The 113,369-nt window shown below is 70.3% G+C and carries 112 protein-coding genes, 1 pseudogene and 2 riboswitches (2 of these 115 running past the window's edge); of the genes and pseudogenes, 63 read left to right on the top strand and 50 right to left on the bottom strand.

What is annotated here, in order from left to right; all coding sequences use genetic code 11:
• From mmsB to ACXVUM_RS03070, 3 genes are all read left to right on the top strand, one after another.
• Positions 1-10, top strand: the end of a protein-coding gene (gene mmsB / locus ACXVUM_RS03080) for a 3-hydroxyisobutyrate dehydrogenase (protein ID WP_458520403.1). It extends 860 nt beyond the left edge of the window; only the last 10 of its 870 coding nucleotides appear in the window; its start codon lies beyond the left edge, outside the window; the stop codon is at positions 8-10.
• Positions 11-82: 72 nt separating this feature from the next.
• A complete protein-coding gene (locus ACXVUM_RS03075) occupies positions 83-769 on the top strand; it encodes a zf-HC2 domain-containing protein (protein ID WP_458520402.1) in 687 nt (228 codons plus the stop codon).
• 26 nt (positions 770-795) lie between these two features.
• Positions 796-2,769 carry a cytochrome c oxidase assembly protein gene (locus ACXVUM_RS03070; protein WP_458520401.1) on the top strand — a complete coding sequence of 658 codons (1,974 nt, stop codon included), beginning with the start codon at positions 796-798 and terminating at the stop codon, positions 2,767-2,769.
• 25 nt (positions 2,770-2,794) lie between these two features.
• Here ACXVUM_RS03070 and ACXVUM_RS03065 read toward each other — a convergent pair whose 3' ends face one another.
• Positions 2,795-3,379 (bottom strand): vitamin K epoxide reductase family protein, encoded by a 585-nt coding sequence (locus ACXVUM_RS03065; RefSeq protein WP_458522765.1) that lies wholly within the window; start codon positions 3,377-3,379, stop codon positions 2,795-2,797.
• Between the two features lie 259 nt (positions 3,380-3,638).
• Here ACXVUM_RS03065 and ACXVUM_RS03060 point away from each other — a divergent pair, with 259 nt between their 5' ends.
• Positions 3,639-4,379, top strand: coding sequence for a DsbA family protein (locus ACXVUM_RS03060; protein ID WP_458520400.1), 741 nt, complete (start codon positions 3,639-3,641; stop codon positions 4,377-4,379).
• A 40-nt stretch (positions 4,380-4,419) separates the two neighbouring features.
• On the opposite strand, the gene sigC is transcribed toward ACXVUM_RS03060, so the two are convergent.
• Positions 4,420-4,974 (bottom strand): RNA polymerase sigma factor SigC, encoded by a 555-nt coding sequence (gene sigC / locus ACXVUM_RS03055; RefSeq protein WP_458520399.1) that lies wholly within the window; start codon positions 4,972-4,974, stop codon positions 4,420-4,422.
• A 158-nt stretch (positions 4,975-5,132) separates the two neighbouring features.
• Between sigC and ACXVUM_RS03050 the strand changes: the two genes are divergently transcribed.
• The 4 genes from ACXVUM_RS03050 to ACXVUM_RS03035 all read left to right on the top strand — a co-directional run bounded on the left by ACXVUM_RS03050 (position 5,133) and on the right by ACXVUM_RS03035 (position 9,971).
• The gene (locus tag ACXVUM_RS03050; protein ID WP_458520398.1) at positions 5,133-7,400 is read left to right on the top strand and encodes a heavy metal translocating P-type ATPase; all 2,268 of its coding nucleotides are present in this window, start codon (positions 5,133-5,135) and stop codon (positions 7,398-7,400) included.
• A 91-nt stretch (positions 7,401-7,491) separates the two neighbouring features.
• Positions 7,492-8,952: a PepSY-associated TM helix domain-containing protein gene (locus ACXVUM_RS03045; protein WP_458520397.1), complete on the top strand. Its 1,461-nt coding sequence runs from the start codon at positions 7,492-7,494 to the stop codon at positions 8,950-8,952.
• Positions 8,949-9,620, top strand: coding sequence for a DUF5134 domain-containing protein (locus tag ACXVUM_RS03040; protein WP_458520396.1), 672 nt, complete (start codon positions 8,949-8,951; stop codon positions 9,618-9,620). The genes ACXVUM_RS03045 and ACXVUM_RS03040 overlap by 4 nt, the downstream gene beginning before the upstream one ends.
• 132 nt (positions 9,621-9,752) lie before the next feature.
• A complete protein-coding gene (locus ACXVUM_RS03035) occupies positions 9,753-9,971 on the top strand; it encodes a heavy-metal-associated domain-containing protein (protein ID WP_458520395.1) in 219 nt (72 codons plus the stop codon).
• Between the two features lie 24 nt (positions 9,972-9,995).
• Here the strand turns inward: ACXVUM_RS03035 and nicT are convergent, their stop codons facing one another.
• The 7 genes from nicT to ACXVUM_RS03000 form a co-directional block, all read right to left on the bottom strand.
• Positions 9,996-11,063: a Nickel transporter NicT gene (gene nicT, locus ACXVUM_RS03030; protein WP_458520394.1), complete on the bottom strand. Its 1,068-nt coding sequence runs from the start codon at positions 11,061-11,063 to the stop codon at positions 9,996-9,998.
• A 72-nt stretch (positions 11,064-11,135) separates the two neighbouring features.
• A riboswitch (cobalamin riboswitch) is annotated at positions 11,136-11,272 on the bottom strand.
• An 87-nt stretch (positions 11,273-11,359) separates the two neighbouring features.
• On the bottom strand, positions 11,360-13,657 hold the full coding sequence (gene metE, locus ACXVUM_RS03025) for a 5-methyltetrahydropteroyltriglutamate--homocysteine S-methyltransferase (RefSeq protein WP_458520393.1): 2,298 nt from the start codon (positions 13,655-13,657) through the stop codon (positions 11,360-11,362).
• A gap of 217 nt (positions 13,658-13,874) precedes the next feature.
• Positions 13,875-14,009: riboswitch (cobalamin riboswitch) on the bottom strand.
• A 121-nt stretch (positions 14,010-14,130) separates the two neighbouring features.
• On the bottom strand, positions 14,131-14,634 hold the full coding sequence (locus ACXVUM_RS03020; RefSeq protein ID WP_458520392.1) for a MarR family transcriptional regulator: 504 nt from the start codon (positions 14,632-14,634) through the stop codon (positions 14,131-14,133).
• Between the two features lie 53 nt (positions 14,635-14,687).
• Positions 14,688-15,422 (bottom strand): uracil-DNA glycosylase, encoded by a 735-nt coding sequence (locus ACXVUM_RS03015; protein WP_458520391.1) that lies wholly within the window; start codon positions 15,420-15,422, stop codon positions 14,688-14,690.
• Entirely contained in the window at positions 15,419-15,910 is a 492-nt protein-coding gene (locus ACXVUM_RS03010; RefSeq protein ID WP_458520390.1) for a DUF309 domain-containing protein, read from the bottom strand. Before ACXVUM_RS03010 ends, ACXVUM_RS03015 begins: the two co-directional genes overlap by 4 nt.
• An 11-nt stretch (positions 15,911-15,921) precedes the next feature.
• The gene (locus ACXVUM_RS03005; RefSeq protein WP_458520389.1) at positions 15,922-16,476 is read right to left on the bottom strand and encodes a hypothetical protein; all 555 of its coding nucleotides are present in this window, start codon (positions 16,474-16,476) and stop codon (positions 15,922-15,924) included.
• Between the two features lie 88 nt (positions 16,477-16,564).
• Entirely contained in the window at positions 16,565-17,731 is a 1,167-nt protein-coding gene (locus tag ACXVUM_RS03000) for a citrate/2-methylcitrate synthase (RefSeq protein ID WP_458520388.1), read from the bottom strand.
• Between the two features lie 94 nt (positions 17,732-17,825).
• Here ACXVUM_RS03000 and ACXVUM_RS02995 point away from each other — a divergent pair, with 94 nt between their 5' ends.
• Complete coding sequence (locus tag ACXVUM_RS02995; RefSeq protein ID WP_458520387.1) at positions 17,826-19,019, top strand: citrate synthase; 1,194 nt, start codon at positions 17,826-17,828, stop codon at positions 19,017-19,019.
• Between the two features lie 100 nt (positions 19,020-19,119).
• Here the strand turns inward: ACXVUM_RS02995 and ACXVUM_RS02990 are convergent, their stop codons facing one another.
• From ACXVUM_RS02990 to ACXVUM_RS02945, 10 genes and pseudogenes are all read right to left on the bottom strand, one after another.
• Complete coding sequence (locus ACXVUM_RS02990; RefSeq protein ID WP_458520386.1) at positions 19,120-20,409, bottom strand: DUF222 domain-containing protein; 1,290 nt, start codon at positions 20,407-20,409, stop codon at positions 19,120-19,122.
• 70 nt (positions 20,410-20,479) lie between these two features.
• Entirely contained in the window at positions 20,480-20,602 is a 123-nt protein-coding gene (locus ACXVUM_RS02985; protein ID WP_458522902.1) for a hypothetical protein, read from the bottom strand.
• A 62-nt stretch (positions 20,603-20,664) separates the two neighbouring features.
• Positions 20,665-21,252 (bottom strand): annotated as a pseudogene (locus ACXVUM_RS02980) (amino acid permease); the annotation flags it as partial.
• A 2-nt stretch (positions 21,253-21,254) separates the two neighbouring features.
• On the bottom strand, positions 21,255-21,737 hold the full coding sequence (locus ACXVUM_RS02975; RefSeq protein WP_458520385.1) for a hypothetical protein: 483 nt from the start codon (positions 21,735-21,737) through the stop codon (positions 21,255-21,257).
• A 32-nt stretch (positions 21,738-21,769) separates the two neighbouring features.
• Positions 21,770-22,972: an endonuclease/exonuclease/phosphatase family protein gene (locus ACXVUM_RS02970; protein WP_458520384.1), complete on the bottom strand. Its 1,203-nt coding sequence runs from the start codon at positions 22,970-22,972 to the stop codon at positions 21,770-21,772.
• A 52-nt stretch (positions 22,973-23,024) separates the two neighbouring features.
• A complete protein-coding gene (locus ACXVUM_RS02965; RefSeq protein WP_458520383.1) occupies positions 23,025-25,019 on the bottom strand; it encodes a neutral/alkaline ceramidase in 1,995 nt (664 codons plus the stop codon).
• Positions 25,016-26,308, bottom strand: a complete 1,293-nt coding sequence (locus ACXVUM_RS02960) for a D-arabinono-1,4-lactone oxidase (RefSeq protein WP_458522764.1) — start codon at positions 26,306-26,308, stop codon at positions 25,016-25,018. Before ACXVUM_RS02960 ends, ACXVUM_RS02965 begins: the two co-directional genes overlap by 4 nt.
• Positions 26,309-26,352: 44 nt before the next feature.
• Positions 26,353-27,594, bottom strand: coding sequence for an amino acid deaminase/aldolase (locus ACXVUM_RS02955; RefSeq protein ID WP_458520382.1), 1,242 nt, complete (start codon positions 27,592-27,594; stop codon positions 26,353-26,355).
• A complete protein-coding gene (locus ACXVUM_RS02950) occupies positions 27,591-28,832 on the bottom strand; it encodes an MFS transporter (RefSeq protein ID WP_458520381.1) in 1,242 nt (413 codons plus the stop codon). The genes ACXVUM_RS02955 and ACXVUM_RS02950 overlap by 4 nt, the downstream gene beginning before the upstream one ends.
• Complete coding sequence (locus ACXVUM_RS02945; protein WP_458520380.1) at positions 28,829-29,398, bottom strand: TetR/AcrR family transcriptional regulator; 570 nt, start codon at positions 29,396-29,398, stop codon at positions 28,829-28,831. The genes ACXVUM_RS02950 and ACXVUM_RS02945 overlap by 4 nt, the downstream gene beginning before the upstream one ends.
• Positions 29,399-29,564: 166 nt before the next feature.
• On the opposite strand from ACXVUM_RS02945, the gene ACXVUM_RS02940 reads away from it, so the two are divergent.
• From ACXVUM_RS02940 to ACXVUM_RS02930, 3 genes are all read left to right on the top strand, one after another.
• Entirely contained in the window at positions 29,565-29,936 is a 372-nt protein-coding gene (locus tag ACXVUM_RS02940; protein ID WP_458520379.1) for an RNA-binding S4 domain-containing protein, read from the top strand.
• A gap of 103 nt (positions 29,937-30,039) precedes the next feature.
• A complete protein-coding gene (locus tag ACXVUM_RS02935) occupies positions 30,040-30,594 on the top strand; it encodes a DUF3558 domain-containing protein (protein WP_458520378.1) in 555 nt (184 codons plus the stop codon).
• Complete coding sequence (locus tag ACXVUM_RS02930) at positions 30,594-31,157, top strand: DUF3558 domain-containing protein (protein ID WP_458520377.1); 564 nt, start codon at positions 30,594-30,596, stop codon at positions 31,155-31,157. Before ACXVUM_RS02935 ends, ACXVUM_RS02930 begins: the two co-directional genes overlap by 1 nt.
• An 18-nt stretch (positions 31,158-31,175) precedes the next feature.
• Here the strand turns inward: ACXVUM_RS02930 and ACXVUM_RS02925 are convergent, their stop codons facing one another.
• Complete coding sequence (locus tag ACXVUM_RS02925; RefSeq protein WP_458520376.1) at positions 31,176-31,976, bottom strand: acyl-[acyl-carrier-protein] thioesterase; 801 nt, start codon at positions 31,974-31,976, stop codon at positions 31,176-31,178.
• 157 nt (positions 31,977-32,133) lie between these two features.
• On the opposite strand from ACXVUM_RS02925, the gene ACXVUM_RS02920 reads away from it, so the two are divergent.
• The 5 genes from ACXVUM_RS02920 to ACXVUM_RS02900 all read left to right on the top strand — a co-directional run bounded on the left by ACXVUM_RS02920 (position 32,134) and on the right by ACXVUM_RS02900 (position 37,910).
• The gene (locus ACXVUM_RS02920) at positions 32,134-33,801 is read left to right on the top strand and encodes an FAD-dependent oxidoreductase (RefSeq protein WP_458520375.1); all 1,668 of its coding nucleotides are present in this window, start codon (positions 32,134-32,136) and stop codon (positions 33,799-33,801) included.
• 49 nt (positions 33,802-33,850) lie between these two features.
• Complete coding sequence (locus tag ACXVUM_RS02915) at positions 33,851-35,122, top strand: glycosyltransferase family 4 protein (protein WP_458520374.1); 1,272 nt, start codon at positions 33,851-33,853, stop codon at positions 35,120-35,122.
• Complete coding sequence (locus ACXVUM_RS02910; RefSeq protein ID WP_458520373.1) at positions 35,109-35,822, top strand: class I SAM-dependent methyltransferase; 714 nt, start codon at positions 35,109-35,111, stop codon at positions 35,820-35,822. The genes ACXVUM_RS02915 and ACXVUM_RS02910 overlap by 14 nt, the downstream gene beginning before the upstream one ends.
• Positions 35,823-35,826: 4 nt before the next feature.
• Positions 35,827-36,969 carry a prenyltransferase gene (locus ACXVUM_RS02905; RefSeq protein WP_458520372.1) on the top strand — a complete coding sequence of 381 codons (1,143 nt, stop codon included), beginning with the start codon at positions 35,827-35,829 and terminating at the stop codon, positions 36,967-36,969.
• A gap of 92 nt (positions 36,970-37,061) precedes the next feature.
• Complete coding sequence (locus ACXVUM_RS02900) at positions 37,062-37,910, top strand: LLM class F420-dependent oxidoreductase (protein WP_458520371.1); 849 nt, start codon at positions 37,062-37,064, stop codon at positions 37,908-37,910.
• Positions 37,911-37,919: 9 nt separating this feature from the next.
• Here the strand turns inward: ACXVUM_RS02900 and ACXVUM_RS02895 are convergent, their stop codons facing one another.
• The 5 genes from ACXVUM_RS02895 to ACXVUM_RS02875 form a co-directional block, all read right to left on the bottom strand.
• A complete protein-coding gene (locus tag ACXVUM_RS02895) occupies positions 37,920-38,942 on the bottom strand; it encodes a GGDEF domain-containing protein (RefSeq protein ID WP_458520370.1) in 1,023 nt (340 codons plus the stop codon).
• Between the two features lie 216 nt (positions 38,943-39,158).
• Positions 39,159-40,331, bottom strand: coding sequence for a hypothetical protein (locus ACXVUM_RS02890; RefSeq protein WP_458520369.1), 1,173 nt, complete (start codon positions 40,329-40,331; stop codon positions 39,159-39,161).
• A gap of 55 nt (positions 40,332-40,386) precedes the next feature.
• Positions 40,387-40,959 carry an ANTAR domain-containing protein gene (locus ACXVUM_RS02885; RefSeq protein ID WP_458520368.1) on the bottom strand — a complete coding sequence of 191 codons (573 nt, stop codon included), beginning with the start codon at positions 40,957-40,959 and terminating at the stop codon, positions 40,387-40,389.
• A gap of 132 nt (positions 40,960-41,091) precedes the next feature.
• Positions 41,092-42,696, bottom strand: coding sequence for an AMP-binding protein (locus ACXVUM_RS02880; protein WP_458520367.1), 1,605 nt, complete (start codon positions 42,694-42,696; stop codon positions 41,092-41,094).
• Positions 42,697-42,748: 52 nt separating this feature from the next.
• Positions 42,749-43,438, bottom strand: a complete 690-nt coding sequence (locus ACXVUM_RS02875) for a class I SAM-dependent methyltransferase (protein ID WP_458520366.1) — start codon at positions 43,436-43,438, stop codon at positions 42,749-42,751.
• Positions 43,439-43,487: 49 nt separating this feature from the next.
• Here ACXVUM_RS02875 and ACXVUM_RS02870 point away from each other — a divergent pair, with 49 nt between their 5' ends.
• Together ACXVUM_RS02870 and ACXVUM_RS02865 are read left to right on the top strand one after the other, a co-directional pair.
• Positions 43,488-44,459: an NADPH:quinone oxidoreductase family protein gene (locus ACXVUM_RS02870; RefSeq protein ID WP_458520365.1), complete on the top strand. Its 972-nt coding sequence runs from the start codon at positions 43,488-43,490 to the stop codon at positions 44,457-44,459.
• A gap of 31 nt (positions 44,460-44,490) precedes the next feature.
• Entirely contained in the window at positions 44,491-44,769 is a 279-nt protein-coding gene (locus ACXVUM_RS02865) for a DUF2277 domain-containing protein (RefSeq protein ID WP_458520364.1), read from the top strand.
• A 12-nt stretch (positions 44,770-44,781) separates the two neighbouring features.
• Here ACXVUM_RS02865 and ACXVUM_RS02860 read toward each other — a convergent pair whose 3' ends face one another.
• From ACXVUM_RS02860 to ACXVUM_RS02835, 6 genes are read right to left on the bottom strand one after another with little or no spacing between them, the layout of a single operon-like run.
• Positions 44,782-46,035, bottom strand: coding sequence for a cytochrome P450 (locus tag ACXVUM_RS02860; protein ID WP_458520363.1), 1,254 nt, complete (start codon positions 46,033-46,035; stop codon positions 44,782-44,784).
• A 20-nt stretch (positions 46,036-46,055) separates the two neighbouring features.
• Positions 46,056-46,190, bottom strand: a complete 135-nt coding sequence (locus tag ACXVUM_RS02855) for a hypothetical protein (RefSeq protein ID WP_458520362.1) — start codon at positions 46,188-46,190, stop codon at positions 46,056-46,058.
• Complete coding sequence (locus ACXVUM_RS02850; protein ID WP_458520361.1) at positions 46,187-46,585, bottom strand: carboxymuconolactone decarboxylase family protein; 399 nt, start codon at positions 46,583-46,585, stop codon at positions 46,187-46,189. Before ACXVUM_RS02850 ends, ACXVUM_RS02855 begins: the two co-directional genes overlap by 4 nt.
• A gap of 5 nt (positions 46,586-46,590) precedes the next feature.
• The gene (locus tag ACXVUM_RS02845) at positions 46,591-47,505 is read right to left on the bottom strand and encodes an NAD(P)-dependent oxidoreductase (RefSeq protein ID WP_458520360.1); all 915 of its coding nucleotides are present in this window, start codon (positions 47,503-47,505) and stop codon (positions 46,591-46,593) included.
• Positions 47,502-48,239 (bottom strand): SDR family oxidoreductase, encoded by a 738-nt coding sequence (locus tag ACXVUM_RS02840; protein WP_458520359.1) that lies wholly within the window; start codon positions 48,237-48,239, stop codon positions 47,502-47,504. The genes ACXVUM_RS02845 and ACXVUM_RS02840 overlap by 4 nt, the downstream gene beginning before the upstream one ends.
• 40 nt (positions 48,240-48,279) lie before the next feature.
• Complete coding sequence (locus ACXVUM_RS02835; protein ID WP_458520358.1) at positions 48,280-49,782, bottom strand: aldehyde dehydrogenase; 1,503 nt, start codon at positions 49,780-49,782, stop codon at positions 48,280-48,282.
• 64 nt (positions 49,783-49,846) lie between these two features.
• Between ACXVUM_RS02835 and ACXVUM_RS02830 the strand changes: the two genes are divergently transcribed.
• Genes ACXVUM_RS02830 through ACXVUM_RS02790 form a run of 9 tightly spaced genes read left to right on the top strand, consistent with a single transcriptional unit; the run spans position 49,847 to position 58,403 of the window.
• Positions 49,847-50,434: a TetR/AcrR family transcriptional regulator gene (locus tag ACXVUM_RS02830; protein WP_458520357.1), complete on the top strand. Its 588-nt coding sequence runs from the start codon at positions 49,847-49,849 to the stop codon at positions 50,432-50,434.
• A 32-nt stretch (positions 50,435-50,466) separates the two neighbouring features.
• Positions 50,467-51,678: a cytochrome P450 gene (locus ACXVUM_RS02825; protein WP_458522763.1), complete on the top strand. Its 1,212-nt coding sequence runs from the start codon at positions 50,467-50,469 to the stop codon at positions 51,676-51,678.
• Complete coding sequence (locus tag ACXVUM_RS02820) at positions 51,678-52,484, top strand: SDR family oxidoreductase (protein WP_458520356.1); 807 nt, start codon at positions 51,678-51,680, stop codon at positions 52,482-52,484. The genes ACXVUM_RS02825 and ACXVUM_RS02820 overlap by 1 nt, the downstream gene beginning before the upstream one ends.
• Positions 52,481-53,839 (top strand): cytochrome P450, encoded by a 1,359-nt coding sequence (locus ACXVUM_RS02815; RefSeq protein ID WP_458520355.1) that lies wholly within the window; start codon positions 52,481-52,483, stop codon positions 53,837-53,839. Before ACXVUM_RS02820 ends, ACXVUM_RS02815 begins: the two co-directional genes overlap by 4 nt.
• Positions 53,836-54,027: a ferredoxin gene (locus ACXVUM_RS02810; RefSeq protein ID WP_458520354.1), complete on the top strand. Its 192-nt coding sequence runs from the start codon at positions 53,836-53,838 to the stop codon at positions 54,025-54,027. Before ACXVUM_RS02815 ends, ACXVUM_RS02810 begins: the two co-directional genes overlap by 4 nt.
• Before the next feature lie 37 nt (positions 54,028-54,064).
• The gene (locus ACXVUM_RS02805) at positions 54,065-54,616 is read left to right on the top strand and encodes a nuclear transport factor 2 family protein (RefSeq protein ID WP_458520353.1); all 552 of its coding nucleotides are present in this window, start codon (positions 54,065-54,067) and stop codon (positions 54,614-54,616) included.
• Between the two features lie 4 nt (positions 54,617-54,620).
• Complete coding sequence (locus ACXVUM_RS02800) at positions 54,621-55,877, top strand: hypothetical protein (RefSeq protein ID WP_458520352.1); 1,257 nt, start codon at positions 54,621-54,623, stop codon at positions 55,875-55,877.
• A 10-nt stretch (positions 55,878-55,887) separates the two neighbouring features.
• A complete protein-coding gene (locus ACXVUM_RS02795) occupies positions 55,888-57,516 on the top strand; it encodes an AMP-binding protein (protein WP_458520351.1) in 1,629 nt (542 codons plus the stop codon).
• Positions 57,513-58,403: an SDR family NAD(P)-dependent oxidoreductase gene (locus ACXVUM_RS02790; protein WP_458520350.1), complete on the top strand. Its 891-nt coding sequence runs from the start codon at positions 57,513-57,515 to the stop codon at positions 58,401-58,403. Before ACXVUM_RS02795 ends, ACXVUM_RS02790 begins: the two co-directional genes overlap by 4 nt.
• Before the next feature lie 4 nt (positions 58,404-58,407).
• Here the strand turns inward: ACXVUM_RS02790 and ACXVUM_RS02785 are convergent, their stop codons facing one another.
• The 3 genes from ACXVUM_RS02785 to ACXVUM_RS02775 all read right to left on the bottom strand — a co-directional run bounded on the left by ACXVUM_RS02785 (position 58,408) and on the right by ACXVUM_RS02775 (position 60,654).
• Entirely contained in the window at positions 58,408-59,571 is a 1,164-nt protein-coding gene (locus ACXVUM_RS02785; protein WP_458520349.1) for a DUF6297 family protein, read from the bottom strand.
• Entirely contained in the window at positions 59,568-60,179 is a 612-nt protein-coding gene (locus ACXVUM_RS02780; RefSeq protein WP_458520348.1) for an ABC transporter ATP-binding protein, read from the bottom strand. The genes ACXVUM_RS02785 and ACXVUM_RS02780 overlap by 4 nt, the downstream gene beginning before the upstream one ends.
• A 79-nt stretch (positions 60,180-60,258) precedes the next feature.
• Positions 60,259-60,654 carry a hypothetical protein gene (locus ACXVUM_RS02775; protein ID WP_458520347.1) on the bottom strand — a complete coding sequence of 132 codons (396 nt, stop codon included), beginning with the start codon at positions 60,652-60,654 and terminating at the stop codon, positions 60,259-60,261.
• A 53-nt stretch (positions 60,655-60,707) separates the two neighbouring features.
• Here ACXVUM_RS02775 and ACXVUM_RS02770 point away from each other — a divergent pair, with 53 nt between their 5' ends.
• The 9 genes from ACXVUM_RS02770 to ACXVUM_RS02730 all read left to right on the top strand — a co-directional run bounded on the left by ACXVUM_RS02770 (position 60,708) and on the right by ACXVUM_RS02730 (position 71,749).
• Positions 60,708-61,628 (top strand): acyl-CoA thioesterase domain-containing protein, encoded by a 921-nt coding sequence (locus ACXVUM_RS02770; RefSeq protein WP_458520346.1) that lies wholly within the window; start codon positions 60,708-60,710, stop codon positions 61,626-61,628.
• 214 nt (positions 61,629-61,842) lie between these two features.
• Positions 61,843-62,655 (top strand): TIGR03084 family metal-binding protein, encoded by an 813-nt coding sequence (locus tag ACXVUM_RS02765; RefSeq protein ID WP_458520345.1) that lies wholly within the window; start codon positions 61,843-61,845, stop codon positions 62,653-62,655.
• Entirely contained in the window at positions 62,652-64,382 is a 1,731-nt protein-coding gene (locus ACXVUM_RS02760; RefSeq protein ID WP_458520344.1) for an acyclic terpene utilization AtuA family protein, read from the top strand. Before ACXVUM_RS02765 ends, ACXVUM_RS02760 begins: the two co-directional genes overlap by 4 nt.
• The gene (locus ACXVUM_RS02755; protein WP_458520343.1) at positions 64,379-65,539 is read left to right on the top strand and encodes an acyl-CoA dehydrogenase family protein; all 1,161 of its coding nucleotides are present in this window, start codon (positions 64,379-64,381) and stop codon (positions 65,537-65,539) included. The genes ACXVUM_RS02760 and ACXVUM_RS02755 overlap by 4 nt, the downstream gene beginning before the upstream one ends.
• Positions 65,536-67,134, top strand: coding sequence for an acyl-CoA carboxylase subunit beta (locus ACXVUM_RS02750; protein ID WP_458520342.1), 1,599 nt, complete (start codon positions 65,536-65,538; stop codon positions 67,132-67,134). Before ACXVUM_RS02755 ends, ACXVUM_RS02750 begins: the two co-directional genes overlap by 4 nt.
• An 8-nt stretch (positions 67,135-67,142) precedes the next feature.
• Positions 67,143-69,134, top strand: a complete 1,992-nt coding sequence (locus tag ACXVUM_RS02745; protein ID WP_458520341.1) for an ATP-binding protein — start codon at positions 67,143-67,145, stop codon at positions 69,132-69,134.
• Positions 69,131-70,327 (top strand): acyl-CoA dehydrogenase family protein, encoded by a 1,197-nt coding sequence (locus tag ACXVUM_RS02740; protein ID WP_458520340.1) that lies wholly within the window; start codon positions 69,131-69,133, stop codon positions 70,325-70,327. Before ACXVUM_RS02745 ends, ACXVUM_RS02740 begins: the two co-directional genes overlap by 4 nt.
• A 7-nt stretch (positions 70,328-70,334) precedes the next feature.
• Complete coding sequence (locus tag ACXVUM_RS02735) at positions 70,335-71,147, top strand: enoyl-CoA hydratase family protein (RefSeq protein WP_458520339.1); 813 nt, start codon at positions 70,335-70,337, stop codon at positions 71,145-71,147.
• A complete protein-coding gene (locus ACXVUM_RS02730) occupies positions 71,144-71,749 on the top strand; it encodes a TetR/AcrR family transcriptional regulator (RefSeq protein ID WP_458520338.1) in 606 nt (201 codons plus the stop codon). Before ACXVUM_RS02735 ends, ACXVUM_RS02730 begins: the two co-directional genes overlap by 4 nt.
• Positions 71,750-71,791: 42 nt before the next feature.
• Here ACXVUM_RS02730 and ACXVUM_RS02725 read toward each other — a convergent pair whose 3' ends face one another.
• The 7 genes from ACXVUM_RS02725 to ACXVUM_RS02695 form a co-directional block, all read right to left on the bottom strand.
• On the bottom strand, positions 71,792-72,241 hold the full coding sequence (locus tag ACXVUM_RS02725) for a nuclear transport factor 2 family protein (protein WP_458520337.1): 450 nt from the start codon (positions 72,239-72,241) through the stop codon (positions 71,792-71,794).
• Positions 72,231-74,018, bottom strand: coding sequence for an N-acyl-D-amino-acid deacylase family protein (locus tag ACXVUM_RS02720; RefSeq protein WP_458520336.1), 1,788 nt, complete (start codon positions 74,016-74,018; stop codon positions 72,231-72,233). The genes ACXVUM_RS02725 and ACXVUM_RS02720 overlap by 11 nt, the downstream gene beginning before the upstream one ends.
• 83 nt (positions 74,019-74,101) lie before the next feature.
• Positions 74,102-74,470 carry a DUF427 domain-containing protein gene (locus ACXVUM_RS02715; protein WP_458520335.1) on the bottom strand — a complete coding sequence of 123 codons (369 nt, stop codon included), beginning with the start codon at positions 74,468-74,470 and terminating at the stop codon, positions 74,102-74,104.
• A gap of 7 nt (positions 74,471-74,477) precedes the next feature.
• Positions 74,478-74,867, bottom strand: coding sequence for a hypothetical protein (locus ACXVUM_RS02710; protein ID WP_458520334.1), 390 nt, complete (start codon positions 74,865-74,867; stop codon positions 74,478-74,480).
• A gap of 53 nt (positions 74,868-74,920) precedes the next feature.
• Positions 74,921-76,018 (bottom strand): glycosyltransferase, encoded by a 1,098-nt coding sequence (locus ACXVUM_RS02705; protein ID WP_458520333.1) that lies wholly within the window; start codon positions 76,016-76,018, stop codon positions 74,921-74,923.
• Between the two features lie 68 nt (positions 76,019-76,086).
• The gene (locus tag ACXVUM_RS02700) at positions 76,087-77,133 is read right to left on the bottom strand and encodes an alpha/beta fold hydrolase (RefSeq protein ID WP_458520332.1); all 1,047 of its coding nucleotides are present in this window, start codon (positions 77,131-77,133) and stop codon (positions 76,087-76,089) included.
• A gap of 35 nt (positions 77,134-77,168) precedes the next feature.
• Positions 77,169-78,140 carry a DMT family transporter gene (locus ACXVUM_RS02695; RefSeq protein ID WP_458520331.1) on the bottom strand — a complete coding sequence of 324 codons (972 nt, stop codon included), beginning with the start codon at positions 78,138-78,140 and terminating at the stop codon, positions 77,169-77,171.
• 449 nt (positions 78,141-78,589) lie between these two features.
• Here ACXVUM_RS02695 and rpsL point away from each other — a divergent pair, with 449 nt between their 5' ends.
• From rpsL to tuf, 4 genes are all read left to right on the top strand, one after another.
• On the top strand, positions 78,590-78,964 hold the full coding sequence (rpsL, locus tag ACXVUM_RS02690; RefSeq protein ID WP_458520330.1) for a 30S ribosomal protein S12: 375 nt from the start codon (positions 78,590-78,592) through the stop codon (positions 78,962-78,964).
• Positions 78,964-79,434, top strand: a complete 471-nt coding sequence (rpsG, locus tag ACXVUM_RS02685) for a 30S ribosomal protein S7 (RefSeq protein WP_299571695.1) — start codon at positions 78,964-78,966, stop codon at positions 79,432-79,434. The genes rpsL and rpsG overlap by 1 nt, the downstream gene beginning before the upstream one ends.
• Before the next feature lie 84 nt (positions 79,435-79,518).
• Entirely contained in the window at positions 79,519-81,624 is a 2,106-nt protein-coding gene (fusA, locus tag ACXVUM_RS02680; protein ID WP_458520329.1) for an elongation factor G, read from the top strand.
• A 108-nt stretch (positions 81,625-81,732) separates the two neighbouring features.
• Complete coding sequence (tuf, locus tag ACXVUM_RS02675) at positions 81,733-82,923, top strand: elongation factor Tu (protein ID WP_458520328.1); 1,191 nt, start codon at positions 81,733-81,735, stop codon at positions 82,921-82,923.
• 86 nt (positions 82,924-83,009) lie between these two features.
• Here tuf and ACXVUM_RS02670 read toward each other — a convergent pair whose 3' ends face one another.
• Complete coding sequence (locus ACXVUM_RS02670) at positions 83,010-83,261, bottom strand: hypothetical protein (protein ID WP_458520327.1); 252 nt, start codon at positions 83,259-83,261, stop codon at positions 83,010-83,012.
• A 13-nt stretch (positions 83,262-83,274) separates the two neighbouring features.
• Complete coding sequence (locus ACXVUM_RS02665; protein ID WP_458520326.1) at positions 83,275-83,931, bottom strand: HNH endonuclease family protein; 657 nt, start codon at positions 83,929-83,931, stop codon at positions 83,275-83,277.
• Between the two features lie 152 nt (positions 83,932-84,083).
• On the opposite strand from ACXVUM_RS02665, the gene ACXVUM_RS02660 reads away from it, so the two are divergent.
• Positions 84,084-85,610, top strand: coding sequence for a carboxylesterase/lipase family protein (locus ACXVUM_RS02660; protein ID WP_458520325.1), 1,527 nt, complete (start codon positions 84,084-84,086; stop codon positions 85,608-85,610).
• Between the two features lie 42 nt (positions 85,611-85,652).
• On the opposite strand, the gene ACXVUM_RS02655 is transcribed toward ACXVUM_RS02660, so the two are convergent.
• Positions 85,653-85,949: an antibiotic biosynthesis monooxygenase family protein gene (locus ACXVUM_RS02655; protein ID WP_458522762.1), complete on the bottom strand. Its 297-nt coding sequence runs from the start codon at positions 85,947-85,949 to the stop codon at positions 85,653-85,655.
• Between the two features lie 71 nt (positions 85,950-86,020).
• Here ACXVUM_RS02655 and ACXVUM_RS02650 point away from each other — a divergent pair, with 71 nt between their 5' ends.
• The 5 genes from ACXVUM_RS02650 (at position 86,021) to ACXVUM_RS02630 (ending at position 90,462) form a co-directional block, all read left to right on the top strand.
• Positions 86,021-86,506, top strand: coding sequence for a GNAT family N-acetyltransferase (locus tag ACXVUM_RS02650; RefSeq protein WP_458520324.1), 486 nt, complete (start codon positions 86,021-86,023; stop codon positions 86,504-86,506).
• 55 nt (positions 86,507-86,561) lie between these two features.
• Positions 86,562-87,539, top strand: coding sequence for an o-succinylbenzoate synthase (locus ACXVUM_RS02645; protein WP_458520323.1), 978 nt, complete (start codon positions 86,562-86,564; stop codon positions 87,537-87,539).
• A gap of 66 nt (positions 87,540-87,605) precedes the next feature.
• A complete protein-coding gene (locus ACXVUM_RS02640) occupies positions 87,606-88,943 on the top strand; it encodes a cytochrome P450 (RefSeq protein WP_458520322.1) in 1,338 nt (445 codons plus the stop codon).
• Complete coding sequence (locus ACXVUM_RS02635; protein ID WP_458520321.1) at positions 88,940-89,524, top strand: TetR/AcrR family transcriptional regulator; 585 nt, start codon at positions 88,940-88,942, stop codon at positions 89,522-89,524. The genes ACXVUM_RS02640 and ACXVUM_RS02635 overlap by 4 nt, the downstream gene beginning before the upstream one ends.
• Before the next feature lie 53 nt (positions 89,525-89,577).
• On the top strand, positions 89,578-90,462 hold the full coding sequence (locus tag ACXVUM_RS02630; protein WP_458520320.1) for an SDR family NAD(P)-dependent oxidoreductase: 885 nt from the start codon (positions 89,578-89,580) through the stop codon (positions 90,460-90,462).
• Between the two features lie 73 nt (positions 90,463-90,535).
• Here the strand turns inward: ACXVUM_RS02630 and ACXVUM_RS02625 are convergent, their stop codons facing one another.
• Positions 90,536-90,919 (bottom strand): helix-turn-helix transcriptional regulator, encoded by a 384-nt coding sequence (locus ACXVUM_RS02625; RefSeq protein WP_458520319.1) that lies wholly within the window; start codon positions 90,917-90,919, stop codon positions 90,536-90,538.
• Between the two features lie 191 nt (positions 90,920-91,110).
• Here ACXVUM_RS02625 and ACXVUM_RS02620 point away from each other — a divergent pair, with 191 nt between their 5' ends.
• From ACXVUM_RS02620 to ACXVUM_RS02595, 6 genes are all read left to right on the top strand, one after another.
• Positions 91,111-94,953: an nSTAND1 domain-containing NTPase gene (locus ACXVUM_RS02620; RefSeq protein ID WP_458520318.1), complete on the top strand. Its 3,843-nt coding sequence runs from the start codon at positions 91,111-91,113 to the stop codon at positions 94,951-94,953.
• A gap of 80 nt (positions 94,954-95,033) precedes the next feature.
• Positions 95,034-95,618 carry a hypothetical protein gene (locus tag ACXVUM_RS02615; RefSeq protein WP_458520317.1) on the top strand — a complete coding sequence of 195 codons (585 nt, stop codon included), beginning with the start codon at positions 95,034-95,036 and terminating at the stop codon, positions 95,616-95,618.
• Entirely contained in the window at positions 95,615-96,244 is a 630-nt protein-coding gene (locus ACXVUM_RS02610) for a hypothetical protein (protein ID WP_458520316.1), read from the top strand. Before ACXVUM_RS02615 ends, ACXVUM_RS02610 begins: the two co-directional genes overlap by 4 nt.
• The gene (locus ACXVUM_RS02605; protein ID WP_458520315.1) at positions 96,241-96,855 is read left to right on the top strand and encodes a hypothetical protein; all 615 of its coding nucleotides are present in this window, start codon (positions 96,241-96,243) and stop codon (positions 96,853-96,855) included. Before ACXVUM_RS02610 ends, ACXVUM_RS02605 begins: the two co-directional genes overlap by 4 nt.
• Complete coding sequence (locus ACXVUM_RS02600) at positions 96,852-97,505, top strand: hypothetical protein (RefSeq protein WP_458520314.1); 654 nt, start codon at positions 96,852-96,854, stop codon at positions 97,503-97,505. The genes ACXVUM_RS02605 and ACXVUM_RS02600 overlap by 4 nt, the downstream gene beginning before the upstream one ends.
• Positions 97,502-98,776, top strand: coding sequence for an NAD(P)/FAD-dependent oxidoreductase (locus ACXVUM_RS02595; protein WP_458520313.1), 1,275 nt, complete (start codon positions 97,502-97,504; stop codon positions 98,774-98,776). The genes ACXVUM_RS02600 and ACXVUM_RS02595 overlap by 4 nt, the downstream gene beginning before the upstream one ends.
• Before the next feature lie 55 nt (positions 98,777-98,831).
• On the opposite strand, the gene ACXVUM_RS02590 is transcribed toward ACXVUM_RS02595, so the two are convergent.
• Together ACXVUM_RS02590 and mftR are read right to left on the bottom strand one after the other, a co-directional pair.
• On the bottom strand, positions 98,832-99,887 hold the full coding sequence (locus ACXVUM_RS02590; RefSeq protein WP_458520312.1) for a 2Fe-2S iron-sulfur cluster-binding protein: 1,056 nt from the start codon (positions 99,885-99,887) through the stop codon (positions 98,832-98,834).
• A gap of 94 nt (positions 99,888-99,981) precedes the next feature.
• Positions 99,982-100,554, bottom strand: a complete 573-nt coding sequence (gene mftR / locus ACXVUM_RS02585) for a mycofactocin system transcriptional regulator (RefSeq protein ID WP_458520311.1) — start codon at positions 100,552-100,554, stop codon at positions 99,982-99,984.
• A gap of 123 nt (positions 100,555-100,677) precedes the next feature.
• Here mftR and mftA point away from each other — a divergent pair, with 123 nt between their 5' ends.
• Genes mftA through ACXVUM_RS02560 form a run of 5 tightly spaced genes read left to right on the top strand, consistent with a single transcriptional unit; the run spans position 100,678 to position 104,319 of the window.
• Positions 100,678-100,785: a mycofactocin precursor MftA gene (mftA, locus tag ACXVUM_RS02580; RefSeq protein ID WP_458520310.1), complete on the top strand. Its 108-nt coding sequence runs from the start codon at positions 100,678-100,680 to the stop codon at positions 100,783-100,785.
• Complete coding sequence (gene mftB / locus ACXVUM_RS02575; protein WP_458520309.1) at positions 100,770-101,072, top strand: mycofactocin biosynthesis chaperone MftB; 303 nt, start codon at positions 100,770-100,772, stop codon at positions 101,070-101,072. The genes mftA and mftB overlap by 16 nt, the downstream gene beginning before the upstream one ends.
• Positions 101,069-102,271, top strand: coding sequence for a mycofactocin radical SAM maturase (gene mftC / locus ACXVUM_RS02570; protein ID WP_458520308.1), 1,203 nt, complete (start codon positions 101,069-101,071; stop codon positions 102,269-102,271). The genes mftB and mftC overlap by 4 nt, the downstream gene beginning before the upstream one ends.
• A gap of 32 nt (positions 102,272-102,303) precedes the next feature.
• A complete protein-coding gene (gene mftD / locus ACXVUM_RS02565) occupies positions 102,304-103,500 on the top strand; it encodes a pre-mycofactocin synthase MftD (RefSeq protein ID WP_458520307.1) in 1,197 nt (398 codons plus the stop codon).
• Positions 103,501-103,503: 3 nt separating this feature from the next.
• Positions 103,504-104,319 (top strand): mycofactocin-coupled SDR family oxidoreductase, encoded by an 816-nt coding sequence (locus tag ACXVUM_RS02560; RefSeq protein ID WP_458520306.1) that lies wholly within the window; start codon positions 103,504-103,506, stop codon positions 104,317-104,319.
• 31 nt (positions 104,320-104,350) lie between these two features.
• On the opposite strand, the gene ACXVUM_RS02555 is transcribed toward ACXVUM_RS02560, so the two are convergent.
• A complete protein-coding gene (locus tag ACXVUM_RS02555) occupies positions 104,351-105,463 on the bottom strand; it encodes a CaiB/BaiF CoA transferase family protein (RefSeq protein WP_458520305.1) in 1,113 nt (370 codons plus the stop codon).
• 214 nt (positions 105,464-105,677) lie between these two features.
• Between ACXVUM_RS02555 and mftE the strand changes: the two genes are divergently transcribed.
• Genes mftE through ACXVUM_RS02535 form a run of 4 tightly spaced genes read left to right on the top strand, consistent with a single transcriptional unit; the run spans position 105,678 to position 109,655 of the window.
• The gene (mftE, locus tag ACXVUM_RS02550) at positions 105,678-106,394 is read left to right on the top strand and encodes a mycofactocin biosynthesis peptidyl-dipeptidase MftE (protein WP_458520304.1); all 717 of its coding nucleotides are present in this window, start codon (positions 105,678-105,680) and stop codon (positions 106,392-106,394) included.
• Complete coding sequence (gene mftF, locus ACXVUM_RS02545) at positions 106,391-107,863, top strand: mycofactocin biosynthesis glycosyltransferase MftF (protein WP_458520303.1); 1,473 nt, start codon at positions 106,391-106,393, stop codon at positions 107,861-107,863. The genes mftE and mftF overlap by 4 nt, the downstream gene beginning before the upstream one ends.
• Positions 107,864-107,917: 54 nt before the next feature.
• Positions 107,918-109,219 carry a mycofactocin system GMC family oxidoreductase MftG gene (gene mftG / locus ACXVUM_RS02540; RefSeq protein WP_458520302.1) on the top strand — a complete coding sequence of 434 codons (1,302 nt, stop codon included), beginning with the start codon at positions 107,918-107,920 and terminating at the stop codon, positions 109,217-109,219.
• Positions 109,220-109,229: 10 nt separating this feature from the next.
• Entirely contained in the window at positions 109,230-109,655 is a 426-nt protein-coding gene (locus tag ACXVUM_RS02535) for a PPOX class F420-dependent oxidoreductase (protein ID WP_458520301.1), read from the top strand.
• Here the strand turns inward: ACXVUM_RS02535 and ACXVUM_RS02530 are convergent.
• Complete coding sequence (locus ACXVUM_RS02530) at positions 109,635-111,065, bottom strand: wax ester/triacylglycerol synthase domain-containing protein (protein ID WP_458520300.1); 1,431 nt, start codon at positions 111,063-111,065, stop codon at positions 109,635-109,637. The two genes, ACXVUM_RS02535 and ACXVUM_RS02530, sit on opposite strands and share 21 nt — an antisense overlap.
• A 218-nt stretch (positions 111,066-111,283) precedes the next feature.
• On the opposite strand from ACXVUM_RS02530, the gene ACXVUM_RS02525 reads away from it, so the two are divergent.
• Positions 111,284-112,246, top strand: coding sequence for a PLP-dependent cysteine synthase family protein (locus ACXVUM_RS02525; protein ID WP_458520299.1), 963 nt, complete (start codon positions 111,284-111,286; stop codon positions 112,244-112,246).
• A gap of 1 nt (position 112,247) precedes the next feature.
• Here the strand turns inward: ACXVUM_RS02525 and ACXVUM_RS02520 are convergent, their stop codons facing one another.
• On the bottom strand, positions 112,248-113,369 hold the 3' portion of the coding sequence (locus ACXVUM_RS02520) for an ABC transporter permease (RefSeq protein ID WP_458520298.1). The gene runs 138 nt beyond the window's last position; 1,122 of the gene's 1,260 nt are visible here — the last part of the coding sequence; its start codon lies beyond the right edge, outside the window; the stop codon is at positions 112,248-112,250.

The raw sequence follows: 113,369 nt of genomic DNA, 5'->3' as shown, positions 1-113,369 counted from the left end.
CCTGCGCTGAGCTCGATCACCTCGGCGCTGCGGGGGATCGACGCCGGTCGACCCTGTCGCGTCGGCGTGGGACCATCGACCCGTGCTCTGTGATGTCGCCCGCGAGTCGCTGTCGGCTCGTCTCGACGGCGAACGCGAACCCGTGCCGTCGGCACAGGTCGACGCGCACGTGGCGTCGTGTGTCGACTGTCGTCGCTGGTGGTCGGCGGCGACCTCGATGCGATCGGAGCCCGAGCGGCGCCCGACACCCCGGGCCGGATCGGTGGAGTCGGTGTTGCGGACGGCGCACGCGGTCCGACCGGCGGCCACGCCGTCGCAGTCGGGCCGCCGCCGGATCCTCTCCGTCGTTCTCGTCGCCGCGGGGATCGCCCTCGTCGCGATCGCCCTCGCACAGGCCGCCGGAGCCCACTTCGGCTTGTTGACGCCGATGGGTGCGGAGGGCGGCACCCATCTGATGAACGAGTCGACGGCGCTGACCGTGGGTCTGGGCGTCGCGGTGGTCGCCGCGGGCGTGTGGCGGCCGGCTCTGCCCGGGGTCGCGCTGGTCCTCGTCGCCGCGACGGTGACGCTGGCGGCGTACGTCGTGCACGACCTGATCGGGGGCGAGGTCACCCTGGAGCGGGTGGCGACGCACATCCCGCTGGTGCTCGCCACCGTCCTCGCGGCCGCACTGTGGTTCGACGATCACCGCGAGCCCCGGCGGGGGAGCGGCCCCGGCGGCATCCAGCGGCCGGAGAACGCCGACGACCGCCGCAACTACGCCGCGTAGTATCCGCGGCGACGTCAGGAGGCGAGATGAGCAGGTTCGGCATGTCCGCGACGACGCCGGCAGTCCTCGCCGCCCTGGGCTCCGGCATCGCCCTGGTCGTGTACTCGGTCGTCGGCGGCACCACCCGCTTCGTCGAGACCGGTGACTCCTATCCCGGTGCCCTGACGGCGGGTCTGGCCGTGGTCGGCTACTTCGTCGCCTCGGCGGCGGGTGCGGTGGTCCTGGGCGCTCTGGTCTTCATCGTCACCTGCGGGCGTTTCGGGCGCGACGGCGTGATCGGTGTCGGCGTGTACCGCGCCCACCGCCTCGTCGAGCGGCTCGCACCCGCGTGGTTCGTGCTCGCCGCCGTGATGATCGTGGTCTCGGCGTCCGACCGATCGGGGATCCCGCTCTCGCGCGTGCTCTCCCGGCCGGCGTCGGTGCCCACCATCGTCGACGCCAACGAGCAGTCGGTGGGCTGGGTGGTGGTCACCGTGATCGCCGCGGTCGTCGCGCTGAGCGCCCGCTTCATGCTGCGCTGGAGCAGCCACGTCGTGTTCCTCATCCCGGCCACGGTGGGCGTCGTGGCGGTACCGGTCGCGGGCAACGCGGGCCAGGGCCCCGATCACGACTACGGGACGTCGGCGGTGCTCGTGTTCTCGGTCGCCGTCGCCGTCGCGCTCGGTGTCCGCGTCTGCACGACGCTCTGTCTGCAGCGCGACACCGAACCCGGCGATCGGGAGACGGTGGCCAGGCGGGTGCGACGCATCGTGACCGTCGCCGACGTCGTCGCCCTGGTGTGGGGTCTGATCCTGGCCGTCATCCTCGTGCGACCGCAGGACCTGCTCACGACCGCCTTCGGTCGCGCCCTGGTGGTCATGGGAGCGGTACTGGCGGTCCTCGTGGCGGGTCATGTGGTGGACCGCGTCCGCGGGGGTGACCGATCGGTCGACGCGACCGCGGCCCGAGCGGGCATCGGGGCGGTCGCGGTGATCGTGCTGTTCGCCGCCCTGGCCGTCGCCGACACCCGGACCGCCACAGCCCTGCTCGCGCACGACTTCACCGGATGGGACGTCTACCTGGGGTACGAGTTGCCCCACCCGCCGACGGTGCTGCGGATGATCACGACCTGGCGGTTCGACGTCCTCATCGGCGCCGCGGCCGTGGCGGCCGGCGTCCTGTACGTCGTCGGGGTGATCAGGCTCCGCCGCGCGGGGATCTCGTGGTCGCCGTGGCGGACGATGTCGTGGCTCATCGGATGCGTCGGACTGCTCGTCGTGAGCAGCTCGGGACTGCGCACCTACGGGATGGCGATGTTCAGCGTCCACATGGTCGAACACATGACGTTGAACATGTTCCTGCCGGTGGTCCTCGTGCTGGGCGCGCCGGTGACGCTGGCGCTGCGGGCCCTGCCGACCGCGCCGCACGGGGCGCTGCCCGGGCCACGGGAGTGGGTCACCGCGATGGTGCACGCCCCGATCAGCCGGTTCCTCTGCCACCCCGTGGTGGCGCTGGTGATCTTCATCGGATCGCTCTACGGGGTGTACTTCACCCCGCTCTTCGACACCCTCGTCCGCTACCACTGGGGACACGAGGCGATGAGCATCCACTTCCTCGTCACGGGGTACCTGTTCTTCTGGGCGATCATCGGCATCGACCCGGGTCCGCGTCGTCTGCCGTTCCTGGCGCGTCTGGGGCTGCTCTTCGCCGTCATGCCGTTCCACGCCTTCTTCGGCATCGCGTTGATGACCATGACGTCGGTGATCGGCGGCAACTTCTATCGCAGCGTCGACCTGCCGTGGATGAACGACCTCATCCACGATCAGTTCCTCGGTGGGGCGATCGCGTGGGGTGCCAGCGAGGCCCCGGTGATCGTCGTGATCATCGCCCTGGTCGCCCAGTGGGCGCAGTCCGATCGGCGCGCGGGTGCGCGTGCGGATCGGCACGCCGACACCTACCGCGACGACGAGTTGGAGGCCTACAACGCCATGCTCGCCGAGCTGTCGCGGTCGCGTCGCTGAGCGGAACCGCAGCTCGGGTGTCGGGTCAGATCAGGGTCGACCAGTAGTCCCAGAACCGCTCGGCGATCATCAACACGACCGCCGTGTAGGCGATGATCAGCACCGGCCACACCCATCCCGCCGCGGACACGACGCGGCGGTTGCCCGTGGCGCGGGCGAGGATGCCCACGACGGTCGCGAACAGCAGCGGCGTGACCACCCACACCGCCATGCAGTAGGGACACAGGGCGCCGATCCGGTACAGGCTCTGGGTGATCAGGTAGCCGACGAACACGAGTCCGAGGACGAGACCGAGGGCCAGCCCCGCCCACACCCACGCCGGTATCGCGACCCGCGCGAACGCCAGCACCCCGAGCACGATCACGACGGCGAACGCGGCGATGCCGATGATCGGGTTGGGGAACCCGAAGAACGCGGCCTGCTCGGTCGTCATCACCGACCCGCACGAGATGATCGGGTTGATGCTGCAGCTCGGCCGGTAGCCGGGATCGGCGAACAGCTTGAACCGCTCGATGGTCAGCGTCGCCGCCGCGAGCAGACCGACCGCGCCGCCCAGGACCACCACCGCCGACGCGACCCGACCGGGCCTGCGGTCGATGTCGTCGTCGATGAACGGTTCGTGGTCGTCCGCGTCCGGTCCGTCGGTGGATGCCTGCACCTCTGTGGTCACGGCGACCAGGGTAAAGCGCCGACGGCCGACTACGGCAGCCCGTCACGTCGCTGCTGGTCATCGAGGTGTTCGCGGGTCTCTCGACGGTCACATGGTTGACTTGTCGTCGCGCGTCCGCTCGGATCGTCGCACCCGATCGCCCGACGGGATGCGGCCCCGGATCGCGCGACCGATCCCACGCCGACGACGGGACCCGCCGATGAGCAACCGCCCCTCCGCCCGACCATCGATCCGTGACCCCCGGCGCGACGAGAAGCGCCGCGCCTGGGTCATCCGCGGCGCCGCCACCGTGGTCGTCGTGGTGGTCGCCGTCGGTATCGCCGTCTGGTTGATCTCCACCCGCGACGACAAGTCGTCGTCGGCCGCCGGCCCGAGTGTCGCCACCTCCGACGGCTACTACCGCGTCAGCACCGGCGGGACCGGGTCCCCGCGGGCGACGGTGGAGATCACCGAGGACTTCCAGTGCCCCTCCTGCCGTGCGTTCGAGGCGCAGTTCGGTTCGACGGTCGAGGCCATCCGGGGGATGCAGAACGTGTCCGTCGAGTACCGCCCGGTCGCGATCCTGGACCGCTCGTCGAGCACCAACTACTCGACGAGGTCGGCGTCGGCGTCGGCGTGTGTCGCCGAGGCGACCGCGGGCAGCGGGGACTGGGCGACCTGGTTGAAGTTCCACGACGCCCTGTACGCGCAGCAGCCGCCCGAGGGTGGATCCGGTCTGACCGACCAGAAGCTCACGGAGATCGCGCAGTCGGTGGGTGCCGGTGACGTCGGCAAGTGCATCTCCGACGAGCGGTACGGCCCGTGGGTCGGGTCCGTCACGCAGAAGGCGACCAAGGAGGGCCTGCAGGGCACCCCGCAGATCGAGATCAACGGCAAGGTCGTCCAGCTCTCGACCCCGCAGGCGCTCATGGACGCGGTGACCGCGGCCAGCCGCGGCTGACCGAGGGACCGACACTCGGGTGGAGAACCGGTCGCCCCGGTCAGCCCACGTCGTGGTGGTCCGCGGCGTGCGCGGCGAGAAGGTCGTCGCGGGCACGGGCGACGCGAGAGCGGATGGTGCCCACCGGGCAGCCGCAGACCTGCGCCGCCTCGGTGTAGCTCATCCCGAGGATCTGGGTGAGGAGGAACGCCTCCCGGCGTTCGGCGGTGAGGTCGTCGACCAGCATCGACCACTCCACCCGCTCCTCGTGCCTGCCGGTGGTGTGCCCGCGCAGGGCGACGACCTGCTCGTCCTGGTCGAACAGGGCCGACGGCGGGCGGGACGTCTCGTAGCGGATCTGGTCCACGACGACCCGTCGGGCGATGGACAGCAGCCACGTCCGTGCGGTGGACCGCCCGGCGAACCGCGGGAGCGCTGAGATCGCGCGGAGGAAGGTCTCCTGGGTGAGGTCGTCGGCGCGGGTACGGTCGGCGAGGTAGGAGCAGAAGCGCCACACGTCGAGATGGGTGGCCCGGACGAACTCGTCGACGGCGGAGGCATCGCCCGCGGCGGCGCGCAGCGCCAGTTCCGTCACGGCGTCGTCGGATCCCTCCACGGCGCTCACGGTAGCGGCCGCGGATCCGGTGAGGACAATCGGAGAGAACCCGGGAACCGTTCGGCCCCGCCGTCCGACTACTCCGGTGTGACCTGCGTTCCGGCCACCGCCGATCTGCCCGAGACCTGGACCACCGACCCGAGGGACACCGACATCTGATGACCACCGTGCAGGAGCCCTCCGTCTCCCTCCCGGACGAGATCCGTCGGCTCGAACTGACCGTCTCGGGGATGTCGTGTGGGGCGTGTGCCGCGCGTGTGGAACGCAAGCTGAACAAGGTCGACGGGGTCCGGGCGTCGGTGAACTACGCCACCCGTGTCGCCACCATCGACGCCGATCCGGAGGTGCAGCCCGACGACCTGTGCGCGGTCGTCACCGCGACCGGCTACGGCGCCGAACCGCGGCTGCGGCCGACGGAGGCCGCCCAGGCCGACCCCGACGCCGACCACGCCCGGTCGCTGTTCCGTCGCCTGGTGGTGTGCCTCATCCTGTTCTTCCCGCTGGCCGATCTCTCGGTCGTGTTCTCCGCCGTCCCCGCGACACGGTTCACCGGGTGGCAGTGGATCCTGGCGGTCCTCGCCGCTCCGGTCGTCACCTGGGGTGCGTGGCCGTTCTACCGGACGGCATGGCGCAACCTGCGCGTCCGGGCGGCCTCCATGGAGACGCTGGTCTCGCTGGGCATCCTGTCGGCGACCGGGTGGTCGGTGGCCACGTTGCTGCGCAGCGGGCACGACACCTCGGCGGCCCCGACAGGTGTGTGGGACGCGATCGTCTCCGCGGACTCGATCTATCTCGAGGTGGCCGCCGGCGTCACCGTGTTCGTGCTCGCCGGTCGCTACTTCGAGGCCAAGGCCCGCTCGCGGGCGGGGGGCGCCCTGCGCGCGTTGGCCGCGCTCGGCGCGAAGGACGTCGCGGTCCTGCTCCCCGGCGGCGACGAGATGCGCATCCCGGTGGAGGAACTCTCCGAGGGGCAGCGGTTCGTGGTGCGTCCGGGCGAGACGATCGCGACCGACGGGCTCGTCGTCGACGGGATGTCGCTGGTCGACATGAGCGCCATGACGGGGGAGTCCCGACCGGTCGCGGTCGCCACCGACGCCACGGTCGTCGGTGGCACCGTCGCCCTGGACGGGCGGCTGATCGTCGAGGCCGCGGCCGTCGGGCCGGACACGCGGTTCGCCGCGATGGTGCGGCTGGTGGAGCAGGCTCAGTCGGGAAAGGCCCAGGCGCAGCGCGTCGCCGACCGCGTCTCCAACGTCTTCGTGCCGAGTGTGATCGTGCTGGCGGCGATGACGCTCGCGGTGTGGTTCGCCTCGGGCGCGTCGGCCGACCACGCGATCGGCGCGGCGCTGGCGGTGCTGGTCATCGCGTGCCCGTGCGCGCTGGGTCTGGCGACACCGACAGCCCTGATGGTCGCCTCCGGTCGCGGCGCCCAACTCGGGATCTTCCTCAAGGGCCACGACGCCCTCGACGCCTCCCGCGACGTCGACACCGTCGTCTTCGACAAGACGGGCACCATCACCGACGGTGAACCCGGCGTCGTCGCGATCGTCGCGGCGGACGGATGGGACGAGACGACGGTGCTTCGACTGGCCGCGTCGATCGAGCAGGCGTCCGAGCACGCGGTCGGTCAGGCGGTCGTCCGATCGGCCGTCGACCGCGGGGTCGATCTCACCGAGCCGACCGATTTCGGGGTGCAATCCGGGCGCGGAGTGCGGGGCACCGTCGACGGGCGGGTCGTCGAGGTGGGCTCGCCGCAGTGGGTCGCCGGCGGGCGGTCGGTCCCGGCGGACCTCGCGCGCCATCGACGTGACGCGGAGACCGCCGGACGCACGGTGGTGTACGTGGCGGTCGACCAGCGTCTGGCCGCGGCGATCTGCGTCGCCGACACCGTGAAGTCGTCGGCGGCGCCGGCGATCGCCGAGTTGCACCGCCGGGGTCTGCGGACCGTCCTGCTCACCGGCGACAACGCCGGTGCGGCGCAGGTGATCGCCGACGAGGTCGGCATCGACGTCGTGCACGCCGAGGTCCTCCCGGAGGACAAGGTCCGTGTCGTCGAGGAACTGCGTGCCTCGGGTGCGACGGTCGCGATGGTCGGCGACGGCATCAACGACGGCCCGGCGCTCGCGGCGGCCGATCTCGCCCTGGCCATCGGCCGTGGCACCGACGTGGCGATCGGGGCAGCCGACATCATCCTGGTGCGGCACAGCCTGCACACGGTGCCCGAGTCGCTCGAGTTGGCGGCCGCGACGCGACAGACCATCCGCACCAACCTGATCTGGGCGTTCGGATACAACGTCGCCGCGATCCCGGTCGCCGCGGTGGGACTGCTGAACCCGCTGCTGGCCGGCGCCGCGATGGCGTTCTCGTCCTTCTTCGTGGTGTCGAACAGCCTGCGGCTGAGGAGGTTCGCGCCCACCGACGAGTGATCCGCGTCATGGTTCCCGTTTCCTCGGGAACCGTTCGCGCTCGCGATGCGACTACTGCGAGGAACAGTTCGCATCCGAGAACGAGGATTTCGTGAGTCAGACCCCTGTCGACGACGCCGCACCCATCGACCCGTCCGACGAGCCCGGACGCGCCGACGCCGACACGTCGGTCGTTGCGCCCCATGGTCTCTGGCGACGGCTGCGACCGTTCGTCATGCGCCTGCACTTCTACGGCGGGATGCTGGCGGGTCCGTTCATCCTGGTGGCCGCGGTGACCGGGTTGCTCTACACGCTGACCCCGCAGCTGGATCCGATCGTGTTCCGGCACGAACTGAAGGTCGACCGCGTCGCCGAGCAGACGGTGCCCTACGCGCAGCAGGTGCAGGCCGCCATCGCGGCGCACCCCGCCGACACCGTCGTCGGCATCCGTCCGCCGAGCGCACGGGACGAGACAACGTGGGTCCAGATGTCCGCACCCGACGTCCCGGAGGGCTACAGCCGCACCGTGTTCGTCGACCCGTACACGGGCACGGTCCGCGGCGATCTGACGACCTACGGGCAGTGGCTGCCGATCCGCGCCTGGTTCGACGAGTTCCACCGCAACCTGCATCTCGGGGCGTTCGGCCGGAACTACAGCGAGATCGCCGCGAGCTGGATGTGGGTCGTGGCGGTGGGCGGGCTGGCGCTGTGGATCGCCTACCGCCGACGCGTCGGTGGCCTCAAGAAGGTCGTAGTCCCCGAGGGGAAGCCCGGCACGCGACGCCGACTGGTGAGCGTCCACGGGGCCGTCGGCGCGACGATCATCGTCGGGCTCCTGTTCCTGTCGGTGACCGGCCTGACGTGGTCGCGGTACGCCGGGGAGTCGGTGTCGGAACTGAAGTCCGCGCTGAGCTGGACGACCCCGTCGGTGTCGACGACGGTCGGTGGTGCGACGGCGCCGGCGATCGCCTCCCACGACGAGGGCGGCGACTCCGAGGCGCAGGCGCTCACCCCGGCGCAGTCGTTGTCGGGGATCGACACCGTCGCCGCGACCGCGACCCGCGCCGGACTGAAGGGTCCGATGTGGTTCACACCGCCCACCACGGCAGGGGAGGCATGGAGTGTCGCGGAGAACAAGCGCCGCGCACCCACCCGCTACGACGCGATCTCCGTGGACCCGCGCAACGGCGACATCGTCGACAGGGTGAACTTCTCCTCCTGGCCGGTCGCGGCGAAGCTGACCAACTGGCTGATCGACGCGCACATGGGCATCCTCCTCGGCATCTGGAACCAGATCCTGTTGGCGCTGTTGGCGATCGGACTGATCATCGTGATCCTCCGCGGATACCTGATGTGGTGGCGGCGCCGTCCGACGCGCCGCAGTGGCCTGCCGCGCTCGCCGCGGCGTGGCGCGCTCGGTGAGCTGCGGCCGCTCGAGGCCGTCGTGGTGGTCGCGGTGCTCGCCGGGATCGGTTGGTTCGCACCGCTGTTCGGGCTGACCCTCGCGGTGTTCGTCGTCGCGGACGTGCTCTACGGTTTCGTCGTCGACCGGCGCGCGACGGTGCCTGCGTGATCGCCGATCCCCAGCTGCGGTGGGTGGTCACCGCGGCGCTCGTGGCCGCCGTCCTGCTCTGCGGGGTCGGTCTCCTCCGCCACCGTGGCGGGGTGATCGGCGGCGTCGGGCACGGCATGCACGTGCTGATGGCGCTGGCGATGATCGACATGGCGTGGCCGTCGGCGATGGTGGTGCCGTTGGGCGCGGGTGTGGTGATCTTCGCGGCCTTCACCGTCTGGTACGTGGTGGTGACCGCGACGCGGCACTACCGTCCGGTCAACGGGATCTACCACGTGGCGATGATGGCCGCGATGAGCTGGATGTACGCAGTCATGTCCGACGACATCGTCGGTCGTTCGGGCGGCGGGATGCAGATGCACCACGGCGGCACCGGCGGGGACATGGGCGGGATGCAGATGTCGGCGTTCGCGACGCCGCTCGCCCCGCGCCACGTCCACGGTGGCGGTGACATGAGCGGGATGTCGATGGCCGACGGACTCCCCGGGTGGGCGATCGCGCTCGACTGGATCTGTGTCGTCGGGTTCGCCGCGGCGGCCGTGTGGTGGCTCGTCCGCTACTTCGACGCCCGGCGGCGGACGGGATCGCTCACCGGCGACGCCTCGGGTGCCCTGTGCCAGGTGTTGATGGCCGCCGCCATGTCGGCCATGTTCGCCGTGATGGTGTGAGCCGCCCACCCGCGAATGCTCTCGAGCGGGTCGTGCGTGTGACGTGCACGTCTAGACTCGGCGATGACGCCACGCGTGCTCACATGCGCATCCGTGGTGACCGAGTCGATGACGTCGAGAAGAGGAGGTCTGATGGCCGAGTTCACCGTTCCCGTCGACGGGCTGCACTGTGAGGGCTGCGTCGACACCGTCACCGGCGCGCTGAGCGCGCTGCCCGGCGTGTCCTCGGTCGCCGTCGACCTGGACACCAAGGGTGTCTCGCAGGTGCGCGTCGACGCCGACTCGGAGCTGTCCGACGGGCAGATCGCCGACGCGCTGTCGGCCAAGGGCAACTTCACCATCGCCCGCTGACCCAGGGCGCCGGATGGCGGCCGGTCAGGGGCGGGTGACGTAGCGCTGCTCGACCCTGGCCAGCTTCCAGTAGGCCACCGCCGCCGACCAGGCGACCACGAACATGACGACCACACCGATGCCCACGGTGTTCAGGTCGATCCCGCTGATCCAGTCGGTGACGGGATCGACGAGTCCGAGATCGTCGTGCAGGACCGAGATCAGCTCGATGGTCCCGATGATCACCGCCACGGCGATCGACAGCACCGTGATCGTCAGGTTGTAGTAGATCTTGCGGATCGGGTGGGCGAACGCCCAGTCGTAGGCGACGTTCATGAACAGGCCGTCGAGGGTGTCCATCAGGCTCATGCCGGACGCGAACAGCAACGGCAGCACCAGGATCGCGTACCAGGGCAGCCCGGCCGCCGCGCCGGTCCCGGCGAGTGCGAGCAGTGCCACCTCGGTCGCCGTGTCGAAGCCGAGGCCGAACAGGATCCCCACCGGGTACATCTGCGCGGCGTGGGTGATGCGCCGCATGATCGGCCGCAGGATCCGGGCGAGGAAGCCCCGCCCGTCGAGTGCCGCGTCGAGCTCGGCGGCCGAGAACGTGCCCTCCCGCAGACGCCGGAAGACGTGCCAGATGCCGATCAGCGCGACGATGTTGATGGCGCCGATGATGTAGAGGAAACCGCCGGACGCGAGCGTGCCGGCGACGCCGAGCCCGTGGCGGACCGGCGAGTTCTCGTCGAGCAGCGTGTTCGCGGCATGCGCGCCGGCGACGACGAGCGCCGCCAGGACGAACACGATCGTGGAGTGACCCATCGCGAACCAGAAGCCGACCGACTTCGGTTTCTTGCCGTCCGCCATCAACTTGCGGGTGGTGTTGTCGATCGCCGCGATGTGATCGGCGTCGAAGGCGTGGCGCATCCCGAACACGTAGGCAGTGATCCCCAGTCCGACGCCGAACACCGCAGTCCCGGCCATGTAGTGGTGGGGTGCGATCGCGACGATCAGCACGCCGAAGCCGACGACGTGCATGAGGCCGACGACCCCGAGCAGACCGGACGCCTGCCACCAGTCGCGGCGCGTCCACGATGCGAGGATCGAGGTCATCGAGGGAGCTGCGGGTGGCGTCGACACCGACACGGACATCTCGTTCCTGGGGAGTCTCGCGTCCCCGTCGAGGTGACGACGGGACCGCAGGTCTGACTCCCGACGTCGTCACGACGTCGGACACAGTGGCGCGACCGCGCCGGATTCCCACCGGCTTCCACGATTCCGTCCGAACGGGACGAACTGTAACCCACGCCCGGCCGAATCCGGGGGGTGTCCGTGTCGCGACGATCGGCGACGGGATCCCGCGCCGGTCCGGGGTCATCGAGGAGGACCGGCGCGGGGCTGTCACCCGGTCACACCAGCGTCGCACGCACCTGCTCGGTCGCCGCGACGACGTGGGCGAGCGACTCGCGGACCTCGTCTGGTCTGCGGGTCTTCAGGCCGCAGTCCGGGTTCACCCAGAGTCGTTCGGCAGGAACGGCATCGAGTGCCGCACGCAGCGACGCGACGATCTCGTCACGGGTCGGCACGCGCGGCGAGTGGATGTCGTAGACACCCGGTCCGACGCTGTTGCCGAAGCCGATCGCGTTCAGGTCGTCGAGCACCTCCATCTTCGAGCGCGCCGCCTCGATGGACGTGACGTCCGCGTCGAGATCGGCGATGGCCGTGATGACCTCACCGAACTCGGAGTAACAGAGGTGGGTGTGGATCTGCGTCGCGTCGGAGACGCCGGAGGTGGCCAGGCGGAACGCGTCCACCGCCCACCGCAGGTAGGCCTTCTGATCGGCCGCCCTCAGCGGCAGCAGCTCGCGCAGGGCGGGTTCGTCGACCTGGACGATCCCGATGCCCGCGTTCTGCAGGTCGACGGTCTCGTCGCGGATGGCCAGCGCGATCTGGTTCGCCGTCTGCGCCAGCGGCTGGTCGTCGCGGACGAACGACCACGCCAGGATCGTCACCGGGCCGGTCAGCATCCCCTTCACGGGCTTCGGCGTGAGTGCCTGTGCGTAGGTGGCCCATTCGACGGTCATCGGGGTGGGGCGCGAGACGTCGCCGAACAGGATCGGCGGACGGACGCATCGGCTCCCGTAGGACTGCACCCAGCCGTTGTGGGTCGCGGCGAACCCGTCGAGCTGCTCGGCGAAGTACTGCACCATGTCGTTGCGCTCGGGCTCCCCGTGTACGAGGACGTCGAGACCGAGCTCCTCCTGCAGACGGATCACCGACTCGACCTCGGCGCGCATCCGCGAGGTGTACTCGGACTCGTCGATCTCGCCCGACCGCAGCGCGGCGCGGGCGAGACGGATCTCGGAGGTCTGCGGGTAGGAGCCGATCGTGGTGGTCGGCAGTACCGGCAGCCCGAGGCGGGCGTCCTGCTCCGTGCGCCGGTCGGCAGCCGGCCCGCGGGAGATCCCGCGTTCGACGACCTCGGCGACGCGCGCGCGGGTGCGGGCGTCGTTCACGCGCGGGTCGGAGCGCCGGGATGCCGCGGCGGCGGCCGCGGCCTCGAGGTCGGCCGCCACCGCCTCCCGCCCCTCGCCGAGTGCCCGGGACAGCGTGACGACCTCGGCGACCTTCTCGAGCCCGAACGCGAGCCACGGGCGCAGGGTCTCGTCGAGGCGATCCTCGGCGGCCACGGTGTACGGCACGTGCAGCAGCGAGCACGACGTCGCCACGGCCACGTTCCGCGCGCTGCCCAGCAGCGTCGCCAGGGTCGCCAGTGCCCGGTCGAGATCGGCGCGCCAGATGTTGCGGCCGTTCACCACGCCGGCGACCAGGAGTTTGTCGGCCAGGCCGGTGGTCGACACGACCCGATCGGGGTCGCCGCGCACGAGGTCGACGGCCACACCGTCGATCGCGGTGGCGGCGAGGGCGCCGAGCGCGTCGCCGAGGTCCCCGAAGTACCCGGCGACGAGCAGCGCGGGCCGGTCGGTGAGGTCGCCGAGCCGCCCGTAGGCGTGGGACGCGAGGGCGGCGGGGTCGTCGGCGAGGTCGGTGGCGAGGGCGGGCTCGTCGAACTGGACCCACTGTGCGCCCGCGGCGCGCAACTGCGAGAGCAGGTCGACGTAGAGCGGCAGCAGCTCGTCGAGGCGGGAGATCGGTGCGGCCCCACCGTCGACGGCCTTGCCCAGCAGCAGGTAGGTGATCGGACCGATGACGACCGGGCGCGCGGGGACGCCCAGTTCGATCGCCTCGGCCAGCTCGGCCAGCACCTTCGCGGGGTTCATCGAGAACGTCGTCGCGTCGGAGATCTCCGGGACGATGTAGTGGTAGTTCGTGTCGAACCACTTCGTCATCTCCATCGCCGTCACCGACTGCACGCCGCGTGCGGCCGCAAAGTATCGGTCGAGCGGGTCGGGGATGTCGTCGTAGCGCGGCGGCAGCGTTCCGAGCAGGACGCTGGTGTCGAGCACCTGGTCGTAGAACGAGAACGTGTTGACCGGTACGGAGTCGAGTCCGCTGTCGCGGAGTCGGGCGAGGTCGCTGCGTCGCAGGTCGCCGGCCTGGGCGAGCAGTGCGTCGCGGTCGACACGCCCCGCCCAGTACGCCTCGGTGGCGCGTTTGAGCTCGCGGTTCGGGCCGATGCGGGGTGCGCCCAGGACGGTGGCGCGGAAATCGCTCGACTGCTGTGTGCGGGAACGGATGTCGGACATTCGGGTGGATCCTCCGGGTGTGGAGCGGATGGTCATCGCCCATACCCGGCGCACCCCGGAGAGACGTCGACGCCCACACCGTCGGACGACGACACGACCACCCCACGGCACCACCCGTCGCGATGACGGCTGCCGCGCGGCGACCCACCTTCTCCGGTCACACGCCCAGTCCACGAGGCGACGAACCGTCCACCGCGGCGCGGCGGACACGGCTGGCAGGTCTTCGGACTCGTGGGCGAGCGCTCGCGCGCACCTACTGATCGACGCTTCCCGGGCCGTGGCCCAGTGCTGATGTCGACGGTCGTTCCCACTCACCGCTGCGGGACAGTCCCGGATTCCCACCGGGTTCCCTCTCGTGGGGCCGACATCCGGTCGCCCGGTTGTCGATCCCACTCGATGTGGCGTCGTCGGCGACCCGGGAACCGGGAGCCGTCGTCGTCACAGACCAGCTGCGGGGCCGACCATACGCCGCGTCAGAAGTCGCCCGCGCTGCGGCGCAGCGATTCGATGACGTCGGCGAGCGTGGTCGCCGCGGTCTCGTCGACGCCGATGTCGGCGAAGACCTCGCGGTTGAGCACCTCGGTCGCCTCCTCCACTGTCGACCGGCCGATCTCGGTGATCTCGACGAGCGTCGTCCGACCGTCGGTGGGGTGGGGGATACGGCGGACCAGGCCGGCCGACTCGAGACGGCGGATCGCGTGGGTGACGCTGGTGACGTGGACCTGCAGGCGCACGCTGGCCTTCGTGATGGGCAGGGCGCCGGTGCGGCTGAAGGCGAGCAGCCGGAGCAGTTCGAACCGGGAGAAGCTGAGGTCGAAGGGTCGCAGTGCGGATTCGACGCGGGCGAGCAGGATCTGGTGCGCACGCATGACAGAGGTGACCGCGACCATTCCGGGCACGACGTCGCCCCAGCCCGCGGCCACCCAGTTGTCCCGCGCCCGGGCGATCGGGTCGAAACCAGGACCGTCAGTGGCCATCGGCGCATCCTGAGACCATTGCGCCATTCTCGCCGATGGGGGCCGGTGACCTGTCACAACCCCGCGAACTCAACGGCTGTCGAGAGGACGTCCTCGAGCATCGCCGGGGTGAGGCGTCCGGTGAAGGTGTTCTGCTGACTGACGTGATAGCTGCCGAACAGGCGCAGCGGCGGGACGTCGTGGCCGGGTGCCGCGGGGAGGTCGACGGAGGCCCCGTGGCCGAACTTCGGCCGCGGCACCGGGATGTCGTGGCCGTGGCCGCGTAGTGCGGTGAGGGCGGCCTGCCAGCCGAAGCCGCCGAGGGCGAGGACGGCCTTGGCCGTCGGTGCGAGCAGGGTCAGTTCGCGGTCGAGCCAGTGCCCACAGGTGTCCCGTTCGGCGACGGTGGGCTTGTTGTCGGGTGGGGCGCAGTGCACCGGGGCGGTGATGCGGACCCCGCGCAGGGTGAGGCCGTCGTCGGCGGCCACCGCGGTCGGTTGGCTGGCGACTCCGACGGCGTGCAGTGCGGCGAACAGGACGTCGCCGCTGCGGTCGCCGGTGAACATCCGGCCGGTCCGGTTGGCGCCGTGGGCGGCCGGGGCGAGGCCCACGATGATCAGCCGGGCGTCCGACGGGCCGAACCCGGGGACCGGTCGGCCCCAGTAGGTCTGGTCGGCGAAGGCGCGTCGCTTCTCGCGGGCGACACGCTCCCGCCACTCGACGAGCCGCGGGCAGGCACGGCAGTCGACGAGTGCGGCGTCGAGCGCGGCGAGGTCGGGCGCCTCCGCGGCGGCGCTGGGCAGGGTCACGGCGGCGCAGTCCCGCGCAGTCGCGGCGCCGGGAGGTCGACGGCATGGTCGGCCTCGCGCAGCGTGATCAGCGACTCGTCGACCCAGGCACACAGACCAGCGACGTCGACCCCCTCCGGGGCGTCGCGGACCGGCGCGATGGCGTCGCGGCCACGCTCCAGCAACCGTCGGGCGCCGTCGGTGTTGCCGCGGGCGGCGTGGGTGGCGCCGACCGCGAGCTGGGCGAGCCCCTTCCACAGGGCTCGGTCGGCATCCGGCGCCTGCTTCCACGTCGCCTCGAGGATCTCGTGTGCGCGGAACGGCCATCCGGTGTCGAGCAGGTCCTGGGCGACGGTCAGCGACTCCGCCGGGGTGAGCGGGACCTCGTCGCCGGGACCGGGCGGCGTCACGCCGGTCGCGTCGCGGGGCAGCGGTCGGCCCAGACGGTCGCGCGGGCGGGCGTTGTGGGCGCGCCCGTCGGCGTCGCGGTCGCGTGACAGTCCGATCACCCCTCTCGTCGTCAGCGGATCGCTTTGCGTGCTTCCGGCCAGAATGCCGCACCCGCGATCGCGACGCCGCCGGCCCCGATGATGGTCACCGCTGCATCGACGCTCTCGCGGCCCTGCTGGGACCAGTAGACGTCCTCGAGATCGAGCAGGAGCGCCAGCTCGTCGACGATGAGCGCGGTCGCCACGCCGTAGCTGATGGCGGTCAGCGGGTGACGCCGGTGGTGCTCGGCGCCGCGGACGGCGACCGCACCGACGCCGCCGAGCATGAGGATGCCGATGTTGTAGTGGTGGAAGTGCCTGCCGTGCAGACTCATCCCGCCGCCCGCCGGGCCGTGGCCCGCCCGGATCCAGTGGGTGAGGGCGCGCACCGCGACGAAGGTCGTGGTGAACGAGGTCCACGACAGCAGCGCGGCCTGTTGACCCGGGTCGAGCGAGCGTCGCCAGGCGCGGCGCAGCCGGTGTGCGCGCGGAGGGCGGGGTGGCGCGGGAGGCGCGCCGGTCGCGTCACCCGGGGCGTGGGGCGCCGCAGTCGCGGCCTGGTCGTCTGGCGGTGGGGCTTCCTGCATGTCGTCGACGATGACAGATCGCCCGCGGCCCGCACACGGGGAAGGTCGCGAGTGTCGCGCCGCGATGTTCGCGGTCGCGACATTCCCGTCAGGCCGAGGTCTCCACGGGCGGTCCGACGTAGGTCGCGCGGGGTCGGATGATGTGGCGGTCGCGCGCCTGCTCGAGCACGTTGGCCGTCCACCCGACGACGCGGCTGACGGCGAAGGTGGGTGTGAACATCTCGCGGGGAAGGCCGCAGCGGTCCATCACGACGCCCGCATAGAACTCGACGTTGGCGTAGCGGGGGCGGTCCGGCCGGGCCGCGGAGAGGACGTCGACGACGGCGCGTTCGACCTCGACGGCCACGTCCGCCGTCCGGCCGCCGAGACGTGTGGCGACCTCGCGCAGCAGTTCGGACCGGGGATCGCGCGTGCGGTAGACGGCATGTCCGAAGCCCATGAGACGTCGGCCGGCGGAGAGTTCGTCCCGAGCCCAGGCGCGGGCGACGTCACCGGCATCCGCGGCCGTCATGGCCTGACCGCCGCGGGCCACGATCGCGTCGAGCGCATCGAGTGCCCGGTCCGGGGCGCCGCCGTGCAGCGGGCCGGAGAAGGCGCCGATGGCACCGCAGATCGCCGACGGCATGTCCGCGCCGGTGGAGGCGATGACGCGGGCGGTGAACGTCGACGCGTTGAAACCGTGCTCGACGGTGGCGATGAGGTACTGCTCGATCGCTCGGGTCTCGTCGGGTCCGGCAACCTCACCGGTGGCCGCGTACAGCCAGTGGCCGGCGGTGTCGAGCTCATCTCGGGGGCTGATCGGGTCGAGTCCGTGCGCGGCGCGGTGTACCGCCCCGAGCAGCGTCGGGACCATCGCGCACAGCCGGATCCCGTCGTCGCGGCGGGTGTCCTCGTCGCAGTCCCACAGCGGCCGCATCCCCAGGTACTGGGCGGTCGCCGACAGCACGGTGCGGAGGTCGACGAGGGGGCGATGGGCACCGGGGGTCGAGCCGATCGTCCGGGCCAGCGCGAGCAGGTCCTGCGGCACAACGCGTTCCGCACGCACCCGGGCGGTGAATGCGTCGAGCTCCGCGGGTTCGGGCAGGCGGCCGTGCACGAACAGGAACCACACCCTCTCGAACGTCGACGAGCGCGCGAGGTCCGGCGCCGGGTACCGGTTGTAGTGATAGAAGCCCTCGTCCCCGCGGACGTCGCCGATGGTGGTCTCGGCGACGGACACGTCGGCGAGGCCCGGGGCTGCGTCGATGAGGGTCATGCCGGGCATCCGATACGAATCGTGTTCACAGCGACTACGTTCGGCTCTGACGGCGTTGTCGTCAATGTTGATCGGATCAACATCGGAGGTGACCATGCGACGCCACACCCGGCGGCGGCCGTCGGTGATCCACCACGACGGTCGCGAGTATCTGACGACGGCCCAGGCGGCGCGTGTGCTCGGTGTGCAACCGGCGACGCTGTACGCCTACGTCAGCCGCGGCCGACTGACCAGTGTGCGGATCGACGGCTTGCGGGGGAGCCTGTTCGCCGTCGCGGAGATCGAGGCGTTCGCACGCCGGACGGAACGTCGTCCACCCGCCGGTGTGGTCGAGCGCATCCGGACCGAGCTGACACTGCTCGAGGGCGACGAGCTGTACTTCCGCGGCCGTCGTGCCACCGAGCTCGCGTGGGAGTGCGACGTCACCGAGGTGGCGGCGCTCCTGTGGGGTGCGCCATGGCCGTCGGTGGCCCCGTCGCGCGTCGTGCTCCCCGCCGGGTGGCGGGGCGTCGACGGCATCCGCGCCGTGGTCGACGACCTCGGTGCGCGTGACCCATGTCGTCGTGCCACGTCGGTCGAGGCCCGTGTCGCAGCTGCCGCCCGGATCGTCGAGAGCGCGATCGAGTCGATGCCTCTGGTCGGGGAACCGGTGAGTCCCGATTCCCCTCTGGCGCAGCGTCTCTGGCCGCGGCTGTCGCCGATGGCCGCGACCCCACGTCGGGTGCGGTTGGTGAACGCGGTTCTCGTCCTGCTCGCGGACCACGATCTGTCGGCGGGTGCCGTCGCCGCGCGAGTCGCTGCGAGCGCCCGCGGCAGCATCTATGCGGTGGTCTCCGCGGGACTCGGCGCCTTCGACGGCCCGTTGCACGGCGGCGCGACCGTTGCGGCGCACGACTTCCTGAGCCATCTCGTCTTGTCCCGCGACGACCCGTCCGCGTTGCTCGCCGATCGCGAGAGGCTGCCCGGGTGTGGACATGTGGTCTACCGCGACCACGATCCGCGCGCCGAGACGCTGTTCGCCGCGCTCGAGTCGGATGGAATGCCCGCCGGCCTGCGGGGGGCGTTGGCCGATGTGCGCGAGGAGGCGGCATCGCGATCGATCCCGGTGACCTCCGATCTCGCGCTCGCCGCCATCGCGCTGCGGTACCGGATGGTTCCCGACGCGGCGATGACGATGTTCGCTGTGGCGCGCATCGTCGGCTGGGTTGCCCACGCGCTGGAGGAGTACGCGGAGCCGCCGCTGCGATTCCGCCCTGAGGGCGTGTACGTCGGTGTCCGGCCGTCGTGATCCGGCACCGCCGGGCTCACACTGTGGAGTTGTCAAGGTGCTGATGCGGTCCCGCGGGTGGGCGGGTGCTGGGAGGTGTTGTCGGTCGGGCGGCTGTTGGTCAGGCGGCTGTGGCGTCGAGTCGTAGGGTGCGGCGGTTGTAGGCGGGGTGCAGTTGTCGTGCGGGGTCGATGGTGGCGGGTGGTCGGATCCAGGGGTGTCGGTCGGAACCCATGACGATCTCCCAGCCGTGTTGGTGCACCGCGACGTGGCAGGTCCGGCACAGCAGACACCCGTTGTCGCAGGTGGTCGGCCCGCCTTGGGAGTGGTAGACGATGTGGTGGACGTCGGTCCACGACGCGGGATCACCGCACTTGATGCAGCACTGATCACGCGCCACGATGGCTTTGCGGGTGCGGCCGGTGAACAGTCGCGCCGAGGGTGAGATGTCGACCGGTGCGGCGTCGACATCGACCGCGATGCGGGTGACCGAGGCGTCGCACGACAGCAGCGACACCGCCTGATCGGTCACCGAGCCCATCCACTGCAGGTGCGCCGGCCCGGCCGGGGTGATCCCACAACACTCGGTGTCCGTGGCGGGGATGGTCAGCAGGATCTCGGTCTTCGCAGGCGCTACCAGGCCGCCATCACCGAGGGCCCGGGATGCGGCCTCCACCACCTGTGCGAAGGCATCGGCTCGCCGCTGCGCCGCCGATCGTGGATCCGACGTCCCGTCCGGGAGTGGCTTCGGGCGCGACGCGCTGTCGACACACGAGATCAAGCGTTCCCCGGTCACGACATCGAGATCGAACGACCCGGCCAGTCGTCCGTCGTCGCGTTGGGTCCAGGACACCTCGTTGAGCGTGCTGTCCTCGGCGACCGGGGTCACCGGCTCGCCGGCCTCCTCCACCACCGGCTGGTGCTCGAGTGCGATCGCTCGTGCCCGGTCGTCGATCTCGGCCGGTGACCGTCCTGCGAGGGCGTGACCGATCAGGAGCGTCTCGGTCTCGACCGCCAGGTCCGACCCGAGTGGTGAACGGGTCCGGACCGCGACGTGGCGTACCCCGCGGGCGATGGCGTCGGCGTACTCCGCCGAGATCGACCCGTCCCGCACATGCCGGGCCAGGGACGGCATGTGCGCGATCGCCCGTCCGAGGCGGATCGCCCGGGCCGCCACCACCGGAACGCACCCGTGGCGGCGCAGCAGATCGCGCACCGACATCCCGAGTCGCTTCGCCGTGCCCCGGCTTTCGATCTCCCCGGTCAGCGCGGCCAGCACACCGTCCGCGGCGTTGCGTGCCGCGACCGCCGCCCGCAGCCCCGCCAGCAGCGCGTCATCGTCCGCGGGCATGGTGCAGTCGCGAACGGCATCAGCGAGACGGTCAGCCGCCTCCACCACGGTATCGAACATGTGTGCGAGTGTATCGGCGCTCACCGACACGCGCCGTCGTCGTCCGCCTGCGAACCGGTGGTCTGTGGAGTCAGCGGGAACTGTGCACAACCGCCGTGCGTCCCCGGAGGAAGTAGGCCGCTGTCACACCGGCGAACCAGACGATGCCCACGACGATCGCGGTGCGGCCGGAGTCGCTGAAGAAGAGCAACACCACGACGAGGGTGAAGAACGCGAGCGCCGGCGCCGTCGAGAACGGTGCCCAGGGGAGCCGTTGTCGGGGCTGATGGTGTTGACCACCACCCCGATGACCATCACGCCCGCGGACAGCGCGATTCCTGCCAACGGCACATGTCAGCCGGAGAGCGCGGTCAGTCGCCGGGGCGCCTCTCCCCGCTGGGCGAGGCTGCGCACCATGCGTCCGGTCGAGTAGATGCCCGAGTTGCACGACGACAGTGCCGCAGTCAGCAGGATGAAGTTCACGATGCCCGCGGCGGCGGGGATGTCGATGTAGGAGAACACCTCCACGAACGGGCTGTTGCCGTCGGAGAAGTTCCGCCACCCACGGATTCGCCGCCTCGCCCGCGGTCAGCGCCGACGAGTTCGCCACCCACATAGGCGAACAGGACGATCTGCAGGCTCAGCAGCGCCGAGTCGAAGCCGGTCGCGAAGAAGCCGGCGTCGTTCCACAGGTTGGTCACTGACGGCCCAGTAGGTCCAGCCGCTCGCGAAACCCAGGAAGCGGCCGAGGAATTCGTGGGCGTGCTCCGAGATGGACCCCGCGACAGGCCGGTAGATCAGCAGCCCCCCGAGGGCACGCATCACCACGAAGATCGCGAATCCCGCCACGAGGTACGCGAGGATGCTCAGCTCGGTGCGGAGGCGCGGCGCTGGGTGGATCGCGATCGCACCATCGCCGCGATGTCGTCGACGAGGCGTCGGAGCATCTCGGTGTACGGCGCGTGTTCGTCGCCGAGTGTCGCGAACGAGGACAGCGCCGCTCGTGCCCGCCCGAGGTGGTCGTCGGCGGCATCGAACGACCCGAGGCGACGCAGGTCGTCGGCGATGTTCAGGTGCAGGGACGGATAGAACGCCGCGACCTCGATGCCAGTCGCCTGCACGCCCGCGTGGCCGTGGTCGAGGACGTCTGCGGCGTCGAGCGCACGCACGTCCCACATCAACGACACCGCGGGGTCGTCGAACAGATCGGCCAGGTGGTGGGCGAGGACGCACCGGTGCAACGCGTCCCCGGTCGGCGTGATCGTCAGCCACAGGTCCACCAGATCGTCGCGGTCGCGGGCGGCGACCGCGGCGATGATCCGGTCCATGGTCGGGTCGGCGGTGGGCATGGGCTGGATCCTGCCGGACACCCCCGACACGGTCAGAGCCGCAGATCCACCCAGACGAGTCGGTGATCGCTGCTGACCGTGGGCGGCATGAGGTCGCGGCCGGATTCACCGGGTGCGGGCCAGAACACCCCGGCTCCGGCGACGGGCAGGTCACGGGAGGGAAGGACGTAGTCGACGCGGAGGTTGCCCGGGTCCGGCTCGGCGAAGTCGGCGGTTCGCGACTCCGGCGGCGTCCGGTGACCGTCGCCGGCGCTGTCGACTGCCGCCCCATGCGACGTCGGACGCGTGGCGTTCACCCGGGGGAGTCCCAGCACCTGGTTGATCGCGCCCACACCCGGACCGGGCGGGCCGCCGTCGTTCGGGTCGCTGTTCTGGTCGCCGACCATCACGAACGACGCACCGCGGTCCAGACCGCCTCGCCTGCCGGCGTCGTCGACGATGTACGACGCCCTGACGCCGCCCGCGATGTAGTCGGCGGACAGACGTATCTCGTCGTGGTTGCGACGTCCGTTGCGGTCTTCGGGGCCGTCGAAGCTCGGCGGCGTCGGATGTGAGGCGAGCAGGTGGACGGTACGGCCACGCACGATGATCGGGACGTCCCAGTGCGACTTGCTCGACAACCGCAGGACGTCGGCGTTCGCACCGTAGTAGTCGCGGGGGATGAGGCTGCCGGGCTGGTCTTTCCACAGCAGCTTCTGGAAGGTGCGCACCCGTGCGGTGTCGATCGGGAAGCGCGAGTAGACGACCATCCCGTACTGGCCGGGGAACGCGCCGAACCCGTACGCGTCGTCCGGGCCGGTCGTCGATCCGTCGCCGTTCAGGTCGCGTCCGGTCGGGACACCGGTGTTCACGGGTGCGGTGAACGAGTACGGGTAGTCGATGGACGGCTGCCCGCGCTGACCCACTTTGAGGTACTTCTCGGCGAACGCGCGGACGGCCGCGCCTCCGGCGACGTGGTCGAACTCGTTGAGCAGCAGGATGTCCGGGCGGTTGCGCTGGACGATCTCGGCGATGGCCTTCGCCTGCGCGTTCGTCCCCGACCACAGGTCGGTGAGCAGCTGCCCCTGCGCCGGCCGGTTGAGGCTGGCGTTGTAGGTGGCCACCCGCACCACAGACGGGCCGTCGGACGACCCGAGACCGGGAGCGCCGAACCGGGGTGCGGCGCCCGCCGCGGATGCCGCGGCACTCATCGCCACCACCGCGACCACCAGGATGCGCAGACCTCGCATGAGCATCCAGCGACCGTAGGCCCGCCAGACGAACGGTATGTCACCGATCGGTGAACACTCACCCCACGACGAACTCGGGAGACGTGCCCACGATCGGCTCGACGTGTCCGTCGGGGCGTCGACGATCGCCCGTGTAGCGGACACGGAAGGTCCCCGCGGTGCCGGTCGGGACGGTCCACCGGATCGAGATCACCGAAGCCGTCGACGATCCCGCCGGGCGACTCCAGTGCATCTCGGTGCACCAGTCGTCGTCGTCGAAGACCGTCTGCCATCCCGCCGCCCCGCGCCGCTCGACGCGGAAGTAGGTGTCGTCGGTACGGAAGTCGACGGTGGGATGTGCGCCGACGAAGTCCACCCGGACCGTCGACCCGGCCCGGTGACGCGGGCGCGGGGGCACCAGGACGTCTCCGAAACGGTGACCGACGACCGGGGTGTCCGCGGGGACCGGCGGCAACAGATCGGGCTGTCGCGACGATTTGTCGAGCGGCGCCGGGCCACGCCCGATCGGCACACCGGTGGCGAATGCCCGTGCGAGTCGGTCGAACTCCTGCAGGTACGCCGAGAGTGTCCACCGCCCGAACTGTGTCTCCCCGCCTTCGTACTGCTGGGCGTCGTACTCCTCCGGTGTGGTGACGTACTGGCTGTAGCCGTTCGCGTAGCCCTGCAGGAGTACGTCGTCGACGCTCATCCGCAACGCATCGGCGACGGTGCGTCGAACGCGGAGACCCGCCACGACGGTGAACTCCGCCGGCGCCGCGGCGAGCACCAGGTCACCGATCCGCATCAGTTGGATGGGGAGCACCTGCGGGATCCATGGCCACGGGGGCAGCAGTCCGAGCGGCGCGATGATCAGCTTCGGTGCCTGGATGTCGCTCAGGCCCGGTGGGATCGGTGTGCGCTGGCCCTCGTCGAACAGTGGGATGGGCAGGTTCCAGTTGTCCTCGCGGCTGGTGCCGAACGCGGCCGCACCCATGCAGGCGGGACCTGTCCGGGCGGGTCGACCCTCCGGTGTCCACCGGCCGGCGATCGCGACGGCCGAGAAGTCGACGTAGTGGACCATCGCGTCGACGCCGTTGCGGCGCATCGGACGTGCGTCGTCGGCCGCCCGCGCGCCCGCGCGGTACTGCCGGTCACCGATGATCAGGCAGTTGGCCCGGTTGTCGGCGGTCGGACCGCCGGGATGCAACGGCCGCACCCACAGGTTCGGGGTCATGTCGCCCGCGTTCGTCTGCGGGAACGCGGTGACGCACCGCGGATCCCGCGACTCGGCCAGGTGACTGGCGTAGCCCTTGTTGTCCCCCGAGATCAAGGTGTTGCGATCGGTGAGTGACGTGCCGTGGGTGGCGAACCAACTGATCTGTCCGATGTCGGCACCGGTCGACGTCCTGCGCAGGCGCACGGTCGTGACCGCGGGGTCGACGGCGTTCGGGAACTCGCGTCGATCGGCGGCAGGGTTGCGGTCGAACGCGATCCGCGACCGATTCGCGCTGGCGTCGTGCAGTTCGCTGCGTCCCAGGCTGATCGTCCCCGGTGCAAGGTCGTCATGCGCGCGGGCTATGGCGGTGACGATCCCGTGCACCTCCGCCTCGTACGAGCGTTTCTTGAAACCGTAGGCGGCGAGGGTGTACGCGTAATCCCAGGCGGTCCCGCCGCACGAGTTGTGATTGTGCGTGGCGTTGAGGTTGACGTTCCGCTCGGTGTACAGATCTCCGAACCGCGTTCGGAGGGCGGACATCACGCCCAGGTGCACCGACTGGAAGAGGCACGCGATGTCGACGGTGACGAATGCGACGCGGCTGCCGGTGGCGCGGTCGACGACGATGTAGGCACGCGCCCAGCACCGGGACAGCAGCCCCGTGGACACCTGATCCTGCTCGGAGTACCCCATCATCCCCTCACCGGCGACCGCGCCGGTCGCGTCCGCGCGGCCCGCCCCGACGAGCAGTCCGGTGGGGGCCGCGTCCGCCCGTGCACCGGCCGCCGTCGCCCATGCGGCGGTCGCCGCGGCACCGGCGAGTACGGCGCGGCGGGAGATCCCCTCGCGCGGCGTCACCGGCCGAGCACCTGGGTCAGATACGCGTTCGCGAACACCCGGTCGGGGTCGAGACGGTCACGTACAGCGAGGAACTCGTCGAATCGTGGATACACGGCCCGCAGATCGTGGGCGGTGCGCGTGTGTATCTTGCCCCAGTGGGGACGGCCGTCACGGCGGGCGAGGATCTCCTCGACGGAGGTGAAGTAGTCGTCGGGGGCGTCGCGGTGATAGCGGTGCACGGCGATGTAGCCGCTCTGCCGTCCGGACGCGGTGGAGAGCATCAGGTCGTCCGCAGCGGCCGCTCGCACCTCGATCGGGAACGAGATCCGCCACCCACGACGGTCGATGAGTGTGCGGATCTCGTCGACGGCGTCCGGGACCTGGGCGAGCGGGATCGCGTACTCCATCTCGCGGAACCGGACGCGACGCTGCGAGACGAACACCGATGTGGACGCGTCGACGAACCGGCGACCGGACTGCGCGCCGCCGGCGACTCTCGCCAATGCGGGTGTGAGGACAGGGAAGCGGGCCCCTGCCTCGCACATCACCCCGAACACGCCGTTGCTGAGCAGTTCGTCGGAGACGAACCGTGCAACGTGGCCGGGGCCCTCCGTCGGTGCCCCGGCGGGAAGTCTCGTGTTCGTCTTCGTCAGTGCGGCGTCGGTGTGGGGGAACCAGTAGAACTCGTGGTGATCGTCGCGGCGCACCGCGTCGAGGAAGTCCGTGACGGCGTCGTCGACCCGGATCGCGCGCTCGACCGCCTCGAGCGCGAACGCGGGAACGCACTGCAGGGTGATCTCGGTGGCCACCCCGAGAGCACCGAGTCCGAGTGCGACGGCCTGCAGTGTCGCGGGGTCGTCGTCGCCGACGGTGAGGACCTCACCGGTGCCGGTCACCAGTGTGACGCCGACGATCTGGGTCGCCAGGCCGCCGAACGCGAGCCCGGTGCCATGGGTTCCCGTCGACGTCGCACCCGCGATGGTCTGCGCGTCGACGTCACCCAGGTTGGGCATCGCGAGGCCGAGGGGTTCGAGGATCGCCGGCATCTGGTGCAGCGGTGTCCCGGCCCGGACGGTGACGCGACGACGCGCGGGGTCGGCGGACACGAGGCCCGTCATGGCTCCGAGGTCGAGCGCGAGCGCCTCCGGCACCGCGATGCCGCTGAAGCTGTGGCCGGACCCTGCCGCCTTGAGGGTGGTCCGGTCCCGACGGGCGCGCCGGACGGCTGCGACGACGTCGTCGAGGCCGTGGGCGGGGACCACCTCGTCGGGGGTGGCGGACTGGGTCCGACCCCAGTTGCGCCACATCGGCACTCTGGTGTCCGCCTGTGGTCGTGTCGGTCGGGTGGTGGTCACAGGAAGCACTTCCCCTCGCCGCGGTAGGTCGGCACGGTGTCGACGATCTCGCCGTCCTCGACGACGACGATCTCGGTGCAGTGTTCGGCGATCTCGCCGGACTTGGTGTGCCGGAACCACACCCGGTCGCCGATGGCGAGGCCGTCGGCACCCTCTCCGAGCACGGGGGTCTGCACCTCGCCGGCGGCCTCGCGTGGTTCGAACGTCACCCCGGCGGGCCAGACCGGCAGCGGGAGCCGATCGGGTGCGGGCGGCCCGGATGCGATCCACCCGCCGCCGTGGCAGGTGACGACCCCGGGTCCGGGTCTACGGACCACCTGCAGTCCGAATCCGACTGCCGGGGCCGGTCGGAAGTGCGCGTAGGTGTCGAACAGGTGGCCACCGAAGAAGCCGCTCCCGGCGGCGATGTCGGTGACGGACGCGTCGGCCGCGGTCATCTCGAGCGAACCGGTGCCGCCGGCGTTGACGAACTCGAGGTCGGCCATCTCCCGCAGGGCAGCCACGACGATGCCGCGCCGGCGTCGCAGCTCCGCCATCGACGCCCACTGCATCCCGCGGATCATCCTGTTGCGCAGGGGTGCTCCCGTCCGCCAGCCTCCGTCGACGCCGTTGCCGACCCCCGCGACCTGCGCCTCGTACGACATGACGCCGACCAGGCGCAGTCCCGGCCTGCGGACGATCGCCCGCGCGAGCTCCAGGGCGTCGTCGAGGGTGTGCACCGGGGAGCGCCGGACCCCGATGTGACCGAGCACGCGCGCGTCGAGGGAGGCGTCGAGGTCGATCGCCACCCGCAGAGGCGGTCGGGACTCGGGCGGTGCGGCGTCGTCGATCAGATCGAGGTGGTCGACGGAGTCGACGAGCAGCGTCACGCGCTGAGCGGCGACCTCGTCCGCGGCGAGAGCGGCGATGGAGCCTCGTCGCGCCGAGGGGTATCCGACGAGGACGTCGTCGACTCCGGATGCGGTCGCCAGCCAGATGGCCTCGTCCAGGTCGTACGCCAGGACCCCGGCGAACCCGTCGCGGCCCAGGATGTCGTCGATCACCGACCGCACACGCAGCGATTTCGACGCGACCCGGATCGGGGTGCCGCCCGCGCGGCGTCGGAGGTCGGCGACGTTGGACTCGAAGGCGGTCCGCTCGAGCACCACGACCGGTCCGTCGAGGGAGGCGACCGCGCGATCCACGGCCGCCCAGTCGACATCCGCCGATGGAGGGGCGCGGTGCAGCGTCGCGGTCATCGAACCGACCGCACGCGCAGCACCGAGAGCCCACCGGCGATGCCGAGCACCGCGGAGACCGTGAAGAGAGCGGTGAATCCGCCGGTGGCGGCGACGATCCCGGCACCGACGAGGGGACCGAGCGCCTGGGGTACGGCCATGGCGATGTTCATGATGCCGAGGTCCTTTCCTGTGTGGTCGGCGTCGGGCAGGACCTGGGTGGCCAGGGCCTGGTCGACGCCGAGGAAGCTGCCGAAGCCCGCGCCGAGCAGCGCGGCGGCGACGATGGTGGTGGGCAGCGACGCCACGAGCGCGATGGTGAGTGCCGCGAGACCCTGCAGCACGCCCGCGGCGAGGACGAACGGCTTGCGCCGGGCGATGCGGTCGGACAGCACCCCCGACGCGAGGGCCGCCCCGATCACGAAGACCATGTAGACCGCGGTCAGCACGAGCAGGTCGCCGTCGGCGTCACCGACCCGCAGTCCGAACTGCAGGAAGTAGAGCAGCAGCGACGTCCCGAGCGCGTTGCCGAGGTTGACCAGGACCCGGCCGAGCAGCGTCCACCCGAAGTCGGGGTGCTCGCGCGGGGAGACCCACAACTCGCCGATCACCGCACGCACGGTCAGAGCCCCGTGGGAATGTGCTGCCACGGGTGGGTCGTCGACCGTGAGGACGAAGGGCAGGACGCAGACGATCAGGAGTACCGCGACGAGCACGTTCCCCCCGACGCTGCCGAGCCCCAGCGCCGCGATGAGCGCGACACCGAGGATGACGCCGATCGCCTGTGGGGCCGACACCCAGCTCGACACCACGCCGCGCTGGTCGACGGGGACACGGTCACCGATGAGCGCGGTGAGCGCCGCCGACGCCGCACTGAAACCGGTGAGCGCGACACACCACCAGACGGTCAGTCCGACGAGCCCGTGGCGCGTCCCGAGGACGACGAGGGCCACCGCGAACACGACGACGCCGCCGGCGATCCAGGGTCGTCGCCGACCGGATCGACCTGTCGTGCGGTCCGAGAGCGACCCGGTGAGCGGGAACGCGACGAGTGCGCAGATCGCCGAGAAGCCCGAGACGACACCGAACGTCGTGACGCTGGTGCGCCACTGCGCGTCGTCGGTGCCGAGCACGTCGACCACCTGCTGGGGGATTGTCAGCTGGAACGGGGTGAGCTGCGCGAGCCAGATCCCTGTCCATGCCAGGGCGAACAGGCCGATCCACCGTCGGCTCACGCGAGTGGTCGTCGCGGCTGTCACGCCGCCTCCACGTGGAGGAGCAGCATCTGCACGCAGGCGTCGACGATGCGTCGCGCGACGTCGAGGTCGCCGGTGTTCAGGTAGGCGAGCGTGAGTCCGTCGGTGGCGGCGACGACGAGGGGTGCGAGGTCGGCGGGGTCGGTGCGCCACCGGACCCCGGAGGCGTCGGCGGCCGCCGTGAGGGCGGACTCGGCGAGGTCGTAGTAGCGCCGATAGAGGTCGGCGGCGAGGTGCTCCAGCCCTGCCGTCCGGTGCGCGTACTGCGACAGTGCGATCAGCGCCCGTTCGCGGTCGGGGTCGTCGACGAGGCTGTCGAGGTAGCCGCCGAGCCCGCCCCGCAGCAACGCTTCGACGTCGGAGGTGTCCGCGGGGTTGCCGGTGAGCACCGCGTGGATGGCTGTGTCCTCGCTCGTCAGTCCGGCCACCACGACCGCTTCGAGGAGGGCGTCGCGGGAGTCGAACGCGTAGTGGAAGCTCGCCAACGCCATGCCGGCGTCCGCGCAGATGCGACGGGTCGTCGCGGCCTCCACGCCGTCGGCGGCGACGACACGGAAGGCTGCCGCCACCAGGCGTTCTCGTCGTTGCTCGACAGGGATGCGGGGGATCGTCGGCTCCTCGGGCTCTCGAGTGGGTCAAATGACCCACTCGGGTGCGGAAACGCTAACCCACCGACGTGACGGGCGCTGGACTTCGGCGGAAAACAGCTGTTCGAGTGCCGTTATCGTGGTCGGCATGGCGGAACCCAGCGTGCGTGTCGACAGCTGGATCTGGGCGGTCCGGCTCACCAAGACCCGGTCCCAGGCGGCGACCGCCTGCCGTGGTGGGCACGTGAAGGTCAACGGGACCCCGGCGAAACCGGCGCAGCACGTGGCGGTCGGGGACGAGGTGCGCCTTCGGATCGGCGGCCGCGACCGCATCGTCGAGGTGGTGCAGGTGCTGAGCAAGCGCGTCGGTCCCCCGGTCGCGGCGGCCGCGATGATCGATCGCAGTCCACCGCCCCCGCCGAAGGAACTGCTCGCGGCGATACCGGTCCGCGAGCGCGGTGCCGGCCGGCCGACGAAACGGGAACGCCGCGAGACCGACCGACTCCGCGGACGTCCCTGACCTCCGCGCCGAGCGGTTTCGGCCCGGTCGGCGGTGCGTTTGTGCCCGGTCGGCGGTGGGTTTCGGCCCGCTGGGCGGGGGTCGGTTCTCTACACTCGGGCCGGTGCAGAGCCGTGCCGTTCGTCGCTCGACGTGGGTGCTCGTCGTCGTCGCGGTGGTCGCGCTGCTCGCGGCCTGTTCGGACTCCTCCGGCGGAGGCGGCACCACCGGCGCCGCCGGCCAGTCGGCACCGGCCGGTTCGGGACCGTTCTTCGGCAAGTGCGGTGGCGTCAGCACCGACGACGTCTCCCGTGTCACCGGGGTCTCCGGGTTGGCCGTCGCCAGTGACAACAGCGCCGGATGCGAGTGGGTGACCAGCGCCGACGTGCTCGGCCCACAGTTCTCGTTCAACTGGTACCGGGGCAGCCCGATCGGCCGTGAACGAGCCACCGAGCAGCTCTCCCGCGACACCGTCTCGGACCTGACGATCAACGGTCACAGCGGGTTCATCGCGTCGAGCGCGGGGATCTGCGAGATCGGCATCGCGTTCGGCGGCGACTTCTTCGAGTGGTCGGTCAGCTACGGGTCGGCCGAGCCGGGTGTGCAGCAGCGATCCGTCGACCAGGTCTGTCAGGCGACGAAGACGCTCGCCACGATGTCGATCGAGCGGGCGCAGTGATGCGGCGGGTCGGCGGGGTCGTCGTCGCGCTCCTGGCCGTGTTGTTGCTCGTCGCCGGGTGTACCCGGTCGATCGACGGCGAGGCCAAGCCGCTCGGCGGGGGCACCGCCCAGGGCGACGGTTCCGACAACGGGTCGGTCGACACCGATCAGTTCGACAAGCTGCTGCTCGAGTGTGCCCTGCTCAGCCCGGAGCAGATCGCGACCGCGGTCGGCGGGACGGCCGCGGAATCGACCTTCAACGGTGCGATCTGCCGGTGGGTCGTCGCGGGGGCGGTACCGCTCGGCGTCACGTTCACCTGGTTCGAGACCGGCACGATGGCCGTCGAGAAGCAGACGGTGACCCGCCTCGGCTACACCACCGACAACGTCCGCGTCTCGGGAGCGTCGGCCTTCACCTCGCGTGACCCGCAGCGTCCCGGCGTGTGCGGCGTGACCGCGAAGTCGCCCGATCGCGGCATCTACACCTGGTGGGTCGAACCTCGCGGTGGTGCCGCGGCCGCGGCGGATCCGTGCGCGGCACCCACGAAGCTCATGGAACTGGTGCTGCGCGGATCGGCCTGAACGCCGTCGGGAGTCGTGTCAGCGCGCCGAGCGGGTGACGCTCACCGTGGCGGCGACCTGGTCGTCGACGATCATCCACAGCAACAACTCGTCGCCGACGCGGCGGCGACGCAGTGTGATCGACGCCCCCGGTGTGATGGGCCGCAGGTACTCGATGACGGCGCGGTGCGGCGCGTCGACGATGTCGGTGTGGTCGAGCAACTCGTCCTCGACGGCCTCCCAGTAGGCGGCGTTGTTCAGGTGCCGGAACGGGTCGAAGTCGGTGCTGCGGAGAACGTGCAGGCGGTCGGTGCCGTCGTCCTCGGGCAGGGGCGTCGGGTGCATCGTCTTCCACCGCAGCCGGTGCTCGTCGGTCATCGCGGCGAGCATCTCGAACGCCTCGTCGGTGATCCGTGACGGCATGCCCTTGTCGTTGACGTTGATCCAGAACGCCTCGGTCTCGATGAGTCCCGGCGGACGCATCTCCGGGTTGAACCGGTTCGTCTCGTGCTCGGCCGTGATCCGCACCCGCATGTTCGTCCACCGCGTCGACAGCGCCGCACACCACCGCTGCAAGGTGACCGTCGCCGGCCAGGTGATCGGCTCGATGACGTCGATGACCGTGCGTCGGACTATCCAGAACGGATCGCTGTCGTGGAAGTCGGTCGCCTCGATGTTGTCGTTGGCGATGTCCTGCAGGTAGCGGGCGGTGCCGTCGAGGCGGACACGCATCTGCTGGTCGACGTCGCCGGTGCGAACGCGGTACGACGCCTCGTAGTACCGGGCGCGCTCCAGCCGGTCGTCGAGGGCCGGGGTGAACGGGTAGGGCGGCGACGTCACGTCGGACAGCATCCCACGCAGCGGGAGAGACGCCGGTCATGCCCGGGGCAGGGTGCTGAAGTGGTACGGGCGGTGGATAAAGTTGTGACAACGCTTACGATCTAGAACACGTTCCAGTTCCGGGGACGTTCGAGGACGAGTCGAGGTCAGACAACTCATGGCGCATGTGATCACCCAGCCGTGCTGCAACGATGCCAGCTGCATTGCCGTGTGTCCGGTCAACTGCATCCACCCGACGCCCGACGAACCCGAGTTCCTGACCGCGGAGATGCTCTACATCGATCCCGACACGTGCATCGACTGCGGTGCCTGCATCGACGAGTGCCCGGTCGAGGCGATCTTCCCCGACGATCAGCTCGACGAGAAGGGCGAGCGGTACCTGCAGATCAACGCCGACTACTACAACGACCACGACGTGTCCGGTGGGCTGGTGCCCCCGCGCAAGGCGCCGCCGCTGCCGCAGGGCAAGGAGCTGCACGTCGCGATCGTCGGTGCCGGTCCGGCCGCGTTCTACGCGGCCGAGGAACTCGTCCGTCACTCCGCTGTCCGCGTCGACATGTTCGACCGGCTGCCCACCCCGTACGGACTGGTCCGCGCCGGTGTCGCCCCCGACCACCCGTCGACGAAGGGCGTCGAGAAGCAGTTCGCGTCGACGGCCAACAAGAAGACCTTCGAGTACTTCCTCAACGTCGAGGTCGGCACCCACGTCACCCACGACGAGCTGCTGGAGCACTACGGCGCGGTGATCTACGCGGTCGGTGCGTCGACCGACCGCAAGCTGGGCATCCCGGGTGAGGACCTGCCCGGATCGATCCCCGCGACGGAGTTCGTGGCCTGGTACAACGGTCACCCCGATTACGCCGATCTGGACTTCGACCTGTCGAGTGAGCGGGCGGTGGTCGTCGGCAACGGCAACGTCGCGCTCGACGTGGCCCGGATCCTGCTCAGCGATCCCGATCACCTCTCGGCCACCGACATCGCCGATCACGCGATCGAGCGGTTGCGGGCCTCGTCGGTGCGTGAGGTGGTGTTGTTGGGTCGCCGCGGGATCGCGCAGGCCGCGTACACCAACGGGGAATTCCTGGCGATGGGCGACATCCCCGGTGTCGACGTCGTGATCGACCCCGACGAACTCGTCCTCGACGCAGCCTCCGCCGAGGCGGAGTCGAGCGGGACACTGGATTCCACGATCGCGACGAAGATCCGCATCGCCCGCGAGTTCGCCGAGCGTGGCGAGACCGGTGCCGATCGTCGCGTGGTGTTCCGCTACCTCGTCTCCCCGGTCGAACTCGCCGGTGACGGCGCGGTGTCGTCGTTGACGTGTGTGCGCAACGAGCTCGTCGACGGCGAGCGCGTCGCGGTCACCCCGACCGACGAGCGGTTCGAGATCGAGACCGGTCTGGTCCTGCGGGCGATCGGGTATCGCGGCCTGCCCGTGCAGGACCTGCCGTTCGACGAGGGCCACGGTGTCGTCCCGAACGAGGGTGGTCGTGTGCTCACCGAACCCGGCGGCGAGCTGGTGAGCGGTGTATACGTCAGCGGGTGGATCAAGCGCGGCGCGACCGGCGGCATCGGTATGAACCGGCTCGACGGTCAGCAGACGGCGCAGGCCGTGTTGGCCGACTTCACCGAGGGCCGTCTGGCCGAACCGGGGCAGTCGCGTGAGGCCATCGCCGATCTCGTCGCGGGTCGTGGTGCGACCCGTGTCGACGGCGCGGGCTGGAAGAGCATCGACACCGCCGAGAAGCAGGCGGGCAAGGACGCGGGCCGCCGTCGCGTGAAGATCGTGCGCATCCGCGAGCTCGAATCCGTGGCCGCGGGGTAGTCCCCCCGAGACCCCCACCCTTCGCGACCGACGAGAGAGGCCCCTGCGAGTGCGTATCGCCCTGCTGTCCTATCGGAGCAAACCGCACTGCGGCGGACAGGGCGTCTACGTCCGTCACCTCGCACGCGAGCTCGCATTGCTCGGACACTCCGTCGAGGTCTTCTCCGGGCAGCCCTACCCCGACCTCGACGACGTGTCCTACGAGCACGGCGTCACCCTCACGAAGGTCCCCAGCCTGGACCTCTACGGCGAACCGAACCCGTTCCGCACCCCGCGGCCGTGGGAGATCCGGGACTGGATCGACCTCGTCGAGGTGGCGACGATGTGGACCGCGGGGTTCCCGGAGCCGCTGACCTTCAGCCTGCGCATGGCGAAGATCCTGCGCCGACGACGCGACGAGTTCGACGTCGTCCACGACAACCAGTGTCTCGGCTACGGCCTGCTCGACATCCAGCGCTCGGGTCTGCCGGTGGTCGCGACGATCCACCACCCGATCACCCGCGACCGTGCCCTGGCGGTGAAGGCGGCGAAGGGCTGGCGCAAGCTCACCGCGATCCGCTGGCACGGATTCGCCCGGATGCAGGGCAAGGTGGCTCGTCGCCTGCCCGACCTGCTCACCGTGTCACGCAGCAGTGAGGTCGACATCCGCAAGGCGTTCGACATCCCCTCCGGGCGGATCGAGACCATCCCGCTCGGCGTCGACACCGAGGTGTTCCGGCCCGCCGCGAGCCGGGTTCCCGGCCGTGTCGTCTGCGTCGCGAGCGCCGACGCCCCGCTCAAGGGCGTCTCCTATCTGCTGGAGGCGATCGCCAAGCTCGGCGCGGAACGCCCCGTGCACCTGGAACTCGTGTCGAAGCTCGACCCCGACGGGCCGAGCGCCCGCCTCATCAACGAGCTGTCGATCGCCGACCGGGTCACCGTGCGCTCGGGCCTGTCCGACGAGGAACTCGGCGCTCTGATCGGCTCCGCCGAGGTCGCCTGCGTCCCGTCGCTGTACGAGGGGTTCTCGCTGCCGGTCGTCGAGGCGATGAGCTGTGGGACGCCGATGGTCGTGACGACGGCCGGCGCCATCCCCGAGGTCGCCGGCGCCGACGGTGAGGCGACACTGCATGTGCCGCCGATGGATTCGGGCGCTCTGGCCTCGGCGATCGGCCGGTTGCTCGACGACCCCGACCTCCGCAGCCGACTCGGCGAGGGTGGCCGGGCGCGGGTCGAGTCCCGCTTCAGCTGGGCGGCCGTGGCCGCCAAGACCGCAGAACACTACGAGCGCGCCATCCGGGCCCCGCATGGCGTCGAAGGAGACATCCGTGCTGACAGTTGATTTCGACCGGCTCGGCGTCCGCGCCGGCACCACCGCGATCGACATCGGCGCCGGCCAGGGTCGCCATTCGTACGAGATGTTCCGACGCGGTGCCGACGTGATCGCCTTCGACCAGTCCGAGTCGGACATGGCGGAGGTCTCGGAGATGTTCGACGCCATGATCGCCGAGAAGCAGGTCCCGGCCTCGGCCAAGGCGCGCACCGAGGTCGGTGACGCGTTGCATCTGCCCTACGCCGACAACAGCTTCGACGTGGTCCTCATGTCGGAGATCCTCGAGCACGTCCCCGCCGACACCGATGCCATCGCCGAGATGGCGCGGATCCTCAAGCCCGGCGGGCATGCTGCGGTGACCGTGCCGCGCTACTGGCCGGAGAAGATCTGCTGGGCCTTCTCCGACGCGTACCACGAGGTGGAGGGCGGTCACGTCCGCATCTACAAGGCGAGTGAGCTGGCCGGAAAGCTCGCCGCGGCGGGACTGCAGGTGACCGGCACCGACCACCGGCACGCGCTGCACGCCCCGTACTGGTGGCTGAAGTGTGCTGTGGGCGTGGAGAACAACGACAACCCGCTCGTCCGTGGCTATCACCGGATGCTGGTCTGGGACATGATGAGTGCACCGGCGCTCACCCGCGTGGGAGAGCGCATCCTCGACCCGCTGCTGGGCAAGTCGGTCGTGCTCTACCTCCACAAGCCGGCCTGACGCGATGGCGTCCGTGCCCGAGGTCCCCGGCATCCTCACCGCCGGGCAGTGCGTTGCGACGGGCGCGGCCATCGCGGCGATGCAGGAGTCCTCGGGTGCGCTCCCGTGGTTCCCGGGCGGTCAGACCGACCCCTGGGACCACGTCGAGTCCGCGATGGCGCTCAGCGTCACCGGGTTCCACGCGGAGGCCGTGGCGGCGTACGAGTGGTCGCGCCGCACGCAACGGCCGGACGGGTCGTGGCCGATCCGGACCGTCGTCGGCAGGGTCACCGACCCCAACACCGACGCCAACTTCTGTGGCTACCTCGCGGTCGGGGTGTGGCACCACTTCCTCGTGACGGGCGACGAGGCGTTCCTGGCGCGGATGTGGCCGACGGTCTGGAAGGCGATCGAACTCGTCCTGCGATTCCAGGCCCCGAGCGGCGAGATCCGGTGGGGCGGGGCGCATCCGCTCCCGCATTCGCAGGACTCGGCGGTGCCGGGGCCGTCGGGGGACGGGCGGGCCGACGTCGGGACGGTACCGCCGGGCATGTTCGACGACGCGATGCTCACCGGCAGTGCCAGCATCCACCAGGCCCTGGGGTGCGCCGCGCTCATCGCCGAGGTCATGGAGCAGCCCGAGTCGCGATGGATCGCAGCCCGGGACCGCCTCGGCCACGCTCTGCGGTCGCACACCGATCGTTTCCTGCCCCCGTCGGACCACTCGATGGACTGGTACTACCCGGTTCTCGGTGGCGCTGTTCGCGGGCGGCAGGGTGAGGAGCTGATCGCGGCGCGGTGGGAGGAGTTCGTCGTGCCGGGTCTGGGTGCCCGCTGCGTGGACCATCGGCCCTGGGTGACCGGGGCCGAGACGTGTGAGCTGGTGCTCGCACTCGACTGCCTCGACGACACGACGGCCGCCCTGCAGCTGTTCGCCGACATGCAGCACCTGCGCGACCCGGACGGCTCCTACTGGACCGGCCTGGTCTACGCCGACGGCAAGCGGTGGCCGGTCGAGAAGAGCTGCTGGACGTCGGCCGCGGTGGTCCTGGCCGCCGACGCACTCAGCCGCACCTCGCCCGCGAACGGGGTGTTCCGCGACGCCGATCCCTATTCGGCACCCGTCGCCACCACGGCCGACGTCGACTGCGCCTGCGCGCTGATGTGACACCGGGCGAGGCTGGACCCGGACTGTCCACCTGACTAGACTGCTGTCCAGACACCTGTCGTCGTGACGAGGTGACGTGTGCGGAGGGATCCATGGACTACGGCATCGTGCAGTTCACCAGCGACCGCGGGCTGCCGCCCGGCGTCATGGCGCCGCTGGTCGAGGAGGCTGGTTTCGCCGCGTACTTCGTCCCCGAACACAGTCACATCCCGACCCGTCGCGACGCGGCCCATCCACAGACCGGCGACTCGTCGCTGCCCGACGACCGCTACATGCGCACCCTCGATCCGTGGGTGTCGCTCGGTGCCGCCGCGGCGGTCACCACCCGGGTCCGTCTCGGGACCGCCGTCGCACTGCCGGTCCAGTCCGACCCCCTGACCCTGGCCAAGCAGATCGCCACCCTCGACCATCTGTCGCAGGGCCGGGTGACACTCGGCGTCGGGTTCGGGTGGAACCTCGACGAGCTCGGCGACCACGGGGTGCCGCCGAAGCGCCGCCGGACGATGCTCCGCGAGTACCTCGAGGCGATGCGCGCGCTGTGGTCGCAGGAGGAGGCCGAGTTCTCCGGCGAGTTCGTGAACTTCGGGCCCAGCTGGGCGTGGCCGAAGACGCCGCAACAGCCGGGCGTCCCGGTGGTCGTGGGTGCCGGCGCGACGGAGAAGAACTTCACCTGGATCGCGAAGAACGCCGACGGGTGGCTCACCACCCCCGCCGACACCGACATCGACGACTCGATCCGGTTGCTGCAGAAGATCTGGGCCGATCACGGCCGGTCGGGACAGCCGCAGATCATCGCGCTCGACGGACGTCCCGACACCGAGAAGCTCGCGCGGTGGGCGGACCTCGGCGTCAGCCTGGTCCTCTACGGAACCCCCGACGACGACGTCGAGAAGGCCCGCGGGTACCTGGCCAAGCGCGCCGGGCAGCTCGGCCTGGCCTGAGCGCCCGGGTCACAGGAGGCTGCGCAGACGGTTGCCGCCCGCGCGCTTGGCCTCGTACATCGCGGTGTCGGCGGCGGTGGTGACCGCGCCCAGATCGGCGGTCCCCTGCGAGACGGGGACCCAGACCGCTCCCACGCTCATCGTCACCGTCGGCCCGGACTGTCCGACGAGGGTGAGCGGCAACCTGTCCACCGCCGACCGCAGCCGGTGACCGTGCCCGGACATGACGATCGTGAACTCCTCACCCCCGGTCCGCGCGATCAGCGCGTCCGGACCGAGGTGGTCGCGGAGGTGGCGGGACGTGTCGACGATGACCGCGTCCCCGGTGGCGTGCCCGTAGGTGTCGTTCACGGACTTGAAGTCGTCGAGGTCGACGGCCAGCACACACATGTCCAGACCGTTCGGGGCGACGGCCTCGCACAGTCGGGGGAACGCCCGCTCGAGGCCCGCTCGGTTGGCGGTGTCGGTGAGTGGGTCGCGGAACGCCCGGTCGGCGCGCCGCCGCTCGCTCGACCACAACGCCCGCGCCACCCACGGCAGACCCAACACGAGCCACATCAGGATGCTGGTCTCGATGACGAGTTCGGCGTCGAGGGGCAGTCGGGCCGCAGCCCAGATCAGGAACGTCACCGCGAAGACGATGTGACAGACGAACACCCCGACGTGCGTGTGATATCCGGCGAACGAGCCGGTGATGACGAACAGGCCGCCGGCCAGCAGTGTCAGGCGGGGATCTGCGAGAGATGAGATGGCGACGGCGATGCCGATGTCGGACACGATGACGAAGCCGAACACCGGCACGGTCTCCAACAGCACGTCGGTGAGGGCCCAGACGATGCCCATCACGATCGCGAGTGCCGCGGCGACCCACAGCGGCGCGGTCCACGGGCCCGGCCGCGCGAGTCCGCCCACCGCCGCGAGGGCCGCGTAGGAGCCGAGCGAGAAGCAGGCGACGGACGATGTCAGGCGGACGATGCGGACGTTGGTCTCACGCTCGGGGCGATGCAAGAGCTCGTCGGCGGAGCGGGTCACGCCTCCGACTGTTCTGTCGGTTCGCCCGTGTGACGAGGGATCGCCGCCGTACACCTCACGCGAAGGAATGTCTCACAGGCGGCGTCGGGGATGCCGCGATTCAGCCCACCTCGCCGTCGGGGACCGCCGATCCGACGATCGTCGCGAGGTGCGTCGAGGGCGTGTCGCTCATCGGTCCAGTCGATCACATGCGGCCGGCCGCGACGAGGCGAGTGATCACTCGGCGAAGTCCCGGAGCAGAGCGCGTGCCGCGGTGACGACGGTCGCCCGGTCGTAGGCCTGCACGAACTCGAACAGCTGCACGTCGTCGGGGGAGGGGAGCGGTCGTGCGGCGAGCATCGCCGCGACATGTGGCCCCACCACCACGACGTTCCACCCGGGGCCGGTCGGGTGCCGCGCGTCGTGCGTGGTGCGCAGCAGGGGTACACGGACGCCGTAGACCGGCGTGACGCCGGCGACGTGTGTGATCCCCTCCCATCGGCGGGCGGTCAGCTGTGCCAGCTCGCAGGTCGACCCCGTGGTCCGGACGACGACGGCCGCAGCACCCGTGCCCGTCGCGCTGGCCTCCAACGATCTGCCCATCTCCTCCAGCAACGACTCGTCCCCTCGTCGTGGCGGGTGGCTCGCCGCCACGATCGCGAACGGAGATCCCGTCGGCTCGGGCCGGACGGGGACGGCCGCTGCCGGGAACGGTGCGCTCGCAGCCGCCGACGCGACATCGTCGAAGACCGTTCCCGTCCCGAACTGCGCGCCCAGGCTGAGTGCGGTCCGTACATCGTCGACGGTGCCCACGCCCTCGGCGAGGACGACGGCGGTCGAGTGCTCCAGATACGCGGTGATCTCCTGGACGAGGCGCGCGACCGAGGGCTCCCGCACCTGTGCGATCACCTCGGACCGCAGGACCACCACGTCGGGTTCGACGATCGGGAGGACGGCCACGGCGAGGTCGTCGACGCCGACACGGACCCACACCCGCCGCCCGGCGCGGCGTGCCGCGTGCACCGCCTCGAGGCAGCGACGCGGCGAGCGAGCGAGATCCCTCGGATCCACCGACACCGAGAGGCCGCCGAGGGGGTCGTCGAGGATCGAGGTCGACGACGGGTCGACGACGGTGAGGAGAGGGACATCGCCCGCCACGGCGAGCCCGCGGGTGAACCTGATCGCGTGGGCGTCGAGGGCGGCGGTCTGCTGCATGATCGCCGCGACGTGGCGTAGATCGTCCTCGGATTCGAGGGAACCGCCGCGTGGGCCCGTCAGGGCGACCATCTGTGCCGCGAGCGCCCCGTCGGAGAGGCGATGGACACCGCGGACGCGAGCGGTGATGCCCAGAGCGGCGAGTGGGGAGTCGTCCGCGGACTCGCGTTGCGACCCGTGACCGATCATCTCCACGCCCCTCCCGACAGCTCCGCTCGTGATGCCGTCGCGGGGAAGAGGCTCGTTCAGCCTACGGTATGTCGCGCGTGCGGGAAACGATGAGGTCGGCAGCGATCTCCCGCACGCGCCGGTTGCTGTTCTGCGACCGGGCGCGCAGCACCGCGAAGGCCTGGTCCGCGTTCACGCCGTGATCGGCCATGATGATGCCCTTCGCCTGTTCGATCGGCGCTCGGGTCTCCAGCGCGGCGCGCATCGCGTCGGCGGCGTCGGCGGCCGATCGGAAACGGGTGTAGTCGCCGATCGTGCGGCCCACGACGGTCGCCACGAGGGCCGGCACGTCTCCGTCGGTCCGGTCGACGGTCGGCCCGTACAGCGTCAGCTCACCCAGGTGTCGCCCGGCCGCGTCCAGCGGGATCACACAGCGTGGGTGGTCGGGGTGCCCGTTCTCGTCGCCGCGCGTCGCGCAGTGGGTCCGTCCGTCGAGATCGACGGTGATGCGGGCCATCTCGACTCCGTCGACCACTTCTCGGACGACGTCGACGACACGCTGCATCAGTGCCGCGAGCTCGTCCTCGCAGCTGATGCTGTCGCCCAGGTCGGCGAGCAGGGCCGCGAGCGATCGGGGGTCGTCGCGATCGGACATGGTCACCTCCTCCGCGCCCCGGACATCCCGGTGGCGCACCCGTGTAGTCGGGCGGAGGGGGTCTGTCGGCACGACGTGGGTTCGGTGAGACTCCTCACGCGGATGGTGTCGGTGCTGCGAACGTCGCGCAGGTCACCGTCCGGCGCGCAGCCGGCCCTTGTTCACCTTGCCGGCGGGGTTGCGGGGCAGCTCGTCGACGATGACGACGTCGGCCGGGTGCTTGTACCGGGCGAGGCGGTCGTCGAGGAACGACCTGATCTCGGCGACCGTCGGATCAGGCGATCCGGGGGTCGTCGCCACCACCGCCACGGCCACCTCACCCCAGCGATCGTCGGGCCGACCGATGACGGCGACCTCGCGGATCGAGGGGTGCGCGGCCAGGGCGTTCTCCACCTCGACGCAGTAGACGTTCTCGCCACCGGAGATGATCATGTCCTTCGCACGGTCGACGACGTAGACGAACCCCTCGTCGTCGAGGCGGACGAGGTCGCCGGAATGGAACCAGCCGCCGGCGAACGCCTCGGCTGTCGCGTCCGGTCTGTTCCAGTAGCCGCTCATCAGATTCGGTCCGCGGTAGACGATCTCGCCGACCTCACCCGGTGCGACGTCGTTCATGTCCGGGTCGACGACGCGGGCGGCGATGGTGCGCAACGGGCGCCCCACCGAGCCGATCTTGCGGTGCGTGTCCTCGCCGGTGAGCGCACACGTCACCGGCGACATCTCCGTCTGACCGAACACCGCGCAGATCGTCGCGTCCGGGAACGTCTCGGCCATGGCGGCCAGCAGTGTCCCCGACGCCGGCGCCGCGCCCCACCAGAGGAATCGCAACGCGAGATCGCGAGGGCGAGCACGCTGTTCGGCGATGACGGCCTGCCACTGCGCGGGCACCATGAACATGGTGGTGATGCCCTCGCGGGCCATCACGTCCAGCGTCGCGGCGGGGTCGAACTGGCGGAGCGGGAACAGGATCGTGCCGACACCGTCGAGCAGACAGGTAGAGAGCACACCGAGTGCGGCGATGTGGAAGACGGGCACCGCGATCGCCGAGACGGCGTCGTGATCGACGACCCCGGGTGCGATCATGTTGTGCATCGCCTGCGCCTGCAGGTTGATGTGCGTCAGCACAGCACCTTTCGGACGGCCGGTGGTGCCGGAGGTGTACATGATCGCCGCCGGTGCGGTCTCGGGGACGTCGATCGGTCGCAGCACCCGACCCTCGGCCACCAGCGCCTCGTAGTCGAGTGCGCTCTCCGATCCACCGTCGAGTCGGATCCGTAGATCCGTGGCGCCGCCGGGGAGTTCGGCGACCGCGTCGACGAGGGCGTCGAAGGCGGGCTCGTGGACGATCGCCCTCGCCGCGGTGTCTGTGACGAGGTGCAGGACCTCGGGCGGGGCCATCCGGAAGTTCACCGGCACGACGATGGCGCCCAGGGCGTTGACCGCGAGGACGGTCTCGAAGAACTCGACCCGGTTGAGGGTGAGGACGAGGACTCGGTCGCCGAAGCGGACGCCTCGCTCGTCGAGCGCCGCGGCCAGTCGACTCATCCGCGACTCCAGCTCGCGCCACGTGGTGCTGCGACCCTCGTGCCGGATCGCGAACTCGTCGGGTCGCATGATCGCGTGCATCCGCACCTGGTTGACCCAGGTGTGCCGCTGGGAGATCAGCGGCTCGGTGTCGCGGGGGAACGGCTGCGCGGCAGCCGCGGTGGACGGGTCGTCGTCGGTGACCGAGGTCATGGTCGGACGGTAACGCCCCCGACGGTCGGCCCGAGCGGATTTCACGGACCTCTCAGGAGGTCGGACGCACCCTCTCGAGCACCCGCAGCGAACCGTGGACGCCGACCTCGGTGAACTCACCGGACGCCAGGGCCTTCTCGTAGATCTCGAAGGGCGGCCGCCCGCCGTCGGCGGGGTCGGGGAAGACGTCGTGGATCAGCAGCGCCCCACCGGTCCGCACCCACGGGGCCCAGGCCGCGAGGTCGGCCCGGGCCGCCTCCGAGCTGTGCCCCCCGTCGATGAACACGAAGTCGGCGGGCGTGCCCCAGGCGCGGGCGGTCATCGTCGACGACGCCAGCACCCCGATGACGGTCGACTCGAGGCCCGCGTCGTACATGGTGCGACGGAAGCGTGCGGAGGTGTCGAGCGTGCCGGTGTGCGGGTCGACGAGAGCGGTGTCGTGGTACTCCCACCCGGGCTGGTGCTCCTCGGACCCGCGGTGGTGATCGACGGTGACGACGATCGCGCCGAGCGGTTGGGCGGCCGCGCCCAGCCACACCGTCGACTTGCCGCAGTAGGTGCCGATCTCGACGCCGACCCCGACCGAATCCGCGGCCGACAGGTACCGCTTCGCGACAGCGTGGAGTGCGGCGGCCTCGTCGACCGGCATGAACCCGGGGGCCTCGTCGAACGCCTGTCGTTGGACGTTGGAGAGGACGTCGGTGGGGATCGTGGTGGCCGCGTCGGCGCCGCTCGAACTCATCCGTGGATCCTATCGGTCGGTCGTGTCGGGCCCGCGTAGCGTGACCGGGGTGAAAGCGCAGATCCTCACCGCCGAGACCGGACCCGACGCCCTCGAGCTCCGCGAGGTCGACGACCCGACACCGACAGCCGAGCAGTTGCTCGTCGACATCCGTTCCTGCGGGGTGTGTTTCCCGGACCTCCTGATGTCTCGCGGCGAGTACCAGATGCGCGTCCCCGTGCCGTTCACCCCGGGCACCGAGGTGGCCGGGGTGGTCGCGTCGGCGCCGGACGGTTCGCGCTACAGCGCCGGGGACCGGGTGGTGGTCACATCGCTCGTCGGCGGCTTCGCCGAGCGGGTGGCCGCGGTCGACGGCCAGGTCCTGCCCCTGCCCGACGAACTGTCGTTCGACGAGGGCGCTGCGCTCGGCATCAACTTCCAGACCGCACTGTTCGCGCTCGACACCCGCGCCCACCTGCAGCCGGGGGAGACCGTCGGGGTGCTCGGCGCCGCGGGTGGGGTCGGCGTCGCGACGATCTCGGTGGCCAAGGCGCTCGGGGCGCGCGTCATCGCGATCGTGCACCGCGAGGGTGCCGAGGAGATGCTGCGTGAGGTCGGGGCCGACGAGGTCGTCCCGCTGCGTGAGGGCTGGGGCGACCGGATCAAGGAGCTGACCGGCACGGGGCTCGACGTGCTGATAGACCCCGTGGGCGGCGAGGTGTTCGACGAGGCGCTGCGGCAGGTCGCCCCCGGCGGACGGTTCGTCGTCGTCGGATTCGCGGCCGGCGGCATCCCCACCGTGAAGCTCAACCGCGTGCTGTTCCGCAACATCTCCGTCGTCGGAGCGGCTTGGGGCGAGTACGTCCGCACCCACCCCGATCTGCCTGCGCAGCTGCACGAGCGGATCACCGCGATGGTGGCCGACAACGGACTGCGTCCCCCGGTGAACGTCACCTACCCGCTGGCGGATCTGCCGCAGGCATTGCGCGACCTGTCCGACGGGAAGATCCTGGGGAAGGCAGTGATCCGCATCAGCGACTGACGCCCGGACACCTCGACGAAGGAGCCACGCCATGTGCCGCAACATCACCGAGCTGCGCGGGCTGGAACCGCCCGCGACCCCCGTCGAGATCGAGGCCGCGGCGCGGCAGTACATCCGCAAGGTGAGCGGTGTCCAGAAGACGTCCGCCGCGAACGCGGAGGCGTTCGAGAAGGCCGTCGCCGCGGTCACCGAGATCACCCGCGACCTCCTCACGGTCCTCCCCGAGCGACGGCAGCCGCCGAAGACGGTGCCGCCACTGCGTCGACCCGAGGTACAGGCGCGGATCGCCGCTCGTGCCGGCGGCGCGTAGGGGCGAGAGGGTCTACCGGCCGTAGGAGACCTGCAGATCCTTCACCCCGTTGATCCACCCGGACCGCAGGCGCTGCGGTTCGCCGACCTTGCTGATGTCGGGTGCGAGATCGGCGATCGCGGTGAACATCAGATCGATCTCCATCCGGGCGAGGTTGGCGCCGATGCAGTAGTGCGCGCCGCTACCGCCGAAGGACAGGTGCGGGTTGGGGTTGCGGGTGATGTCGAACCGGTGCGGGTCGACGAACACGTCCTCGTCGAAGTTGGCCGACGAGTAGAACATCCCGACACGCTGCCCCGCGCGCACCGTGACGTCACCGAGTTCGATGTCGCGGATCGCGGAGCGTTGGAAGCAGTGCACCGGGGTCGCCCAGCGGACGATCTCGTCGACCGCGGTCGTCGGGCGGTCCCGCTTGTAGATCTCCCACTGGTCCGGGTTGTCGAGGAACGCGTTCATCCCGGCGCTGATGGCGTTGCGCGTCGTCTCGTTGCCCGCCACCGCGAGCAGGACCACGAAGAACCCGAACTCGATCTCGGTCATCGCCTCGGCGCCGTCGGGGCCGCCCTCGGCGTGGACGAGCGTCGAGACGATGTCGTCGGTCGGGGTGGCCCTGCGGTCCTCGGCCATCGTGTACGCGTATCCCATCAGCTGCGCGTTGGCGTCGGCAGGGTCGACGCCGGCGAACTCCGGGTCGTCGGTGTTCATCACGGCGTTGCTCCAGGCGAACAACTTCTCGCGGTCCGCCTCCGGGACACCGATGAGGTCGGCGATCGCCGACAGCGGCAGGTCGACGGCGACGTCGTGCACGAAGTTGCCGGTACCACCGGCGACGGCCTTCCCGACGATCGCCCGTGCACGCTCGGCGAGGATCTCGTGCAGCGCGTTCACCGCGCGGGGTGTGAACAGCCGCGACACCACCTTGCGCAGACGCGTGTGCTCCGGCGGATCGTGGTTGATCAGAAGTGCTTTCGTGTACTCCAACAATTCGGGTGTCACACCGTCCGGCAGGCGCATGACCGCGCCCTGGGCGGTCGTCGACCAGTCGACGCTGTTCTTCGAGATCGCCCGGATGTCGGCGTGGCGCGTGACCACCCAGTAGCCGTCGTCCTGGAACGGTGTGCTGCCGGGTTCCTGGTCGATCCAGAAGATCTTCCCCGTCGCCCGCATCTGCGCGAGTTCGTCGACGGGCAGCCCCTGTTCGAGGAGTCCGGGATCGGTGAGATCCCAGCCGGCGCCGAACGGGCACCGCGTGGGTAGATCGGTCACGAGGGTTCCTTTCTCGAGGATCAGATCGCGATGGGCTCGGTCGGCCGGGCCCCGCTCACGAACTTCTCGGGGCCGCTGATGCGGTCGGTCCGTGGGCGCAGATGCACGGTGCCCGACGGCGCGGGGTCGACGAGGTCCACGAACTGTGAGCTCACGAGTCCTTCTTCTCGGCGTCCCGCAGCTTCCTCCGGTGGTCGGAGATCGCCTTGCCGACCGCGAACTCGACCTTCGTGCCCAGCGGCCACCCGATGTAATAGGTGAGGAACAGGGCGATCTCGCGCAGTTGGTCCGCGTCGACCTCGCCGTTGGCGAGCGCGGCCCCGGCCTGCAGGCCGACCACGTCGTCGAGGCCCGCCGCACCGAGCGCACCGAACAGCAGCAGTCGGCGGTCGCGGTCACTCAGGCCCTCGCGGGTCCACACCTCGCCGAAGAGCTGGTCGGCGGTGTGGGCGAACTGGTCGCCGGGCCCGTCGCTGACCTCGAACCCGTAGACCTCGGACATGCGCGCGAGCCCGCGTGCGCGACGCTCCTGCGGTGTGGGTTCACTCATGCCGGTCACTTCCCTGTGTTGTCGTGTCGCGCGCTGCTCGCGATGGGGCCCGGCCCGACGCCGAGCGCGTCGCCGACACCGTCGAGGGCGAGACGGCCCATCGGCAGGTCGACACCGAGCCGGTCGGCGAGTGCGAGTGCGAGCGAGACGTCCTTCTCCGCGAGACCCCGTGTGTGCTGGAAGTACGGCACCAGGAAGTCGTCCTCGGACAGGGGTTCGGCACTGTCGCGCACCATGATCGCGCTGACCCCGCCGGTGATGGAGTCGGTCTGACGGACGACCTTGCCGAGCTTCTTGACGCTGATCCCGGCGGCCTCGGCGAGTCGGCAGGCCTCGGCGGCGGCGGTGAACGAGATGAAATGCAACAGGTTGCGCGCCAGCTTCATCCGCGTCCCCTGCCCGACCTCGCCGGCGTACATCACCATGTCGGACGCCAAGGAGAAGACGGGCCGGACGCTGTCGAAGACCTCTCTGTCCGCCCCGACCATGAAGACGAGTCGGCCCTGCTCGGCCGCAGACGACCCACCCGACACCGGTGCGTCGACGAACCCGAGTCCGTGGTCGGCGCACAGCCGACCGAGTTCTTCTGCGGTCTCGGGGGAGATCGTCGAGTGCACCGCGACGACGTGCCCGGGGCGCGCCGTCTCGAGGATCCCACCGGGCCCACCGATGACCGAGCGGACCTGGTCGTCGTCGACGACCGTGATGGACACCATGGAGGCCGTCGCGGCGACCTCGGCGGCACTCGAGACCGCCTGAGCTCCTGCGGCGACGGCCTTCTCGGTCGCCTCCGGGCGTGCGTCGCAGACCACGAGACCACCGGGCCACGCGGTGAAGCGTTGCGCGATCGGCGCTCCCATGTTGCCGAGGCCGATGAAACCGACGGGGGTGTCCTCGGACACCGAGACGTTGTCGCTCATGAGCGGATGATCTGTCCGCCGTCGACGTTCAGGATCTGGCCCGTGATCCACGACGCGTCGTCGGACAACAGGAACAGCAGCGCGCCGGCCATGTCGTCGGGGGTGCCCATGCGCGACAGCGGCAACTTGGCGACCATGTCCTTCACCATGTCGCCCGGTGTCGTCGACTTGGTCGCCTCGGTGTCGGTGGGACCGGGGGCGATCGCGTTGACCCGGATGCCCTGCCCGCCGAGTTCGGTGGCGAGCTGCTGCGTGAGGCCGTTGATGCCGACCTTGGCCAGACCGTAGAAGCCGCTGTACAGCCATGCGGCGGTGGAGGACTGGTTGACGATCGCCGATCCGCGCGACATGTGCGGGTACACCGCGCGGGTCACGTTGAGTGCCCCGTCGAGGTTCACGCTCATGAATTTCTTGTAGTAGTCCCAGGGGACGGTGATGAGGAAGTCGAGTTTCATGCCGCCGTAGATCGCCGCGTTGTTCACCAGGTGGTCGACGCACCCGTGGGTTTCGACCGTCGTCGCGGCGAGCGCCTGAGCCGAGTCGGGGTCGGAGACGTCGCAGTGGACGTAGGTGCCGCCGATGTCGGCGGCGACCTTCTCGCCCGGCTCGTCGGCGACGTCGGCCACGACGACGGTCGCCCCCTCGGCGGCGAGTCGACGGGCGTACACCTCACCGATCCCCCCGGCCGCGCCGGTCACGATGACGACCTTGTCGGTGAAACGCTGTTCTGTCACGGATGATCTCCTCGTACTGGATGTGGACAAGGCCGGGCGGTCAGGACTTCGGGGTGGCGACAGATTTCGTCTCGAGGTACTCCTCGAAGCCCGCGACGCCCATCTCCCGGCCGACGCCGGACGCCTTGTAGCCGCCGAAGGGGACGTCGGCGGAGTACCAGACCCCGCCGTTGACGCCCATGGTCCCGGTGCGCACACCGTCGACGACGTGCTGGATGCGGTCCGGGTCGGTGCCGTAGACCATCCCGGACAGTCCGTAGGGGGAGTCGTTCGCGATACGGATCGCGTCGTCGTCCCCGTCGTGCGGGATGATCACGAGGACGGGTCCGAAGATCTCTTCGCGTGCGGCCCGAGAGCTGTTGTCCAGTCCCGATATCAGGGTGGGCTCGATGAAGAAGCCCTTCTCACGCCCCGCGGGGCGTCCACCACCGACCTCGACGATGCCCCCCTCGGCGACGGCGAGGTCGATGTAGGACTGCACGCGGTCGCGCTGCACCGCCGAGATCAGTGGACCACACATCGTCCCGCCGCGACGGGGGTCGTCGGGGACGATGCCCGCCATGGTGTCGCGCACCGCTGCGGTCGCCTCCTCGAGGCGCTCGCGGGGGACGAGGAGTCGGGTGGTGATCGCGCACCCCTGCCCGGCGTGGATCGACACCGAGATCCCGGCCATGGCACACGCACTCGCGATGTCGGCGTCGTCGAGGACGATGAACGCCGATTTGCCTCCCAGCTCGAGGAACACCTTCTTCAGGGTGGCCGAGGCCGACTGCATCACCTTCCGGCCGGTGTCCGTGGACCCCGTGAACGACACCAGGTCGACGCGGGGATCGGTGCACAGCTGGGCGCCGAGCTGGTGGTCGGTGGAGGTGACGACGTTCAGCACGCCGGCGGGGATGTCGGTCTCCCGCGCCGCGATCGCGCCGACGACCGCCGCACACCACGGGGTGTCGGGGGCGGGTTTGAGCACGACGGTGCACCCTGCGGCCAGCGCCGGTCCGATCTTCGCGAAGTTGATCTGGTGGGGGAAGTTCCACGGGGTGATCGCGCCGACGACGCCCACCGCCTCGCGCTGCGTGTAGCGCGTGGTCGGCATTCCCATCGGCTCGGCCTCGCCGAGATCGGTCCGCCACGCGTAGTTCTCGGCGAGATCGGCGAAGTACCCGAGATCGGCGATCGGGCCCTCGAGTTGTGGCCCGCTGGTGAGCATCGTCGGGGCACCGACCTCGGCGATCGTGATGTCGCGGAGTTCCTCGATGTGTCCCTGCAGCGCATCCCGGAGCTGCCGCAGGCAGCGGGCGCGGAATGCGTGGTCGGTGGACCAGGTCGTGGTGTCGAACGCCGCGCGGGCGGCAGCGATCGCGGCGTCCATGTCCGCGGCGGTCGCGTCGGCGGCGTGGCCGACGACCTCCTCGGTGGTGGGGTCGACGACGGGGAACGTGCCACCGGATCCCGGGACCAGCCGGCCGTCGATCAGGAGCGGGGACACCCCGTCGGGCACCAGGTCGGATGACCGCTCGGACTGTTCGGTTGCGGAGAGCATCGCCTCGACTCCATTCTGGACACGTGTCTGGACTGGTGCTCAAACGTAGTGCTAGCGTGGGCCCATGTCCAGCCCCGCGTCCCACGAGTCGACCCGCCGTCGATTGACCGACCAACAGGCCGAGACCGTCCGCCGTCTGACCGAGGCAGCACGGGAAGTGCTGCGCGAGGACGGTTTCGAGGCCATGACGGTCCGGTCTGTCGCCAAGCGTGCCGGCGTCGCCCCGGCCACCGCCTACACCTACTTCAGCTCCAAGAACCATCTCGTCGCCGAGCTGTTCTGGCGGATGCTGGTGTCCTCGGTGCACGAGCCCGACCACTCCCTCGACATCACCGAACGTGCCGCGGTGGTGCTGCGGGACGTGGCGCTGGTCGTCGCCGGCGAGGAGCAGCTCGCGGGCGCGGTCACGGTCGCCCTGCTCGGGTCCGACCCCGATGTCGCGCACCTGCGCATCCGCGTGGGCGGTTTCATCCGCGAACGGCTCGCGTCGTCGCTGGGACTCCCGGTGGACACCGACGACGAGCGCGTCGAGTTGCTCGAGATGCTGTACTCCGGCGCGTTGGTCCGCGCGGGGATGGGCTATCAGACCTACTCCGACATCGCCGACCGACTGGCGAGCGCGACGAAGCTGCTGCTGGAGGAGCACCGGTGACCGCGGGCACCGAGGCGGCCGGCGTGCCGGGGATGCAGGACCGGGTCCCGTTCGATCCGTACGACTACGCCTTCCACGACGACCCCTACCCGACCTACGCACGGTTGCGGGCGGAGGCGCCGGTGTTCTACAACAGCGCACTCGACTTCTGGGCGTTCAGCAAGCACGAGGACGTCCGCACGGCTTTCCGTGACGCGCAACGGCTGTCGAACAGCTGGGGGGTGTCGATGGACCCGTCGGCGTACGGCCCGGACGCCCACCTGTCGATGTCGTTCCTCGCCATGGACGACCCGAAGCACATGCGGATCCGCAAGCTCGTCTCGAAGGGTTTCACGCCCGCACGCGTGAATCACCTCGCGGACCGCGTCATGGAGATCACCCATCAGCACTGGGACAGGTGTCTGCAGATGGGCGAGTTCGACTACGTGGCCGAGTTCGCCGGACTGCTCCCGATGGATGTCGTGTCCGAGCTGCTGCTCGTCCCCGTCGCAGACCGCGCCCGACTCCGTGAGCTCTCCGATGCGCTGATCCACCGCGACGAGGGCGTGTTCGACGTCCCCGAGGCCGCGGTCGCCGCATACTTCGAACTCGTCACGTACTACGCAGATCTCGTCGCCGACCGTCGAAAGAACCTGGGCGACGACCTCGTGTCGGCCCTGATCCGCGCGGAGATCGTCGACGAGGAGACCGGTGAACCGACGTCGCTGACCGAGGGCGAGATCATCGGCTTCATGATCCTGATGATCGTCGCGGGCAACGAGACGACCACCAAGCTCCTCGCCAACGCCGTCTACTGGGCGTTCCTCAACCCCGACGAGATGGCCAAGCCGCTCGCCGACGTCGAGACCGTCCCGCAGTGGACGGAGGAGACCCTCCGGTACGACAACTCGACGCAGATGGTGCTGCGCCGGGTGATGGAGGACGTCGAGTACGGCGGGTACACCATCCCGGCCGGACAACGCGTCCTGCTCCTCGTGGGCTCGGCCAACCGCGACGAGGACGTGTTCGACGCACCGGAGGAGTACCGCATCGGCCGAGACAGTGCGCAGACGCTGACGAGTTTCGGTCTCGGGACGCACTTCTGCCTCGGTGCGCACCTGGCGCGACTGGAGGCGAACGTGGCCCTCGGGGAGGTCGTGACGTCGCTGCGATCGTTCGCCCTGGACGTCGACCGCGCCGAGCGCTTCCACTCCATCAACGTCCGCGGCTTCGCGACGCTGCCGATGACGGTGACGGCCCGCTGATGCCGCGATTCGGACCCCACCCGGACCGTCGACCCGTTCTCGTCGCCGGCGGGTCATCGGGTATCGGTGCCGCCACGGGCGTGATGCTCGGCGCCGCAGGGTATCCCGTCGCCCTCGCCGCGCGTCGGGTCGAGAAGTGTCAGGAGTTCGTCGACCAGATCGTCGATGCCGGCGGCGAGGCGATCGCGGTGTCGCTCGACGTCACCGATCCCGCGTCGGTCGACGACTGCGTCCACAAGGCCCAGGTGGCACTGGGTGAGATCGAGGTCGTGGTCTCCGGTGCCGGGGACATGGCCCCGGGGCGCACCTTCGAGGCCACGACGGACGAGTTCGCCTCCCAGGTCGCCATCCACCTCACGGGCGCGCAGCGTCTCTACCGACGGATCGTGCCGGAGATGATCACCCGCCGCCGAGGCGATTTCGTCGTCATCTCGTCTGACGTCGCCGCCGACCCGCGCCCGCACATGGGCGCCTACGCCGCGGCCAAGGCCGGCCTCGAGGCCTTCGCCAAGACCGCCCAGATGGAGGTCGAGGGATCCGGCGTCCGTGTGAGTCTCGTCCGCCCCGGCCAGACCCTCACCGGCATGGGTATGAACGTCGACCCCGAGGTCACCACCGCGATGCTGAAAGACTGGATGCCGTTCGGGTTCGCCCGTCACGGGAACTTCATGCGCCCCGAGCATCTCGCGACCGCCATCACCGCCGTCGTCGGCATGCCCCGTGGCGCCCACATGCGCCTCGTCGAGGTGGAGGCCGAAGCCGCCCTCACCCGCGCCCCCGATCCCGAGTCAGGAGAACCCCGATGACACTCACGAAGCCCGCGCGCGTCTCCGGAGGAGAGGGCGAACACGGCCACCTCGAGGAGTTGGCCACCGACCCGATCGGCCTGTTCTGGCGCGTCCGCGGGGAGTGCGGTGACGTCGGACAGTTCCAGCTCGCCGACCGCGAGGTGGTCCTCGTCAGCGGGGCCGCGGCCAACGAGGAGTTCTTCCGCGCACCCGAGGAAGACCTCGATCAGGCTGCCGCGTACCCGTTCATGACACCGGTCTTCGGTGAGGGGGTCGTGTTCGACACGAGCCCAGAGGAGCGGTCGTCGGCCATCCACAACGCCGCGCTCAAGGCCGACCACATGAAGCGCCACGCCGTCACGATCCCGAACGAGGTCGAGCGGATCATCGCGAACTGGGGCGACGAGGGCGAGATCGACCTGCTCGAGTTCTTCGCCGAACTGACGCTGTACACCTCGTCGTCGTGCCTCATCGGCGGCAAGTTCCGCGAACAGCTCGACGTCCGGATCGCTCATCTGTTCCACGATCTGGAGAAGGGCACCGACCCGATCGCCTACGTCGACTACCACGCCGACATCGAGAGCTTCCGCAAGCGGGACGAATCCCGTGCCGAACTCGTCGAGTTCATCGAAGGCGTCATGCACGACCGGATCGCGAACCCTCCGGCCGACAAGGCCGATCGTGACCTGATGGACGTGCTGGTCTCGGTCGGGTTCGACGCGAACACCATCACCGGCATGTTCATATCGATGATGTTCGCGGGACACCACACGACGTCGGGCACGGCGGCGTGGACGCTCATCGAGCTGCTCCGTCACCGTGAGTACATGCAGCAGGTCATCGACGAGCTGGACGAGATCTACGGTGACACCCCCGCGGGGGAGCGCCCCGAGTACACCTTCGCGCACACACGGCAGATGCCGACGCTGGAGGCCGCGCTGAAGGAGGCGCTGCGTCTGCATCCGCCCCTCATCGTGTTGATGCGCGTCGTGCAGAACGACATCCACATCGAGGACGTCGAGATCACCGCCGGACAGACCGTCGCGGTGTCGCCGGCGATCAGCAACCGCCTGCCGGAGGACTTCCCGGACCCGGATGCCTTCGATCCCGACCGGTACCAGAAGCCGCGGCAGGAGGACCTGGCGAATCGGTGGACCTGGATCCCGTTCGGTGCGGGCAGGCACCGATGTGTCGGCGCGCAGTTCGCGATGATGCAGCTCAAGGCGATCTTCTCGGTCCTGTTGCAGAACTACGACTTCGAGATGGTCCAGCCTGCCGATTCCTACCGGAACGACCACTCGAAGATGGTCGTCCAACTGCAGCAGCCGTGCCGTGTGAGCTACCGCCGGCGTGTCCGGGGCCAGGCGCGATGAGGGTCGAGGTCGACCTGGATCTCTGCCAGGGACACGGTGTCTGCGAGATGGAGGCGCCCGAGTTCTTCCGGGCCCACAAGGATCACGTGGAGCTGTTGCGGGCCGACGTCGACGAGAGCAGTCGCGACGACGTCGAGCGGGCCGTCACCTACTGCCCGACGCAGGCCCTGCGACTCGTCGAAGACTGATCATCCCACCACAACGAAGTGAGAGGCGTTTCTCCTGATGGCATTCGATCGCGCGGAGATGGACGAGATGGTCGAGCGGTGGCTGCAGGCCAACCGCGACGCCGAGGCGGCCGGCGACTGGCGTCCCCTCGCGGAGTTCTACGCCGAGGACGCGACCTACGGTTGGAACTACGGCCCCGAGGCCGACTTCATGGCCGTCGGCCGCGACGAGATCCGCGACTATGCGATCGGCCACGAGATGGACGGACTCGACGGCTGGACGTACCCGTACCAGTCGTGGGTCATCGACTCGACGACCGGCGACATGATCGGCTTCTGGAAGCAGATGTACGACGGGCACCGCCCGGACGGCACGCAGTACGGCCTCGAGGGCATCCAGGGCAGCTGGTTCAAGTACGGCGGGAACTTCCAGTTCACCTGGCAGCGTGACTTCTTCGACTACGGCAACGTCATCGCGCTCTTCATGGAGATGATGAAGAACGGTGACCTCTCCGAGGGCATGAAGGGCCGCATGGACCGCGTGGCCAATGCGAAGGAGCCCCTGCCGGGGTGGTACCCGCTGGGCAAGACGCCGGTCCCGTTCTGGTGATCGGATGACCTACAGCGAACTCACCCAGGGACAGCTCGCCGTCCTGGTCCCCGAGCTGCTCCTCTCGGGACAGTTGATCGACCGCAGCGGGATGGCCCACGTCATCGGCGCGTTCGGGCGCGAGGAGATGGCGCAGGTCGCCATCGAGGAGTGGATGGCGGCGAGCCCCGTCTACACCGCTCGCATGCGGACCGCGATGGGTGTCGCCGGCAACACGGTGCCGGACATGTTCAAGTGCCTGCAGCTCGACATCGGCGCACCACCGCAGTTCATGGATTTCCGGTACGAGGTGATCGACGACAACACCGGCCGGTTCGTCCTCGACCACTGCGGCGCCCTGCTGGACGTCGAGCCGCTCGGCGACGACTACGTGACGTCGATGTGCCACACCATCGAGGACCCGACGTTCGACGCGACCGCCGTCGCCACCAACCGCAAGGCCCGTATCCGGCCGGTGCACCGGCCGCCACGTCGCCCGGCGGACCGGACACCGCACTGCGAGTGGACCGTCACCATCGACGAGAGCCGGGAGGACCTCGAGCTGCCGGAGTACACGGCCGCCATGTTCGACACCGCCGCCGCTGCGATCGCACTCTCGGAGATCGACCACACCGAGCCGGGTCGGACCGACTACTCGGGTGCCCTCCTCGACGACCTGCAGTTCCGCGACTGGTCGCACAGCACCCTGGTGCGCACGGCCGAGGAGGTGGCGCTCCAGCACCAGTTGTTGGCACTGGGCTACATCTGGGCCGTCCGTCGACGCACCGACGAGACCGGCGTCGAGAAGTTGGTCCGCAAGCAGCTCACCGGCATCTGCGGTCTCGCCGCCGACCGGATCCGCGCCGCTCTGGACATGCCACGGACGGCGACCGGTCTCGCGCGTCTTCTCGAACTGCACCCCGTGCTGGGGCCCCACCAGTACGTCGGCCTCGGGGTGACGGCATCCGACGCGGACCGCAGGGTCTCCGTGCGGATCCCGCACCGCAGCCCGGCCGTCGACGACGCGGGCTGGGTCACGTTCATCGATCCCGACCACCTGGGGCCGCTGCAGGCGATCGCGACCGCGGCGGACCCGCACTGGGTGATCGAGGCGGCCCGGGTGTCCGACGGCGAGCTCACCGTCGACCTCGGTTGGGGAGACGAGGAACTCGCCGAGTCCGGAGAAGTTGCCGTGGCTCGTTTCAGCGGTGGTGCGACCTTCGAGTTCTCCGACCGGGGATCGCCGATGCCGCTCATCCCCATCACCCCTGTCAGCTCCTAGGAGGACACCCGTGGCGCAGAACCTGGCCGACCTCTTCGAGCATGCGGTCGACGCCGTGCCCGACCGCGTCGCGGTCGTCGACTCCGGGACGGCGCACACGTATGCCGACCTCGACGCCCGGGCGAACCGGATGGCGGGTCTGCTGGCCGCCTCCGGGGTCGGGGCCGGCGATCACGTCGGGGTGCACATGCACAACGACATCGATGCACTGGCAGCGTTTCTCGCGGCCTACAAGCTGAGAGCCGCGGCCGTCAACGTCAACTACCGGTACCGCGTCGAGGAAGCCCGGTACGTGTACGACGACGCGGCCGTGGCGGCAGTCGTCACACAGCCCGAGCACGCCGACGTCGCACACGCGGCAGCCACCGGTGTGGGTGCGACCGTCGTCGTCACCGGCGGTGACCTCGACGCCACGCTCGCATCGTTCTCACCCGACCGTCCGGCGGTGGATCGGCGCGACGACGACCGGTTCCTCATGTACACCGGCGGGACCACGGGAGCGCCGAAAGGCGTGATCTGGAACCACTCCGACATCTGGCGTGTCCTCGGTGGCGGTGTCGACTTCTACTCCGGTGAACTCCTCGCCGACGAGTGGCAGCAATCGCGGGCGGCGGCGGAGTCCGCGGCCGCCGGCGCAGCCCAGGGGATGCGGTTCCTCATGCTGCCGCCGCTGATCCATGTCTCCGGTCTGATGCCGTCGCTGGGAGCGCTGTTCTCCGGCAACACCGTCATGTACGAGCGAAACTTCGACCCGGCGTCGGTGTGGGACGTCGTCGCGGGACAGGAGGCGAACATCCTGGTGATCACCGGCGACGCCATGGCACTGCCGTTGATCGACGAGCTCCGCACCCGCGCCGACGCCGGTCGACCGGTTGCCGTGCCGTCTCTGCTGGCGATCAGTTCCGGTGCGGCACTGTTCTCGCCGGCTCTCAAGCAACAGATGCTCGAGCTGGTGCCGACCGCGGCCATCAGCGATTCGATCGGTTCGTCGGAGACCGGGTTCGGCGGCATCACCGTGTACTCCGCGGCCGACACGTCGTTCGTGGCCTCGGCGTACAGCGGTGGTCCCCGCGTACCGGCCGGTCGCGGCGCGACGGTGATCGACGACGACGGTGTCCCCGTCGACCCGCCGGGGGAGGGCTGGTTCGCCAAGACGGGGTATCTCCCGGTCGGGTACCTCAACGACCCGGTGAAGACGGCCGGCATCTTCCGCGAGCACGACGGCGTGCGGATGGTGGTCAGTGGTGACCGCGCACGCATCGAGGCCGACGGCTCGATCACGTTGCTGGGCCGTGGTTCCCAGGTGGTCAACACCGGCGGCGAGAAGGTGTTCGTCGAAGAGGTCGAGGGGCATCTCAAGTCGCACCCCGCCATCGTCGACGCGACCGTCGTCGGTGTGCGCGACGACCGCTTCGGTCATCGCGTCGCCGCCGTCGTGAGTGTCGCCGGCCCGGACACCGACTTCTCCGATCTCGAGTCCCACCTCCGGGACCGGCTGGCCGGATACAAGATCCCGTGCGCCTACTGGGTCGTCGACGCGGTGGTCCGAACCCCCAGTGGCAAGCCGGACTACCGCTGGGCGAACGACATCGCCGCGACCACGACGCCGTCGCACGATCGACTGCACCCCGCGACGTGAGTGAGGACCCGCGTCCCTTGTCGGGACAGGTGTACGCGGTCGCGGGATCGAGCCGGGGTATCGGTGCGGCGCTGGTCGTCCGGCTCGCCGGCCTGGGCGCGGCTGTCGTCGTCAACGGTCGGGACGGCGTCGTGGTCGACGAGGTCGTCGATGCGATCACCGAGTCCGGCGGGCGCGCAGTCGCCGTCGCAGGGTCGGTCGCGGATGCCGCGGTCGCCCACTCGGTGGTGCGCACGGCGGTGGACACGTTCGGACGCCTCGACGGTGTGGCCAACTGCGCCGGGATCGCCGAGCCTCCGGGTTCGTCGGTCCTCACCCTCGATTCCGAGGAGTTCGCCGACGTGGTCGCGAGCCACCTCACGAGCGCGTTCGAGCTGACGCGCGCCGCGGGGCCCGTCCTCGCCGGGGCCGGCGGCGGCACGGTCGTTCTCAGCGGATCAGCAGCCGCTGCAGGCATCTTCGGCGGGTCGGCCTACCCCGCGGCGAAGGCCGGTGTCGTCGGTCTCGCGCTCGCGGCGGCCGCCGACCTGCGCGACCTCGGTGTCCGGGTGAACGTGGTGATGCCGGGTGCGCGGACGCGACTGTCCACCGGCGAGGACTACCACCGCCACATCGACGACCTCCGGGACCGCGGGATCCTCGACGACGGACTGCACGCGGCGGCCGCGGCTCCCGCTCCCGCCGACTACGTCACCGGCGTCTACGCCCACCTGTTGTCGCCCGCATCCGCCCCGATCACCGGCGAGGTGTTCAGCGCGGCAGGCAACTTCATCGGACGCCAGGCGCCGTCCGACCTGCAGTTGCTCGTCTACGCCGACCACACCGATCGTCCGCCGATGACGCTCGCCGAGGTCGCCGCGGCGATGGCGCCCCTGGCGTCCCGCTGACTCCTCACGCCACCAGACACGCGAGGACGGCGGTCACGGCCACGGCGAGATGGCCGCGCACGAGCGCCGCCAGGAGCAGTGGTTGCACGACCCCGCCCTGACCGGTGACGTATGCCGGCGCATCCCAGGGCGGTTCCGGACGACTCGCGCGGCGCAGCACCGCGACGACCGTGCCGACCAGGATCACCGGCCAGCACGCCGAGGCGATCCCCGGCATCGCGAGACCGGCGACGACGAACCAGGCGAGCACCGCGATCGTGGGGACGACACCGTGTGCCACGGTGACCGACACCGGCGACACACCGAGTGCGCGTCCCACGCCCGGTGACATCGCGACGGTCCGGAGGCCGGACGCGGTGCTCGACCCCGCCCGGTACCCGAGGAGGGTGGCGACCGCCGGTCCGATCACGGGCATCGTCGTGGACGCGCCGAGGCCGATCGTCAGCGCTGCCACCGTGATCCAGGCGGCAAGATCACCGCGCCGTCGCGTCAGTCGGATCAGGTCGGCCCGGACCATCGCGACGACCGGCGCTGTAGAGGCGAGCGGGCGGCTCCGGGCGCGGACGTGCGCGGCGGACCAGCGGATCCGGTGGGCACGCTCGATGAACTCGGTGTCACCGGTGAGCAGCATGAGTCGCGTCGCGGCGGCGAGACCGTCGCGAGGTGCGACGACCGCACGGTGCAGTCGTCCCAGGCGCATGGACCGTCCGCCGGTCGCCCTGTGACTGCGTGTCGTCTGGGCGAGCAGTGCCGTCGCGAGGACGGCGGTGGTCGCGAGAGAAGTTGCGGCACAGGCGATGGCGACACTTACGTCGTGCACGTCCGCCCGGGTGAGGGCCCCGATCGTGAGTCCGGTCACGGCGCCGGCGGCCATCGCGACACCTGCAGTGTGCAGCAGCGCCCGTCGTAGCGCTGGTCCGCGGTCGGCCGGACCGGACAGCTCCCACCGCGCGCGGGCCGTCGACACGCGGATCGGTCCCCACCACCAGACGGGCGCCCCGACCACGAGAATCGCGGCAGCGGCGGCCCACGCGCCGACCGCGAGCACCGGGTGTGTCGTACCGACGACGATCGCACCGCCGAGGAAGCCCGGACCCAGGAGATTCCACAGCAGTCCGGCGCCGATGACCGCGGCGAGCACCACTCCGGGGAGGTCGTCGCGGGTCATCGGCCCATCTCCAGCGTCATCGGCTGCAGACGGTCCGCGATCTCGGGGCGGTGCGTCGCGACCACGACGACGGAACCCTGCTCCCGCGCCACCACCATCCGCTGCGTCAGCCATCCGCGGCCGACCTCGTCGAGTCCGGTCTCCGGCTCGTCGAGGACGACGAGCGCCGCACCGGGCAGGAACGCCGCGCAGAGGTCGAATCGGGCCCGCTGACCGGTGGACAGGGTGTGCGGGAAGCGGTCGGACAGTTCTCCGATGCCCGAGCCGTCGAGGAGGTCGCGACCGGCGTTCGACTCCACGTCACGGGTGGAGCAGAGCAGGTCGAGGTGTTCGGCGACGGTGAGTTCGGCGAACACCGCGTCGTCGCCGAGATACGTCGACACGCGCGATCGGAACCGGGGGTCGGTCTCGTCGGCGGCGATGCCGTCGAGGCTGATGTGGCCGTCGGCCGGGCGACGTTGTCCTGCGATGCAGTGCAGCAGCGTCGATTTGCCGCTGCCGTTCGCTCCGGTGACGAGCAGGACGGTGCCGGGATCGGCGACGAGGGTGAGGTCGGTGACGAGGGACAGATCGTCGTTCGCCAGATCGACGTGGTCGAGGGACAGCATGGTGTGCACTCCGAGATGCGGCGGCGCCCGATCGGGTCACCGCGAGGGATGGGGGGCGGGAGTGCGCCGGTAGGAAGTGTCAGAGGGCACAGGCCGGCGCGAGGGCGCGGCCCGGGGCGCGGGGACGACGGATCGTCACCGCGAGAAGTGCTGCTGCGGTGGGGAAGACGTAGGTGTCCGCGCGACGGCGCGGTGCCGTCGAGGGTGGGGGATCAGGACGGCGGCCGCATGTGACGACGAGCCGACCGAGCGCGTGGACCGCGACCCGACGGATGCCCGGGTCACCGGCGACGACGAGGCCGACGGTCACGGCGACCGCGGCGGCGACCTCATGGATCGACGACGGAGGCCACCACGTGACGACCGTCGACCACCAGAGCAGGGTCACCAGCGTCGCGGACAGGATGCCGTCTGCGCGCGAGGCGGCGAGGGTGTCGGCGAGACGTGAACGGCTCGACTGTGGTGTCGGACTCATCTGCGCCTCCTTCCCGCGGCCCCGGCCGATCGGTGCTGGTAAGCATCCTAGGCATGAGCACCCCCGACTCGCCGACCGCCGAGGGCGCCCGTGATCCGCTGACGGTCTTCGGGATCGGGGGACAGGCGCCGTCGGCGCCGATGACCCGGATGCGGCAACGTCTGGGCGATGCGCTCGTCGACCACCGGGGACGTCTCGAGATCCCCGCCTATGCGGTGCTCGTCGACTCGGTGGCCGGAGCACCGTTCGTTGCGCGCACCCCGCGCGACCGCGGTGTGGTGCAGGCGAGTCTGGTGTTCGCGACCTCCGGCGTGCGGGTGGAGCCGACGGGAGTGCTCACCGCCACCGCGACCCTGCGTCACGACGCCGACGCCTTCGGTCTCACGACCGTCGACGTCACCGGGGACGACGGCGACCTCGTCGCGACGGTGGTCGCCCGCAGCGCCCGGACAGGACGGGTCTTCGACGAGGCGCTGCTGTCGCAGATCTCGGGAGACGGACCCGACGAGGATCGGTGGCGCACGGTGCCGGCGTCGCTCGACCACTGCGTGCCGCCACCGACCATCGACCCCGTGCTCAGCGGCGCCCAGATCGTCGAGGCGATGCGCGACGGCCGACTGTCGACCGGGCCGATCGCGGCCACCCTGACGATCGAGCCGACGTCGGACGGTGCTCGGTTCCAGCCGGCGCCGTGGATGGCCAACGCTCTCGGGTCGATGCACGGCGGAGTGGTGGCGGCGTCGCTGGCGCAGGCCTGTTCGTGGGCCGGGCAGGGCTGCACCGCTGCCGGTCAGGACCACCACCTCGCCGACTTCGCCGTCGACTTCTTCCGCTCACCGCCCGTCGACGTCGAGGAGTTGACGATCAGCACCCGGGTCGTCCGCGCCGGACGGCGGGTCGTCACCGTCGCGGGCGAACTCCGCGATGCGGAGACCGTGCTCGCCCAGGCCTCCGCCGCCGTCCACCTCTCCTGACCCCGTCGAGTGGGCAGTTCCGGACGTCCAGTGGGCGGTTCCGGACGTCGAGTGGGCAGTTCCGGACGCAACGACGTCCCAACCGCCCAACCGACGTCTGTTTCCGCCCACTCGACGTCTGTTACCGCCCAACCGACGGGTGGAACGGTGGGTTCCGGGAATAAAACAAGCAAGCGTGCTTGCTTTTTTGCGACGGCGGTGGTGTGGTCGACGCATGACGGTTCTCCGTGACCTCGTCGACGACATGGCTGCCGAGGGCGCCGCGCTCGACGACCTCGTCGCCGGCCTCGACGACGTCCGGTGGCGTATGCCGACACCCGCGGAGGGGTGGACCATCGCCCATCAGATCGGGCACCTGGCCTGGACCGACGGGGTCGCGACGACCTCGGCGACGGACCCCGACGGGTTCCGACAGATCCTCGCGGCCGGCGCCGCCGACCCCGAGCACTTCATCGACGACGCCGCGGCCGAGTTCGCCGCACGCGATCGCGTCCGCCTCCTCGACGACTGGAGCGCCGGGCGCGCGGCGTTGGCCGACGCCCTCCTCGCGGTGCCCGACGGCACCAAGCTCGCGTGGTTCGGCCCGTCGATGTCCGCGGCGTCGATGGCGACCGCCCGGATCATGGAGACGTGGGCGCACGGGCAGGACGTCGCCGACGCGCTCGGTGTCCGGGTCGCACCCACCGACCGCTTGAAGGCGGTCGCCCACATCGGTGTCCGCACCCGCGACTTCGCCTACGTGCTGCGGGGGCGCGCGGCGCCGGCGCAGCCCTTCCGTGTCGAACTGGTCGCGCCCTCGGGCGACGAGTGGACGTGGGGTCCGGAGGACGCGACCGATCGTGTCACGGGCAGTGCCCTCGACTTCTGCCTGCTGGTCACGCAGCGGCGTGCGCCGGAGGACCTGCACCTGACGGTCGTCGGGGACGACGCCATCGAGTGGACCCGCATCGCCCAGTGTTTCGCCGGCGCACCCGGTCCCGGCCGGGCACCCCGATCGGCCGCCGACCCCGTGGCGACCACCCGATGAGCGCGCCGCTGAGGCCGGTGCGGATCGGCAACGCCTCCGGGTTCTACGGTGACCGCTTCGCCGCGATGCGCGAGATGCTCGAGGGCGGGGACCTCGACTTCCTCACCGGCGACTACCTCGCCGAGCTCACCATGCTGATCCTCGGGCGGGATCGACTCAAGCACCCCGACCGCGGCTACGCGTCGACCTTCCTCCGTCAGATGCGGGAGAACCTGGCCGTCGCACACGACCGCGGGGTGCGCATCGTCACCAACGCCGGCGGGCTGAACCCCTCCGGTCTCGCAGAACAGATCCGTTCCCTGGCAAGCGAGTTGGGCGTCGACGTCCGCGTCGCCCATGTCGACGGCGACGACCTCGTCGACCGCGCCGACGAACTCGCACTCGGGACGCCGCTGACCGCGAACGCCTACCTCGGCGGCTTCGGGATCGCCGCGGCACTGGACGCCGGTGCCGACGTCGTCGTCACCGGACGCGTCACCGACGCCTCCCTCGTCGTCGGACCCGCCGCGCACCACCACGGGTGGACGCCTGACGATCTCGACCGACTCGCGGGTGCCGTCGTGGCCGGCCACGTCATCGAGTGCGGAACCCAGGCGACCGGCGGCAACTATGCGTTCTTCGGGGAGATCGCCGACCTCGCACACCCCGGCTTCCCGCTCGCCGAGGTCGCCGCGGACGGGTCGTCGGTCATCACCAAGCACGCGGGCACCGGAGGGGCGGTCACCGTCGGAACCGTGACCGCGCAACTGCTCTACGAGATCGGCGGGCCGCGCTACCTCGGGCCCGACGTCACCACCCGGATGGACTCGATCCGTCTCGACCAGATCGGTGCCGACCGCGTCCGGATCAGCGGCGTCCGCGGCGAGGCGCCCCCGAGGACCACCAAGGTGTCGCTGAACACCCTCGCCGGGTTCCGCAACGAGATGACGATGATCCTCACCGGTCTCGACATCGAAGACAAGGCGGCATTGGCCCGCGACCAGTTCGAGTCGTCGCTGCCGGTCAAACCCGACTCGGTGACATGGGAGCTGTCGCGCACCGATCGGCCCGACGCGCCGTCGGAGGCGCAGGCCAGTGCCCTTCTGCGGGTCGTCGGACGCAGCACCGATCCCGATGCCGTCGGCCGCGGATTCTCCGCGGCGGCAGTCGAGTTGGCTCTCGCGAGCTACCCCGGATTCAGTCTGACCGCACCCCCGGCCGCCGGGACGCCGTTCGGTGTCTTCGAGCCGGGATACGTCGACGCCGACCTGATCCCGCATCGCGCCACCCTTCCCGACGGGACGGTCGTCACGATCCCGCCGAGCCCGGTCCGTACCGATCTGCCGCCGCTGGACCCCGACCCCGCCGTCGAGTCACGAGACCGGGGTCCGACCACCCGCGCCCCACTCGGGCGCATCGCCGGAGCCCGCAGCGGGGACAAGGGCGGCAGTGCCAACATCGGTGTGTGGGTACGTGACGCGGACCAGTTCGCCTGGCTCGACGAGACTCTCACCGTCGACGCCCTGCGGCGGCTCCTCCCGGAGACCGCCGATCTCACCGTCACCCGACACCGCTTCCCGAACCTGTTCGCGGTGAACTTCGTCATCGAGGGCATCCTCGGACGCGGTGTCGCCGACAACGTCCGATTCGACCCGCAGGCCAAGGGACTCGGGGAGTGGTTGCGCTCCCGGGTCGTCGACATCCCCGTCTCGTTCGGGGTCACACCGAAAACCGAGGTACACGCATGACGCTGGACACCGCCACCTGGGAGACCGACGAGCGACGCGCGTTGCGCTCGAGCGTCACCGGTTTCGTCGAGCGGCACGTCCTGCCCTACCAGGACTCCTGGGAGGCCGACGGTCTCATCCCGCGGGAGGTGCACAAGGAGGCCGCCGCACTCGGTCTGTTGGGCATCGGGTTCGACGAGTCCATCGGCGGCAGCGGCGGCGACCTCGTCGACGCGACGATCGTCGGTGAGGCGCTGCACGAGGCCGGCGCCGCCGGTGGCGTGTACGCGTCGGTGTTCACCCACGGCATCGCCCTGCCGCACCTCGCGGCGGCGGCGGACCCGGACCAGATCGAGCGCTGGGTGCGACCGACCCTGGCGGGCGAGAAGATCGGCAGCCTGGCCATCACCGAACCCGGTGGCGGCAGCGACGTCGGACATCTGCGGACCACCGCGGTCCGCGACGGCGACCACTACGTCGTCAACGGGTCGAAGACGTACATCACCTCCGCGGTCCGGGCAGACTTCGTCGTCGCCGCCGTGCGCACCGGGGGGCCGGGCGCGTCCGGTGTCTCGCTGCTGGTGATCGAGACCGACACGCCGGGATTCACCGTCACCCGCAAGCTCGACAAGATGGGCTGGCGCTGCTCGGACACCGCGGAACTCGGATTCACCGACGTGCGGGTCCCCGTCGAGAACCTCGTCGGGGCGGAGAACAGCGGGTTCGTGCAGATCGCGCTCGGATTCGTCACCGAACGCGCCGGACTGGCCACGCAGGCCTACGCGAGCGCCCAGCGCTGCCTCGACCTGACGCTGGCGTGGGTGCGGGAGCGGGAGACCTTCGGCAAGCCACTCATCGCCCGACAATCGGTGCAGGACACGGTCACCGAGATGGCCCGCAAGGTCGACGTCGCACGCACCTACACGCGCGCCGTCGTGGAACGTCGTGTCCGGACCGGTGACGACCTCATCGCCGAGGTGTGTTTCGCGAAGAACACCGCCGTCGAGGCGGGGGAGTGGGTGGCCAACGCCGCGGTGCAGTTGTTCGGCGGTCTCGGCTACATGACGGGCACCGAGGTCGAACGGCAGTACCGTGACATGCGGATCCTCGGCATCGGAGGCGGCACGACCGAGATCCTCACCGGCCTCGCCGCGAAACGATTGGGCTACCAGGCATGACAGCTCTGCGGTCCGCGGTCGATCCGACCGACCCCGCGTTCGCCGACAACGCCGCCACGATGACCGAGAAGCTCGCCGGTCTCGAGGCGGAGTTCGCGAAGGCACTCGCCGGTGGCGGCGAGAAGTACGTGGCGCGTCACCACGAGCGCGGCAAACTCCTCGCGCGCGAACGCATCGAACTGCTCGTCGACCGCGACACCGCGTTCCTCGAGTTGTGTCCGCTGGCCGCCTACGGCTCCGACTTCGCCGTCGGCGCGTCGATGGTCGTCGGCATCGGCGTGGTCTCCGGCGTCGAGTGCATGATCGTCGCCAACGACCCCACCGTCCGCGGCGGGACGTCGAATCCGTGGACGCTGCGCAAGGGGTTCCGCGCCAACGAGATCGCGATGGCGAACCGCCTGCCGTGCATCTCCCTGGTGGAGTCCGGTGGCGCCGACCTGCCGACGCAGAAGGACGTCTTCATCCCGGGCGGGCGCATGTTCCGCGACATCACCCAGCTCTCGGCGGCGGGGATCCCGACCATCGCGCTGGTGTTCGGGAACTCCACGGCCGGTGGTGCCTACGTCCCCGGCATGAGCGACCACACGGTGATGATCGAGAACCAGTCGAAGGTGTTCCTCGGCGGACCGCCGCTGGTGAAGATGGCGACCGGTGAGGACAGCGACGACGAATCCCTCGGTGGCGCGGCCATGCACGCCCGGCAGAGCGGACTCGCCGACTACTACGCACGCGACGAACAGGACGCGATCCGCATCGGTCGCCGCATCGTCGCACGGCTGAACTGGCGCAAGCAGGGCCCCGGACCGGTCGCGCCGGTCGTCGAACCGCGGCACGACACCGAGGAGCTCCTCGGGATCGTCCCGGGCGACCTCAAGATCCCCTTCGACCCCCGCGACGTCATCGCCCGCGTCGTCGACGACAGCGACTTCGACGAGTTCAAGGCCGAATACGGTTCGTCGCTGTGCACCGGCTGGGCACGGATCCACGGATACCCCGTCGGGATCCTCGCGAACGCGCAGGGTGTGTTGTTCAGCGCGGAGTCGCAGAAGGCGACCCAGTTCATCCAGCTGGCCAACCGCTCGAACACCCCACTGCTGTTCCTGCACAACACGACCGGGTACATGGTGGGCAAGGAGTACGAGCAGGGCGGCATCGTCAAACACGGTTCGATGATGATCAACGCCGTCTCGAACTCGACCGTCCCCCACATCTCGGTCCTCGTCGGCGCCAGCTACGGCGCGGGGCACTACGGCATGTGTGGCCGGGCGTTCGACCCCCGGTTCCTGTTCGCCTGGCCCAGTGCGAAATCTGCCGTCATGGGCGCCCAGCAGCTGTCCGGCGTCATCGCCATGGTGTCGCGCTCGGCCACCGAGGCCCGCGGCGGCACCGTCGATCCGGAGGCGGAGGCCGGCATGCGTGCGATGATCGAGGCCCAGATCGAGGAGCAGTCGCTGCCCGCGTTCCTGTCGGGGATGCTCTACGACGACGGGGTCATCGACCCTCGCGACACCCGCACCGTCCTGGGGATCGCGTTGTCGGCCATCGATTCCGCGCCGGTCGAGGGGACGTCGAACTTCGGCGTCTTCCGGATGTGAGGACGACTGTGATCACCAGTGTGCTCGTCGCCAATCGCGGTGAGATCGCCCGTCGCGTGTTCGCCACCTGTACCCGCCTCGGCATCTCGACCGTCGCGGTCTTCTCCGACCCCGACGCCGGCTCGCCGCATGTCGCGGCGGCCGATCGGGCGGTACGGCTGCCCGGCCGGACGTCGGCCGAGACCTACCTCGACGTCGACGCGATCATCGCCGCGGCCCGCGCCTCCGGCGTCGACGCGGTCCACCCCGGATACGGATTCCTCTCGGAGAACGCCGCTTTCGCGCAGGCCGTCGTCGACGCCGGTCTGACGTGGATCGGTCCGCCGCCGGCAGCGATCACGGCGATGGGGTCGAAGGTGAACGCCAAGGCGATCATGTCCGATTCCGACGTGCCGATCCTCGGCGATCTCGACCCGGCGACCATCGACGCGTCGGATCTGCCCGTCCTGGTGAAGGCGTCGGCCGGCGGCGGGGGGCGCGGCATGCGCGTGGTCCGCGAGATCGACCGTCTCACCGAGGAGGTCGACGGCGCCGCCCGCGAGGCCGCGTCGGCGTTCGGGGACCCGACCGTCTTCTGCGAGCCCTACGTCGAACGCGGCCACCACATCGAGGTGCAGGTCCTCGCCGACACCCAGGGCACCGTGTGGGCCGTGGGTGAGCGTGAGTGCTCGATCCAGCGCCGACATCAGAAGATCGTCGAGGAGGCTCCCGCACCGCTCGTCGAGCGGATCGGTGGTGATCTGCGGGACCGATTGTTCGCCGCTGCCCGCGCCGCCGCGTCGGCCATCGACTACGTCGGCGCCGGAACGGTCGAGTTCCTGGCCGACGGTGCCGGCCGCTTCTACTTCCTGGAGATGAACACCCGTCTGCAGGTGGAACATCCGGTCACCGAGGCGACCACCGGACTCGACCTCGTCGAGTGGCAGCTGCGCATCGCCGACGGTGAACCGCTCGACGACGCGCCTCCCGCCACGCGCGGCCACTCCATCGAGGTGCGTCTCTACGCCGAGGACCCGGCGAACGACTGGGCCCCGCAGTCGGGGACGGTCCACCACGTGGACATCCCCGCGGACGTCCGGTTCGGTGCCCTGTCGCATCCGGGTGTCCGGGTCGACTCCGGTATCGCCGACGGCAGCGAGATCTCCGTCTTCTACGACCCCATGCTCGCCAAGGTGATCACCTGGGCGCCGACCCGCCGCCGCGCCGCCGCGATGCTCGCCGACGCGCTCGTGCGGTCGCGCGTCCACGGACCCGGGACGAACCGCGATCTGCTGGTGCACATCCTGCGCGACGAGCAGTTCGCGACGGGTGACACCGACACCGCGTACCTCGACCAGGTCGGCCTCGACGTCCTCGCTCGACCTCTGCTCGACGGGGACGACGCCCGCATGGCCGCGGTCGCGGCGACGCTGGCCGCCTCGGCGCGCGAGCGAGCGGGCGCCCGCGTGCAGCCGGGTGTCCCGGCCGGCTGGCGCAACCTCGCATCCGCGCCGCAGAGCCGGGCCTTCGTCGACACCGACGGCGGCGAGGTGACCGTTCGCCACCGCTCCACCCGCACCGGTGTCGACCTCCCCGACGACCCGTCGCTCACCGTGGTCGAGACGTCCGACGACCTGGTCGTGCTGGAGGTGGGCGGCGTACGCATCCCGCATCGCGTCGCCTTCTATCCCGACGCGGACGGGATCGCCACGGTCCACGTCGACACCCCCACCGGCTCCGCGACGCTCGTCGAGACCCCCCGGTTCGTCGACCCGACCGCAGTCGGGGCGCCCGGCTCGCTGCTCGCGCCGATGCCGGGATCGGTGGTCCGTGTCGCGGTCGCCGTCGGCGACAGAGTCGTCCAGGGACAGCCACTGCTGTGGCTGGAGGCGATGAAGATGGAACACACGGTGCACGCTCCGGCCGACGGCGTCGTGACCGAACTCGCAGTGTCGGCCGGACACCAACTCGCGGTGGGTGATGTGCTCGCCGTGATCAGCGAAGAGGAGTTGACCGCATGACCGCGACATCCGAGCGCACCACCGAGGCCGGAGTGAACCCGTTCGTCGAGACCCCCGAACGCGCAGCCCTGCGCGCCTCGGTGGCTGCGCTCGCCGCGCGATACGGGCAGGACTACTTCCAGAAGTGCGCCCGTGAGGGACGCAAGACCGACGAGCTGTGGGCCGAGGCGGGCCGCCTCGGTTTCCTCGGCGTCAACCTGCCCGAGGAGTACGGCGGCGGTGGCGCCGGCATGTACGAGCTGGCGATCGTGATGGAGGAGCTCGCCGCGTCGGGCACGGGCCTGCTGATGATGGTCGTCTCACCGGCGATCTGCGGCAACATCATCGCCCGCTTCGGCACCGACGAGCAACGGCAGCGCTGGATCCCGGGTCTCGCCGACGGGAGCATCACGATGGCGTTCGGGATCACCGAACCCGAGGCGGGCTCGAACTCACACCGGATCACCACCACCGCACGCCGCGACGGTGACGACTGGCTGCTGACCGGTCGTAAGGTGTGGATCTCCGGCGTCGACCAGGCCGAGGCCGTGCTCATCGTCGGGCGCACCGAGGACGCGAAGACCGGCAATCTCAAGCCCGCGTTGTTCATCGTGCCGACCGATGCGCCGAACTTCGAGTACCGGCAGATCGAGATGGAGCTGATCAACCCGGAGAAGCAGTTCCAGCTGTTCCTCGACGGCGTCCGGCTCCCGTCGGACGCGCTCGTCGGGTCCGAGGATGCCGCGTTGAGCCAACTGTTCGCCGGGCTGAACCCCGAGCGGATCATGGCGGCTGCGTCGGCGATCGGCATGGCGCGCTTCGCGTTGGGCAAAGCCGTGGACTACGTGACCACCCGCACGGTGTGGAAGACCCCGATCGGGGCGCACCAGGCCATCGCACATCCGTTGGCGCAGGGCAAGATCGAGCTCGAGATGGCCAAGCTGATGATGCAGAAGGCCGCCTCGTTCTACGACGCCGGTGACGACTGGGGAGCCGCCGAGCCGGCCAACATGGCGAAGTACGCCGCCGCCGAGGCGTGCGTGAAGATCGTCGACCAGGCCGTGCAGTCGATGGGCGGCAACGGTCTGTCGACGGAGTACGGCATCGCGCCGCTGCTGAACCTGTGCCGGATCGCCCGCGTCGCACCGGTCAGTCGCGAGATGGTCCTCAACTTCGTCGCGCAGACCAGCCTCGGCCTGCCGAAATCGTACTGAGCGCATCGTGTCCGACTCGCCTGGACCCGAGGCCCTCGTCACCCGGTCCGACGCGGGTGGCGTCGCCACGATCACCCTGGACTCGCCGGCCAACCGGAATGCGCTGTCGCCGGCGCTGACCGGCCGACTGCGTGACCATCTGGCGGCGGTCGACGGTGACACGTCTGTCCGCTCGGTGGTGCTCACGCACACGGGCGGGACGTTCTGTGCCGGCGCCGATCTCTCCGCCGCGATGGCGTCGGGACTCTCGCCGGCGGAGGCGTCGGCCGCGGGAACCGAGGCGATGACGGCGATCCTGCGGGCGATCATCACCTCGACGAAACCGGTGATCGCACGCATCGACGGCCACGTCCGTGCCGGCGGCCTCGGGATCGTCGGGGCCTGCGACATCGTGGTCGTCGGTCCGTCGACCACCTTCGCGCTCACCGAGGCCCGACTCGGGCTGGCGCCGTCGATGATCTCGCTGACCCTGCTGCCGAAGATGAGCTCGCGCGCCGCGAGCAGGTACTTCCTCACCGGGGAGAAGTTCGGGCCGGCCGAGGCGGAGGCCATCGGGCTGGTAACCGTCGCCGTCGACGACGCCGACGCGCTCGGACCCACCGTCGACGACCTGACGGCGAACATCGGGAAGGCCTCGCCGCAGGGCCTTCGGGAATCGAAGAAGGTGGTGAACACCCTCGTGACCGAACTGTTCGAGCGTCGAGCCGATCAGCGTCGCGAGGAGTCGGCTGCACTGTTCGCCTCGGACGAGGCGAGAGAGGGCATGACCGCCTTCCTGCAGCGGCGCGATCCGTCCTGGGTGACCGGGGCCGCGCGATGACCGGCTCGGGGGCGACGCGCGAGCCGCAGCAGAGCCGGTCGCGGGCCACGCGCAAGCGACTGCTCGACGCGACGATCGACATGCTCGCCTCCGAGGGGTGGTCGGCGACGACCGTCGCGCTCGTCGCCGAACGGGCCGGTGTGTCGAGAGGTGCAGCGCAGCATCACTTCCCGACCCGGGAGAGTCTCATCACCTCGGCGTTGGAGGCGACGTTCGACGAACTCACCGCGCGGGCGAGCGCCGTCGACGACACGATCCCCGACGGACCGGGGCGCGTCGAGGCCGTCGTCGGCCGAGCCGTCGACGTCTACACCGGTCTGCACTTCAAGGCGGCGCTGCAGGTGTGGAGTGCCGCCGCCTCGGATCCCGCCCTGCGGGAGATGATCCTGCCGATGGAGCAGCGGTTCGGCAGTGCGGCACATCGGATGACGGTCGAGTCGCTCGCAGGCGTCGACGCGCCGCCGCACGTACACCGTCTGGTGCAGGCAACCCTCGACATGGCGCGCGGACTCGGACTGGCCGACACCCTCTCCGACGACTCCGCGCGTCGCAAACAGGTCGTCGCGACCTGGTCCGAGGTCCTCTCCGCAGCCCTCCGCTGACCCGGCCCGCTCGGGGAGTCGGCGCCGGGGTGGGCGACCCCGTCAGATGAGACCGGTGGCGTCGAAGATCCAGGACGTGTCCGCCTGGGCGAGGTCCTCGAGCCAGGTCGGCGGCGCGGTGTTCGCCAGTCCGCCGAAGTCCCAGTAGTCCTTCCACAGCGCGACCTTGCCGTCGCGGACGCGGTGCACCGAGACGAACGGCAACTCCGCCGTCTCACCGGTGGCCCACGCCCAGGACTCCGAGTGCTCGTACATGACGATCTCATCGTCGGAGACGATCGTCCCGGGATGGTTCCGATAGGCCGCCAACGGCGCGATGCCCACCTGGAGACGTGCGACGATGTCCTGCGGTCCCCGGGCGGCGAGGGTGGGTCCGACGGGCATGTCGACGTAGATGCAGTTCTCGGCGAGATGTGCTGCGACACCGTCCCAGTCGCGATCCGAGAGTGCCGACCACAGGCCGACGACGGCGTCGTGCACCTCAGACGGCACCGGCGACCGCCTGTGTCGGACCCATCGCGGGGGTGCGCTGTCCCGACCGCAGGAACTGTCCGGTGCGCGTGGTCCCGACGACGTCGGTGGGGCATCCGTCGCGCACCACGGTCCGACCACCCACGAGCACGGCGTCGACGACGCCGTCGTTGCGGTTGACCATTCGTGGCAGTCCACCGAACGCCTCGACGGGGCTCTCGTGGTACTCCTCGAGTCGGTCGTCGAGCGCCGCGGGATCGAGGACGACGAGATCGGCGCGGTCGCCGGGCCGCAGGTGGCCGGCGTCGATGTCGTAGAAGTCGGCGAGTTCTCCGGTGAGACGGTGGACGGCTGCCTCGGTGCTCAGGAACTCTCGTCCTGCCCGCTGTTCGTCGCGGACGTGCCGCAGCAGACGCAGTCCGAAGTTGTAGAACGCCATGTTGCGCAGGTGCGCTCCCGCGTCGGAGAAGCCCATCTGGATGCCGGGTTCCCGCGCCATCTGACGGAGGATCTCGGGGCGGTGGTTGGAGATCGTGGTGCGCCACCGCAGGTCTCGGCCGTGTTCGACGACGAGGTCGAGGAACGCGTCGACGGGGTGCAGTCCCCCGCGGCTGCGACCGACGTCGCCGAAACTCATCCCGACGACGGACTCGTCGGGGCAGGCGACGATCTCGGCGTCGAACAGGTCGCGGTGCCAGACGCGCGGGCCGTACTTCTTCTCGTAGTCCGTGCGTAACCGGCGCCGGTACCCCTCGTCGCGGATGAGCCCGTCGCGGGCGACGTCGTCGCGGAGATGCAATGCCGCTGCGCCGCTGCCGAACTCCTCGAAGATGACGAGGTCGATGCCGTCGGCGTACACCTCGAACGGGACGGGCAGATGCTGCCAGCGGAAGTCACCGCCGAAGCGGTTCACCAGTGCGGCGAGCGGTCCCATGATCCGCACGGCCCTCGGGTCGGCCTTGATGTCCGCGGCCGACAGGAGGCTGGTCTTCAACCGCGGCCGACCGATGCCCAGCGACTGCAGGGCCTGGGAGACGACGTTCCACGGGTGGGTGATGTCCGGGCCCGACTGCAGCACCCGCCCGGTCGCGCGGACGAGATCCTTCAGCCGGCGCAGTTCCCGGGGGCGGGCGTAGGTCGACGGGAGCGTGCGTGACCGGCAGGTCTCGCCGTCGAGCTTGTCGAACAGCAGTTGCTGCGACGACAGACCGACGAAACCGGCGTCGAGCGCATCGGCGAGCCACCGCTCCATCTGCGCGAGTTCCGCGCGGGTGGGTCGGGTGTCGGACCGGGTCGCGCGATCGAGCCCCATCGCCGCGGCGCGCATGTCCGAATGCCCCAGGAACGCGGCGATGTTCGGGCCCAGGGGCCGCGCCTCGAGCGCCCCGATGTACTGCTCGCAGCAGCGCCACGACTTGTTCCGATCGACGGCGGCGATGACGTGGTCGCGCGGTATCGCCTCGACCCGGCCGAACAGGTCGCCGGCGTCGGTGCCGTCGACGTGGACCGTCGACAGCGAACAGGACCCCAGCAGGACGGTCGTCACGCCGTGTCGCAAGGACTCCGACAGGCCGGGGGCGTCGAGCACCTCGATGTCGTAGTGCGTGTGGATGTCGACCATCCCGGGGATGACCCACCGTCCGTCGGCGTCGATCACCTGCGGACACTCGGTGGTGTCGAGGGGTCCGACGCTGACCTCGGCGACGATGCCGTCACGGACACCGAGGTCGCGGATGGCGGGTGGTGCCCCTGTCCCGTCGAACCAGAGGCCCCCGCGGACGATCGTGTCGTAGGTCACACCTCCACGGCACCACTGTGGGCCATCGATGTCAAGACTTCTGTCTGGACAGGTGTCTGCCAGCCCACCCGCGGGTGCTGGTCTCAGTCGACGGTGATGTCGACCCGGTCCGGGTAGAACGCGACGTGGCCCTTGATCTCGGCGACCGCGGGGAAGGGGTCGGTGTAGGTCCACACCGCGTCGGTGGCGGTGTCGGATCCGACCGCGAGATCGAAGTACGACGCCTCACCCTTGTAGGGGCAGTAGGACGTCGACTCCGAGGTGCGCAGCGCTGCCGGGTCGACGGCGTCGAGCGGGACGTACTGCACGGCGTCGTAGCGCGCCTCGCGCAGGGTCTGCGCGGCGTCGGTCTCGGCGATCACCGTGTCGCCCACACGGACCGTGACGTGTCCGGGTGTCGGTTCGACGGTGATGGGGTGGTCCGGGCCGGGGACGAGATGCTCACGCTTCATCCCGTCGTCAACGCCTCCTGGTCCCGGGTGCTTCCCGGCCGAGGGCGTCGACGATCGCGCGCTCGACCGGCGACGTCGGATCACCGAGGTCGAACTGCTCGCGCAGCATGATCCCCGGTTGGCTCATGAAGCGTGGACGTCCGGCGCGGTTCACCTGCGCGGCGTGGATCAGGAACGGGTGACACAGGAACACGTCGCCCGCGTCACCGGTGGCGAGCACCTCGGGGCGGGCGGGGTCGTCGAGAGCCCCCGCGGCGCTCGACTCACGGTCGAGCGGGAACCGGATCGGGACGACACCGAGCTCGACGCGCTGGATCCACCGTCCGGGTCCGATGAGTCGGTCGTACGCCGCGGCCAGGGCGGGGGCCGCGGCAGCGCGCGCGAACACGGGCGTCATCGACGACGAGTCTCACCGCCGAGCCGTCGCGCCGCCAGCGGTTTTCGACGCCCTCAGCCGACCGCCGAGGCGACCAGGCCGGGCAGGTCGGCGGCGACATCGGCGGGGGAGGGCATGGCGGCGATCTCGGCGGCCACCCCCGTGCAGGCCGTCCGCGCGGCGGAGTCGCGAGGCAGCAGGCGTGCCACAGCGTCGGCGATCCTCGTCGCGGACGCCTCGGCCGGGAGGATCTGATCCCCGACGCCGCGTGCGACGACGGCCTCGGCGTTGCGGAACTGGTCGGCTCCCTGCGGGAGCACCAGGTGCGGGACGCCGGCTGCACAGGTCCCCAGCGTCGTTCCCGCCCCGCCGTGGTGCACGACGAGGTCGGCGCGGGCGACGACCTCCGCCTGCGGCACCCATGCGGCCACCTCGACCAGATCCGAGCGCACGGTCAACGCTGCGACGTCGACCGCGGGCCCGGCCGCCACGACGACCCGACGGTCCCCGGTGTCGACGGCACGGATCGCCGTCTCGAGCACTCGGGCACTGGAGAACTCGGTTCCCAACGTGATGACCACGAGCGGCAGGCCGGTGCGTCGACCGACGATCGCCGGCAGGTCGCCCCCGTCGGCGTGCGCGACCGGCCGCAGGGGTCGGTAGCCGGGCAGGTCGAGCACCTCCCGGTCCTGCATCGACGGCGGGTACACGTCGAGGTGGGGGACTTCTTCGGCGGCGACGCCGAAGGTGAGGCCGCGCCCGATGCCGTGTCGGACACAGGGCACCCCCGCCCGGGCAGCGGCCTGCATCGCGCCGATGTTGCCGGCCTCGGCGACGACGAGATCGGGACGGTCGCGGTCGATGAGGCCCAGCAGATCGGTCCGGTACGCGTCGGGCAGTACCTCGCCGAACGCCCGCCCGATCGTCTCCCCGATGTGGGGGATGCGGGCGCGGTCCTCGGGCGGGACGTCGGCGATCCCGAGGCGGGCGAACGCGTCGTGGATCGTGATCCCGACGGGTTCGTCGGCGATGCCGGCGGCCGCGAGCACGGCACCCATCGTGGCTGTCGTCGCGAAGACCACCTCGTGCCCCGCCTCACCGCACGCGCGGGCCAGCGGGACGAGCGGCAGCAGGTGGCCGTAGGAGCCGAGGGACGAGAAGACGACGCGCATGGGAGAAGGTTAGCTGCACTAACAGGTGGGGGTGGTCCGCCCTGCGTCGACCCGTCGCGGAGGTCGGGTCAGCTCGGCGTGTACCCGGGGCGTGCGAGCAACTCCCGCAGCCCGGCGTCGATGAACTCCGTGTCGACGGGGTTCGCGCCACCCCCGGCGAAGTGACCCCACACGCCGGGGATCACCCTCACCTCGCCCTGCTCGATGTACTGGCTCGCCCACTGTTCGTCCTCGGGCGGGAAGTACAGGTCCTTCTCGGCGGGCATGGCGAGCAACGGACACCGTATGGACGCGAGCGCCGCGGTCTCGTCGCCGTCGAAACCGGGTGTGTTCCCGACGTTCCCGCTGTGCCAGGTCCGGAGCATCGCGATCAGGTTGTTCGGATCACGACCGTCGCGGAAGAAGTTCTCCCAGAACCCGTAGAGGAAGTCGTCGAGGGAGGTGAACCCCAGTTCCCGCCACGTCTCCTGCCAGTAGAACGCCTGGGAGTACCCCCAACCGGAGTAGACCCGTGCGAACGCGCGCAAGCCCTTCACCGGCAACCTCGCCGGGTCGTAGTCGCCGTCGGCGAACGCCGCGTCCGCGCTCAGGGCGACGATCAGCGACTCCAGGAACACCTTGTTGTGCGGCGCGGTGATGCTCGATCCGCAGAAGGGTGCCGCGCGCTGCACCATCTCCGGATGGCTGACGGCCCACTGATAGGTCTGCCCGGCCCCCATCGACCAGCCGGTGACGAGGGAGATCGAGGAGATGCCGAACTTCTCGGTGACCAGCCGGTACTGGGCCTCCACCTGGTCGTGGAAGGTGACGGCCGGGAACCGCGGCCCGTCGTACGGCGACGGGGTGTTCGACGGTGAGCTGGACAGTCCGTTGCCGAGCATGTTCGGCACGATCACGAAGCGCTCGGCGGGGTCCAGTGCGCGGCCCGGGCCGATGAGCCATTCGTTGTCGGTGTGCCAGCCTGAGTACCAGGTGGGATAGACGACGACGTTGGACTTGTCGGGGGCGAGCGTGCCGTATGTCTTGTAGGCGAGGGTGGCCCCGCGGAGGGTGAACCCGCTCTGCAGGGTGATGTCGCCGAGATCGAAGTGCTCGGCGTCGGTGGGTGCGGGCATCACGGGCCTCTCGTTCGCCGGGTCGTCCCGCGAGTTTATGGCCTCACGCCGGATCCGGTCCGGCGTCGACCGGAGGCGCGAGCCTCCCGCACACCCATCGCGGTGACGGTCGCGGCCACCACCGCCAGGCCGGTCCACTGCGACCACGTCAGCGACGTCCCGAGGAGCAGGGCGCCGACCGTCGCGGCGGTCGCCGGGAACGCGAGTTCGGCCAGCGTCGCCCGGGATGCCGGCGTGGACTGCAGCGCGCGGTAGTACAGCGCCAGGGCCAGCAGGCCGGGGATGAGAGCCAGGAGGACGAGGCCGACGGCGTCGCCCCAGGCCGGCAGAACCGGTGCCCCCGTCACGCCGACGACGGCGAACGCGCCGATCGTGCCGAAGCCCAGGCGCAGCGTCGTGAGCTCGCGCGGGCTCACCGACGGCGACACCAGACGGCCCAGCACGGTGCCGGCGGCCCACAGCGCGGCGGCGCCGAGCGCGAGCAGTGCGGGTTCCACCTCGGTCACCCGCAGGTGCAGGGGGTCGGCGAACGCGAGCAACCAGGTGCCGACGAGGGCGGGGACCACATAGAGGGCGTATCGCGGTCGGAGGCGTTCGCCGAGCAGGATCACGGCGAGCGCGATCGCCATCACGGGCTGCAGCTTCTGCAGGACCAGCGGGGTGATGAAGTCGCCGTCCCGGCCGGCGATGGTGAAGGCACGGGTGAACAACGCGGTCGCCACCGCGGAGGCGCCCACGCCGATGAGGATCACCGCGGCCTTGTCGCGCAGACCCAGGCGGAGGAACGCCCGGACGGCCGACGGCAGGAACGGCGCCAGCACGACGATCGGGATGATGTGCTCCCACAGCACCACCGTGCCCGCGGCGAGGTCGCTCGCCAATGGCTTGCGCAGCAATCCGTCGAGGCCCCACAACGCTGCGGACACGGCGACCAGCCAGGTCGCATCGCGGCGTCCGGGCGGAGTCGCCGCCCGATCCGGACGGGTCAGGACGACCGTCTCACTCACCTGGATCCCCCGTGTCCGCGTCGGTCTTCGCCATCGGTGGTGACACCACCTCCCACGAGGGAACACCGCGACGGTCCCGTACGTTCCACCCCTGACCACCGCGTGCGCGCCGGTGTCCGTCCGGTCGCCGGTGTCCAGCATTTTGACCGCGTCAAACACGGTCGGTAGAGTTGAGCGCTGGTGTCCGGCGCAGGCCGGACCAGGCCGCGTGCCCACGTTCGTCCCCGGAGATCCTCCGGTGGCGGGGGTGTGCCCCGGGCTGCGGTGACACCCGGTCGTAGGCGCGTTCGACACGCCCGACAACGGGGTGAGAAAACAACGACTGACCAGAGCCTTCGGGCCTGGTGGGGCGATCTGTGGAGTCACGGTCCGACGACGTCGGGTCGAGATTGCCCGGAGCACCAACCACAGAGAACGACGAACACTGCCGAACAGAGGATGAATTCTCAGTGCCAACGATCAACCAGCTGGTCCGCAAGGGCCGCCATGACAAGGCTGCCAAGCAGAAGACGGCAGCCCTCAAGGGCAGCCCGCAGCGTCGCGGGGTCTGCACCCGCGTCTACACCACGACTCCGAAGAAGCCGAACTCCGCGCTGCGCAAGGTCGCGCGTGTTCGCCTGACCAGCTCGGTCGAGGTCACCGCCTACATCCCCGGTGAGGGCCACAACCTGCAGGAGCACTCGATGGTGCTCGTGCGCGGCGGTCGTGTGAAGGACCTGCCCGGTGTCCGCTACAAGGTGATCCGTGGATCGCTCGACACCCAGGGTGTGAAGGGTCGCAAGCAGGCCCGCAGCCGCTACGGCGCGAAGAAGGAGAAGGGCTGATGCCACGTAAGGGACCCGCTCCGAAGCGTCCGCTCATCAACGACCCGGTCTACGGGTCGCCGCTGGTCACCCAGCTGGTGAACAAGATCCTTCTCGACGGCAAGAAGTCGACCGCCGAGCGCATCGTCTACCAGGCCCTCGAGCAGGCGCGGGAGAAGACCGGTACCGATCCGGTCATCACCCTCAAGCGCGCGCTCGACAACGTGCGCCCCGCCCTCGAGGTGAAGAGCCGTCGTGTCGGTGGCGCCACCTACCAGGTGCCCGTCGAGGTCAAGCCCAACCGTGCCAACACCCTGGCGCTGCGCTGGCTCGTGACCTTCAGCCGCCAGCGTCGTGAGAAGACGATGGTCGAGCGCCTGGCCAACGAACTGCTCGACGCCAGCAACGGCCTCGGTGCCGCGGTGAAGCGTCGTGAGGACACCCACAAGATGGCCGAGGCCAACCGGGCGTTCGCGCACTACCGCTGGTGATCTGACACGGTCCGCGGGCGGGCGTCGCAGCCCGCCCGCGGACCGATCACCTACCCCCTCAACGCGAAAGAGCGAGGAACAGACGTGGCACAGGACGTGCTGACCGACCTGAACAAGGTCCGCAACATCGGCATCATGGCCCACATCGATGCCGGCAAGACCACGACGACCGAGCGCATCCTCTTCTACACCGGTATCTCGTACAAGATCGGTGAGGTCCATGACGGCGCGGCCACCATGGACTGGATGGAGCAGGAGCAGGAGCGTGGCATCACGATCACCTCCGCCGCCACCACGTGTTTCTGGAACGACAACCAGATCAACATCATCGACACCCCGGGCCACGTCGACTTCACCGTCGAGGTCGAGCGTTCGCTACGCGTCCTCGACGGCGCTGTCGCGGTGTTCGACGGCAAGGAGGGCGTCGAGCCCCAGTCGGAGCAGGTGTGGCGTCAGGCCGACAAGTACGACGTGCCGCGTATCTGCTTCGTCAACAAGATGGACAAGCTCGGCGCCGACTTCTACTTCACGGTGCAGACCATCAAGGACCGCCTCGGTGCGCGTCCGCTGGTGATCCAGCTGCCGATCGGTGCCGAGAACGACTTCGAGGGCATCGTCGACCTGGTCGAGATGAAGGCCAAGGTCTGGTCCGGTGAGACCAAGCTGGGCGAGAAGTACGACGTCCAGGACATCCCGGCCGACCTGGCCGAGCGCGCCGAGCAGTACCGCCAGGAACTGCTCGAGGCCGTCGCCGAGTCCGACGAGGAGCTGCTCGAGAAGTTCTTCGGCGGCGAGGAGCTGTCGATCGAGGAGATCAAGGGCGCCATCCGCAAGATGACGGTGGCCTCGGAGATCTACCCGGTGCTGTGTGGCTCGGCGTTCAAGAACAAGGGCGTGCAGCCCATGCTCGACGCCGTCATCGACTACCTGCCGTCCCCGCTGGACGTCGAGTCGGTGCAGGGCCACGCGGTCGGCGACGAGGAGAAGATCCTCACCCGTCGTCCGTCGTCGGACGAGCCGTTCGCGGCGCTGGCGTTCAAGATCGCCTCGCACCCCTTCTTCGGCAAGCTGACCTACGTCCGGGTGTACTCGGGCAAGGTCGACTCCGGTGCCCAGGTCATCAACTCGACCAAGGGCAAGAAGGAGCGTCTCGGCAAGCTCTTCCAGATGCACTCGAACAAGGAGAACGCGGTCCCGACCGCCTCCGCCGGGCACATCTACGCCGTGATCGGACTGAAGGACACCACCACCGGTGACACCCTGTGCGATCCGCAGGATCAGGTGATCCTGGAGTCGATGAGCTTCCCGGACCCGGTCATCCAGGTCTCGATCGAGCCGAAGACCAAGTCCGACCAGGAGAAGCTGGGCACCGCGATCCAGAAGCTCGCCGAAGAGGACCCGACCTTCTCGGTCAAGCTCGACGAGGACACCGGCCAGACCGTCATCGGCGGCATGGGCGAGCTCCACCTCGACATCCTCGTGGACCGCATGAAGCGCGAGTTCAAGGTCGAGGCCAACGTCGGCAAGCCGCAGGTGGCCTACCGCGAGACGATCCGCAAGACCGTCGAGAAGCACGAGTTCACCCACAAGAAGCAGACGGGTGGCTCCGGCCAGTTCGCGAAGGTCATCGTCAAGCTCGAGCCGCTCACCGACGCCGAGGACGGCGCGACGTACGAGTTCGCCAACGAGGTGACCGGTGGCCGCGTGCCGCGCGAGTACATCCCGTCGGTCGACGCAGGTGCGCAGGACGCCATGCAGTACGGCGTGCTCGCCGGCTACCCGCTGGTGAACCTGAAGCTCACCCTGCTCGACGGCGCGTACCACGACGTCGACTCCTCGGAGATGGCGTTCAAGATCGCCGGCTCGCAGGCGCTCAAGGAGGCCGCGCGGATGGCGGGGCCCGTCATCCTCGAGCCCCTCATGGCTGTCGAGGTCATCACGCCCGAGGACTACATGGGCGACGTGATCGGCGACCTCAACTCCCGCCGTGGCCAGATCCAGGCCATGGAGGAGCGCAGCGGTGCCCGTGTCGTGAAGGCACTGGTCCCGCTGTCGGAGATGTTCGGCTACATCGGAGACCTCCGGTCGAAGACCCAGGGCCGAGCGAACTACTCCATGGTGTTCGACTCGTACGCCGAGGTTCCGGCGAACGTGTCGAAGGAGATCATCGCCAAGGCAACGGGCGAGTAATCACCGCTGCCGGGGTGGTCTACGCACCACGGCGACCAACGTAAGAGAAAATCCCAGTCCCTCACCGGGATCCCCCCGGTGGGAGCAACAGTCCAGGAGGACACACAAGTGGGCAAGGCGAAGTTCGAGCGGACCAAGCCGCACGTGAACATCGGCACCATCGGTCACGTCGACCACGGCAAGACCACGCTGACCGCGGCCATCACCAAGGTCCTGCACGACAAGTACCCGGAGCTCAACCAGAGCTTTGCGTTCGACCAGATCGACAAGGCGCCGGAGGAGAAGGCTCGTGGTATCACGATCAACATCTCCCACGTCGAGTACCAGACCGAGAAGCGTCACTACGCGCACGTCGACGCCCCCGGTCACGCCGACTACATCAAGAACATGATCACCGGTGCCGCCCAGATGGACGGCGCGATCCTGGTCGTGGCGGCCACCGACGGTCCGATGCCCCAGACGCGTGAGCACGTGCTGCTCGCCCGTCAGGTCGGCGTGCCCTACATCCTGGTCGCGCTGAACAAGGCCGACATGGTCGACGACGACGAGATCATCGAGCTCGTCGAGATGGAGGTCCGCGAACTGCTGGCCGCCCAGGACTTCGACGAGGAGGCGCCGGTCGTCAAGGTCTCCGCTCTCAAGGCCCTCGAGGGCGACGAGAAGTGGGCCGAGTCGATCGCCGAGCTCATGAACGCCGTCGACGAGTCGGTGCCGGACCCGGTCCGTGAGACCGAGAAGCCGTTCCTGATGCCCGTCGAGGACGTCTTCACCATCACCGGTCGTGGCACCGTCGTCACCGGTCGTGTGGAGCGCGGCGAGATCAACGTGAACGAGGACGTGGAGATCGTCGGCATCCGCGAGAAGTCGACCAAGACCACCGTCACCGGTATCGAGATGTTCCACAAGCTCCTCGACTCGGCGCAGGCGGGCGACAACGCCGGTCTGCTGCTGCGCGGCCTCAAGCGTGAGGACGTGGAGCGTGGCCAGGTCATCGTGAAGCCGGGCACCACGACCCCGCACACGGAGTTCGAGGGCCAGGCGTACATCCTGTCGAAGGACGAGGGTGGTCGTCACACCCCGTTCTTCAACAACTACCGTCCGCAGTTCTACTTCCGCACCACGGACGTGACCGGCGTCGTGACCCTCCCCGAGGGCACCGAGATGGTCATGCCGGGCGACAACACCGAGATGAGCGTCAAGCTCATCCAGCCGGTCGCCATGGACGAGGGCCTGCGCTTCGCCATCCGCGAGGGTGGCCGCACCGTCGGTGCCGGCCGCGTCACCAAGATCAACAAGTGATCTCAGCTCGTTGATCTGACTCACCGAGTCACACCGAACGCCCGATCCCCGCGAGGGGATCGGGCGTTCGTCGTCTGTCGGGTCGGTCAGTCGGCGGGGGCGGTGAAGCGGTCGACGACCTGTCGATGGAACGACGCGAGGTCGTCGGGCGTGGGGAGATCACGGTCGAGCTCGCTGACGCGGTACCACTCGTCGGCGCCGGAGTATCGGACGCGGACGGTGGCGTGCGCGGAATCGTCGCAGGCGCAGACGATCTCGACCGAGCCGGTGATCACCCCGACCTCGTCGGTCATGACGGCGCCGGGGGTGACGGTGGTGACGGTGGACAGTTCGGCCATGGGTCGATCCTCCTCAGCAGGCATTCAGCGCGGCGGTCAGGGCGCTCTTCTCCGACGACTGCAGGGTCAGATCCCACGCGCTCTTCGATCCGATCCACATGCGGGCGTAGGTGCACCGGTACGACGTGACCGTCGGTTGCCAGGTCGACGGATCCTGATCGCCCTTCGATCGGTTCGAGCTCGCCGACACCGCGATGAGCTGGGAGTGCTGCAGGTCGTTGGCGAACGCCTGACGACGCGACGTCGTCCACGACGCTGCGCCGGAGCGCCACGCCTCGGCCAGCGGTACGACGTGATCGATGTCGACGCCGGACGCCGCGGTGAGGGTCACGCCGTCGTAGGGGGAGTACCAGCGCCCGGCGGTGGGGTAGCAGTCGCCACCGGTCGTGACGCCGCTGCCGTCGCGCTTCAGCACGGTCTCGCGGGTGTCGCACGTCCCCGACTGGGCGATCCAGTGCGGGAACAGGTCACGGGAGTAGCCCGACATCGACCCCTCCGTCGCGACGGTCAGCCCCGCGAGCATGGTGCGGGCCGTCGAGACCGACGGGATGTCGGGAGGTGTCGCACCCGCCGGTCCGGCGGCGAGGACGGTGACGAGTGCGGCGACGGCGCCGAGCAGAGCGGCGACGAGCCGTCTGTGGGGCACGGCGGAGCGGGTGGTGGTGGACATCGGTCGTGATTCCTCTCGTGACCCCCGTCGTCCCCCTGCGGCGGACGCTAACGACGGGGGATTGCCGTCCGGTGGCCACCGAAAGAATGCTGCGCAAACTAAAGAAGCTGCACCCGCATCGCCCTCGGCGCAGGGCGTGGCAGGCTGGTCCCATGAGCGATGAGCACGACGACGTGCGGGTGACGACGGCTGCGGGGACGGTGCGAGGACGGCGGGTGTCGATGGGGGACACCACCGTCCATTCCTTCCTGAACATCCCCTACGCGGCACCCCTGGTCGGTGCGGCGAGGTTCGCGGCGCCGGCCGCGGTCGAGCCGTGGGACGGGGACCGCGACGCGACCGCCCACGGGCCGACCCCGCCGCAGACTCCGTACGCCGCGCCGTTCTCGGAGCTGCTGCCGTCGGCGGTCTCGCCCGGCGACGAGTCGTTGAACCTGTCGGTGTGGACGCCCGACCCGGGCGCCCGGGGCCTGCCGGTGATGGTGTGGATCCACGGCGGGGCGTTCGTGCGAGGCGCCCACAGCATCGCGACCTACGACGGGTCGGCCTTCGCCCGCGACGGCGTCGTGATGGTCGGCATCAACTACCGGCTGGGTGCGCTGGGCTTCCTCAGCCTGCCCGGAGCGCCGGACAACCGCGGTCTGCTCGACCAGGTGGCCGCTCTGCGGTGGGTGCAGGACAACATCGCGGCATTCGGTGGGGATCCCGATCGTGTGACGGTGTTCGGCGAGTCGGCCGGCGGGATGAGCATCGCGGCGCTGCTCGCGTCGCCGGTGGCGACTGGTCTGTTCGCGCGGGCGATCATCCAGAGCGGCAACGGGGTCGCCGCCGCCGAGGTGGCCGACGCACGGCTGGTGACCGCCGACTTCACGGAGCGGTTCAGCCTGCCCCCGACGGTGTCCGGGGTCGCCCGACTCGACGACGCGACGCTGCTCGCGGCGCAATCCGACCAGGCGGTCGCGCTGATGTCCGACGGCAGTCCGGCGCGGTGGGGACGCACCGTCCTGGCCCGTGGACTGGGGCTCATGGCACTGTTCCCGACCGTCGACGGGACCGTCCTCGAGGCGCTGCCGATCGACGCCCTGCGCGCGGGCGCCGGTGCCGGTGTCGACGTCCTCGCCGGGACCACCCGCGACGAGTTCCGGTTCTTCCTCGTACCGTCCGGCGTCGCCGGGTCGATCACCGATGAGATCCTGCCGGCGGCCTTCGCGCGGTTCGGGCTGGATCCCGCGGCGGCGGAGACCTATCGGGCGAATCGTCCCGGCGCGACGCCCGGTGACGTGCTCTGCGCCGCACTCACCGACCACGCGTTCCGGTCGGGAACCGCCGACATCGTCGACGCCGTCGCAGAGGGGGGCGAGGCGTCGGCGTGGCAGTACGAATTCGCCTGGCCGACCGAGGTGCGGGATCTGCGGTCGGCCCACGCGCTGGAACTGCCGTTCGTGTTCGACACGGTCGCGCAGTCGTCGGCGATGGTCGGCGCCACCCCTCCCGACGGCCTGGCCGACGAGATGCATTCGGCCTGGGTGCGTTTCGCGACGACCGGCGATCCCGGGTGGGACGCCGTCCGCACCGACGCGCCGCGGCCCGTGCGGACGTTCGGGGACAAGGACCTCGCCGCCGACGCCGTCGTGCACGACCCCCGCGCCGACGAACTCCCGCTCACCGGCGTCCGCTGACCACGATCCGTCGCAGGTCTTCCCGCTCAGCGGGAAGGATCGCTACGCCTGCGTGATCGGGGCGAAGTGTTCGACGGTCGGGAACGGGTCGTAGAAGCGGTGCAGCAGGTCCTTCCATCGCTGGTATCCCGCTGATCCGCGGAACCCGTCGGTGTGTGCCTCGACCGACTCCCATCGGACGAGCAGCAGGTAGGTGCCGGGGGACTCGATCGACCGCAGCAGCTCGAGCGCGTCGAACCCGGGCGAGCTCGCGATGATCGCCCGCGCCTCGTCGAACGCGGCCTCGAACTCATCGGCGCGATCGGGGTCGACGGGCAGCAGTGCGTGTTCGGTGATCACACCAGCCATCGTCATGCACCACGGGAAATCCTGTCGACGGCGGGGTGAGCGCGGCCCTACGGTTCCCACCCGTGGAGATCAGGCGGCTGACGGGCGACGACTGGGCGGAGTACCGCGCGTTCCGGATCGCCGGTGTCACCGAGTCGCCGTATGCGTTCGGCGCGACCCCGGAGGACATCGCGGCGCGCCCCGACGAGTCCTGGCGGACGCTGCTCGACCGTCATCGCGACCCCGACGGCGTGGCGCTCGCGGCGCTCGACGTCACCCGGTGGATCGGCACGATGCGCGCACTCGTCGAGGGCGACTCCGCCTGGATCTACAGCGTCCACGTCGCACCCGACGCACGTCGTTCCGGCGTCGCGTCGGAGCTGATGACGCACCTCCTCGCGTGGTCCGCGCAGCACGCGCACTCGGCGATGCTCCACGTCGGCGAGTTCAACGACCGCGCGCGACGCCTCTACGAGGGATTCGGCTTCGCACCCACGGGCGCGACCGTGCAGAACCCGGCGTATCCGGCGAACACCGAGTTCGAGATGCGACTCGCGTTCGATCGGTAGCAGTCCGTGTCGCCTGGCGACACGAACTGCTCCGGATCTGTGCCACGGTGGGGCGGTGAGCATCCCGAGCGTCGACGACATCCTGGCTTCCGCGCAGGTCGTCTCCCTGCCGATGCGAGAGCGGTTCCGCGGTGTCACCGCCCGCGAGGTGATGGTGTTCCGTGGCCCCGCCGGGTGGGGTGAGTTCGGCCCCTTCGTCGAATACGACGACGCCGAGGCGGCGTGGTGGCTGGCCGCGGGGATCGAGGCCGCGTGGACGGGTCCGCCGCCGGCGGTGCGCGACGACGTCGAGGTCAACGCGACCGTCCCGGCGGTCCCCGCCGCCGACGTCGCGGCGATCCTCGACCGGTTCCCCGGGGCGACGACCGCCAAGGTGAAGGTCGCCGAACCCGGTGACACCCTCGACGACGAGATGCAGCGCGTCGACGCGGTCCGCGAGCGCATCCCGAACGTGCGTGTCGACGCCAACGGCAAATGGTCGGTCGCGGAAGCGATCTCGGCACTGCGGGCCCTCGGCGACCTCCAGTACGCCGAACAACCCTGTGCCACCGTCGAGGAGCTCGCCCGGGTGCGGGCGGCAGTGCGGACCCCGATCGCCGCCGACGAGAGCATCCGCCGCGCCGAGGACCCCCTCCGCGCGGTGCGGGCCGGTGCCGCGGACGTGGCCGTGGTGAAGGTGGCCCCGCTCGGCGGGATGCGCCGGGTCCTCTCCATCGCCGCAGACATCGATCTCGACGTGGTGGTCTCCAGCGCACTCGACTCCGCCGTCGGCATGTCCGCGGGCGTCGCGTGCGCGGCGGCCCTGCCAGGAGATCTCCTGGCGTGTGGCCTCGGGACGGGGACCATGTTCACCCGCGACGTCGCCGCGCCGTTCGTCCCCGCGGACGGCCGGGTGCGGCCGCGGGCCGTCGAACCCGACGACGACCTGCCGCTCGCCGACGCCGATCGCACCCGCTGGTGGCGGGAACGACTGGCCCGCGTCCAGGCACTTCTCGCCGCGGGCCATCCAGCCGCGGAGTGGTCGCAGGTGTGACCTGGTAGACACCGAGCGCCTCCAAAGATACGATTCTTGGCATCTGTTCCAATGGAGGTGCATGAGATGACGGCGACAGCGTTCCGCGTTCCGACCGACAGCGATCTCAAAGAGGTCCCGCTGCAGAAGAAGAACGGGGTGCTGGCCGTGCTGCAGATGCGGCACGACCCCTTCGGGTTCCAGCGCAAGCGGCTCGCCGAGTACGGCCGCATCTCGGGGCTGAAGATGTTCGGCCGGGACTGGGTCGTCGCGTCGGGCCCCGAGGCCACCGAGCAGGTCCTGATGAACAAGGACAAGGCGTTCGCGAACGGTCCGGCATGGACGTTCCTGATCGGCCCGTTCTTCAACCGCGGTGTGATGCTGCTCGACTTCGACGAACACCGCAGCCACCGCCTGATCCTGCAGCAGGGCTTCAACCCGGCGGTGCTGAAGAAGTACATGGCGCTGATGCAGCCGATGATCGCGCAGCGCATGGAGACGTTCCCCACCGGGAAGATCCTGTTGTTCGACGAGTTCAAGGCGCTCACCCTCGACGTCGCGCTCGAGGTGTTCCTCGGCCTGGAACTGCCCAAGGCCGAGGCGGATCGGATCAACAAGGCGTTCCTGGAGACCGTGCAGGCGGGGGTCGCGGTGATCCGCAAGCCCATCCCGGGGACCCGCTGGGGCAAGGGGATCCGCTCGCGCAAGATCCTCGAGGACTTCTTCTACTCCCACATCCCGGCCAAGCGTGCGAGCGAGTCCGACGATCTGTTCTCGGTGCTGTGTCGGGCGGAGAGCGAAGAGGGCAAGACGTTCTCCGACGAGGACATCGTCAACCACATGATCTTCGTCCTGATGGCCGCGCACGACACGTCGACGATCACGATGACCCAGATGTGCTACCGGATGGCCAAGTCGCCGGAGTGGCAGCGTCGCGCGCGTGAGCAGTCGCAGGCCCTGGACTCGGACCTGACCTACGACGACCTCGGGAAGCTCACGGAGTTGGATCTCATCCTCAAGGAGTCGCTGCGCATGTGCACCCCGGTGCCCGCACACCCGCGCGCCGCGGTGAAGGACACCGAGCTGCTGGGCCACTTCGTCCCCAAGGGCACGTTCGTGTCGCTGACCGCGCTCAGCGACCACTACGACCCCGAGATCTACAGCGATCCCTGGCGTTTCGATCCCGAGCGGTTCGGGCCCGACCGCGCCGAGGACAAGAAGCACCGCATGGCGTGGCACCCGTTCGGCGGTGGTGTGCACAAGTGCATCGGCCTGTACTTCGGCCAGATGGAGATCAAGACGATCATGCATCAGCTGCTGCGCAACTACGAGTGGTCGGTGCCCGACGACTACCAGCTGCCGATGAACTACAGCTCCCTGCCGATCCCCAAGGACGGCTTCCCGGTCACGCTGCGCAAGCTGTGAGTCGCAAGACGCGCAACACCGACGACCCGGAGGCACAGGAGGAGGCGATCCTGACCTCCGCGGCGCAGGAGTTCACCGAGGTCGGTGTGCGCAAGGCGTCCGTCGACGAGATCGCCCGCCGCGCCGAGGTCTCCCGCAGCACCCTCTACCGACGGTTCCCGAACAAGGAGTCGCTGCTCGTCGCGGTGGCCACCCGGCTCTACAAGGACGGGATGGCGCAGATGGAGCAGGCGATCGTCGGCCTGACGCCCGCGGAGGCCATCGCGGAGGCGTTCGCCGTCGGTGCACAGCTGATCCTCAAGGACCCGCTGATGCACCGGCTCGTCGTCGACGACCTGGAGATGAAAGGCATCACCTCGTCGTCGGTGACGTCGATGTTCATCGACGCCGTCACCGCGCGGACCGTGCGCGCCCTGCGGGGCGTCGGCGCGGTGCGGCCTGACCCCGACCTCAGCGATGCCGTAGAGATCATCGTGCGATTGGTGATCTCCCAGCTCGAGGTGCCCGGCAGCGAGGAGAAGCAGGAGCCGGAGTACGTCCGCGCGTTCGCGGCCAAGCACCTGTCCCCGATGGTGTGGTGACCCCCCCGTCACCCCCGACAACCCCTGACACGACAGTCAACAGAGGAGTTCTCATGTCCCCCCGAACCGGGATCCTGTCGCGCGTGCGCGGCAACCGTTCCGCCGGCGAGCGCGCCGACGTCCGCGGCCTCACCATCGCCATCACCGGCGCCGCACGCGGCATCGGGCTCGAGACCGCGAAGACGCTGCGCGATGCCGGCGCGACCGTCGTCATCGGCGACATCGACGACGAGGCCGTCGGCAAGGCGGCCGCCGACCTCGGCCACGAGGGCTTCGTCCTCGACGTCACCGACCCCGACTCGTTCGAGTCGTTCCTCGACGAGGTCGAGAAGGTCGCCGGTCCCATCGACGTCCTCATCAACAACGCCGGCATCATGCCGACCGGTCCGCTGCTCAACTACGACCTGAACGTCATCAAGCGCAACTTCGACATCGACCTGCTCGGGGTGGTCATCGGGACCCAGGCCGCGGCGAAGCGCATGATCGCCAGGGGTGGCGGCCAGGTCATCAACATCGGGTCGGTCGCGGGTCGGCTGCCGGTCCCGGGTCTGACGATCTACAACGGCGCGAAGGCCGGCGTGATCACGTTCTCCGAGGCTGCGGACGTCGAGCTGTCACCGCAGGGTGTGCGGGTCAAGACCGTCAACCCGACGTTCACCCGCACCGCGTTGATCTCCGGCATCGCGACCAACAAGTTCGTGCAGACGGTCGGGCCGGAGGACGTGGCCCGCGAGGTGCACAACAGCATCCTCGGCTCCACCGGACACGTCACGGTGCCGCGGTCGATGGCATGGGTGCACGCCAACTCCGTCATGGCACCGGGGTTGAAGCGGACCCTCGGGAAGCTCACCGGGATGAACACGATGTTCCTCAGCTACGACGACGCCGAGCGCGCGGAGTACCTGGCGCGGGTGAACGGCACCCCCGTCACGAAGTAGTCCCGACCCCGACACACGACGGACCCCGCCGGTCTCGACCGGCGGGGTCCGTCGTGTGTGGGTGGTGTCCGGGTCACCAGTCGTCGAGGTCGGTGTACCCGTCCTGGATGGCGCGCGCGAACAGGTTGGCCTTGGAGCGGGCGGGACGGCCGACCGTGGCGTACTTCGCCCGGATCCGGGTCAGGTGGGTGTTCACCGTCGAGGCGGTGATGTAGAGCGCCGAGGCGGCCTCGGCCTTCGACTCGGCGGCGAGCCACGCGAGGAGGACCTCGACCTCGCGCCGCGACAGCGACGGGCGCTCGGGAGCAGGGGCCGGTGCCTCGGTCCGGGGCGTCGCGGGCAGCGGCGGGACCACGCGCAGAGCGGTCGGATGGCGATGCGGGTTCGGGGAGGCGGGGGCGGTCGACGACAGCCCGGGACGAGGCTGCGCGACCGGCATATGGGGGGCGACGGACATGGGTACGATTTCCTCCGGTCGGGGGACCTGATCTGCACGGTGCTCGGAGCTGAACAGATGTGCGTCGACATGAAATATGTACGGCGACGCGCGCCTGTTCCAGCCGAGTCGGTCGTAACGGGCAGGTCCATACACAAGTCCGTACGTCGTACAGCCGCCGTACACGAGAAAGCCCAGGTGGAGGGGGAAGGGTGCGACCCGAGACGATCGAGACGCGCGACGAGTTCGCGCGCGCCCTCACCGATCTCAAGTCAGTCGCCGGCCTGTCGATCCGAGAGATCGCGGGCAGGGCCGGCGCCAGCGCGGCCACCGTCGGTGGCTGGTTCTCCGGCCAGCACGCGCCCCAGGCCGCGATGGAGGACGCGCTGCGGAAGGTGCTGATCGCCCTCGGCGTCGAGGCGGCCGAGCATGCGCCGTGGCTGCAGGCCGCCGCCCGTGCGCGTCGTCAGGCACCGCGCAAGGGTGCGGTGCCCCCCGCCCCATATCGCGGGTTCACCCCCTTCGAGGTGGACGACCACGCGGTGTTCTTCGGTCGCGCCGACATCACCGATCTCGTCATCGAGACCGTGCTGGAGCAGTCCGAGCGGGCGACCGCCATCGTCACCGGGATCGACCGCCTGCCCGTCGTGACGCTCGTCGGACCGTCCGGGGCCGGGAAGTCGTCGGTACTGCGGGCCGGCCTGCTCGCGCAGATCGGTGACGAGGGCCCGTTCGAGGACTGGCGCTACGTCCTGTTCACCCCGGGCTCCGACCCCGTCGGGGCGTTCCGGGCCGCACTCGCAGCGCTGCCCGACGGCGACGGTCCGCTGCTCATCGCCGTCGACCAGTTCGAGGAGATGTACACCCTCAACGACACCGCCGCCCGACGGGCGCTGACCGAGGCGATGGCGGACCTCACCGCATCCCGGCGGCAGCAGACGTTCGGTGTCATCACCGTGCGCGCCGACTACTACGGCGTCCTCGCCGAGAACCCCCGCGCGGCCCGTGCACTCCAGGAGGCGACGGTCCTCATCCCCGCACTCGACCCCGCACAGTTGCGGGACGTGATCGTCGGCCCGGCGACGGTCGCGGGGGTCTCCGTGTCCGACGACCTCGTCGACCTGCTCATCGCCGACCTGCGACCCGGTCTCGGTGTCGGGCTCGGCAGCGCGCTGCCGCTGCTGTCGCATGCACTGCTGTCGACGTGGTCCCGCTCGAACAAGCGGGTGCTGACCGTCGCGGACTACGTCGCGACCGGCCGCATCCGCGGTGCCGTCGAGCAGACCGCCGAGCGGGTGTACGGCGAACTCGACTACGCCGAGAAGATCGTGGCCCGGCGTCAGCTGCTCGCGATGACGCTCGTCGACGACGACAGCATGTCGCGCCGGCGGGCACCGCTCACGGAGCTGGGCGTCCCGCCGATCGACAAGCCGGACGACCGACGCGACGTCCGCGAGCGCCGGGCGGTGGGCGTGCTCGACCGCTTCGCCGCGGCGCGCCTGGTGTCGGTGTCACAGACGCACGCCGAGATCGCCCACGAGGCTCTGCTGACTGCGTGGCCGCGGTTGATGCGCTGGGTCGACGAGGACCGCGATCAACTGTTGATCGCCCGGCGGCTGCAGGCGGCACTCGACCTGTGGGTCGACGGTGACGAGGCGCCCGAGCTGCTGCCCCTGGGTGGCCGGCTCGACCTGTTCACGGAGTTCGCCGACGCGCCCGAGAACATGAACCGCGTGACCGCGTCGCAGCGGCGCTTCCTCGACCGCGCGGTGGCGCGGCGCGACCACGTCGCCGACCGCGGCCGACGGCAGGCCCGGCGGATGCGTCTCATCACCGTCGCCGCCAGCCTGTTCGCGGTCGTCGCACTGGTCGCCGCAGTGGTCGCCGTGGTCGCCCGCTCGGAGGCGGTGTCCCAGCGCAACGACGCCGACCGCAGCAGGCTCGTCGCGACGTCGGCGCGGCTGGCGAACATCGCCGACGAGCAGCGCACCCGCAACCCGGGCCTCGCGTTGCAGCTGGCCCTGGCCGCATATCGGGTGTCGCCGACGTTGGAGGCGCGCTCGGCCCTGCTCGACCTGACCTCGGGCGCCATCCCCGCGCGACGTGTGACCGTCGGGGGTGGTGTCGCGGTGGCGGTCTCACCGGACGGGTCGCTGATCGCCGCCGCGGCCACCGACCACCGCGTCCGGCTGTTCCGCACCACCCCGACCGGTCTGTCGCCGGCGATCGCCACGATGGGCCGCTCCAGCGCCGAGCAGCGTCTGCTCTCGGTCCGGTTCTCCCCGGACGGCCAGTCCCTGTGGGCGTCGGGCACCGACGGCCTCGCTGCCTGGGACGTCCGCGATCCGGCCCGGCCGACACAGCTCGGCGACGTCCCGCGGGTGACCACGGCGGTCAACGACCTCGCCGTCGACCCCTCGGGCACACTCCTCGCCCTGGCGACGGACGGCCCGGGGATCGGGGTGTACCGCCACGACGCCGGCGGCGGATGGACGTCGTTGCCGATCCCGCCGTCGTTCGCCGGTTCGGGGACGATGGTCGCGTTCAGTCGCGACGGCCGACTGCTCGCGAGCGCGAGCGTCCTGCAGCGCGTCGACATCAGCACGGTGCAGCGCGACGGGATCAGGCCCGTCGGGGTGATCGCGCTGCCCGGCTCCAGCAACGTCACCGCCGACGACGGCGACTTCTCGCCGACCACCGGGGAACTGGCGCTGGGCCTGAAATCCCGGGACATCAAGACCTACTCGATGGCCGACCCGAGCCGCCCGACGATGACCGCCGACTACACCGACTTCGGCAGCTACGTGAACGGCGTCGCCTACAGCCCGGACGGGACACATCTCGTCGGGTCGAGTAGCGACGACACCGCCCGCGTCTACGACCTCGTCAACCGGACCCCGCCGCAGGCGCTGCGCGTCGGGAACACCGTGTCGGGTGCGGCGTTCGCCGGCGACCGCGTGGTGACGTCGGCCCAGGACGGGACGGTCGCGGTGTGGCCGACCCGCCAGTACTCGGTGCGTGCCGGACCGAAGAACACCTTCCAGTTCGCCTTCCAGGCCGACGGGCCACGGTTCTCGGTGAGCAACGCCGACGCGTCCGGATCGGTGTCGCAGTGGCGCGTCGACCCGAGGGCGGGCATCCAACGGGCCGGGCCGGACCTCGTGCCGCCCCCCGACACGGGGTTCACGTCCATCGACATGACGAGGGACGCGCGGCTGCTCGCCGCGGGCACCATCGACGGGCGGCTGTACCTCGCCGACATCGCCGACCCGAGTCGCCCCGCCGTGATCTCCGCTCCGGTCGACCTCACGCCGGGAGACCTCATCGAGAGCGTCGCGATCAGCGACGAGTCGTCGCTCGCGGTCGGGGGATCGACGTTGTCGCCCGACATGGCCGTCGTCGACGTGTCCGATCCGCGGACGCCGCGGCGGGTGGGCACCGTCGACCTCGGCGACGGACTGGCGTGGACGTCGATGGCACCGGGGGGACGGATGGCCGTGGTGTCGACCGCCAACGGCTTCCTCGGCCTCGTCGACCTGACCACCCCGTCCCGACCCCGCCTGCTGTCGCGGGTCAAGCTGTTCGACTCGGGTGCGCTCGCATCCCGGTTCTCCCCGGACGGCAAGCGCGTCGTCGTGAGCTCGGGGACCAACCAGGTCGTCGTCCTGGACATCAGCGACCCCGCCGCGCCCCGACGACTCGCGGAGCTGTCGGGTCCGACGGGTGCCGTCTACGGCGCGACGTTCTCCCGCGACGGGTCCCGCGTGGCGGCGGGCGGATCGGACGGCCAGCTCTGGATGTGGGACGTGCGGGACCCGACCGCGCCACGGACGCTGGCTCATCTCGGGGCGTTCCCCGGCCGCATCTACGACATCCAGTTCGGACCGGGTGACCGGCAGGTGCTCGCGACCGGGGCGGCGGGGATCGTCGGGTCGTGGGGCACCGACGTCGACAGCGTGGTGGCTTCCGCCTGCGGACTCGACACCGATCCCATCTCCCGGGAGGAGTGGGGTCAGTACGTCCCGGGGCTCGACTACCACCCGCCGTGCCGCTGATGCCCTCCGCCGCGTGACACCTACGATGTGCGGATCGGTCACGCGGCGCACACGAGCGGGGACCGGCGGAGGTGACAGTGGTGTCGGACAGGCGGTCGGCCCGTCGCGCGCTGCGGGCGGCACGGTCCGAGTTGCGGTCGGCGGAGGCCGATCTGGCCCGGCTCGAGGGGCGCCGGACCGACGGCCGGGTCACGAGGTGGTCGGCTGTCGTCCTCGTCGTGATCGTCGCCCTGGCCGTGGCAGTCGGGGTCACCGTGGCGCGACGGGCGTCCTCGCCGGTGTGGACCGACGCCGACGTCCTCACCGCCGCCCGGACACTCGTCACCCCGCTGCTCACCCCCGACGTCCGTGATCCCGACCGCGCCTCCCGGATCCTCGACGACGCCACCGGGACGTTCCGCGACGAGTTCGCCCAGTCGAGCGGCTCGTACAGTGCGGTCGTCTCGCGGTTGGGCACGCAGACGACGGGTGACGTGGACGGGGTCGCGCTGGCGGATCGGCGTGGGGACACCTCGTCGGTCCTCGTCACCGCGGTTCTCCTGACCCGCCGCACCGACGCCGGCGCCACGTCGCAGGACGACGACCCCCGACGGCTCCGGCTGGTGGTGGAGATCGTCCCCGAGGGTGGCCGTCTGAAGCTCGCCGGAGTGGGGTTGATCCCGTGACCGCCCTGCGGCGTCTCGTCGCGGTGTGGACCAGCGGGATGGGCGCCGTCGTCGCCGTCGCCCTGGTCGGGTTGTCCGCCGTGGTCGTCGGCACACCGGCGTGGTGGGTGTCGCTGTTCGCCACCGCGATCGCAGGCGCGGTGGTCGCGATCGTCGGCGCCCGGGTCCTGCGGACGGATGCCGCGCGAACAGCTCTCGCTGCTGCGGTCTGCGTTGCGGTCGTCGCCGCCGCGGGCGGGTTCGTCGGGGTGGCCGCGCACGAATGGTCGCAGGCGCGAGCAGTGTCCGACGCGCGGTCCCGGGTGGCGACGATCGGCGCGCCGACCGTCTGTCGCGTGGTGGAGCGCGGGACGCCCGCGCGCGACGCCGAGGCGATTCGGTCCGCCACGGGCGACCTCGCCGAGCGGTTGCGCTCGGGGGCGGCGGTCGTCGGCTCCGATGCCACCGGGAGCGCGACCTGTCGGCCTGTCGAGACCGCGGTCGGAGCCGCGTCGGCCGACGCGGTCGAGGTCGTCGCACTCATCGACGTCACGAGTGGCGGGACGACCACGGGTCAGGTGGTGTCGGCCGGGTTGCGTCGCGTGGACGGCCACTGGGCGGTCGCGTCCCTGCAGGTGCTGCGATGAGCGAGGACGCCGCCACGACAGCGGACGACACCTCGTCGCGGCGGGTGACGATGGCCCGAGAGCGTGTCGCGGCGGCGACCGCGGCAGTCGAGGCGGCACAGGAACGGATGACGCGATCCGCCCCGACGGACGGTCGCCGCCGCCGCGCGCTCGCGGTGTCGGTGGCCGTCACCGTGGTCCTCGCGATCGTCGCCGTGGTCGCCGGGCTGGTCCTGCATGCCGGTGGTGGGCCGGGCCCGGCAGACGGGGTGGTCGCGTCCGCGTCGACGGCGGTCGCGACCGTCCTCACCGCCGACCCCGCACATCCCGACCGGTACGTCGACGCCGTTCGCTCGGTCAGCGGCGGCGACTATCGCCGGCGGATCGACCGTGCCGCACCGGCCATCGAGGCAGCGGTCGCCGCGCTCGGATCGCCCGGCACCGGGCAGGTCGTGGCGGCGGGGGCGCTCGGCGCGATCCCGGCCGAGGGCCCGGCTGATGTCCTGGTCGTCGCGGAGGCCACGGCCCCTCAACTCGTCGGCGGTGCGGCAGGGGATCGGCGGATCGTTCTGACGGTCACGATGATCCGCGAGTCCGGGCGTTGGGTGATCGGTGGGGTGACGGCCCGGTGACATCGGTACGAGCCGTCTGCGCGGCGGCGACGGTCGGCGGTCTGACGGTCGTCGGGTGGGTGCTGGGGTGGCCGGGATGGTCGGTGCCCCCGATCGCGGCGGCTTCCCTCCTGGTCGTCGCGGTCGCAGGGTGGCCCGCGGGTCGCCGGAGTCCGCGGCGCGATGCCGCGCTCGCCGGTGTCGCCGTCGCGGTGCTGGTGGCTGCGCTCGCGACGACTCTCGCGGTCCCTCGTGCCGAACCACCTCCCGACACCATGCCGCTACGACAACGGGCCGCGACCGCCGTGACCGACTACCTGACCGTCACGACGGGCGCGGCCGACCCCGGAGCCGTCGCCACCCGGCTGCGCGCCCTCACCCCGATGCTCACCGACCGCGCCCTGGACGACCTGCGCAGTCAGGGGCCGGATTCCGCGCTGCCGGGCGCGGTCGCGACCGGTGCGACACAACAGATCACGGTGCAGTCGGTGGGGTTGTCGCGGCGAGACCGCGATTCGGCCCGCCTCCTCGTCTACGCCACTGCGCGCGTGACGATCCCGTCGGCGGCACCACCGGTCTCGGTGGCCCCGATCACCCGGTGGGCCGTGATGCGTAGAGTCGACGACACGTGGCGACTCGCCGACCTCTACCCGGTGGGCCCGGGCGGATGACGGCCGCGGCGCCCCGTCCCGACGCAGACGAGAAGGAGCGTGCGCCGATGGGTGCTGGTGTGGTGATCGTGGGTGCGGGACTCGGCGGTGTGCGCCTCGCCGAGAACCTGCGACAGGCGGGCTATTCGGATCCCGTGACGCTCATCGGCAAGGAGAACCACCCGCCCTACGACCGTCCTCCGCTGTCGAAGGCCGTCCTGCGCGGTGAGCGCGGTCTCGTCGAACTCAAGCCACGAGAGTGGTACGACGACAACCACATCGCACTTCTCCTCGACACCGAGGTCACCTCGGTCGACCTCGACGCCCGAAGGGTGTCGGTCGGGTCGGGAGAGGCCATCGCGTTCGAGTCGCTGGTGCTGGCCACCGGTCTCGACCCCCGGTTCCTCCCCGACGACGTCCTCGACGGTCAGGATGCGACGTCGGTGGCGGATCTGTCCGGGGTGCACGTCCTCCGCACGGCCGACGACGTCTCCGCCCTGCGCGACGACCTGTCCGAGGGTGCCCGCGTCGTGGTGGTCGGCGCCGGCTTCATCGGCTGTGAGACCGCCGCGAGTCTCCTCACCCTCGGTGCGCACGTGACGATCGTCGAACCGGCGCCGTCGGTGCTGTATGCGGCCCTGGGCGCGGAGATCGGTGCGCGCGTGGCGAAGATGCACACCGATCGCGGGGTGACGGTGCGTACGGGTGTCGGCGTGAGCGGCTTGCGCGTGTCCGACGGCGCGGTGAGCGGCGTCGTGCTCGACGGCGGCGAGACGCTCGACGCCGACCTGGTGGTCGTGGGCATCGGCTCGATCCCGACGACGGGGTTGGCCGAATCGCTCGGACTCACCCTCGCCGACCGGCGTCTCGGCGGCGGGATCTCCTGCGACAGCACCGGTCTGACATCCGCAGCCGGTGTCTACGCGCTCGGTGACGTGGCGAACTGGTCGGACGAGGCCGGTGTGTTCGGTCGTCGGGTGGAGCACTGGAACCACACGGTGGAGCAGGCGAAGGTCCTCGCGGATGTGATCGCCGGGACCGAGAAGGCCTCGGCCGCACCGGTGGTGCACTACTTCTGGACCGATCAGTTCGACATCAAGGTCCAGTGTCTGGGCACACCGTCGGCGGACGACGAGATCCACGTCGTCGACGAGGACGGCGAGAAGTTCCTCGCCTACTTCAGCCGTGACGGGCGACTGACGGGTGTGGTCGGTGCCGGCCGGGCCGGTGCGGTGATGAAGATGCGGAAGACGGTCGCCGACGCCCCACCGATCGCCGAACTGCTGTCCTAGCGCCCCGAGAACCCGTGCCGCGGAGCGGCATCAGAACTCGCGCCGCGGAGCGGCATCAGAATTCGATCGTGAGTTCGTCGGAGGTGGGGCGGGCCTGGCAGCCGAGGATGTAACCGTCGTCGATGTCCTCCTGATCGAGGGCCCCGACGTTGTCCATCTGCACGGTGCCGTCGACGACGGTGCACGCACAGGATCCGCATTCGCCCTCGCGGCAGGAGTAGGGCACGTCGAGGCCGGCGGCCAGCATGATGTCGACGAGGGTCTTCGAGCGCGGCCACCGCAGTTCGTGGACCGTGCCGTCGAGTTCGACGGAGACGCTGGCCGCGTCGGCGGTCTCCTCCTCCGACGCGTCCGTGAGGTCGGGGTCGTCGAAGGGGTCACCCGACAGGGACGTGAACACCTCGGCGTGCACGTGGTCGTGGGGGAATCCCGCGTCGGCGAGGGCGGTGTGCACCGCGTCCATGAACGGTGCCGGCCCGCACATGAACGCACCGTGCGTCGAGAACGGGGCCACGAGTGCGCGCAGGGCCGCGGGTGTCGGCAGACCCTGCACCGATTCCAGCCAGTGGATCACCGTCACCCGGTCCGGGTGCCGCTGTGCGAGCTCGCGGAGTTCGGCGGCGAAGATGACGTCGGACTCGCTGCGGTTGGCGTAGACGAGAACGATCGGGGCGGAGCCCTTCTCGAGTGCGGCCTTCAGGATGGACATGATCGGCGTGATCCCGCTTCCCGCGGCGAGCAGCAGCAGGGGGCTGTCGAGTTCTCGCGGGGTGAACACCCCTGACGGCGGCAGGACCTCGATCTCGGTCCCGGCGGCGACGTTGTCGCACAACCAGTTCGACCCGTATCCCTCGGCGGTGCGCTTCACCGTGACCTTGGGACGCGGGTCGGTGAAGGGTGAGGACGACAGTGAGTAGCAGCGGGCGACCGACCCGGTGCGATCGCTGGGGATGCGGACGGTGAGGAATTGGCCAGGCCGGTAGCCGGTGAACTTCTCGGCGAGGTCGGCCGGTACGTCGAAGACGATCGACCGGGCGTCCGAGGTCTCCTCGATCACCTCGGCGACGGTGAGCACGGCGCTGCGCGCGCTGTGCGGCGTCAGGGACGTCATCGATCCACTCCTAAACGAGAACACGTTCTAGTTTTGGTCACGCTACCCCGTGCCGGAGCGCCGACGCCAGGGCGCGACCGACGCGGTCAGGGCCTCAGAGGCCGTGATCGAGGATACGGCTGCCCTGGGCGAGGAGATGCTCCAGGTCGGCGTCGTCGTCGGTCAGCCACTGCCCGTATGCGGCCAGCGCGACGCCGAGGAGCAACCACGCGACCGTCTGGGGATGGTGGTCGGTGGGCCGTGCGCCGGTGACCTCTGCGACGTAGTCCGCGACGACCTCCCGCCACCCGGCGTACATCAGCATGGAGTGGGCCTGCAATGCCGGCACGGTCAGCAGGAGGGCCATCCGACGCCGGTGACCAGGTATCTCGTGGGGGTCGAGCCGGTTGAAGGCGATGAGCGACGAGCGCAGGGCGTCGGCCAACCCGATCGTCTCCGGGAGCGCGGCGAGGTGGTCCCGCATGCCCGCGAGGTGGTCGTCGAAGTCGCCCCAGGCGATGGCGTTCTTCGACGGGTAGTAGCGGAAGAGCGTGCGTCGTGCGATGCCCGCGGCGGCCGCGATGTCGTCGACGCTCGTCTCCTCGAACCCGTGGTCGGTGAACAGGTCGATGGCGATGGCGCTGATGCGGGCCCGTGTGGTGCTGGGGCGTCTCCCGGGTGTCGACATGTCGTGTCCTCACCGCCTCCCGCCCGCATTTCTGAAACAGGTTCTCGTCACCCCTGGCGTTCTGGCACCGAGTGCCACTATAGTCCGCTGTGACTCAGTTCACGTCACCCACCGGAGGTACTCATGTCCGACGCCCACACCACTGCCGGCACCGACGCCACCGAGACCGAGTTGGTCGCGGAGAGTCTGGTCGAGGAGGTCTCGATCGACGGCATGTGCGGCGTGTACTGACCGTGTTCGATGTCGGCGCGGCGTGGGAGCTCGATCCGCGGGTGGCTGTGCGACCGGAGCCGTTCGGTGCGCTGCTCTATCACTTCGGTACCCGCAAGCTCTCGTTCCTGAAGGACACGACGGTGGTCGAGGTGGTGCGGTCGCTCGGTGATCATCCGAGTGCGGAGGCGGCCGTCGCGGCGGTCGTCGACGATCCCGCCGCGCGGAGTCCCTATGTGGCCGCTCTGTCCACGCTCGCCGGCTCGGCGATGATCCGCCGGGTTCCCCTCTCATCGGAGACTTCATGACCTCGATGCTCTCCCGGCCTGCGCCGGTTCCTCGTCTGGTGGATCAGTTCGAGCGTGGGCTGGATGCCCCGATCTGTCTGACGTGGGAGTTGACCTACGCCTGCAACCTGGCGTGTGTGCATTGTCTGTCGTCGTCGGGCAAGCGCGACCCGCGGGAGCTGAGCACCGATCAGTGCAAGGCCATCATCGACGAGCTGCAGCGGATGCAGGTCTTCTACGTCAACATCGGCGGTGGCGAGCCCACGGTGCGGTCGGACTTCTGGGAGCTGGTGGATTACGCGACGGCTCATCAGGTGGGGGTGAAGTTCTCCACCAACGGGTTACGCATCACCCCAGAGGTCGCTGCGCGGTTGGCGGCGTCAGACTACGTGGACGTGCAGATCTCCCTGGACGGTGCCACGGCCGAGGTCAACGACGCGGTACGCGGCGCGGGGTCGTTCGACATGGCGGTTCGTGCGTTGACGAATCTGCGGGATGCGGGGTTCCGTGACGCGAAGATCTCGGTGGTGGTGACCCGCCACAACGTGTCACAGCTCGACGACTTCAAGGCTCTCGCCGACCGTTTCGGTGCGACGCTGCGGATCACGCGGTTGCGGCCGTCGGGGCGTGGTGCGGATGTGTGGGACGACCTGCACCCGCTGCCCGAGCAGCAACGCGCCCTCTACGACTGGCTCGTCGCCCACGGTGACGGCGTGTTGACCGGGGACTCGTTCTTCCACCTCTCGGCGTTCTCCGACGGGTCACCCGGTGGGGCGCTGCCGGGTCTGAACCTGTGTGGTGCGGGACGTGTGGTGTGTCTGATCGACCCGGTGGGCGATGTGTACGCGTGTCCGTTCGCGATCCACGAGAACTTCCTGGCCGGCAATGTCACCGATCCCGGTGGTTTCACCTCGGTCTGGCGCGAGTCGGAGTTGTTCACCGAACTGCGCGAACCGCAGAGCGCCGGGGCATGCGCGTCGTGCAATCACTACGACTCGTGTCGCGGTGGGTGCATGGCGGCGAAGTTCTTCACCGGCCTGCCACTCGACGGCCCGGACCCGGAATGCGTTCAGGGCTACGGGGAGTCGTTGCTGGCCGGTGAGCGGAGGACCCCGTCGGCGAACAAGGACCACTCCCGTGGTGTGCCGCTGCAGCTGATGACGCGGCCCCCGTCGCGGGACTGCGACGAGAACCCACTCGCGGGCTTCGCGCCCGCCTGACCTCACCCCTGTCACGAAAGTAGTCGCCCGTCATGGCCAACCCCTGGTTCGAAACCGTTCTCGAGGCGCAGCGGCGTGCCCAGAAGCGTCTGCCGAAGTCGGTGTACTCCGCTCTCGTCGCCGGCAGTGAGAAGGGCATCACCCTCACCGACAACGTCGAGGCGTTCGCCGAGATCGGTTTCGCCCCCCACGTCGTCGGCGCACACGCCGACCGCGAGATGTCGACGACGATCATGGGCCAAGAGATCTCGCTGCCGGTGATCATCTCCCCGACCGGGGTGCAGGCGGTCGACAAGGACGGCGAGGTCGCCGTCGCCCGGGCGGCCGCGGCGCGCGGAACGGCCATGGGCCTGTCCAGTTTCGCCTCCAAGCCGGTCGAGGAGGTCGCGGCGGAGAACCCGAAGACCTTCTTCCAGATCTACTGGCTGAACTCGCGGGAGGAGATACTCCGGCGCGCCGAGCGTGCACGGGCTGCCGGCGCCAAGGGGTTGATCGTGACCACCGACTGGTCGTTCTCCATGGGCCGCGACTGGGGGAGCCCCGCCATCCCGGAGAAGGTGGACGCCAAGGCACTGCTGAGACTCGCGCCGGAGATCGCGATGCGCCCGCGGTACGCGTGGTCGTGGTTCAACAAGGGCAAGCCCATCGTCCCCGACCTGACCGCCCCCAACCTCGCCGACCCGGGCCAGATCGCGCCGACGTTCTTCGGTGCCTACGGGCAATGGATGCAGACCTCCCCGCCGAGTTGGGAGGACCTGCAGTGGTTGCGCGAACAGTGGGACGGACCGTTCATGGTCAAGGGCATCACCCGCCTCGACGACGCCAAACGAGCCCGTGACATCGGCGCGTCGGCGCTGTCGGTGTCGAATCATGGTGGCAACAACCTCGACGGCACCCCGGCCACCATCCGGATGCTCGGCCCCATCGCCGACGCCGTCGGCGCCGACATGCAGGTGCTGCTCGACGGCGGCATCCGCCGCGGCAGCGACGTCGTCAAGGCCCTGGCCCTCGGTGCCGACGCGGTCATGATCGGCCGTGCCTACCTCTGGGGACTGGCCGCCAACGGCCAGGCCGGTGTCGAGAACGTCCTCGACATCCTCCGCGGCGGTATCGACTCCGCCCTGATGGGACTGGGCCGCAAGAGCATCCACGAACTGACCCGTGAGGACCTGATCATCCCCGACGGCTTCGAGAAGCGTTTCGGCGAGACCACCGACGAGGAGAGCTGAGACGTGTCAGGACGATTCGACGGCGCCGTCGTCTACATCACGGGTATCGCCCGCGGTCAGGGGCGCAACCACGCGCTACGGTTCGCGCAGGAGGGCGCGGCGGTCATCGGCATGGACATCGCCGGGCCGATCGCCGACCACACCACCTACCCGGCGGCGACCCCCGAGGACCTCGACGAGACCATCCGTCTCGTGGAGGAGGCCGGCGGACAGATCCTCGCGCGTCAGGGTGACACCCGCGACCTCGCGTTCCAGGAGCAGCTCGTCGCCGACGGCGTCGACCGCTTCGGTCGGCTCGACCACGTGATCGCCAACGCCGGCGTGCTCACCTGGGGTCGCATCTGGGAACTCACCCCCGAGCAGTTCGACGACATCATGGCCGTCAACGTCCGCGGCACCTGGAACACGCTGCGCGTCACCATCCCGGTGATGATCTCCCACGGCATCCGCGGCAGCATCACCGTCGTCAGCTCCAGCGCCGGCCTCAAAGCGATGCCGTTCCAGGCGTCGTACTCGGCGTCGAAGTTCGCCATCCGGGGGATGGCACAGTCGGCGGCGAAGGAGTTGGGCGAGCAGGGCATCCGCGTCAACACCATCCACCCCTACGCGGTGAACACGCCGATGGCGTTCGAGGACACGAAGGCCTCGGAGGTCTTCGCGATGGAACGGTTCATGCCCAACTTCGTGCCCATCCTCGACAAGCCGTTCTTCTCGACGTGCGACGAGGTCACCGACATGGTGATGTTCCTCTGCTCGGACTCGGCGAAGACGATCACCGCGTCGGAGTTCTCGATGGACCAGGGGTCCGTCAAGGTCTGACCCGGGTCGCGGCGTGCCGCGCCCCGGGCGGTCAGTCGGCCCAGACCTGGGACGCCGGAGTCGCCGTACGCACGGGACCCTCCGGCGTCCCGGGGACGGACCGGGAGAACCGCGGCGCGACCGAAGCCTGTGTGACGCCGTCGATGTCGGCGATGGTCCCGCGCGACGCGAGGTGCGGGTGCTGCGGCGCCTCGGTGAAGTCGAGAACGGGTGTGGTGCAGGCGTCGGTCCCGTCGAACACCGCCGCCCACTCGTCACGGGTGCGGGTCGCGAACGTCTCGGTGAAGCGGGCACGCAACTCGGGCCAGCGAGCCATGTCGTTCTGCTCCGGCAGGCCTGCGTCGGTCAACCCGAGCCCCTCGATCAGCTGCGCGTAGAACTGCGGCTCGATGGCCCCGACCGCCATGTAGCGACCGTCGGACGTCTCGTACACCTCGTAGTAGGGCGCTCCCGTGTCGAGGAGGTTCACGCCGCGCCGGTCCTGCCACAGTCCGGTACCGCGGAACGCCCACATCATCTGGCCGAGGACGGAGGCGCCGTCGACCATGGCGGCGTCGACGACCTGTCCGCGTCCGGAGATGCCGCGTTCGACGAGGGCGGCGAGGACGCCGACGACGAGGAACATCGAGCCGCCGCCGAAGTCGCCGACGAGGTTCAGTGGTGGTGTGGGGCGTTCGTCGGCGCGGCCGATGGCGTGGAGCATGCCGGTCAGGGAGATGTAGTTGATGTCGTGGCCGGCGCGGTCGGCGAGCGGTCCGTGCTGTCCCCATCCGGTCATGCGGCCGTAGACGAGTCGGGGGTTGCGCCCGAGCAACTCATCGGGCCCGAGGCCGAGGCGTTCCATCACCCCGGGGCGGAAGCCCTCGACGATGACGTCGGCGCGGTCGACGAGTCGGAGGACCTCGGCGAGGTCGGTCTCGGATTTGAGGTCGGCCTCGACGACGGCGGAGCGTCCGCGCAGGAGTTGGTCGGCGGTGGCGCCCTGTGCGGGCAGGCTGCCGGCGCGCTGGACGCGCACGACGTCGGCGCCTAGGTCGGCGAGCAGCATCGAGGCGTGCGGACCGGGACCGATCCCCGCGAACTCGACCACGCGGACACCGCCCAGTGGGCCGGGGCGTGTGGTCGGGGATTGTGCACTGCTCATCGGGCCACCTCATCGTCGCTCGTGGGAACCACAGACCGAGCACTCGCTCGCCTCGGCGGACAGCATCGCACGAGCGTCGGCTCGCGCGGTCGCCAGGGTGGCCGTGGAACCGCCCTCCACGTGCGACGGCGCGCCGCGCAGACGCGCCGACAGGGGTCAATTGTGTTCGCGGATCGGGTGTTCAGAATCCGTCGTGGTGACTAGCATGAGCCGGATGACCCGCCCCGGTGGGCTCGGCGCGACGACGTGGCCCGAGCTGGACGAACGCCGGTGCACAGTGGTCGTTCCGCTCGGGGCCCTGGAGCAACACGGGCCACACCTCCCGCTCGACACCGACACCCGTGTCGCCGACGGTGTCGCCCGCCGGGCGGTGGACCGTCTCATCGCAGAGGGTCACGACGTGATGCTGGCCCCGGCCCTGGCCTACGGCGCGAGCGGGGAGCACGAGGGCTTCCCCGGGACGGTCTCGATCGGACACGACGCGCTGCGGTCGGTACTGGTCGAGTTCGGGCGCAGCGCGTGCCGCTGGGCGTCGCGGCTGATGGTCGTCAACGCCCACGGCGGCAACGCGCGCACCGTCGTCGACGCCACGACACTGCTCCGCGAGGAGGGGCGCGACGTCGCGTGGTGGGCGTGTACCTCCCCGGGTGCCGACGCCCATGCCGGTCACACGGAAACTGCTGCTCTGCTGTCGATCTCACCGGAGGTCGTCGTGCGTGAGAAGGTGGCCCTCGGTGCCACCGAGCCGATCGGGGAGCTCATCGGCGCATTGCGATCCGGCGGCGTCCGCGCGGTGAGCGGGAACGGTGTCCTCGGTGACGCCCGGGCGGCGACCGCCGACGACGGCGACCGCATCGTCGCCGACATGGTCGACCGGCTCGTGACGGCCGTCGTCGGGTGGCGTCCGAGCGATCGCGGTGAGCTGTCATGACCGGTGAGTCGGCGGGGGCGGGGCCGGTCGTCACCGGCGGTCCGTCGACCACCCGGCTGCCCGACGGCTTCCAGGTCCAGATCGATCCTCGTGTCGCGGTCTCCGCCGACGGTCGTCACCTCGTCGGGGGGTCGCCGACCCGCCTGCTCTCCCTCGCGCCACGCGCCGCGGAGATGATCGACTGCGATGGTCGCCTCGTCGTCTCCGACGAGGCGACCGCGACCGTCGCCCGCCGGTTGGTCGACGCCGGCATCGCGCATCCGCGACCGATGTTCGGTCCCTCCGTCGACGATGTCACCGTCGTGATCCCCGTGCGCGACAACCAGTCCGGACTCGACCGACTGCTCGGCGCCCTCCGCGGGGCGCACGTCGTCGTCGTCGACGACGGGTCCCGCGAGCCCATGCGAGCCCCCGGCGCGACCATCGTCCGCACGGAGCGCAGCGTCGGTCCCGCCGCGGCGCGCAATGCCGGTGCCGCCAAGGCGCAGACGGCGTTCGTCGCCTTCGTCGACTCCGACGTGGTCCCCGAGATGTCCTGGCTGTTCACCCTTCTCGCGCACTTCTCCGACCCTCGGGTCGCGATGGTCGCGCCCCGCGTGGTCGCGCTCACGCACGAGGGCGGCGTCACCGCACGGTACGAGGCGCTGTGTTCCTCGCTCGACATGGGCCGCCGGGAGGGTCCCGTCGTCCCGGGGACCCGTCTGTCGTACGTCCCCAGTGCGGCGATCATCGTGCGACGCAGCGCATTCCCGGGATTCGACGAGCGACTGCACGTCGCCGAGGACGTCGACCTCTGTTGGCGGCTCACCGCCGCGGGATGGTCGGTCCGGTACGACCCGATCGCCTCCGTCGCGCACGACCACCGCACCGCGCTCGGGGCCGCGCTGTCGCGGCGACGGTTCTACGGCACGGGTGCGGCACCGCTGTCGGATCGGCATCCCGGCCACGCTGCACCGGTGGTCGTGTCCGTGCCGACCGCCGTCGCCGCGCTGGCCGCGCTCACCCGGTCACGGTGGGGTGGCGGTGTGATCCTCGCGATGATCGCCGTCATCGCGGGCCGCCTCTACCGGCGCGTGGAGGCGGTTCCCGACGCGGCGACGGTCACCGCACGCCTGACCGCCGAGGCGGTCGGGTTCGGGTTCCTGCAGATGGCCGCGGCGCTCTGCCGTCACTACTGGCCGGTGTCCCTGGTGCTGGCACTGCTGTCGTCGCGGTTCCGTACGGTGCTCGTCGCCGTGGCGGTGATCGACGGTGTCGCGGAATGGGTTCGCACCGAGATGCTCAACCCCGACCCGATCGAGCCGCTCGGGGTCGCGCGATTCCTCGCACTCCACCGTCTCGGGGACCTCGCCTACGGGGCCGGCCTGTGGCAGGGCGTCGTGACGGCCAGGACGGCCACGGCGTTGCGCCCGACGATCGTCCGTGCCGAACCCCGACGCCGGACACCTGTGGCGGCGACCGCCCGATGACGGGCGTTCTGCGATGACGGACGTGGCCCGGACAGCGGTCACCGGCCACTGGTCGTGACGGCCCGCAGACGGGTCGTCGTCGTCGGCGGGGGCAGCGGCGGGTGCGTCGTCGCCGAACGACTCAGCAGGTCGGGTGACGACGACGTTCTGGTGCTCGAGGCGGGTGGGGCGCCGGACCCCGTCGACATCGGTGACCTGCCGCTCGTCGACAGCACGCGGGTGCGTGTCCGGGCAGACGGCGAGGGCACCCCGCTGCCCCGCGGATTCGGCCTGGGGGGGTCGTCGGGCGTCAACGGTGCCTACTTCCTCCGTCCGCACGCCGAGGATCTCGCCGGATGGGATCGCTCGGTGTGGGCACCGGAGCTCCTCGACCGGACCTTCACCGAGCTCGACGGTGGCGACGCCGGGGGAGGGCGCATGGCGGTCAGCCGTGTCACCGACGCCGAACTACGCCCTCGCGCAGTCGCATTCGAGAACGCCGCGCGCCGCGCCGGTCACGCCGAGATCGCAGGGGTGTGGCCTCGACCGGGCCTCGTCCGTCTCCGGGTGAACGCGACGGGCCGGACCCGGCGTACCGCGGCGGACGCGTTCCTCGCTGATGCCGCCGGACGATCCGGCCTGCGGGTACGCCTGCACAGCGAGGTGCATCACATCGAGATCGATTCGGACACAGTGCGTTCGGTCGTCCTCTCGGACGGCGTCGTCGTCCCGGCCGACATCGTCGTGCTCTGCGCCGGGACGCTGGGGTCCGCGGTGGTGGCGGCGCGGTCGGGCCTCGGTGCGACGACGGGTGTCGCCGAACACCGGGAGCTGCTGGTACGCAGCAGGTCCCGATCGGCCGCCGAGCGACCGGGGCTGGTGGTGCAGACCGTGCTGCACACCGAGGACGGATTCGAGATCCGCTGCTACGAGAACGATTTCGCCGACCACGTCGAGGGGGTCCCGGTGAGCGGACCGGCGGTGGGTGTGGCGGCGATGCGATCGACGGGCGCGGGCTCGATCACCGTCGCCGACGACGGCACCCTCGCGATCGACCTCGGTCGCCCCGATCCGCCCACGATGGATCGGATGCGGGCGCACGCCGAGGAGGTGGCGGCGATGCTCGAGGGCCCCGACTTCGCCGACCTCGTGGTGCCGGGGTCGACGACGATCGACGCGACGCTGTCGACGTCACACCACGCCTGGGGCACCTTCCCGCTGGGCGGTGCGACGGACTGGCAGGGGCGCCTCGCCGGTGTCGACGGGTTGTGGGTCGCCGACGCCTCCGTGCTGCCGACGCCGCTGTCGAGCGGGCCGCACGAGACGGTGATGATGGTCGCCTCCGTCATCGCCGCGCGGATCGCCGCGGGTGACTAGCCTTTCCGCCATGACCTCACTCGACGACCCGGCGATCCGTGACTTCCTGTCCTCGGGGACCAAGACGGGACACCTGGGGTGGACGGCGTCCGACGGGCGTCCCGTCGTCGCGCCGGTGTGGTTCGTCCTCGACGGGGACCGCATCGCGTTCAACACCGGGGCGGCGACGGCCAAGGGCCGGGCGATCGCCCGCGATGCGCGTGTGGTGATGACGGTCGATCTGCAGGAGCCGCCGTACGCGTTCGTGCAGGTGCAGGGGACGGCGCACACGAGCGACGACCTCGACGAGGTGCGGCGCGTCGCCACCGAGGCCGGCCGGCGCTACATGGGTGCCGACCGCGCCGAGGAGTTCGGTGCACGCAACGGGGTGCCGGGCGAGCTCGTCGTGTGGATCGCGCCGACGAAGGTCATCGCCTCACTCGACGCGACCGCCTGACCCGCGAACGGCGGCCGCGCGGTGGTCGTCGATCGACGCCGCCAGATGTCGCATGTAGCCGTCCATGTCGGGCAGGACGGCGTCGTCGGCGGTGACGCAGATCCGTACCCGTCCGAGACCGACGACCGCGCAGTGCGCGAGCGCCGTCTCGTTGCCCAGCGGTGACACCGCGAACCCGGAGACGACGGGGACGCCCGCGACGGTCGCCACCGGGGTGTTGTTGATGACGGTGGACAGCACCGTGTTCACCGCCGTCGACGAGGCGACCCGGTGGCCCCTGCGTCGCGCGAACGCCCCGGAGATCCGCAACGCCGACGCCGGGGCGAGTTTGACGGCCTGCCAGAGCCGACTCGACACCACGGTGGTGCCGCGGTCCTTCTCCGACCGGGTGCTGCTCGCGATCGCGTCGACCCGCTCGACGACGTCCTCGACGTCGGTGTGGAGCGACACCGACAACGGGATGAAGCGGTTGGCGGTGTCGGGGTCGGTCTGATCGGATTCCCAGCGGCGCGTGCTCATCGGGACGAGACACACCAGCGGCCGCTCGGGGGACTCGTCGTGGTCGTCGAGGTAGCCACGGACGGCGCCGGCGACGATGGACAGCAACACGTCGTTCTTCGTCGCCGCCCGGGCCCGCTGGGCCACCCGTTCGAGGTCGACCTCGTCCATCTCGACGAAGTCGGTCCACCGACGACCGCGCAGCCCGCGGTTGAACCGGGTGACGGATGCGGCATGCCGGTCGTAGACCGCCCGGTCCCCCTGCGACCGTCGCGCCTGTCGGCGTGCCTCGAGCAGTGCGCCGGCGAGGGCGGCCGCGAACGCCGCCCACCGGGCCGGCGCGCGCAGCGCGTCCCGGGCCACCGTCCTCCACCACGGCCCCTCGAGGCCGCCGATCGGCTGGGGGTCGGCGGGTCGATCCGGCTCGTCGGCGAGCAGCCTGTGCATGCGCTGCTCCCACCCGATGCCGTCGAACGCGGCGTGGTGGAACGAGACGGCGAGGATCGTGGCCGATCCGGGCCGCGCGGGCATCCCGGCGACGTCGGACAGGACGTCGACCGACCACAGGGGCGATCGCATGTCGAAGGGCCGGTCGGCGACCCCGGCGATGAGCTCCTGGGCACGCGACCAGACCATGGGTTCCGGGTGGACGCGGACGTGTGCCGCGAGATCCACGTCGGGGTCGACGACCCAGTAGGGCTCACCCAGATCGCCCGGAGCACGCCGGAGCACCGCCGAGAACATCTCGTCGACGGCGAGGCGGCGGCACAGCAGGTCGACGATCGCCTCGTCGTCCAGGCCCGTGGGCGTCCCGTCATCGCGTGCCAGGACCCAGCACGAGATCACCCGTGAGCTGATGAACCCGTCGACCAGATACACGTATCCGGCATCACGGGCGCTGAGACGCCGCACTGGTTTCCCCGTTCCCCGTCGTCGACCTGCGCGTGGACCGGCCGTGACGACCCGAATCGCTGTCGTATGCGTGTACCACAACAAATTCCCACTTTTCGGTAATGCGTGCATAAGGATCAGCGATCCCATTACCATCGACATACGGATCCTCCGTTCCTGACCCCCGTCCGCACCGGTCGACATTGCCGTCCCCAGGACGCCGGTGCAGAGAGGCAGAGATGACCCGCTTTTCGTCCTTGGCCGATTCCCTGGGGGGAACCCCCCTCGTCGGATTGCCCCGGTTGTCACCGAAGTGGCAGGAGGACGGGTACGGGCCGTCGGTGCGCCTGTGGGCCAAGCTCGAGGCCAACAACCCGACCGGGTCGGTGAAGGATCGTCCGGCCGCGAAGATGATCGAGTGTGCCGAACGCTCGGGTCGTCTGCGTCCGGGGGCGACGATCCTCGAGGCCACGAGCGGCAACACCGGGATCGCGTTGGCGATGAACGCGAAGGTCAAGGGCTACCGCCTCGTCTGCGTCATGCCCGAGAACTCCACCGAGGAGCGTCAGGCGATGCTCCGGATGTACGGGGCGACCGTGATCCTGACGCCTGCCGGCCTGGGGTCCAAGGGTGCGGTCGACGAGGCGCACCGCATGGCCGAACGAGACCCGGACCTGGTGATGTTGGACCAGTACCGCAACCAGGCGAACGCACTCGCCCACTCCGAGGGGACCGGTCCGGAACTGCTCGCCGACCTACCCGAGATCACGCACTTCGTGGCGGGCCTCGGCACGACCGGCACCCTCAACGGGGTCAGCCTGTTCATGCGCCGGCACAAGCCCGACGTCCGGATCATCGCGGCCGAACCCGTGGTGGGGGACAAGATCTGCGGACTGCGCAACCTCGACGAGGGGTTCATCCCCGAGCTCTACGACCCGGCGCTGCTGAGCGAGCGGTACCCCGTCCACGCCGACCGGTCGGCGTCGTTCGTGCGCGCGCTGCTCTCGATGGAGGGCATCTTCGCCGGCGCCAGCACCGGCGCGATCCTCGAGGCGGCGATCGGTGTCGGCGAGCGTGAGCTCGACGCGGGACGCCGGGCCGACATCGCGATGATCGTCCCGGACGCCGGCTGGAAGTACCTGTCGACCGGGGCCTACGAGGAGTCGGACGCCACCGCTCCCGCGCTGGCCAACCCGCGCTGAGTCAGCGGCTCGCGGCCGCCCGCCGGTAGCTGCGGATGGCCGGGTAGGTGAACACCACCAGGGCACCCACGGCCCACGCCACCGTCTTCCACAGGCTCGACCCGAGATCCCCACCGACGGCCAGCGCCCGCATGGCGTCGATCGCGCAGGTCATCGGCTGGTTCGCCACGATCGGACGCAGCACCGCGGGGTACGCGCTGATCGGCGAGAACCCCGAGTTGAAGAACATGAACAGGCTCGAGACGAGCGAGATGATCGGCACCAGCGGCAGTCGGGACGACGACAACGCGAGCGCGAGGACCATCGTCGAGAAGGCCGCACCGAACAGCAGGGCGACCGCGAAGATGCCCAGCGACGGCAGGATCCCCTGGTTGAATCGCCACCCGATGATCGTGCCGAACGCGGTCAGGATGATCGTGCCCAGCAGGATGCGGGCGAGTTCGGTGAGGATGCGCGCGGACAGGTCGGCACCGCGGTGGACGGGCAGTGCGTAGAGGCGGGTCAGCAGACCGGTCTTGCGTTCGCTCTGCAGACGGACGCCGCCCGCCAACGACCCGAACATCGCACCCACCAGGACGACGAGGGGCACCGTGCCGAAGGCGCTGTTCTGCCCGGTGGCCTTGCCGATGGCGTCGCCGAGCACGACCTTGAACATGATCATGCTCATCGCGGGGAAGAACAGCGTCTGCAGCAGCGTCGTCCGGTCGCGCACCCACACGAGGAGTTGTCGGCCGGTCAGGATGGCGGTGTGCCTGCGGTAGGCCCGCCACCCGGACTCGCCGACGCGCTCCGGGGTCGGGAACACCGTCGCCAGGGCACGGATGTCGGTCGACGTGGCACCGCCGCGTACCGCCGCGTCGCGCGCCCGCAGCGCCGTCAGCCGCTCGGTCGGGGCATCCGCGCCGGGGCGCGGGTACTGGGGGTGGGGGTGTCGGGTGGTGCGGCCCGCCGCGTCGTCGGACAGCACGGTCCACGTCCCGACCACGGCCCGTATCGAGCCCGTGCCGGGGAAGAGGACCTGTCGCCCGGTGCCCGGCTGGGGTGGTGGCGGCGGGGGCTGCGGCGGTGGCGCCGCCGCGAGACGATCGCGGATCGCCGACGGGGACAGGGCCTCGGTCTCGGC

It is taken from the genome of Williamsia sp. SKLECPSW1, assembly GCF_054332755.1.
The sequence above is the reverse complement of the archived record's forward strand: the minus strand, read 5'-3'. Positions and strand labels throughout refer to the sequence as shown.

Bases quoted from the DNA above. Each gene is read 5' to 3' on its own strand.
- ACXVUM_RS03070 (WP_458520401.1), top strand. From the start codon at position 796: ATGAGCAGGTTCGGCATGTCCGCGACGACGCCGGCAGTCCTCGCCGCC.
- ACXVUM_RS03060 (WP_458520400.1), top strand. From the start codon at position 3,639: ATGAGCAACCGCCCCTCCGCCCGACCATCGATCCGTGACCCCCGGCGC.
- ACXVUM_RS03050 (WP_458520398.1), top strand. From the start codon at position 5,133: ATGACCACCGTGCAGGAGCCCTCCGTCTCCCTCCCGGACGAGATCCGT.
- ACXVUM_RS03035 (WP_458520395.1), top strand. From the start codon at position 9,753: ATGGCCGAGTTCACCGTTCCCGTCGACGGGCTGCACTGTGAGGGCTGC.
- nicT (WP_458520394.1), bottom strand. From the start codon at position 11,063: ATGACCTCGATCCTCGCATCGTGGACGCGCCGCGACTGGTGGCAGGCG.
- metE (WP_458520393.1), bottom strand. From the start codon at position 13,657: ATGTCCGACATCCGTTCCCGCACACAGCAGTCGAGCGATTTCCGCGCC.
- ACXVUM_RS03020 (WP_458520392.1), bottom strand. From the start codon at position 14,634: ATGGCCACTGACGGTCCTGGTTTCGACCCGATCGCCCGGGCGCGGGAC.
- ACXVUM_RS03005 (WP_458520389.1), bottom strand. From the start codon at position 16,476: ATGCAGGAAGCCCCACCGCCAGACGACCAGGCCGCGACTGCGGCGCCC.
- ACXVUM_RS03000 (WP_458520388.1), bottom strand. From the start codon at position 17,731: ATGACCCTCATCGACGCAGCCCCGGGCCTCGCCGACGTGTCCGTCGCC.
- ACXVUM_RS02995 (WP_458520387.1), top strand. From the start codon at position 17,826: ATGCGACGCCACACCCGGCGGCGGCCGTCGGTGATCCACCACGACGGT.
- ACXVUM_RS02990 (WP_458520386.1), bottom strand. From the start codon at position 20,409: ATGTTCGATACCGTGGTGGAGGCGGCTGACCGTCTCGCTGATGCCGTT.
- ACXVUM_RS02975 (WP_458520385.1), bottom strand. From the start codon at position 21,737: ATGCCCACCGCCGACCCGACCATGGACCGGATCATCGCCGCGGTCGCC.
- ACXVUM_RS02970 (WP_458520384.1), bottom strand. From the start codon at position 22,972: ATGCTCATGCGAGGTCTGCGCATCCTGGTGGTCGCGGTGGTGGCGATG.
- ACXVUM_RS02960 (WP_458522764.1), bottom strand. From the start codon at position 26,308: ATGTGGCGCAACTGGGGTCGGACCCAGTCCGCCACCCCCGACGAGGTG.
- ACXVUM_RS02955 (WP_458520382.1), bottom strand. From the start codon at position 27,594: ATGACCGCGACGCTGCACCGCGCCCCTCCATCGGCGGATGTCGACTGG.
- ACXVUM_RS02940 (WP_458520379.1), top strand. From the start codon at position 29,565: ATGGCGGAACCCAGCGTGCGTGTCGACAGCTGGATCTGGGCGGTCCGG.
- ACXVUM_RS02930 (WP_458520377.1), top strand. From the start codon at position 30,594: ATGCGGCGGGTCGGCGGGGTCGTCGTCGCGCTCCTGGCCGTGTTGTTG.
- ACXVUM_RS02920 (WP_458520375.1), top strand. From the start codon at position 32,134: ATGGCGCATGTGATCACCCAGCCGTGCTGCAACGATGCCAGCTGCATT.
- ACXVUM_RS02905 (WP_458520372.1), top strand. From the start codon at position 35,827: ATGGCGTCCGTGCCCGAGGTCCCCGGCATCCTCACCGCCGGGCAGTGC.
- ACXVUM_RS02900 (WP_458520371.1), top strand. From the start codon at position 37,062: ATGGACTACGGCATCGTGCAGTTCACCAGCGACCGCGGGCTGCCGCCC.
- ACXVUM_RS02885 (WP_458520368.1), bottom strand. From the start codon at position 40,959: ATGTCCGATCGCGACGACCCCCGATCGCTCGCGGCCCTGCTCGCCGAC.
- ACXVUM_RS02880 (WP_458520367.1), bottom strand. From the start codon at position 42,696: ATGACCTCGGTCACCGACGACGACCCGTCCACCGCGGCTGCCGCGCAG.
- ACXVUM_RS02875 (WP_458520366.1), bottom strand. From the start codon at position 43,438: ATGAGTTCGAGCGGCGCCGACGCGGCCACCACGATCCCCACCGACGTC.
- ACXVUM_RS02865 (WP_458520364.1), top strand. From the start codon at position 44,491: ATGTGCCGCAACATCACCGAGCTGCGCGGGCTGGAACCGCCCGCGACC.
- ACXVUM_RS02850 (WP_458520361.1), bottom strand. From the start codon at position 46,585: ATGAGTGAACCCACACCGCAGGAGCGTCGCGCACGCGGGCTCGCGCGC.
- ACXVUM_RS02845 (WP_458520360.1), bottom strand. From the start codon at position 47,505: ATGAGCGACAACGTCTCGGTGTCCGAGGACACCCCCGTCGGTTTCATC.
- ACXVUM_RS02835 (WP_458520358.1), bottom strand. From the start codon at position 49,782: ATGCTCTCCGCAACCGAACAGTCCGAGCGGTCATCCGACCTGGTGCCC.
- ACXVUM_RS02830 (WP_458520357.1), top strand. From the start codon at position 49,847: ATGTCCAGCCCCGCGTCCCACGAGTCGACCCGCCGTCGATTGACCGAC.
- ACXVUM_RS02825 (WP_458522763.1), top strand. From the start codon at position 50,467: ATGCAGGACCGGGTCCCGTTCGATCCGTACGACTACGCCTTCCACGAC.
- ACXVUM_RS02820 (WP_458520356.1), top strand. From the start codon at position 51,678: ATGCCGCGATTCGGACCCCACCCGGACCGTCGACCCGTTCTCGTCGCC.
- ACXVUM_RS02815 (WP_458520355.1), top strand. From the start codon at position 52,481: ATGACACTCACGAAGCCCGCGCGCGTCTCCGGAGGAGAGGGCGAACAC.
- ACXVUM_RS02810 (WP_458520354.1), top strand. From the start codon at position 53,836: ATGAGGGTCGAGGTCGACCTGGATCTCTGCCAGGGACACGGTGTCTGC.
- ACXVUM_RS02805 (WP_458520353.1), top strand. From the start codon at position 54,065: ATGGCATTCGATCGCGCGGAGATGGACGAGATGGTCGAGCGGTGGCTG.
- ACXVUM_RS02800 (WP_458520352.1), top strand. From the start codon at position 54,621: ATGACCTACAGCGAACTCACCCAGGGACAGCTCGCCGTCCTGGTCCCC.
- ACXVUM_RS02785 (WP_458520349.1), bottom strand. From the start codon at position 59,571: ATGACCCGCGACGACCTCCCCGGAGTGGTGCTCGCCGCGGTCATCGGC.
- ACXVUM_RS02780 (WP_458520348.1), bottom strand. From the start codon at position 60,179: ATGCTGTCCCTCGACCACGTCGATCTGGCGAACGACGATCTGTCCCTC.
- ACXVUM_RS02775 (WP_458520347.1), bottom strand. From the start codon at position 60,654: ATGAGTCCGACACCACAGTCGAGCCGTTCACGTCTCGCCGACACCCTC.
- ACXVUM_RS02770 (WP_458520346.1), top strand. From the start codon at position 60,708: ATGAGCACCCCCGACTCGCCGACCGCCGAGGGCGCCCGTGATCCGCTG.
- ACXVUM_RS02765 (WP_458520345.1), top strand. From the start codon at position 61,843: ATGACGGTTCTCCGTGACCTCGTCGACGACATGGCTGCCGAGGGCGCC.
- ACXVUM_RS02760 (WP_458520344.1), top strand. From the start codon at position 62,652: ATGAGCGCGCCGCTGAGGCCGGTGCGGATCGGCAACGCCTCCGGGTTC.
- ACXVUM_RS02755 (WP_458520343.1), top strand. From the start codon at position 64,379: ATGACGCTGGACACCGCCACCTGGGAGACCGACGAGCGACGCGCGTTG.
- ACXVUM_RS02750 (WP_458520342.1), top strand. From the start codon at position 65,536: ATGACAGCTCTGCGGTCCGCGGTCGATCCGACCGACCCCGCGTTCGCC.
- ACXVUM_RS02740 (WP_458520340.1), top strand. From the start codon at position 69,131: ATGACCGCGACATCCGAGCGCACCACCGAGGCCGGAGTGAACCCGTTC.
- ACXVUM_RS02730 (WP_458520338.1), top strand. From the start codon at position 71,144: ATGACCGGCTCGGGGGCGACGCGCGAGCCGCAGCAGAGCCGGTCGCGG.
- ACXVUM_RS02715 (WP_458520335.1), bottom strand. From the start codon at position 74,470: ATGAAGCGTGAGCATCTCGTCCCCGGCCCGGACCACCCCATCACCGTC.
- ACXVUM_RS02710 (WP_458520334.1), bottom strand. From the start codon at position 74,867: ATGACGCCCGTGTTCGCGCGCGCTGCCGCGGCCCCCGCCCTGGCCGCG.
- ACXVUM_RS02705 (WP_458520333.1), bottom strand. From the start codon at position 76,018: ATGCGCGTCGTCTTCTCGTCCCTCGGCTCCTACGGCCACCTGCTGCCG.
- ACXVUM_RS02700 (WP_458520332.1), bottom strand. From the start codon at position 77,133: ATGCCCGCACCCACCGACGCCGAGCACTTCGATCTCGGCGACATCACC.
- rpsG (WP_299571695.1), top strand. From the start codon at position 78,964: ATGCCACGTAAGGGACCCGCTCCGAAGCGTCCGCTCATCAACGACCCG.
- ACXVUM_RS02670 (WP_458520327.1), bottom strand. From the start codon at position 83,261: ATGGCCGAACTGTCCACCGTCACCACCGTCACCCCCGGCGCCGTCATG.
- ACXVUM_RS02665 (WP_458520326.1), bottom strand. From the start codon at position 83,931: ATGTCCACCACCACCCGCTCCGCCGTGCCCCACAGACGGCTCGTCGCC.
- ACXVUM_RS02660 (WP_458520325.1), top strand. From the start codon at position 84,084: ATGAGCGATGAGCACGACGACGTGCGGGTGACGACGGCTGCGGGGACG.
- ACXVUM_RS02640 (WP_458520322.1), top strand. From the start codon at position 87,606: ATGACGGCGACAGCGTTCCGCGTTCCGACCGACAGCGATCTCAAAGAG.
- ACXVUM_RS02630 (WP_458520320.1), top strand. From the start codon at position 89,578: ATGTCCCCCCGAACCGGGATCCTGTCGCGCGTGCGCGGCAACCGTTCC.
- ACXVUM_RS02625 (WP_458520319.1), bottom strand. From the start codon at position 90,919: ATGTCCGTCGCCCCCCATATGCCGGTCGCGCAGCCTCGTCCCGGGCTG.
- ACXVUM_RS02605 (WP_458520315.1), top strand. From the start codon at position 96,241: ATGAGCGAGGACGCCGCCACGACAGCGGACGACACCTCGTCGCGGCGG.
- ACXVUM_RS02595 (WP_458520313.1), top strand. From the start codon at position 97,502: ATGACGGCCGCGGCGCCCCGTCCCGACGCAGACGAGAAGGAGCGTGCG.
- ACXVUM_RS02590 (WP_458520312.1), bottom strand. From the start codon at position 99,887: ATGACGTCCCTGACGCCGCACAGCGCGCGCAGCGCCGTGCTCACCGTC.
- mftR (WP_458520311.1), bottom strand. From the start codon at position 100,554: ATGTCGACACCCGGGAGACGCCCCAGCACCACACGGGCCCGCATCAGC.
- mftA (WP_458520310.1), top strand. From the start codon at position 100,678: ATGTCCGACGCCCACACCACTGCCGGCACCGACGCCACCGAGACCGAG.
- mftC (WP_458520308.1), top strand. From the start codon at position 101,069: ATGACCTCGATGCTCTCCCGGCCTGCGCCGGTTCCTCGTCTGGTGGAT.
- mftD (WP_458520307.1), top strand. From the start codon at position 102,304: ATGGCCAACCCCTGGTTCGAAACCGTTCTCGAGGCGCAGCGGCGTGCC.
- ACXVUM_RS02555 (WP_458520305.1), bottom strand. From the start codon at position 105,463: ATGAGCAGTGCACAATCCCCGACCACACGCCCCGGCCCACTGGGCGGT.
- mftE (WP_458520304.1), top strand. From the start codon at position 105,678: ATGACCCGCCCCGGTGGGCTCGGCGCGACGACGTGGCCCGAGCTGGAC.
- mftF (WP_458520303.1), top strand. From the start codon at position 106,391: ATGACCGGTGAGTCGGCGGGGGCGGGGCCGGTCGTCACCGGCGGTCCG.
- ACXVUM_RS02535 (WP_458520301.1), top strand. From the start codon at position 109,230: ATGACCTCACTCGACGACCCGGCGATCCGTGACTTCCTGTCCTCGGGG.
- ACXVUM_RS02525 (WP_458520299.1), top strand. From the start codon at position 111,284: ATGACCCGCTTTTCGTCCTTGGCCGATTCCCTGGGGGGAACCCCCCTC.